We start from the raw sequence: 88,448 nt of genomic DNA on the forward strand, positions 1-88,448 counted from the left end.
TGCAGAGAATTATAAAGAAATTAATGTAGAAAAGGCGCTGGAAGATAAACAATCTATCTTCTATTACTATAAAAAACTGATTGAATTTAGAAAGAAATATGATGTCATTACAGATGGTAAATATGAAATTGTAGATATGAATCATCCGAATGTGTGGGTATATACACGCAAGCTAGAAGATGAAGTGCTACTTGTTGTAAATAATTTTTACGAGGAAACAATAACTTATTCTGTACCAGAAGAAGTCAGAGTAAATGGAATGAAGCAAGAAATATTAATATCAAATTATGAGGATTCAGGTGAAGATATTAGAAACCTTATACTTAAACCGTATGAATCCATTGTGTATCGATTTACTAAATAATTGGAGAGGTTGTATGTTATGAGCATACAACCTCTTATTAATTTAAAACGCCGCCATATAATATTTCCACTTCTACTTCAGGAGTAAACTTTACCTTTTGATAATCTTTTTTCCAGTTCTTTTTCTTCCATAAATCTGGATGATAGGCGATAAGATGTCGTCCAACACCAAAGGCATCACAATGAGCTTTTTGGAGAGTTTTAATAATCTTTTTTGATTCTTTTGTAAGCTGTTCAGATAATTGCTTATTTAATTTTTTACGCTCTTTTGCTTTATGTAAATGATCTTTCGGATATTCGACGACAATGACTCGTAATTGAAGTTTAATATTTACATGAATATTTCCCTTTTTGTCTGTTGTCACTTTTCTTTTTCTTTTTACCTTTTGCTTATTTACTTCAATGGTGACATAATTAGCTGGTTTGGATGCATCCTTTCCTGATAATTTCTGTGTTATACGAGCGCTGGGCCCCATTTTCTCAGATAGCAATACGAAAAGTACCGATTGATTAAGAGGAAGGTGTCCTGTTAATTTATCATTGTGAAATAACGCTAGACCATTTGCAATGATTTCTTTCCCTTTTACTTTTATAGAAGGAAGAGTAAAATCTTCTCCAGGGTCTGCTATTTTGCGAAATACTGCTTCTAATGTTTCGTTTGGAAAAACACTCATGTCTTCTAAACTTCGTACTTTTTTCTTTAAAAATTCACCTATTAATAAATTTCCTACTTTTTTCTTCTCAAGAACTTTAGAGGCTTTGCCATCTACTGAAATGAGTTTTACAGGTGCAGTTGGATTACCGGGATCACGGAAACCGACATCTAGTAGTGGGAATATTCCCTTTTTTTCAAGAACTTTTCCTGTTAACTGTACATTATATTTAAAATAACGAGTATTTCCTGTTACATTTTTTCTTAATGAATCACTTGTATCTCGTGCAGTATGACCGGTCGCTGAGTGAATTTCATTTAAAACAGAGGATTGTTCTCCACCTGAGCTTTTGACAAGTTCGACGGTCTGCATTAACCGATTTTCAGATATTGCGTCATATGCAATACTATATGCTAGGTGCGCGTCTCTTAATGATTCTTGATCCCAACATCCGGAAAGAAATAGCACAGTGCATATCATGATACACAAATTTATTATTCTTTTTAGCATGTATCTTCTCCTTGTTTATTTCGCAGTAGGGCGTAAAGTAAAAATAAGAAAGGAAGAATGCCAATGAAAATATAGGTGGTGTGATCTGCGAATTTGGCAATAGCCTCTAGTTCTTCAGGGGTATTCAAAAAACAGGCGATACAAAAAGAAATAAGACCTATAATGGGAACAGCTTTTTGGTGCTTATCTAGTTTGAAAATATATCCTATTCCAGTAGATGATGCACAGAAATAACTGACAATAGATGCTACAACAGTGGTCATCCATATAGGAATGAAAATGAGATCCGCACGATCTATAATACCGATGTGAAGAGATCTTAATAAATAGACGACTGGTTGAGGGATTAACTCAATTTGCTTTGAGCTAAAGACGATAAAGCAGATCCATACTGTAAACGTATAAAATATCGTTACAAATCCATTGGCAATTGAAATAGCTTTTAACCTTGCTGTAGGGCTTCCGTGTGCAAACGGATAGGCGATGAGCATAATTTCAAACCCGTACATCGCAGTTATCGTTTCTTTCGATGCTCGAATAATGTTCCACCAACCTGCTTCTGTAATCGGGAAAATATATGAAAATTCAGCATGGGTAAGACCGAGCCCAATTAGAAAAGCCATTGGGACAATAAGGATAGATATCATAACGTAAAATCGTACAATGACTTTGAACGTGTTATAAGCTACAAATGAACAAGCGAACGTGAATATTAAGAGAACAATAGACCAAGGAGTTACTTGTAAAATCCATATTTTAATGACGCTGCAAGCATTTAACATAACTGTCATGCCAATAAGCATAAAGTAGAAAATATAAGAAACACCAAGTATTTTTCCAAATACGTTTCCGAACATTTTTGAAACAATTTCATAGAGTGTAGCTCCCGGAAATCGCTTCATTAATAACCACATGAGCAAAATAATGATTTGAATGATAAGTCCTGCTATTATTGTGGAAATCCATCCACCACCTTTTGAAATTGGGTGAAGGCGATTGGGAAGAGAGAGGAGACCTACACCAATTTGACATTGAATAATAAAAACGGTAAATTGCCCAAGTGTAATTTTACTTTGATTGCTGATCATCTCTCTCCTCCTCTCTGTTGATTGGCTGCCTTAACATTTTTTTAGGTTTTGGATCATGAGGGCGGTTCCCAAAAGACCAAATTGGGAGCCTTACAAACGCATCTTTCATATCTTTTATTCGCATTGGAGCGATTGGAGAAAGATATGGTGTATGAAAAGAATGAAGCTGACATAAATGAACAAATGTAATAATTAACCCAAATGAAATACCAACATAGCCGAATAGGGCAGCTAAAATCATTAATGGAAATCGAAGTATACGAACAGCAGAGCTCATATCATTTGATGGAACGAGAAATGATGAAATCGCTGTTAAAGCAACAACAATAGTCATCGTATAAGAAACAAGCCCCGCTTTTACAATGGCATCGCCAATTACTAAACCGCCTACAATACCAATAGTTTGGCCAACACGGCTTGGTAAACGAATCCCAGCTTCCCGTAATAGTTCAAAGATTAACTCCAGTAATAAAGCTTCAATGATAGGAGGAAACGGTACACGCTCTAACGAAGATTTAATCGTATAAACTAATTCGAGCGGTAAAACGTCAGGATGAAAAGCGACGGTTGCGATATAAAAAGCGGGTAAGAGAAAAGCGATTAAAAAACTTACAATGCGAAGCATTCGAATGAAAGAGCCAACAATCCAGCGATTGTTATAATCGTCTGGTGATTGATAGAAAGCAAATAATGTTACAGGAACAATAAGAGTTGTTGGATCTCCATCTGCTAAAATAGCAACTCTACCTTCCATAAGATTCGCTACTGTCCGGTCCGGACGCTCTGTGTTTAGCTGTTGTGGAAATGGTGAAAAAGATGTATCTTCAATAAATTCTTGTATATACCCTGGCGGCATAAGTGAATCAGTTTTAATGGTTTGTAATCTTCTTTTTACCTCTGTTACAAGTTCATCGTTTGCTAAATCTTGCATATAGACAATGGCAACTTTGGTATGCATTTCTTCACCAAGTGTAAAGTATTTAACCACTAAATTTGGATTTTTAATGAGTTTGCGAATGGAAGTTAAATTAGTAGCTAAATCTTCTACAAAACCAGTATGTGGTCCGCGGACAATTCCTTCGTTATCAGGTTCTTTTATATCTCTTTTTAGGGATAATGCTGTTTCGAAAATGCAAAAACTTTGAGCCTTTTCGTGAAAATACAAAGACTTTCCTTGTAATAAAAGTTGTATTCCATACAGTAAGTTTGTTTCGCTTTTCATGTTTAATGTAGAAAAGGCTTCATTAAGTGATAATTCAGTTCGTGTTAATAAAGGTTCGAGGGCAAATTGATGAATTAAATTAGGATCTGCTAAAGATTCAATATATAATAGAGTGCCTTTTTCATTTTGAAAAGGAAGTTCAAGTTTTTTTAAATCATCGGAATGAAATAGTTTGTTTTCAAGGTAGTTGATATTTTCTGCAAAGGATGGAAACATATGCTTTTCTTTATTTCCAGATTGCTTATCGTTTTGTTTTATTTGTGTCATAATTTCCACCTTTTATAGAATAAAATCATGTTGTTAATTTTTGCTTATTATGAAAAATTTATGCTTATATTTGTTGGTGGGAATCTGTAGAATCGCAAACAATTGGAAATACAATGTGTATAGATAGTATTTGTCTATTGGTATTAAGGGTTTTATGGGGATGTATAACATCACCAGTTTCTTGCTTTGAATTTAGATATAAAGTGAAACTTTAATCAGTGGGGGCTTCATCCCCACTGATTATTAGTTGAACGAATCGGGCTTTTATGGGCAGTTGATCCCCCACCTGACTTCTTTGCTTCTGCTGAATTTTGAGGTGGGGGTCTTACTGCCCGCAAATAGCGGGATAAATTTACAAGCAAATTATATCTATACTAGATTAACGATATTAATATATATCTTTTGTACTATAAAGATTACGTCTAATGGAATGTACAATTACATCATTTGATGAATAGGAAATTTCTTCAAGGCGATTTATACTAGTATTGTGTCCTGCCTGTTTAGGTGTAGCACACAGCCGGTGATTGGCTAGTGGGAGTCTTCCCATTTTGCCAGTGCCGGTTTTTTGTTGGATAATAGAGAAAATATATTTTTTACAAGAAAGAAGGGACTATTTTGAAAGATGTAGATTCTATTTCTATGAAAGAAAAAGTAGCAAGTTATTATCTTTATTTCATTTCTTTTTTTGGTTTGATTACTATAACTATATCTTTACTTGAAATTAAAATCCCTTCTCATCCAACGATACTCGTATTGTTAGTGCTATTTATGGGGATTAATGAGTATTTTCCTGTACGATTCTGGAGAGGAGTAAGTTCACTGAGCTTTCCAATTATTTATTCTATGCTCTTGTTGTTTGGAACACATATAACTGTACTTTCTCTTGTATTTGTTACGTTAATTATTCATCTGCTTCGCCGTTCGCCAGTGGAAAGGATGCTTTTTAATAGTACTCAGCATGCTCTTAGCCTTATACTAGCAGAATGGTTTTCTAGCAATTGTATGCTGTGGTTGATTAGCGGAATGAATATGACAGTTTTATATGAGAAATTAATATTTTTGCTATTGTTTAGCATATTTTTTTGTTTTTTCAACAACCTTTTCTATGATTTATTAATAGTACTTCTTCCTCAGCCATATTCGGTACGTCGGTGGAATCAAAAAAACATATCAGTATTTCTTTGCGAAAGTTTTTGTTTATTCTATGCTGCACTTATACATATATTAGGTACGCAATATCGTTTAGAGATGAATGAAATTGTAGTTTTTTTCTTCTTCTTTCCACTTGTAGCAATCTCAATTATTAGTTCATTTTCTGCAAGAATACGGATGGAAAAAGAAAGATTATATGAATTTTTTCTCATTACGACAGAATTAAGCCGTGGATTATCTGGTGGAAATCTACAACATATAAAAAAATCACTTAAAGGATTTTTAGGAATACAAGCATATGTATTATGGACAAAAGACGAGGGAGAATGGAATATTCAGTTAAAGGATGGAAAGTTGAAAGAATTCATGTCTGATTATTCTGATGATGCCAAAAAGTTTGAGGAGATATCTAAAAATGTAGTGTTTAATAATTGGAAAGTTGGTACAGCACCGGGAGATGGTGTGTTTGAGGATGTTATACGCTCCCTTGTTTATTTTCCTCTCATTGTAAATAATGAATTGATTGGGATGTTTGTTGCAGGAAAAAGTAGAAATTTTGGCTTTTTTCCAGAAGATGTGCAGTTATTAGAAACTTTTTCTAATCAATTAGCTAATATAGTTAAAACGAGAATATTGATTTCCGAACAAGAAAAAAGGATGATTTTAGAAGAAAGAAATAGAATTGCTCGCGAAATTCATGATGGTATTGCGCAAGCGTTAGCTGGAGTGATATTTCAACTAGAATCCGCCCAGAAAAAATATCGTGATAAACCAACTGATATGCAGCAAGTAGTGGAGAAAAGTATTAGGAAATTAAGAGGAAGCTTAGGGGAAGTTCGCTATTCTATTTATGCCTTAAAGCCGTACCCAACGCAGCAATTAGGACTCAAGCAAGCGATAGCAAGTAAGATAAAATCTATAAAACAAGAATATGAACTAGACATTAGATACCATGAAAGAGGTCATTCTCGAACGCTTAGTTTTTCTAAAGAAAGAGTCATTTTTGATACATTCCAAGAGAGTTTACAGAACATTGTTAAACATGCACAAGCGGAAAAGATTGATGTTCTGTTAAGTTATCAGCGTGAACACGTACTTTTAAAGGTGAAAGATAATGGAGTGGGTTTTTCTCTATTTGAGTCTATGGTTAAAACGAAGTGTGAACCACATTATGGTATATTACATATGAATGAACAAGCTGAACAGCTGGGGGCTACTTTACAGATTGATAGTTCTGTAGGGAAGGGGACAGAAATTACATTGTTAATTCCAGATTCACAAACAAGGGGTGCGTAAAATGATTAAAATATTAGTAGTGGATGATCATGCTTTTTTACGAGACGCAATTCGTAGCATACTAGAGGTTGAATCTGATATAAGAGTAGTTGGAGAAGCGGTCTCTGGGGACGAGATATTAGAGAAAGTTGAGGAATGCAGGCCAGATTGTATCTTGATGGATATCAATCTTCCAGGAAAAAATGGAATTGAAGCTACGGCACTAGTGAAAAAACAGTATCCAACTTGCCGAGTGCTTGCTTTTACTATGTATGAGCATGATGAGTATTTAATGGATGCGCTTCAGGCAGGTGCTGATGGCTATTTATTGAAGGATTCATCATCAGAGCAAGTAGTGGCAGCGATTCGAATGTTATATCAAGGAGATTCAGTTATTCATCCGCGTATGACTAAAAAATTAATTACGTATCATCAGCAACAAATGAAATTAGAACCAAACGAAAATGAACTGACAGAGCGTGAAAAGGAAATTCTCTTTGAATTGGTCAAAGGGCTTAGTAATAAAGAAATTGCTGAAGCTCTATATATTAGTGACAAGACAGTTAAAATTCACATCAATAAAATTTTTAAAAAACTGAATGTAAAAAGTCGTTCGCAAGCGGTAATTTATGCTGTTCGAAATCAGCTGGTTCCGCTGGACTAAATAAGAGATGTCTAAAAGAACTATCGTGTTTCTTTATTGTATATTACAAGGAATAAAGAGCAAGATAGTTCTTTTGTACTATTTAGGTGTAGAATCATTAGAACAAAAATTACTCCTTTTGTTTAATTTTCAGAAAAATCAAAATGTGGAATAATAAAAATAGAATTATAGTTTAATTCTATTAATAATTCATTTTGTGAAAATTTGTTAATGAAAATAAATTATAGGGGGATTTTATAGGAAAAGATTGGGAATGAGTGGATGGTAGCAGTGCTGGATATTCTCAATCATATGAAATAAAGATTCAAGATTAATAGAATTGCCAATGCTGAACAAGGTTTTGAGAATTAATTCGTTTAGAAAAAATAATTTTGTAATGATAAGGGGATGCCATATGAAGAGAAGAAAATTTGGAAAGATTCTTATTGGAACGTTGACAGTTGGTATGTTATTGTCTCAGGGAATTCCATATAACGTATTGGCAGAAGAGGTGAATACATCTACTTTAACTGGAATTGATGATGCAAATTCTGTATTGAAAGGACTTACAAAGGAACAGCGTAATGCTTTAAAAACATTAGATGCAAAACCGGGCTTTGTTATTTCACCAGGTATCAATACAGCAAGTCCTGATAATGTGAATGTAATTGTAGAGTTCAAGCAAGCTCCTGCTAAAATTGAGGTGCTAAAAGAAGCGGCTAAAGGAAAAAAACTAGCTCTTTCGACTGCGGAACAAAATGTGGAAGCATCTCATAAAGGATTTAAATCTGAGCTTGAACAGCTTCGAAAAAAGAAAGATAAAGGGGAAAATTTTAAATCTGCCAAAATAACGAGAGAATATAAGAATGCCTTTAATGGTGTGGCAATGTCCTTACCTGGGAATATGATTGAAGACTTAGTTCGCACTGGTATTGTTAAGCGCGTATGGGAAGATCAGGAGGTCAAAATTGATTTGCCGAAAGACACAGCTAAGACTGCTGTCCAGCCGAAAATGGCAGATAGCGTACCACAAATCGGTGTGGACAAGCTTCACGCTGAAAAAATAACAGGTAAAGGAATTAAGGTGGGGGTACTGGATACAGGTATCGATTATAACCACCCTGATTTAAAAGATGCATATAAAGGATATCGTGCAAAGCAAGGTGAAGATCCAACAAAAATAGATCCGAACTCTATAAAAGGATGGGACTTTGTTAATAACGATGCTGATCCTATGGAGACAACGTATAAGGATTGGCAAAATTCCGGAGGTTATCCTGAGATTTATGATGGAAGTGCATATTATACATCTCATGGTACTCATGTAGCTGGAACCATAGCTGCCGGTAAGAAAAATGGTGTGGATTATGCGGTTCAAGGGGTAGCCCCTGATGTCGATTTATATTCTTATCGCGTACTAGGACCATATGGAAGCGGACAAATAAATGGTATTATTGCTGCGATTGATAAAGCAGTGAAAGACGATATGGATGTTATTAATTTATCACTAGGTGCATCTATTAATGATCCTTTATATCCTACTTCTGTGGCAGTGAACAATGCAATGTTAGCTGGTGTTGTCACAGTTGTGGCGGCAGGAAATAGTGGACCAGAAGAAGGGACTCTTGGATCACCTAGTGCGGCGGCACTTCCGATTACAGTTGGAGCGAGCGACGCTGCGATGACCATTCCAACATTTTCGGCTGATGCAGGTGATTTACATGTGGATAAGATGATGCTACTTGGAAAAAGCTTTACTGATAAGCTTGAGGACTTAAAAGGGAAATCTTTATCTGTTGTATATGCAGGGCTTGGAAAATCAGGTGATTTTACGGGGAAAGATGTAAAAGGAAAGTTAGCGCTTATCCAGCGTGGTGAGATTACATTTGATGAAAAGATTAAAAATGCAAAAGAAGCAGGCGCAAAAGCCGTTATTGTGTACAACAATGTGGATGGTGAAATTACAAGTTATCTTGGAGAAAGTACCTCATCTATTCCATCTTTCCGCTTAACAAAAGCAGATGGTGAGAAATTACAAGCAAAAGCTGTACAAGGAGATGTATCTTTAGCGTTTGGAGAACTGAGTAACACAAAAACAGAGGGAGATCACTTAGCTGATTTCAGTTCACGCGGTCCTGCAAGTAAAACAGATGATATTAAACCAGATATTGTAGCGCCAGGTGTGTCTATTTTCTCTACTGTTCCTGAGTATATAAATGATCCAAAGGATGGCGAAAATTATCCGGTAGCATATGGACGTATGTCAGGTACATCTATGGCAACTCCTCATACTGCGGGGGTAGCAGCATTAATTTTACAAGAACATCCAAACTATAGTCCGTTTGAAGTAAAAGAGGCGCTTATGAATACAGCAGTTGATTTAAAAGAAGAGCGTTCTGTATTTGAAGTAGGATCAGGACGAATTGATGCTTATCGTGCAGTTCATACGGATACATTTATTGAAGTTATCGATAAAACGTCAAACATTGTAAATGATGAAGAAGTAGAAATGGAAGAAAAAACTGGCTCTATTGCATTCGGTTATAAAACTCAATTGGCAAATGGACCAATTAAAGATAGCCGAAAAGTTCTCATTAAAAACAACAATAAAACAGAAGAAAAAGAGTTCAAATTAGAAGTAGAGTTTTCACCAACGAGTGTAGGGGTGCAGGATGCAGCGAAGAATGGTGTGAAATTGAACGTACAAGATTCTATTAAGGTAGCCCCCGGTGCATCTGGTGAAATTAGTCCTGAAATTATTATTCCAGAAAACGCAGAATTCGGTAGATATGAAGGATATATTCATATTTCAAATAAAAACAATGAAAAAGAAATATATCAAGTACCATTCGCAGTGAAATTCACAGAAAAAGGAATTGCATCTGTAGATTTGCTTAGAGATGCAATGGCGACAGATGCATCTAACTTCCATCCATTTATGGGAAGACCGAGTTCACCGTTGACATTTAAATTAAATAGTCCACTTGAAACCATTGATGCGGTGGTGAAGGATCGAAAAACAGGAAAGGCATTAGGAATTGTTGGCACACTTAATGCTAGCGGTCTAACACCGAATAATGAATATATAATGTTCGATGGTATGGGAGGATATGTGTTCCCATTTACAGGAGATCCAAATCATCCAATTGGAGACAAGCGGGTTATGTTGCCTGACGGAGATTACCAACTCGACTTTGTTGGATACGATAAAGAAGGGAAATCTTATACAAAAGGAGATAGCGCAATTATTGATAATGTTAAACCTGAAGTGAAGTTCAATGATGTGCAACCTGGGGTTCATGAAGTAAATGAATCTATGTTCACAGAAGAAGATGGACAAAGGGCATTATGGGTACATGGTAATATTTATGATTCTACGGTGGATGCATTAAAGGCAAAAGGCCTCCAGTATGACCAAAAGGCTAATGAAATTGTATATTACCAAAACTCCGCCTTTCCGTCAGGTTGGTTGAATACAATTCAAGCCAATGGTGATTTTAAATTTGGCGTACTTCCAGAGGAAATTAATGAACCGCTTAATTTAAGATTATTTGGCTATGACCTCGCAACAGCTGGAAATATGGCGAATGGATTTAAAGATTACGTATTTGTCAAAGAAGGAACAGAATACGCTGTGCCAAGCTATGACAAAGATAAAATAAAATTAGGAGACAAAATTACGTTAACTTTAAATCTCAATAATGTGAAACAACTTATGTCAGGTACATTTGAGATTCCTTATAGTAAACAGTTATTTAAATTTACAGATGTTAAACCAAATCCAGCTCTTACGGAATATGCAAAACAACATGGATTAAATATCAAGTTAGAAGATCCGGCAATAAATGAAGAAGGAACTTGGGAAAATAAAGTAAAAGTTGGCGCATCTGTAGAAGGAAAAGAATTTAAGGGGTTAGATGGTGATACACCATTTTTAGATGTTACATTCGAGATGACGAGTGATGAATATTTTTATGATTTAACTGCATTTGGAGCGGATAAATTCTCTTATACAAAAGCTGGTGCATCAGAGTCTGTTGAAATTCCTATTTTTAAAGAAAAAGCTTTTTCGATTATTGCAAAGCATTCAACGGTTACAGGATATATTGGACCGGAAGCATTCTTGAATGAAGAAGGATATCTAAATAAGAAAGATTATACAAAACTAGGAGCAAAAGTGTACGCGGTTGGCAAGGATGGAAAGAAATACACAGGAACGGTTGATGATAATGGGCAATTTGAAATTCATAATGTTCCTGTAAGCGATAAGGAATACGATATTTTTGTAGAAATGCCGGGCCATTTAAATAGTAAATTAACAACAAAAATAGGTAAAATGCAGGACGGAGAGTTAGTGGGACAACATTTTAGAGCTGATATGGATGATAACCTTGCAGGTGATGTAAACGGCGATAAAATGGTAGATATTCAAGATGCTAGAATAGCAGCCCTATCATATGAAAAAGGAAAAGTGGCTGTCAAAGATGGTGACGTGAATCAAGACGGTGTTGTAAACGAAACAGATATACGTTTTATCGAGAAGAACTTCTTGAAAAAGGGTCCGGATGCCAAAGAAAATCAGAAACCAATAGAAAATGTGGGACCAGTGACGTTAGAGAAAATCTTACGCTCGATTGGATTAGAACCGAAAAAATAAGTAGGTACAATTTTGGAGTACAGTATGCTATTAAACAACTGCTATAGAGTTGCTTCTCATGTATAAAAAAAACAGATAGGATGAAGAGAATTTTTATGATCAATGAGGACCGGTAATGCTTCGCTGTGACGTTACCGGTTTTTCTTAAAGTGTATATGTTCTATAGTGACATATATTTTTCATTTTGTATTTTGATATCTGAATTTATTTAAATGGTTGAAAATGGGTTAGTTCTCAACGCGGGACAAGTTATAAGTCTTATTATTTTTTGCGGAATGGGTATGTTATCAATAATTTGAATTTTTAAAATAGGGGGATTATTGAAATGGGTTTTAAGAAAAAGCTTGGTATGAGTGCTATGACTGCAGTTCTTGGTTTATCTTTAATTGGGGGAGGAACGTATGCGTATTTCAGTGATAAAGAAGTATCAAATAACACGTTTGCAGCTGGTACTTTAGATTTGAGTGTTGATCCTAAAGTTGTTATTGATGTAGATAATCTTAAGCCAGGTGACGAAATGGAGCGTGGTTTTCAACTAGTTAACAAAGGCACTTTAGCGATAGGAGACGTGAAACTTCTTACAGATTATACTGTAACAGATGCTAAAGGAGATAATGGAAATGCTGATTTCGGTGATCACATCCGTGTCGATTTCTTGTGGAACTTGGATAAAAATTCAGTGCCTATTTGGTCTACTACATTGTCTGAGTTGAAAAAAGCCACGCAAAATGGAAGCGTTCCTGATCTTGTACAAAAAGGCATTATAGCTCAAGAAGAAAATGGACTTGCTCCTGGTGATGATGATACTTTCTATGTGATGTTTACATTTGTAGATAACGGTGAAGATCAAAATGTATTTCAAGGAGATGCATTGAATTTGAATTGGACTTTCAACTCAATGCAGACAGAAGGTGAGGATAAGTAAATGTAAAGATTACTGTTCTTATACAAGAATAAGTTGATAGAGACTGGAAGGGTGCTATTCTTGATAGAACTATATCTTTAGTTGTGATGTAAACACTTTTTTGATAAATTCTCTAAATATCGTACAGATTGATTTGATAAATCAATCTGTTTTTTTATTATTGGATAGGATTTATACGTTTTACTTACATTCGTAGCAGTATTTTTCATATTCATAGCGAATTAATTAAGAGATACATAAAGGAGGGGTATATATGGAAATAGCTGTAGAACGAGTTTTTACAAATGAAATTTTAGAAGAAGCTGCAAACTTATTTAACGTTACAGTGGAGAAAACACCGCTTGGTGATTTTGAAAACTATATTTTTCATGCAAAGGATGAAAAAGGAGCATCTTACGTATTAAGATTAACTCACTCTTCTCATCGGTCTGAAAAACAAGTGGAAGCAGAGTTAGATTTTTTACAGTATCTCAAAGAACATGGAGCTAAGATTGCTGGACCATATTATTCAAAATCTAGAAAACTTGTAGAAGGGATACAAGCGGTAGATGGAACTTTCTTTTACACTTCTTTATTTGTATATGCTAAAGGAGAACGAGTAAAAGGAGATACATCAATATATTGGGGAGACGGTCTTTTTGAAGCATGGGGCAAAGCGATTGGTCAGCTTCATCGTCTTACAATTGATTATCCAAAAACGGAATATCGAGATACATGGGAAGTAGAAGAAAAAGCAATTATTGATGAGTTAGAGGATGAAAAAGTGCAAAGTATTGCTTATAAATTAATGGAAGAGATAAAGACTCTTCCTGTGGAAAAGACAACGTTTGGTCTTATGCATGGTGATATTCATCAAGGGAATTTTCATTACGATGGTAAAGAGTTAACGATTTTTGATTTTGATGATGCGACTTATAATTATTTTATACATGATTTAGCAATGGTTAGCTATTATTCTGTTCTTACAACAAATTGGACAGAAGAAGAGAAAACATTGTTTGCTCGTAACCAATTAAAGGCGCTAAGAAAAGGATATGAATCTGAACACCAATTAGCAGAAATTTGGTATGAATCGCTACCGTTATTTTTTAGACTTCGTGATGTCGGTTTGTATGGCACGATTCAGAAAAAGTTTAAAGGGAAAGAAATGCCAGTACATTTTCAAAAACTAGCAGATGAACTTTATGTAAGGATTATAAAGCAGGAAGCCATTGTGAATATATAATACACATGTAACGTAACAAAGTATATATTTCGAATATATACTTTGTTTTTTTATACAAAAATATGTTTGTTTTATCAAAATAATATTGTCATAGACTATAGATACATTTATAATTTTTGTATATTCTGAATATTCTTCATAAAACAAAGAGGAGGGGGAATGGATTGGAGGCTTTCGTTGCTTGGCTAAATAATATTGTATGGAGTCCCGCACTTGTTTATTTATGTTTAGGAGTAGGTCTATATTTTTCAATACGAACGAGGTTTTTACAAGTTAGGCATGCAGGTGAAATGGTGAGGCTTACATTTAAAGGGGAAAAGTCAGAAGCGGGTGTTTCTTCTTTCCAAGCGTTAGCACTTTCTTTATCAGGACGCGTTGGAACAGGGAATATCGCTGGTGTAGCAACAGCAGTTGCATTTGGTGGACCGGGAGCTGTTTTTTGGATGTGGGCTGTGGCATTTTTAGGAGCGGGATCTGCTTATGTAGAATCAACACTTGCTCAAATATATAAAACGAAGCACAAAGGACAATTTCGTGGTGGCCCAGCGTATTACATTGAAAAAGGCTTAGGGGTTAAGTGGTATGCACTTGTGTTTGTTGCTGCTACAATCCTAGCAACAGGTATGTTACTACCAGGTGTTCAAGCAAATAGTATTGCCTTAAGTTTGGAAACAGCTTTTGGTATTAATACATCTGTCTCAGGAGCAATATTAGTTGTTGTATTAGCACTTATTATTTTTGGTGGGGTTAAGCGTATTGTTAACGTAGCACAAGTTGTTGTGCCATTTATGGCGGTTGGATATATACTTGTTGCTTGCATAATCGTGTTTATGAATATTGAAAAGTTACCAGAAGCATTTATGTTAATTATAAAAAGTGCATTTGCATTAGAAGCTGCTTTTGGAGGGATTATTGGTTTAGCAATTTCTTGGGGAGTAAAACGTGGTATTTATTCGAACGAAGCTGGTCAAGGAACTGGGGCACATGCTGCGGCAGCTGCGGAAGTATCGCATCCAGCAAAGCAAGGCCTTGTGCAAGCATTTTCCGTTTACATTGATACATTATTCGTTTGTTCAGCAACAGCGTTTATGATGATTATTACAGGCATGTATAACGTATTTGATGCAAGCGGAAAAAATTTCATTGTGAATAAACTGAATGGTGCAGAACCTGGTCCTGGATATACACAAGCTGCGGTAGAATCTATATTCCCTGGGTTTGGAAACGGTTTCGTTGCGATTTCCCTATTATTCTTTGCTTTTACAACGATTATGGCGTATTACTACATTGCAGAAACGAATATTGCCTATTTAAATCGTGATAAAGACCGTCCATGGATGTCACTTGTTTTAAAAATTGTTTTCTTAGGTGTTGTATTCTACGGCTGTGTCAAAACAGCAGCAACTGCTTGGGCGCTTGGTGATATCGGTGTAGGGATTATGGCATGGGTTAATATCATTGCAATTTTATTATTACAAAAACCAGCACTTCTTGCATTGAAAGACTATGAAAAGCAGAAGAAAGAAGGAAAAGATCCTGTATTCGATCCTCGGGAACTAGGAATTAAAAACGCTGATTTCTGGGAGCATGAATACGGGAAAGATAAGAAAGAGGAAGTGTCATAATAGAGTATTTGTAAAACAATAACGGGCAGTATATCTGTCCGTTATTGTTCAAATAATGGGTATTTCTATTTGCATGGCCGAATAAAATTTGAATCAGGGAAGATTCACTTTACTAAGAATTTGGCCAAGTTAAAATACGATGAAAATAAGGCAGAAAGGGGGAAAAGGATTGATTGCGTTTCGTAATGTGAATAAGTTTTATGGTAGCTTTCAAGTCTTAAAAAATATTAATTTACAAGTTCAAAAAGGAGAAGTAGTTGTAATTGTGGGACCATCTGGATCTGGAAAAAGTACATTACTTCGCTGCATTAACCAATTGGAAACAATTACAGAAGGCGAATTAGTAGTACAAGGTGTTGAAGTACATAATCCGAAAACAGATATGAATAGGCTGCGCCGGAATATTGGAATGGTATTTCAACATTTTTATTTATATCCACATAAAACAGTACTTCAAAATATTACACTTGCACCGATAAAAGTAAGTAATGTCTCAAAAGAAGAAGCGGAAAAAACAGCAAGGTACTATTTAGAGAAAGTAGGAATTCCAGAGAAAGCGAATGTGTATCCGCAGCAATTATCTGGAGGGCAACAACAACGGGTAGCAATTGCAAGGGGGTTAGCAATGAAACCAGAAATTATGCTATTTGATGAGCCAACTTCTGCACTTGATCCGGAAATGATTGGTGAAGTGCTTGATGTAATGAAAACTTTAGCGAAAGAAGGAATGACGATGGTTGTCGTGACCCATGAGATGGGATTTGCACGTGAAGTAGCAGATCGTATCATATTCATGGATGAAGGACAAATTCTCGAAGATACCAAGCCAGTAGACTTCTTTGCAAATCCAGAGCAAGAAAGAGCACGATTGTTCTTAAGCCGGGTGTTAAATCATTAGAGGAGGGATTTCATGTTAAAAGTGAAAAAACTGTTTGTTTTAATTGTATTTTCATGTTTATTTACTCTTATCATAGCAGGTTGCGGAAGTAAGAAGGAGACGTCTAAAGAAGTATCTAAAGAATCTTCTGGTGGAAATGTAGTAGAACAAATTAAAAAACGAGGAAAACTAGTGGTTGGAGTTAAGAATGATACAAATTTATTTGGATTGAAAGACCCTGCAACAGGGAAGGTAGAAGGGTTTGATGTTGATGTTGCAAAAGCACTTGCGAAAAAAATTCTAGGTGATGAGAGTAAATTAGAATTAAAAGAAGTGACTTCAAAAACGCGTATTCCAATGTTGAAGAACGGCGATATTGATGCGATTATCGCAACGATGACAATTACAGAAGAGCGTAAAAAAGAAGTTGATTTTTCAGATGTATATTTTAAAGCGGGGCAGTCGTTACTTGTGAAAAAAGGAAGCAAGATTAAGAGTATTGATGATGTGAAAAGTGGTGTGAAAGTATTGGCGGTAAAAGGGTCAACTTCTACACAGAATGTTCGTAAAAAATCACCAGAAGCAACGGTACTAGAATTCGAAAATTATAGCGAAGCATTTACAGCATTAAAAGCTGGGAAAGGTGATGTTCTTACAACTGATAATGCTATTTTATATGGCATGGCAAAACAAGATGTAAATTATCAAGTTGTTGGGAAAATCTTCACGGATGAGCCATATGGAATTGCCGTTCAAAAAGGAGCAACAGATTTAACAAAGGCAATTAATGATTTATTAAAAGAAATGAAAGCAGATGGAGAATACGATAAATTATATGAAAAATGGATTGGTGAAAAGCCAGAGAAGTAAAGTATAGAAAGAGTAAGAGGATGAGAGATACTCATCCTCTTCTTGTAAAGAAAGAGGGGGAGCATTTGCCTGATTTTTCTATTCTTACAAATAATCTTGATCTGTATTTGGAAGGGTTTAAATATACAGTGATGTCCAGTATTGTCGCACTGATTGGGAGTTTCATTCTTGGCATTATTATGGCAGTGATGCGAATTGCACCCATTCGAGTTTTGAATTGGTTTGGCGCGGCTTATGTAGAATTCATTCGAAATATTCCACTCGTTTTAATTGCATTTGTATTTTACTTTGCTTTTCCGGTAATGGGCGTTACATTAAATGGATTTGTTGCTGGTACGGCTGCACTTACAGTCTATACAGCGGCATTTATTGCAGAAGCAATTCGAGCTGGAATTTTGTCAGTTCCGAAAGGACAGATGGAAGCTGCGCGTTCTTCTGGCTTAACGTACGTGCAAGCTATGTATTATGTCGTTTTACCACAAGCTATTAAAATAGTAATTCCACCATTAGGTAATCAATTTCTTAATTTAGTAAAAAACTCATCTATACTTGGCATTATTGCTGGGGCAGATTTGATGTATCAAGGGGATTTAATTTCAACAAGAACATTTGTGACATTTGATGTGTATATATTTGTTGGTATGTTTTATTTACTTTTAACTGTACCGCTTAGTATGCTTGTGCGTTACTTTGAGAAACGCTTAGCGAAAGGAGCGGTGTAAATGGATTTTCGAGGTGCTTATACAGGCGATCATATCTTATTTTTATTAAAAGGACTACTTGTTACGTTAGAAATAGCTGTTATAGCAATTTTGCTTAGTTTTATTATTGGTAGTGTAGTCGGGACTTTGCGATATACAAAAATACCAGTCGTATCACAGTTACTAGCCTTTATCGTTGAAATCATTCGTAATTTACCGCTACTTTTAATTATTTTCTTTACGTATTTTGCACTTCCAGAAGCCGGACTGAAATTAGAAATTACAACAGCAGCCATTGTTGCTTTAACGATATTTGAAGCAGCAATGATATCAGAAATTGTTCGCAGTGGTTTATTATCGATTGAAAAAGGACAAATTGAAGCAGCACGCGCTTCTGGATTATCATACGTACAAACACTTTGGCATATTGTTTTACCGCAAGCATTGAGACGCATGGTACCCCCGCTCGTTAGCCAGTTTATTTCTTTATTAAAAGATACGTCACTAGCAGTTGTTATTTCCTTACCAGAATTAATGCATAACGCTCAAATTATTAATGGGCAAAATGTAAACTATATGATTCCTACATTACTACTTGTTGCTTGTATGTATTTTGTTGTTAACTATAGTTTATCTCTTGTGTCTAGGAAATTAGAAAGCCGTTAACTCTTACATAAAATAAGATGTAAGAGTTTTTTTATGTTTTTTACATAGTATGGAAAATGTGATTTTGAAGATATTTACTTTTCAGTAGTGTAACTGTAAGGTGGATAAAAAAATATGATATTTTATCAGAAAAGTTTTAATTTTATATAGAAATTGTAACCGCTTTCGTGTATATTTTTATTATCAGAAAATTTTAAAAAGAGATAGAGGGGTTTTTATAGGGGAGGATTACAATGCAGCAAACAACGAATGATAAATTACATCGTACGATGAAGAGTAGACATTTATTTATGATTGCACTTGGAGGTGTAATCGGAACAGGATTTTTTCTTGGATCAGGCTATACAATTAACCAAGCGGGACCAGGAGGAGCAATTCTTTCTTATTTAGTGGGCGGATTTATTATGTATTTAACAATGCTTTGCCTTGGTGAGCTAACGGTTGCGATGCCGGTTTCGGGTTCTTTCCAAAAATATGCGACGAAGTTTATTGGCCCTGGAACAGGGTTTATGATCGGCTGGCTGTATTGGCTTGGCTGGGCAGTTACAGTTGGTTTAGAGTTAACATCTATCGGTTTAATGATGAAAAGGTGGTTTCCATCTGTTGATGTTTGGGTGTGGTGTCTTGTATTTGGTTTTATTTTATACATGTCAAATGCTATCTCAGCCAAGAGTTACGCAGAATTAGAGTTTTGGTTCTCTAGTATTAAAGTTCTTACGATTATTGCATTTGTTGTTCTTGGTGGTAGTGCGTTATTAGGATTTTTACCATATGACGGAAAAGAAGCAGCACCTCTTTTTTCTAATTTTGTAAGCGATGGAGGTTTGTTCCCGAATGGACTTGCTGCTGTACTTCTTACAATGATTACGGTTAACTTTTCATTCCAAGGTACAGAGTTAATCGGGATTGCAGCGGGGGAGAGTGAAGAACCAGAAAAAACAATCCCACGTGCAATTCGTAATACAGTATGGCGTATTATGTTGTTCTTTATTTTAACAATGACGATTTTAGTAGGTTTAATTTCTTGGAAAGACGCAGGAGTTATTGAAAGTCCATTCGTTGTTGTATTTGATAAAATCGGTATTCCATATGCAGCGGATATTATGAATTTCGTTATTATTACTGCGCTATTATCTGTAGCAAATTCAGGATTATATGCAGCGACACGTATACTATGGTCGCTTTCCAATGAAGGAATGGCACCGGCTTCTTTCAAAAAGGTAAACAAACGTGGTATTCCGATTACAGCATTAATTGTAACAATTGCAGTAGCGGCATTATCGTTACTAACAAGCTTTTTGGCGGAAGATACAGTATATATGTACTTATTATCTATCGCTGGCTTATCAGCTGTCTCAAGTTGGATTATCATTGCATTGTCACAACTTCGCTTTAGAAGCCAGTATATAAAGGGTGGCGGGAAATTAGAAGACTTAAAATATAAAACACCGCTATATCCAATTGTTCCAATTTTAGCGTTAATTACAAATAGTATTGTTGTGATTAGTTTAGCGTTCATTCCAGAACAGCGTATGGCACTATATTGTGGCATTCCATTTATCATTTTCTGCTACGTGTATTATTATATAAATAAGAAACGGCAGCAAATTACGACAGTGGAGATGGGATCAACATATGAAACTAACAATCAAGCATGATGATATTAAAGCAGAATTTTCAAATGGTCAATTGTCTATTGGAAAAGAAAGTGGACATACACCGTTAGAATTATTGGTTTCTTCTATTGCAGGATGCAGTGCAATTGTATTTCGGACAATTTTAGAAAAGAAGCGTATTACATATGATACGTTTACAATTGAAACTGAAATTGGAAGAAGTGAAGTTTTACCGAGGCGGGTAGAGAGTCTTCATTTGCACTATAAAATAAAGGCAGAGGGGATTACACAGATACAATTAGAAAAGGCACTAGAGCTTGCCGTGAAGAATTGTACGATTGCGCAATCTGTGAAGGATAGTATAAACATTACGGAAACAATTGAGTTGATTGGTGAATAAACTTTTGTGAGTGGTATGTAAATGCGAGAGTAAGGTCATATAGACTTTACTCTCGCGTTTTTATTTTGAATTCATATTTTTTGATATACTTAAAAAGGGGTGGTTAGGTGAATCGAAATATTGAATGTCTAGGATGTAAATTAGCAAATAATAAGGAGCTTGTATACCAGATATATGAAAATGATTATGTGACTTGTTTTTTAGACCATGCTCCATTTCATACAGGGCATACTTTAATCGTTCCAAAGAAACACTTTCTAGAATTGGATGAGCTTGATACGGATACCCAAAATGCGATTATGGATGCTTCTAAGCTTATTTCAAAAGCCATCAAGTTATTGTACAAACCAGACGGAATTACAATTTGTCAAAATGATGGGATTTTTAATGAGTTGGCGCATTATCATATGCATGTTGTACCAAGATATAAAGAGCAATCATTTGCTGAATTTTATATGGAACAATCAGGTAGTGGAAATAAGAGTCATAATTTTGAAGATACAAAGAAATTGTTAAGGGAAGCGATAGAGCAAATAATGGAGATAGAAAAAGCTTAAGAGAAATTCTCTTAAGCTTTTTCACATACTGATTGGCAATGAAATAGTAAAGCAAGAACCGTGATTTAATTTACTTGTAACAGTAATTTCTCCGTCATGTAGTTCGACTATTTCTTTGACAATGGCAAGTCCTAATCCAGTTCCGCCAGTTGAACGAGATCTTGCTTTATCGACGCGATAAAATCGTTCGAAAATATGTGGGATATCTTCCTCTGGAATTCCTTCTCCTGTATCTTGGATGGCAATTTTAATTTGTGTTTTATGCTCTGTAACGGAAATTACAATTCGAGAATGTTCAGGTGAATGTGCACATGCATTATTTAAAATATTGATGATAACTTGTTCAAACCTTTGTTCATCAAGAGCTATAGAAAGTGAAGAGGGACATGTTGAAGAAATACTGATATGCTTTGCTTCATACATTATATTCACTTTTGTAACAATACGAGAAAGAAAGGTTTGTAAGTGTACTTCCTTGGCCTGAATAGAAAAGTTATGCTTTTCCATTTGCGCGAGTAAAAACAAGTCTTGTACTAAATTTGTAATGTAATCAGCTTCATCTTTTATAATCGATAAATATTTTTGGCGCTGCTCAGGAGGTGTACTGTCTTTCATGGCGATATCTGCATATCCTCTTACATAAGTTAGCGGTGTTCTTAGTTCATGGGCGACACTTGCTAGAAATTCACTGCGTTCTTTTTTCATATAATGTAAATCATTCGCAAGTGTTTGAATAGACTCGGCAAGTTCACCAATTTCATCATTTCGATTACTCGTTAAAGAGATGGATAAATCACCATAACTCATTTTTTCAGTAGCACGTTTCATCCGAAGGAGCGGTTTTGTTAACAGGCGCGATAGAAGAAATACCGTAATGACTGTTAAAATAAATGTAACAGCACCAGCAACAAGAAATTGTTTTGTAAGACCTGCAATCATTTGTTTAATAGAACTTGTGCCAAGAAACATATAAACATAACCTTGTATTTTTCCTTCTATTATTATTGGGCTAACTGTGCATATATAATTAGATGTTTTCCAGTGGTTTTCTACGATCGTTCCGTTATGATTCGTACCTGCTATCATTCCGATAATGTGCTTCTTTATAGTGGAATCTATATCATTAGATTTTGCTAATATTTCTTTATGAGCATTTGTAATAACAACCTTTGTTTCAGCTTCTGACTCCATTAAAGCGACATGAGAGATTGTTTGGGAATCAAAATATTTCTCAAGTACATCTCGATGGCTATTTCCCCGCTTTAATAATGCTGTCATTTCTTCATTTACTCTCGTATTGACAAGGCTGTAATAGAGCAAGACAAAAAGGACGGTTTCGATTAAAAGTGTAACAATCAAAAAATAAAATCCCAGTTGAACAGAAATCCGTTTCATCGCATAGCTCCTTGATTTTCAGTGTCAATCCATCGGTAGCCAACACCATACACAGTTTTTAAATATTCATCAATTGGAAAATTGACCTTTCGTAATTTATCACGCAAATTACGAATATGGGAGTCCACTGTGCGATCCTCTGTATTTGTATCTAGTCCCCAAATTCGTTCAATAAGCTGATCGCGGCTGAGTACATAGTTTACGTGACGCAAAAATAATCCAAGTAAAGAGAATTCAATTGGTGTAAGCAAAACCTCTTGTCCATGAACGGAAATAAAGTGCTTTGCTTCATCCCACAAAATCCCTCTATATTTTAGTTGTTCATGCTGATTACTGCGTCGCAGGACAGCTTCAATTCGTGCTAGCAACTCATCTTCATGAAAAGGTTTTGTTATATAATCATCAGCCCCGATTTTTAATCCTTGAACAACATCTATTGTTTGATCGCGAGCGGTTACCATAATGATAGGAACATTACTAAATGAACGGATCCTTTTACATGTTTCCCACCCATCCATTTTCGGCATCATAATATCGAGAAGAATGAACTTGAAATTTTGTTTTTCTATATAAAAGATGGCTTCTTGTCCTGAAGTAGCACATACGCAGTTATATCCTCTAGGAGTGAGGTAAAGCGCTAATAACTCCAGCATACGTGGTTCATCATCTACGAGTAGTATATTCATCATATAATATCCTCCGTATTTGTATTCGATATAAAAAGTGTAATGCAAAATCGTCAAGAAATGGTGCAGATTATGATACATCTGCATAATTTCTTCAGAATTGGTTGTTATTGTATAGTTGAAATTACATTCTAGGTAAAAATATAGGCTCAAACATGATGGATACGGAGGGGATATAGTGAAAAAAACAACTCGAGTTTTAAGTATGACAATAATTGCGGCACTTGGGCTTACAGCTTGTGGACAAATGAATACGGAGCAAAAGAAGACTGAAGGTGCAAAAGAGCAGAAGAGTGAGCATCAGAAAGAGATGAAAATGAATCATGAAGCGATGGCGCCGAAAGAAATGAATGCAAATGCATCTAGTGATGTATTAACAACAAGTTTAAAAAATATAACACGATTAAACACAAATGCCCCTGTGCAAATGGCAGTATTAACATCCCAAACAATATGGCCAGCGACTCATAAAGAAAATCAACCGGGAGCAGTAATTTTAGTCCCAGTTAATAGTTGGCAAATTGGTATTGCTAGTGCGGATCTTATTCACCATCCAAACAATGGACCTATTTTATTTATAAATAAAGAAAGTATTCCAGAAGCAACGTTAAAAGAAATAAAACGATTAAATCCAATCGGAACAAAAGATGGAACGCAAATTATGGTGATGGGAGATGTAGAATCTTCTACATTAGAGCAATTAAAAGAATATAAAGTAAAACAAATAAAAGAAACGGATCCAGCTGTATTTGCGAAAGATGTTGATAAAGAATATGCGGATATAACAGGAAAGTATCCGGAAAGCGTCATTATTGGTTCTTCTGAAGAAGAAGGGCGATTGTATACAACACCTACTGTGAACTGGATTGCGCATATGCCAGAATCTCTTTTATATGTAACAAAAGATAAAGTACCAGAGGCTACAATTGAGGCATTGAAAGCAAGAAAAGGTAAGGCGAATATATATGTGTTAGGTCCAGAAAAAATTATTTCAAAAGAGGTAGAAAAGCAGTTAAGTAAGCATGGGAAAGTAACCCGTATTAGTGGAGAAACTCCGACAGAGAATTCAATCGCCTTTGCTAAGTTTAAAGATGAAAAAACGAAATTTGGCTGGGGGTTCAAAAAGCCAGGGCATGGCGTGTCATTTGTTTCAACAGAAACACCTGATTTAGCAATCGCCGGAGCACCATTCTCGCATATGGGGAAACACGCACCGGTTCTTTTATTAGATAAAGGGAAAGTGTCACAGCCTGTATATGATTTATTAGCTACGATTCAACCAAAATTTAAAGATGATCCAACGCTCGGGCCATATAACCACGGCTTTTTATTAGGGAATACAGAGAATATCTCGTTTGAAACACAAGGAATACTTGATGAAAAGTTAGAGATTGTTCAAGAAAATGGTGGGGGACACGGTGGACATTAAAAGAAAAGACGCTGCATGAGGTAGCGTCTTTTTGTATTTGGGAAAGTTTTTCATAGCAGAAAATCTGACATTCGTTATATAATAGCTTTCGTGCAGTCGGACCGATTTTCTTACGGAGGAAATCAAAAATAGAAAAATAGAGGAGTGTTATTTTGTTTCAAACTATAAAAACTGAATGGTTTTCCAATGTGAAAGGCGATGTATTGTCAGGGATTGTCGTTGCGTTAGCATTAATTCCTGAAGCGATTGCCTTCTCCGTTATTGCAGGTGTAGACCCGATGGTTGGACTATACGCTGCATTTTGTATTGCTGTAACAATTTCGTTTGTGGGCGGAAGACCGGGCATGATTTCTGCGGCAACAGGTGCGATGGCATTATTGATGGTAACAATTGTAAAAGGTTATGGATTGCAGTATTTGTTTGCTGCAACAATTTTGACCGGTGTTGTTCAAATTATTTTTGGAGTGTTAAAACTAAGTTCATTCATGAAATTCGTTCCCCGTTCTGTTATGAGTGGATTTGTAAATTCGTTAGGGATTTTAGTTTTTACAGCACAATTGCCACACTTTAAAGGTGCAAACTGGCAAATGTATGCGTTAGTAGCATTAGGACTCGCAATTATTTATCTATTTCCACGTATTACAACGGCAGTGCCTTCTACACTTATTGCTATTATTGTCGTGACAAGTATTGCGCTGTTAGGCGGTTTTCAATTACGTACAGTTGGTGACATGGGAAGTTTACCAACTGAATTACCGTTTTTTGGTATTCCGGATGTGCCATTTACCTTAGAAACATTAGCTATTATTTTACCATATTCTATTATGTTAGCGGTTATCGGTTTATTAGAATCACTATTAACGGCATCTCTTTTAGATGATATGACAGACACACCAAGTAATAAGCATAAAGAAGCGCGTGGACAAGGAATTTCTAATATTGTTGCTGGTTTCTTTGGTGGAATGGCGGGGTGTGCGATGATTGGACAATCTATTATTAATATGAAATCAGGTGGTCGAGGTCGCTTATCCACATTCGTAGCAGGTGGATTTTTAATTGTATTGCTCTTCGTTCTAGGTGACTATGTTGTTCATATTCCAATGGCGGCGTTAGTTGCGGTTATGATTATGGTTTCTATTGGAACATTTGATTGGAACTCTGTATTTACTCTTCATAAAGTTCCGAAAGGTGATGCATTTGTTATGATTGTAACAGTTGCAATTGTTCTTGTTACACATAATCTAGCTCTTGGTGTTATGATTGGTACGGTGATAAGTGCAGTTTTATTTGCGTTCAACATGGCAAAGATTCACGTGAAACATTTTTATGTTGGTGAGAAAAAAGTATATGCCATTCATGGACAACTCTTTTTTGCATCTACTACAGAATTTATAAACGCGTTTCAGTTTAAAGAAGATGTAAAAGAAGTAGAAATTGATTTTACACACGCCCATGTATGGGATGATTCAGCTGTCGCTGCGGTTGATAAAGTTGCTATGAAGTATGAGCAAGCGGGTGTGAAAGTAAATGTAGTTGGACTAAATGAGCGTAGTTTACAACTTATTAAGAAACTATCTACTTACAAACAGAAAGAGGCATTGAATAAAGTTGCTAGTTAGTTATGAATCTCCCTTTCGAATGAACGAAAGGGAGATTTTTGTACTATAATACGAGTATGACTACGAAAGGGGTTTCAGAACATGTACAAGCAAATTATACTAGCATGTGATGGTTCAGAACACGCAATGCGTGCAGCAAAACATGCCGCACACATTGCTATATTGAGTAAGGAAATAAACATTGAAGTTGTATACGTAGTAGATAATAGAACGGCAAAATCAGATATTATACAGGGACAAACAAATATAGAAACAATTTCAGCTAGTCGAAAAGATAGATTAAAAGAAATTGAAAATTTATTACAGCGAGAAGGAGTTTCTTATAAGATTACGATTTTACATGGTGATCCAGGCGATACAATTATTCAATACGTAAATACAGGAGACATTGATCTTGTAATTGTGGGGAGTAGGGGATTAAATACATTGCAAGAAATGGTACTTGGTAGCGTAAGTCATAAAATAGCAAAACGAGTGAAATGCCCGGTGATGATTGTAAAGTAACGGACAGCAGAGATGTTGTCTGTTTTTTTATAGAGATAAATCTTACAAAATTGTAAGACTACTGTTAGCAAAATCGATGTTATAAAGTTCCTTTTATGGCTAAAATAAAAATATCAAATACATGGAAGGATGAGAGAAATGAAAGCATTTCAAAGTTTATCGTATAGTCAGGGAGTGAGTCTTATTTGTTTAGGGGGATTTACTACTTCGGTGGTGTTGGCTATTGCTGTGAAAATGTTTCAACAGATGTTTTTATAAAAGGAGCGTTATAAATAGAAGGGGAATGATTGTTATAGTTGGCAAGACAATATCATTAGACATAAATGAAAAATAGCTCTTAGCATGTATTTTAATGCTAAGAGCTATTTTATTTCTTTACTTCAGCTGTTGTTCCCACTGAGTAAAGTTTCACTTTATGCTTGCTGAGATTTTGATGATCCTGTATTTAAAGTAAGAGCAAGGAAGACAATCGCAAGCACACAAGATGCAAGTAATAGAATGAAACCACCGTTCCATCCGAAAGCATCTACAATAAAGCCCATTGCCGCACTAGCAAATGCAGCACCGCCCAGGTAACCGAAGAAACCTGTTAAACCAGCAGCTGTTCCAGCAGCTTTTTTTGGTGCTAAGTCAAGGGCATGTAATCCAATTAACATAACTGGTCCATAAATTAAGAAACCAATTGCAACAAGTGCAATGCTATCAATCATTGGATGGCCAGCTGGATTTAACCAATAAACAAGAACGGCAATGAATACACCAACCATAAATAAAATACCAGCAGGTGCACGGCGCCCTTTAAATAATTTATCGCTCATCCATCCGCAAAGGAGTGTACCTGGAATACCAGCAAATTCGTATAATGCATATGCTGTACGAGAACTATTATGAGTAAAGCTTTTTTCTTCTACTAAGTAAGTAGGTGCCCAGTCTACAACACCGTAGCGCACGAAATATACGAATACGTTAGCGATAGCGATGTACCATAAAAATTTGTTGTTCAGTACATACGTAAATAAAATTTCTTTTACCGAAAGTTCACGTTCACGATCTTTCACTTTTTCATCTGAAGGATATTCACCTGTATATTCTTCAATAGGTGGTAATCCACAAGATTGTGGTGTATCGCGCATTACAATTAATACATAGATCCCAACTAAAATTGCAAAAATACCTGGGAAGTAGAAAATACTTTGCCAGCTACCAGCAAATAAGAATAGCCCTAGTGTAACAAGGGGTCCCATAAGTCCGCCGCCAACATTGTGGGCAACGTTCCAAATGGACATTTTTGTACCGCGTTCACTAATAGAGAACCAATGAACCATTGTACGACCACATGGAGGCCAGCCCATACCTTGTACCCAACCATTTAAAAATTGAAGAACAAACATTAATAAAATGCTCGTTGTAATAAAAGAGAATGAACCAAAAATAATATTAATGATACCGGATAAAAATAGCCCTGCTGCTAAGAAGTAGCGGGGGTTACAACGGTCGGATACAATCCCCATTATAAATTTACTTAAGCCATATGCAATAGATACGGCAGAAAGGATAACTCCAAGTTCTCCTTTGCTAAATCCTTGTTCAACAAGATAAGGCATTGCCAGTGAAAAGTTTTTGCGAACAAGATAGTAACCTGCATAGCCAATGAAAATTCCTAAAAACACTTGCAAACGCAGTTTGCGGTATTCGCTATCTACGCGGTCAGCAGGCAAGCGTTCTGTATGCGGCGCAGGTTTAAATAAATTAGTTAGAAACATCGCCTAAAGTCCTCCTCTATTATTATAAGCGTTTTATACCATGGTAAACAAAAAAAGACCATGAAATATAGAAAGACGCTCTTTCCATGTTCCATAGTCGTATACTCTAATTCTCCATGACCTTCGCTATTAACTTCGTCACAAATTATACAATTTTGTGACGGAATTGTAAACGTTTTTATGAAATAAAAATGTTGACGAAATTCCTTATAACATTTAATATTTAAATACGTTAAATATTTTCTTATTTAAATAAGAGGTGGATAATATGCAAAATGATATGACTCATATTGATAAAATTCAGGCTCTAGCATTTTCTATAGGAAAGAAAATGCAAACAGAGCTATTAGAACAATTGCAAGCATCAGGACTTACACCACCGCAGTTTTATATTTTGAAAATTTTAGATCATTACGGTGCATCTAGATCGACAGAGCTGGCGAAGAAAATGTACGTGAAACCAAGTGCAATTACAGTGATGATTGATCGTTTAATCGATCAGGAACTCGTGCTACGTTATCATGATAAAAATGATCGTCGTGTTGTCGTAATTGAGTTAACAACGAAGGGGAAAGATACATTAGAAAAGGCAATGACTGCTCGCAATGAACATATTACAAAGTACTTTTCACAATTAGAATTACAGGAGAGAGAAGATTTACTACGCCTGATTGAAAAGCTAGGAGCGATTATTTGCGGGACATCTGAGAAAAAAGAGAAAAACTAAATGGAATTGAGGAGATTACATGGAACAACAAGCAAATCAAAATAGAAACCTGTTGTTAATCGGTCTAGTAATTGCGATGTTATTTGCTGCATTAGATGGAACGATTGTTGGTACAGCAATGCCGCGCATCGTTGGAGAACTAGGCGGATTAAGCTTAATGACATGGTTAACAACAGCATATATGCTAACATCAACGACAGTTGTACCAATTGCAGGGAAGTTAGCAGATTTATTAGGACGCCGTAACGTATATATTACAGGATTAATTATCTTTATGGTTGGTTCAGCATTATGTGGTATGGCAAACGGTATGACGGAATTAATTATTTTCCGCGGTATTCAAGGTCTTGGCGGCGGTATTATGATGCCAATGGCAATGATTATTATCGGGGATATGTTTACAGGAAAAGAACGTGCGAAATGGCAAGGAATTTTCGGAGCGCTTTACGGTCTTGCATCTGTAGTTGGACCGCAAGTAGGTGGTTGGATTGTTGATGCTGTTAACTGGAGATGGGTATTTTACATTAATTTACCAGTTGGTGTTTTAGCGACAATCTTTATTGCAATGGGATTAAAATCACATAAACAAACAGGACCAATTAAAATTGATATTGCTGGTATTTTCACGATGATTCTCGGTGTTGTGAGTTTATTACTTGCATTAACATTCGGCGGGAAAGACTATGCGTGGGATTCTTGGCAAATCATTGGATTATTTGCACTTGCTATCATTGGTATCGTAAGTTTTGTTATTATTGAAACGAAGGCAGAAGAGCCAATTTTACCAATGCATTTCTTTAAGAACCGTACATTTACACTATTGAATGCGATTGGTTTCTTTATGAGTATTGGAATGTTTGGAGCAATTATGTTCGTACCATTCTTTATGCAAGGAATTGTCGGCGTAAGTGCTGCTGAATCTGGAACAATTATGACACCAATGATGATTACGATGATTGTGATGAGTATTATTGGTGGTCAGCTCGTATTAAAGGTTGGCGTGAAACCACAAATTATTACAGGGATGCTCATTATGGCTGGTGGTTTTTGGCTGTTAACAACAATGGATATGCATACAAGTAAGCTTGTTGCAACTTCTTATATGAGTATTATTGGTTTAGGAATGGGGCTTGTAATGCCAACATTAACATTAGCATTACAAGAAAGCTTCCCGAAAAAAGATCTTGGGGTTGTTACATCTTCTAGTCAATTCTTCCGTCAAATCGGGGGAACATTCGGGATTACGATTTTAGGATCTATTATGAATAATACTTCAGGCACAACATTAACAAATAAATTAGTGCCTGTCTTAAATACATTCCCAGCAGAAGCAGGGCAGATGGTAACGAAGTTTAAAGATATGATTCATACAGATCCACAAGGTTTATATTCAATGCTGTTTAGTCCAGAAGCATTAAAACAAATGCCAGAAGCAATTTCAAATAGTATTGTACCTATTTTAAAAACATCTTTAATAGATTCACTTCATAGTGTATTCCTAACAGGCTTAGTCTTTATCGTAGTTGGTGCTGTATTTACGATTTTCCTACAGAAAATCAAGCTTTCTGATCGTAAAAAAGACGCAGAAGAGCCGGCTGTAGAAGACAAAGATACAAACGTATCGTATTCATAATAGGAAAAAGCATCGCCTTATGGCGATGCTTTTTTTATAGTATAACACGTAAGTTTTTTTGTTATAAATGATTGACGTCTTTTTGTAAATGAGTTATATTATTTTCTGTAAACGGTTACATGGAATGGAGAGGGAAGAAAATGAGTACAATTAAAGACGTTGCGAAATTAGCGGGAGTATCTGTTGCGACCGTTTCCAGGGTGTTAAATAAGAATGGATATGTTCACGAAGATACGTTAAAAAAAGTAGAGCGAGCAATTGAACTGCTGGATTACAAACCTAGTACAGTAGCACGTTCTTTATATAATAAAAAATCTCATTTAATTGGTTTGGTTGTTCCAAATATCGTGAATCCATTCTTTCCAGAAGTTGCGCGTGCCGTAGAGGATGTAGCACATAAGCAGGGATATACAGTTGTACTGTGTAATTCTGATGAAAGTTTAGAAAAAGAAAAGCAGTACATTGATGTGCTTAAACAAAATAATGTAGATGGCTTTATTGTAGCAACGAATCCACAAAACAGCATGAATTACATGAACTTATCTGTACCAGTCGTGGCAATTGACCGCATGTTCAATGAACGTATTCCAACCGTATATGCAGATAACTATGCAGGAATTCAAGAAGCGACAAAGTTATTGTTAGAAAAAGGTTGCAAACATATTGCACATATTCGTGGTCCGCGTGACGTGAGTACAGCAAATGAGCGTTTTGAAGGCTTTGTAGATGTTATTACACAATATGGACTTTCTTATATGATCGCAGAGAGTACGTTTGATCCAGCAGATAGCGAACGTGTGGCAATGGAATTATTAGAAGAACATCCGTATATTGATGGTATTGTAGCTGGAAATGATTTGATTGCAATTGGTGCAGTCAAAGCGGCGCTACAAAAGGGAATTTCCATTCCAGATGATTTGCAAATCATTGGATTTGATGGTATTTCATTAACAGAAATGATGTACCCATCTCTTACAACAGTTGCACAGCCTATTTATGAAATGGGACGCATTGCAACGGAGGTATTGTTAGAGCAGATGGAAGGAAAATCATTAGAAACAGAACATTATCGTTTACCGATTAAAATTATAGAACGAAATACAACGAGGTAAGGAGATGAGATATATGCCAAACATTGCAGTAGTAGGCAGTATTTCAATGGACTTAGTAGCCGTTTCACAAAAACGGCCAAAAGCAGGAGAAACGGTGATTGGAGAAGCATTTCACACAGTACCAGGAGGAAAGGGAGCTAACCAAGCTGTTGCTGCAGCTAGACTAGGTGCGAATGTAGCAATGGTTGGAGCTGTTGGAAATGATGGTTATGGTAAAGTAGTTAGAAATAATTTAGAGAATGAACGTATTTTTATTGACTATGTGGTACCGGTTGCAGACGAAACAACAGGAATTGCTCATATTGTTTTAGCGGAAGAAGATAACAGTATTGTCGTTGTCCAAGGCGCAAATCGTCTTGTGAATGAACAAATTGTAGATCGTGCGAAAGATCTTCTTGTAAAAGCGGATATGGTTGTCCTTCAACTGGAAATTCCGCTTGAAACAGTGAAGTACGTTCTTGCTATTTGTGAGGAGCATAAAATTCCAGTTATGTTAAACCCAGCTCCAGCACAAGTGTTGCCAGCAGATATTTTGGAAAAGGCGACGTATATTACACCGAATGAGCATGAATGCCGCATTGTATTAGATGATTTTACGTCAACAATTGAAGAGTTACTTGCGAAATACCCAAATAAGTTATTGATGACAGAAGGTAGCAAAGGCGTTTGCTTCCATAATGGTACAGAAATTGTTCATGTTCCAAGTATTTCTGTAGAAGTAGTGGATACGACAGGAGCTGGTGACACATTTAATGGTGCGTTAGCAGTTGCACTTTCTGAAGGAGAAACATTACAAAAAGCAATTCGTTTTGCAAATATTGCTGGTGGTCTTTCTGTAACAAAACTTGGAGCACAAGGCGGTATGCCAACAAGGGAAAGATTGCGAGAGGTGCAGGTGATCGTAGGATGAAAAAGCATGGTGTATTAAATAGTGAAATCGCTGCAGTACTTGCCTCACTTGGGCACACGGATACAATTGTTCTTGCTGATTGTGGCTTACCAATTCCTGATGGCGTGAAACGAATTGATTTAGCAGTAGAGCTTGGAAAACCATCTTTTCTAGATGTATTACAAGTTGTGATAGATGACATGGCAATTGAAAAATTAACATTAGCAGAAGAGATTACGATGAATAACGCAGAAGTAAACAAAGAAGTTGAGCTGCGTTTAAAAGATGCTGCTTTTGAATACGTGTCTCATGAGCAGTTTAAAGAACATACAAAACAGGCGAAGGCAATTATTCGTACAGGAGAAGCAACGCCATATGCGAATGTTATTTTACACGCAGGCGTGATTTTTTAATAAAGGGATGTGATGAGAATGCGTATTGAAATGAAAAACATTTCAAAAGCGTTCAATGGTAATCCTGTTTTGAAGAACGCACAGTTTCGTATTGAAACAGGAGAAGTCCATGCACTGATGGGGGAAAATGGAGCGGGTAAATCAACGCTCATGAAAATTTTAACAGGTGTATATACGAGAGATGGTGGTCAAGTCACGATTGATGGGCAAGAACGGACATTTAAAAACGCGAAAGAAGCAGAAGAGTATGGGATTGCTTTTATTCATCAAGAACTGAACATACTACCGAATTTAACAGTTGCTGAAAATATGTTTCTTGGAAAAGAGCTTATGTATGGGAAAACAGGCATTCTGCGTACGCGTCAAATGAATGCAATCGCGCAGCAACAATTAGCAAGTCTTGGGCTTCACGTAAAAGGGGCTATGCTCGCTGGGGAACTATCAGTCGGACAACAGCAAATTATTGAAATTGGTAAGGCTTTAATGACAAATGCAAGCGTTATTATTATGGACGAGCCGACAGCTGCCTTAACCGATCGCGAAATTGAAACGCTCTTTACGGTTATTAATAAATTACGTAAAGAAGGTGTATCTTTCGTTTACATTTCACATCGTATGGAAGAAATTTTTTCAATCTGTGATGCTATTACGATTTTACGTGATGGAGAATATGTAGGAACGAGATTAATTCCTGAAACGTCATTTGATGAAGTGGTGAGTATGATGGTTGGTCGCAGCATTGGTGAGCGTTATCCGGAGCGTAGTGCGAAGATCGGAGAAGTTATTTTTGAAATGCGTAACGGAACGAAAAAAGGGAAGTTTGAAAATATTTCGTTTCAAGTTAGAAAAGGTGAAATTCTTGGAGTTGCCGGATTAATGGGTGCTGGTCGTACCGATATTATGAAAGCAATTTTTGGATATGAACCATTAGACTCAGGACAAATATTGATAAACGGTAAAGAAGTGAAGATTGATAGTCCAATCGATGCAATACGGCAACGAATTGCTTTTATCACTGAGGATCGAAAATCAGAAGGACTTGTATTAGACTTTTCAATTCGTGAAAATTTAGCATTGCCAAACTTAGAAAGTCTTTCAAAAGGTAGTGTAATGGATAAAGGAACAGAAGAGCAGTTTGCAGCCGATATGATGAAACTTCTTAATGTAAAAGCGGCAAATGGGGAACAACCAGTCAAATCGCTTTCTGGTGGGAATCAGCAAAAGGTTGTAATTGCGAAATGGCTTGGGATTCATCCGCAGTTATTAATTTTAGATGAACCAACGCGAGGGGTTGATGTTGGTGCTAAAAAAGAAATTTACTCTATTATGAACAAGCTTACAAATCAAGGGGATGCCGTTATTATGGTTTCATCCGAACTGCCCGAAGTGTTAGGAATGAGCGATCGTGTCCTTGTTATTCATGAAGGGAAAGTCGGCGGTATTTTAGAAAAAGATAAAGCAACACAAGAGTCCATTATGGCATTAGCTACAGGGGGAGAATAAGTTATGACTAAAAAGGGGAATGTATTGCAACAACTTGGTTCTTTAATTGGATTGGTGCTTATCATTGTAGTCATTACGGCATTAAATCCAGCGTTTATTGAAATTCCAAATTTATTTAATATTTTGCGCCAAGTATCGATTAATGCACTCATTGCATTTGGAATGACCTTCGTTATTTTAACAGGGGGTATTGACTTATCGGTAGGTTCTATTTTAGCATTATCAAGTGCACTTGTTGCTGGAATGATGGCAAGTGGCATGGATCCGTTCCTTGCAATGGCAGTTGGATTATTAGCAGGTCTTGTAATGGGGATTGTAAACGGTATCATCATTGCAAAAGGAAAAGTGGCACCATTTATTGCGACATTAGCAACAATGACTATTTTTCGCGGGCTCACACTTGTTTACATGGACGGACGTCCGATCACAGGTCTTGGTGATCACTTAATGTTTCAAATGTTTGGCCGTGGTTACTTCCTTGGTATTCCTGTACCAGCTGTAACGATGATGATTGCTTTTGCTGTATTGTACTTTATTTTAAAGAAAACGACGTTTGGGCGCCGTACATTTGCAATCGGTGGGAATGAAGAGGCCGCAGCGTTATCGGGGATTAATGTAACGAAAATAAAAGTAATGATTTATGGTCTTTCTGGAATTTTGGCAGCGCTTGCAGGTATTGTGTTAACATCACGCTTAGATTCTGCACAGCCAACTGCTGGTTCTTCTTACGAATTAGATGCAATTGCTGCAGTTGTATTAGGAGGAACAAGTCTTTCTGGCGGAAGAGGTTGGATTGTCGGTACATTCATCGGTGTACTGATTATCGGTGTACTAAATAACGGCCTAAATTTATTAGGAGTATCATCTTTCTTCCAACAAGTTGTAAAAGGGCTTGTTATCTTACTTGCTGTACTAATTGATCGTCGAAAAGAAGCATAATGGAGGGACAATTCATGAAAAAATGGTTGCTTGTACTCGTTGCATTCATAATGGTAATCACTGCTGGTTGTTCAATGGAACCACCAGAATGGGCGAAGGATTCTAGCGATAAAGGTCGAAATAAAACTATTAAAGTTGGATTTTCTGTTTCCACTTTAAACAATCCATTTTTCGTTACGTTGAAAAAAGGTGCAGAAAAAAAAGCGAAAGATACTGGTATTGAGCTGATTGCTGTTGATGCACAAAACGATGCCGCGAAGCAAACGAACGATGTCGAAGACTTAATTCAAAAAGGCGTTGACGTAGTTGTTATTAATCCAACAGATTCAGATGCGGTTGCCTCAGCGGTAAGTGCGGCCAATGCGGCGAATATTCCTGTTATTACAGTAGACCGCGTTGCAAACTCAGGGAAAGTTGTTTCTCATATTGCTTCCGATAATGTTGAAGGTGGAAATATGGCAGGTGAATACATTCGTGAACTTGTTGGTGAAGGAGCAAATGTTGCTGAGTTAGAAGGGATTCCTGGATCATCCGCTGCTCGTGAGCGCGGGAAAGGATTCCATAAAGTTGCGGATAAAGGGTTAAAAGTAGTTGCAAAGCAAGCTGCTGACTTTGACCGTGCCAAAGGATTATCAGTTATGGAAAACATATTACAGGCAAATAATGATATAAAAGCAGTATTTGCTCATAACGATGAAATGGCATTAGGTGCGCTTGAGGCATTAAAATCTGCTGGGAAGACAGATGTCGTTGTTGTTGGATTTGATGCAACAGACGATGCTGTGAAAGCGGTTAATGATGGACGTATGGCAGCAACTGTTGCACAAAAACCGGAATTAATCGGGGAGAAGGCGATGGAAACAGCAAAACAGGTGAAGCAAGGTAAAAAAGTGGAAAAATTCATTCCGATTGAATTAGAGCTTATTAAGAAAAAATAAATATAAAATGAAAATTAGGAAGGAAGAATAACAAATGAAATTCTTTATTGATACAGCAAACATTAATGAAATTAAAGAGGCAAATGAACTAGGCGTATTAGCAGGCGTTACAACAAATCCATCACTTGTAGCAAAAGAAGGCGTAGATTTCCATGAGCGTATTCGTGAAATTTGCAGCGTTGTAGAAGGACCTGTAAGTGCAGAAGTAATTAGCTTAGAAGCAGATAAGATGATTGAAGAAGGAAAAGAATTAGCAAAAATCGCTCCAAACGTTGTTGTAAAAGTTCCAATGACAAAAGAAGGATTAAAAGCAGTAAAAGCATTCTCTGATTTAGGAATTCGTACAAACGTTACGTTAGTATTCTCAGCAGTACAAGCATTACTTGCAGCGCGCGCTGGAGCAACATATGTATCTCCATTCTTAGGTCGTTTAGATGATATCGGTCATAACGGTATGGATTTAATTCGCCAAATTGCTGAGATCTTTGCAATTCACGGTATTGAAACAGAAATTATTGCAGCATCTGTACGGCATAGTGTTCACGTAACAGACGCAGCATTAAACGGTGCACATATCGCAACAATCCCAGCGAATGTAATTGGAGCATTAGTGAAACATCCGTTAACAGATCAAGGGATTGAGAAGTTTTTAGCGGATTGGGAGAAAACACAAGGAAAATAAATATAATAAAAAATCACAACTCACTTGTTTGGGTTGTGATTTTTTATCATATAGAAAAGCTCATGAGTTTTTTAGTTGAATGGTGTGGTACTGTTAAAAATCATTCACCATTTTTCTCACTTTCTTTCTAAGTTTAAAAAATAAGCGATTACTATGTTCTTCATTTTCCACCAGAAGTTTATATGTTTCTAATATTCCTGCTGTGCGAATGAAAATGTAGACACCAACAGCAATTAAAGCTACAAAAAACGGATAATACGGTACTAAAAATCCTGAAGTTATATTTTTCTTTCTAACAAAAACGGTATTCCACCCGCTACAATTGAACAAACTCCAACTATCATTACTGGAGTATACTTCCTCTTAATAATTTCATACCTCGCTGTCAACTCTTTAAGAAAGTTTTGGTCAAATATTAGTACTTCTTTTTTTAGTATTTTATATCTATTATCTTCTATAGATACACATGCCAAAATAGCTCCAATACCAAGGACAGCAATTATAATGATAAGGAATGTATAAATTGCTGGATCCTGTTTAAAAATCAAATATGGTACGGTAGATAAAATAAGTAGGCTAAACCCTAAAGCAATATATTTAGAAATTTTTTGCTCATATAAGAAGTACCCTTCTGCCATTTCTCTACTTACATAATATCCTAGTTCATTTTCATGGCTTTGTTCAATCGTATCTTTTAACAAATAATAAACAGATACCCCGAAAACATTTCCAATCATTAGAAGTTTTTCGGTTTCAGGAACCCCCTGTCCATTTTCCCATTTACTAATAGCCTGTCTTGTAGTGTTTAATTTTTCAGCTAATGCCTCTTGAGAAAGGCCATTTTCTTTTCTTAATTTAAAAAGCTTCTCACCAAACGCCATATGTATAACCCCCTTTGTTTTGATAACTAAATTGTATGTAAATATTGCTCTCTATTCTATCTTCTGAGAAATGCATTTTGTAAACTTACGGTTGCACTTACGTTATATAGAGTATATTTTTGGATAATTTAACTGTATAACCAATATTTTGAATTTGTAAGAGCTAAAATTGCCTAATACCACGTTATAAAGATTTTGAAAAGAGGGTCTATCAAATGCTGTAGGGAAAAGAAATATTTCCAAGGAAATTGTCGAGGTATATGCAATGGTTATTCAATTTCTATTAGAAATGATAGGAGAGTGATTGTATATAGAGATAAGGTCGGTTATATTTAAGATTAAACATCCAGAAAACTTTTACTTATAAAGAGGAGATTGTTTCAAAAGGAGAGGGAGCAACATGTATGAAAAGGAAGCAGCAGGATTTGGGAAGAGATTTTTAGCCTGTATTGTTGATGGGTTACTGTTTGTTCCTATTTATACTATTTTGTTAATTTTACATGTATCGAAGTCTCATACGGAAATGATAGTAAATATTTTACACTTTTTATATTTCCTAATTGTACCTGCTATATGGCTAGGATTCACAGTAGGAAAGAGAGTACTAGAAATCCAAATTATTCGTATAGATGGAGAAAAAATTACATTATGGACTACATGTATGCGTCATTTGATAGCTGTAATTGTATATACTCTTACATTAGGAATTGGATTTATTATAAGTGCATTTATGGTAGGGTTACGTGAGGATAAAAGAGCAATTCATGATTTTATTGCTGGAACACAGGTGGTAGAGATAGAAGAGGAATTATATTGAGATATTTGATATATATGGATGTATAAGGCGAATGGATATGCTACAGCATATGTCCTTGATACAAAGTGCTTTCAGTAAATAAGTTACCTAAAAATAAAAAGACAATGATGGAATCTAACCCATCATTGTCTTTTTTACTTTTCCCCTCACATAAATCATGGAAGCAAATGTTAGTAAGAATGCAGTTCCAATTACAAAGCTTACGCTCGGTGATGCTCCGATTGCTCCAACTGTAAAGGATCCAGCGACAACGCCTAATGAGAAGAATGCGTAAAATAATCCGAATGCCTTCCCGCGTTTATCTTCAGTTGTATTTTCAACAAGTAAAGCATTAATAGATGGGAAGAGGATGGCGAATCCAATTCCGTAAATCATCATCACAATAAAGAGCATTCCTTTTGTTGTAAATATACCAAGTAATGATAAGGCAAGTGCCATAACTGTAATACCGATTAGCATCATTTTTGAACGGTCAAAGCGATCATAAATACGATTTGTTGGTAGCAAGAAGAAGAGGATGGCAGTGATCCCAAATACACTTAGCATCATGCCTGTTGTGGATGCTTTGAGTGCCAATGCTTCTACTTTTACGGGTAACATATATGTGACGATTCCTTGTGAGAACATTAATGTAAAAGCACCAATATATGCTTGTAATAATGGTTCGGATTTTAGTAATCCTATCATATCTTCTTTGTTCATCATTTGCGTCCGTGAAGTATCTTTTCTAGTCACATTGTTTGGTAACAAGAAAAGGGATACGATTGTACCGAATACCATTAAGATAGAAATAGTCACAAAGACCCATTCTACACCTGCAGCAGCTTTCATAATTCCACTGAAAGCAGGGCCGACGATAGCAGCTGTTCCGACAGCGGCACCAGATAGTGCCATTGCTTTTCCTTGTTTTGTAGATTTCGTTTGTTTAGATAGGAAAGTAAAGGCTGCAGGGATTAAGAAGCCATCACTAAATCCGTGTAAAAAGCGAACGATAAGTAATTGTTCGCCGCTCTGAACAACGGTATACAATAATACTATGAGACTCGTAATTCCCATACTTATATAGAGTACTTTCTTTGCTCCAAATTTATCAACAGATGCACCTGCGATAATATTGCCAATCATATTGGCAAACGAGTACATTCCTACAACAAGACCGATAATAAGAGGAGTTCCTCCGAGGCTTTGCGCGTAAGTACTCATAATAGGTAATTGTGAAAATGTATCTAAAAACGCTACGATAACAATAAAATAAATGAAATATTTCAAGCGATGTTCACCTCTCCTCTGCTATTATGGCATAATGCGAATTTCCCCTGCAATGAAATTGAATTAACAGATGTGGAAAAAAGTACAAAGTGACAAAAAAGTGAACTTTTCTGTTAAAATTTAGTGAAATTCAGATTATTTTTTTGAAATATATGGATAGAAGTACTATAATAGATTGGTAAACTTCACCAGGTTAAGTATATATACATAGAGAGGGATGCATAAAATGAAAGCATTACTTTGGCATAATCAACGTGATGTAAGAGTAGAAGAAGTTCCAGAACCAACTGTACGATCAGGAGCAGTGAAAATCAAAATTAAATGGTGTGGTATTTGTGGAACAGATTTACATGAATATTTAGCAGGACCTATTTTTATTCCAACAGAAGAACATCCACTAACACATGTGAAAGCACCTGTTATTTTAGGTCATGAGTTTAGTGGTGAAGTTGTTGAAATCGGTGAAGGTGTTACAAATCATAAAGTAGGGGACCGCGTTGTTGTAGAACCTATTTATTCTTGTGGTAAATGTGAAGCTTGTAAACATGGTCATTATAACGTTTGTGAACAACTTGTTTTCCATGGTCTTGGTGGCGATGGAGGAGGCTTCTCTGAATATACTGTAGTACCAGCAGATATGGTTCACCATATCCCAGATGAAATGACTTATGAACAAGGAGCACTTGTAGAACCAGCAGCAGTTGCAGTTCATGCAGTGCGTCAAAGTAAATTAAAAGAAGGCGAAGCTGTAGCGGTATTTGGCTGTGGCCCAATCGGACTTCTTGTTATCCAAGCTGCTAAAGCAGCAGGTGCAACACCTGTTATTGCAGTTGAACTTTCTAAAGAACGTCAAGAGTTAGCAAAATTAGCAGGCGCTGATTACGTATTAAATCCAGCAGAGCAAGATGTGCTAGCAGAAATTCGTAACTTAACAAATGGTTTAGGTGTAAATGTTAGTTTCGAAGTAACTGGTGTTGAAGTTGTACTTCGTCAAGCAATTGAAAGTACAAGCTTTGAAGGACAAACAGTGATTGTCAGCGTATGGGAAAAAGACGCAAAAATCACTCCAAACAACTTAGTATTAAAAGAAAAAGAACTGGTTGGTATTCTTGGATACCGTCACATCTTCCCATCTGTTATTAAATTAATTAGCTCTGGTCAAATTCAAGCAGAGAAATTAATTACGAAAAAAATTACAGTGGATCAAGTTGTAGAAGAAGGATTTGAAGCGCTCGTAAAAGATAAAAATCAAGTGAAAATTCTTGTTTCACCTAAATAATATATAATATAGAAGAAAGTAGTCTTTTTCTAGAAATAGAAGGAGGCTACTTTTTTTATGCATAGAAAGGTGGTAGACTTCCCTGTGAAAAATTAGCTTGAGTATAAAGGGAGAGTTGTATGCTTTATTTTTTACAATATTTTAGCTGTTTCTTTTCAGAAAATTAATATGCGTTTACTACAATGCAAATAAATCATATCATCCATAGAATTATAATGATATGAACATTTGCATAATTTATTTTCTCAATAGAAATGAGTAGAAAGGTAGGATATTTTAATCATAGGTTAACAATATGACCTGAATTACATATTCAAAGTAAATTAAATATAAACGGAGGTTTTCATATGAAAAAGAAAGTAATAGCATTAGCTGCAGCTATTACGTTAGTAGCGCCCTTACAAAGTGTAGCATTTGCACATGAAAATGAGGGCGGAAATAAGATAAGAGTAATTCAATATTGGTCTGCTGAAGATAAACATGCAGAGGGTGTAAACTCCCATTTATGGATTGTTAATCGTGCAATTGATATCATGTCTCGTAATACAACGATTGTAAAACAAGATGAGGTAGCACTATTAAATGAATGGCGTACAGAGTTAGAGAATGGTATCTACGCTGCTGATTATGAAAACCCTTACTATGATAATAGTACATTCGCTTCTCATTTCTATGATCCTGATTCAGGGAAGACATATATTCCTTTTGCTAAGCAGGCAAAAGAAACTGGTGCTAAATACTTTAAACTTGCTGGTGAATCTTATCAAAAGCAAGAGATGAAACAAGCATTCTTCTATTTAGGTTTATCACTTCATTACTTAGGAGATGTCAATCAACCGATGCATGTAGCGAACTTTACCAACCTTTCTTATCCACAAGGTTTTCACTCCAAGTATGAAAATTTTGTAGATACAATAAAAGACAATTATAAAGCGATTGATGGGAATGGATATTGGAATTGGAAAGGCACAAACCCTGAAGATTGGATTCATGGAGCGGCTGTAGCTGCCAAGCAAGAATATGCAGGCATTGTAAATGATACTACAAAAGATTGGTTCGTGTGGGCAGCTGTATCGCAAGAATATGCTGATAAATGGCGTGCAGAAGTTACACCAGCAACAGGAAAGCGTTTAGTGGAAGCACAGCGTGTAACAGCTGGATATATTCAGCTATGGTTTGATACATATGGAAATCGCTAGAATGGTCGGTTAGTTCTTGGCTGAAAACATATACGGATAATGATTATTCCGATCATTATCCAGTAGAGGCAACTATTTCTATGAAATAATTAAAAAAGTTTCTTCGTAAAGAAGAAACTTTTTTGTGTTTAGATACAGGAAAATATGAGTTTCTTTCCAATATGTATAAGACATATATGGAAGGAGAGAGGAAAGTGTGGAGCGTAACATATTTCAGAAGGTTCCCTTACCATGTGCATTTCTTGATGAAGAAGTACTAGAAAGAAATATTCAATCGATTGTTCAATTGTGTGAAGGAAAGAAAGTCCGTATTGCAAGTAAATCGTTACGATCTGTTCCGGTCATGAAGCGAATTTTAGCTTCTAATAGCTGTTTTCAAGGCATTATGTGTTTTTCACCACGAGAAGTGCTATTCCTAATAAAACAAGGCTTTAATGATTTGTTGCTTGGATACCCTGTATATGATGAACAAGCATTGCAAGAAATTAGTTTGCTTACAAAACAAGGGTTTTCTATTACGTGTATGGTAGATTGTGAGGCACATATTGTTTATTTAGAAAGAATTGCAATGCAGACAGGTGGATGGTTTCGAATATGTTTTGACATTGATATGAGTAGTCGTTTTTGGGGTCTTCATTTTGGTGTGAGACGCTCTCCGTTACGAAAGGTATCTGAAGTTGTAGAGAGGGTAGAAAAGATTACAAAATCTTCATTTTTACAAATAGATGGTTTGATGGGATATGAAGCACAGATTGCAGGGGTAGGAGATCGTGTACCAAAACAAGGATTCAAAAATAAAGTTGTTTCTTATTTAAAAAGAAGATCTGCATTTGAAGTGATGAAACGAAGACAGAGCATTGTACGAGTATTGCAAGAAAAAGGAATTATACTTCGTTTTGTAAACGGAGGAGGCACAGGAAGTATAAAAACGACAATACAAGATGAATCTGTCACAGAGATTACAATAGGCTCTGCTTTCTACTCTCCTAAACTCTTTGATTATTATAAAGATATTAGATTTGAACCAGCTGTTGGTTTTGCTTTGCCGATTGTTAGACAACCGGAACCTCATATATATACTTGTCTAGGTGGTGGATATATTGCTTCAGGAGCAGTTGGAAAAGATAAAGAACCTATGATTTGGGAACCAAGCGGGGCAAAGTTGTTAGCTTTAGAAGGAGCTGGCGAAGTGCAAACACCTGTTTATTATGATGGTTCAGAGCATATGACGGTTGGAGATGTCATATTGTTTCGTCATAGTAAAGCTGGTGAATTGTGCGAGCGCTTTTCATCGTTACATCGCGTCGTAAAGGGAAAAATAGTAGGAGAGTATTCAACTTATCGGGGGGATGATCAATGTTTTCTGTAACAGGGAAGAAATGGAGAAATTGGACAGGAAATGTAGAAGGTACTCCGCAATATACGATGTATCCAAAAAGTATACAAGATGTAACTGAAGCGGTGAATTTTGCAAAAGAAAAGGGAAAGAGAATTCGTGTTGTTGGTTCAGGTCATTCATTTACACCGCTTGCTCAAACAGAGGAAATTCTTCTTTCGCTAGATGAACTAAAAGGAATTTTGAGTGTGGATTCACAATCATTAATAGTGGAGGTATGGGCTGGAACAAAATTGTCTGATTTAGGACGAATATTACAAGAAAAAGGCTATGCGCAAGAAAATTTAGGAGATATTGATTCACAATCTATTGCAGGGGCTATTAGCACAGGAACACATGGAACAGGGATTACATTTGGAAGTTTAGCGACGCAAGTTGTGGAAATTACCGCTGTTCTTGCCTCGGGTGAAATGATTGTTTGTTCTGAGAAAGATCATCCTGAATTTTGGAAAGCATTTCAGTTATCGCTCGGTATGCTTGGGATTATTGTAATAGTCAAATTAAAAGTCATCCCAGCTTATTCACTTATCTATGAAAGCAAAAAGGAATCGTTTTCTACTGTAATGAACAGACTGGACGAATATAAACAACATCGTCATTTTGAATTTTTTGTGTTTCCGTATTCAGATGATGTCCAAGTGAAAATTACAAATGAAACGACAGTTAAAGGTATGGATTTGAAGTGGCATAAGTTAAAGACAGAGCTACTTGAAAATATAGCTTTTTCATTATTATCTAAAGGATGCAAGCTGATTCCTTCTATAAGTAAAGGGGTTAGTAGGTTGTCAGCAAAGGCAGTACCGAATGCGCAAATAACGGGCCCAAGCTATCAAATATTTGCTACATCGCGTAATGTTCGTTTTTATGAAATGGAGTATAGTATACCTGCTCAATATATGAAAAAAGTAGTACAAGAGATTCATAATCTTATACAAGAAAAGAGGTTTCAAGTACATTTTCCTATTGAATGTCGCTATGTACGAGGAGACGATATATGGATAAGTCCTGCATATGAAAGAGATTCAGCTTATATTGCTGTGCATATGTATAAAGGTATGAAATATGCTGCGTACTTTACAGCGATAGAACATATTTTTCAAAAGTATGAAGGACGTCCGCATTGGGGAAAAATGCATACAATGAGATATGAACAATTACAACTCGTTTATCCTAAGTTAAACTCTTTCTTGGAAGTTAGAAGAGAGATAGATTCAATGGGGATGTTTTTAAATCCGTATTTGTCAAAAATGTTTTCTATTTAAGAAAAAAGCTGACAATTATTTGTCAGCTTTTTTGAATGTGATTGCATTTCTTGTATGGCTTATATGCTCATAAAATAATAATTTATCTCGACTAAATACATGTAATAGGACATGTATAATGAAGAGACCATTAATTGAGAACATAAACAGTAATATAATGAGCATAGTTAATGGATTAGTCTGATTCAATATGGAACTACTAGAGAGAATATAGTTCATTCCACCTAAAACAAAATAGAACAGGCCGTAACGAATAAATAATTCTTTAATGGTAATGCGCTCATTTTTACCTTTTATGTGAATACGAAGCAACGCTTTACCAATTGTTTTTCCGTTCGTTAAATACGGAATGACGATGAAATAAATAAAGACCGCACATATGGTGAAAATAAGTTCATATAGATTGGTATAAGACTGGATACTAGAGATGAAAATAGAATTCCCTTTATTTTTTATAACTGGTACAACAATGGATAAGAAAATCCAATCAATTTGCAGTGCGATTAGGCGGCGAATAAATCCAACAGGTTTCGTAGCTAAATCGACATGTGCATCTAATTCATTTGATTTAGGAAGGAAGTACGTGAATACCGGTGCAATGAAATAACCCACTGCTCCTCCTAGTGTATTTAAAAATAGATCGTCGACATCAAATAAACGATACGCACAATTATATATACCGTACAATCCAGTTACTTGTGTCACTTCAAAAAATAGTGAGAGACAAAGTGAAAAGAAGATCGTTTGTAAAAAACCAAGACGGAAATAGTAACGTAAATATATGCCGAATGGAATCGTTAACAGGGCATTAAATGCGACCTGTAAAAAGGCAGATTCTTTTAATAAGTAGAAATAGGTGGTAGGCTTTGCCAATATTGCTGCTGTATGATTACTAATTTCTTGAATGAAATAAAATGGTGCAAGCTGAACGTGCTGTGTGTTAGCTGGCTGCAAGCTACATGTATCATAAGTTTGTGGCAGCGGTAAGATGACGAGAAAATAAGCGTTTAATAGGTACAGAAGTAAAGAGTATAAAATAAATGAACGCCATTTATTTAAATAACCATATTTTCTGTAATTAAATATTAAAAATGGAATCAATAGAATCATTGCTAGAAATGGAAATATAATAAATGCTGTTTTAATTGGAAATAAATAAGCTGTCAAAATGTGGCTCCTTTCGAAAAATTCGGGTTCTATTATAATCTTAATAAAATGTAAAAGCAAATTTTATTTTTAGAGACCGAATAACTTCGATAGGTAAGCGTGATAAATAAGTGGTTGGTGGGGAGTAGGATAGGTAAAGAAGAGCCTTACTGCAATTTTGCAGAAGGCTCTTTTTAGTTCGAGTATTTGGCATGGGTAGCATTTGATTTTGAAGAAAGGATATAGCTTTGGAATTGTTGCTTCCATGTCAAAGTTGTGTTTTCTTTTTTTTGAGAAATCCACTCGCGATAATCTTGTTGTGTTTTCCATAACATACGAATCATATACTCGTTCCCATATTGGGTCCGTTTCATACGGGAAAATTCTAGATTAATAAATCCACAAGATCCAGAATTTGGGTAGTACTGCTTTAAAGAATGTATAATTTTAGTTTCATAACTAAATTTAATATGAATGAGTTTTGTAACAATAAACATGATTGCACCCCTTTTGTATTATTAATAAGAAATTAGAGTGAATATCCTGTCTCAGTCATAACATGTGCAATCCCTCCTGTTATTCTTACGAGGTTAGGGTATGTTTGCGATATAGATCCATCCCGTTCGTAATTGATTTAGTAATGCATGACGCGTTAAATATTATACTATTCTGAAAATTAAAAGTAAATAAAAGGAAGACGACAAATTTTTTATTTCGCTATTTACGAACAGTAACACTCTTGCCTCAAAATTTAGCGAAATGAAAGAAGTTAGGTGGTGGATGGAGCCCCGCAGATTCAAGCTTCACTTTATAAAAAAGAGCGGTCCTAGTAATAGGGCCGCTCTTTCGTTCTTATAGGAAAATAGTAGTAAGTACACCCACGATGACACGATAGAAGGAGAAATATTTTAAAATATAATAAAATTGTTCCATTGTTTCCGTCTTGTTATAGTTCTCTAAAAAAGATAACTTGTCTATTATAACAAAAGAATAATTTCAAATTGATGAGAAATCAAAAAAAACAAAAATTTGTCATCAAATGTAAAGAACAATGAGAGTTAAACTATATAAATCTATTTCAATTTTTCAATATATAGGTCGCTGCTACGAAGAAGAAAAAATGACCTATACTCGTTTTCTTTTTCTTTTTCAGCTGGGCAATAGAGGAAGGAATCTGCCGGTTCCTATGCATGACTGGATGCTCTCTCCCGCCTAAAAGAAAGGGATTATGTCAGTTTTTTAATTTGGATTAATATAATTTGTAGCAGGTTGTCACACACTGTTAAAAGACTAATTTTGTATTAGTAAGGTTCCTGCAAGATTTGACAATGTATTTAATGTCGTGTAATCTGTTGTTTCTAATATACTAATCTAAGCTTTTGTAAGATTTTTATGAAAAAGAGTTGTTAAAAGTTAAGAGTTTATTACATTTTATGGTTTGTTTTTCTTTTTTTGTCATGAAAAATAAAGTGTATTTAATGAGTTTGTAAACAAACTGTAAAATAAATCATGTATAACTGTATGAGAAGGGAGTCGGATTATGAACTATTTTAAGCGAATCAGTAGTCTAGTATTAGCAGGAATTATTGGTCTTTCTAGTACAGTCGCTGTAAAAGCTGAGTCAAACGACGAGAAACTGAACAACATGCAGCAGCAATTGCAGCAGAATAACAATGATATTCAGCAAAAAGAACAAGAGAAGCAAGCTGTTAATAAAGAAATACAAGGTATTGAAAGTGAACTACATAATTTAAATGATACAATTACAAAAAACAAAGAGGAACAAGCTGCTATTCAGCGTAAAATCGATGAAACACATAAGCAAATTGAACAGAAAAAGAAAGAGATTATCGTTTTAGAAGATAAAGTACTTGCTCGTAAAGATATTATGAAAAAACGTATGGTTTCTGTTCAAAATAGCTCAAACACGAGTTTAGTAGTCGAAGTTGTAGTAGAATCAAAGAATTTTGCTGATTTCTTACAACGTATGAACGCAGTATCCACAATTTTAGATGCGGATAAAGAGATTTTACGTCTTCAAGAACAAGATCTTCGTCAAATTGAAGAAGACAAAAAAGCAATTGATGAAAAAGAGGCATCTTTAGAAGTAGATAAACAAAAATTAGCAAAAGCGCAAGCAAATTTACAAGAAAACTTGAAAAAACGTCAAGAAAACTTACAAGCTGTGCAGGAAAAATATAGTCAAATTGCAGGACAAATTAATTTAGCTGAACAAGAAAAAGAAAAAATTGAATCAAACATGAAAGCAGTACAAGAAACAATTGCTCGTGAGCAAGAAGCAGCAAGATTAGCAGAAGAAGCTCGTGCAAAAGCAGAAGCTGAAGCAAAAGCTGCAAGAGAAGAAGAGGAAAGAGCAAGAGCAGAAGCTGAAGCAGAAAAAACAGCTGATTCAAAGCCAGAATCAAAACCAACTGAACCTGCTGTAAATAAACCAGAGCCGGCTCCAACTCCAGCTCCAGCTCCAAAACCAGAGTCAAAACCAGAGCCAACACCTAGTCCAAAGCCAGGACAAGGTGGGCGTGAAATTTATGTAGAAGCGACTGCTTATACAGCTGATCCATCGGAAAATGGTTACAAACCAGGTGAACATGTGTATTCAGCAATGGGACATGATTTAACTGCAAACCCAGGAATGAAGTTAATTGCTGTAGATCCAAAAGTTATCCCGCTAGGTTCTCGTGTATATGTTGAAGGTTATGGAACGGCAATTGCAGGCGATACTGGTGGTGCGATTAAAGGCCATAGAATCGATGTATTAATGCCAGATAAAGCATCGTCTAGTGCTTGGGGTAGAAAACAAGTTCGTGTTGTAATCTTATAATTTGAAGTGAAATCCAACTTTACACATTGTAAAGTTGGATTTTTTTACAAAATAAATGTTAAGTTGAGTTTACATTTTGTGAAGTATAGCATACAATAGTGGTAAGGGGTGGTAAAATTGTCCATTTTTAATAGAGTGAAGGAGCTAAGAGCCCGTTTTAACTTCACGCAAAGCGTATTAGCTGAAAAAGTTGGAGTAACACGGCAAACTATTGCAGCAATTGAAAAAGGGGATTACGTTCCATCGTTGTTATTAGCACTGATGATTTGTGATGTATTTGAATTAAAGATGGAGGATGTGTTTGTTTTAAATAAGGAGGGAGAAGAGGATGAATAGAGTTGTTCTTTCCTATGTAATGAGTGTTGTGTGTACATGTTTAGCTGCTTGGGCATTTATTGAATTGTTTTATGCGTATATGGATTTTGCTAATATTATTAGTACGAAGCCAGAGGGATTTGAGATAGCTATAGATGCTACACCTGTTTTTGGCTTAGTTAGTATGGCTGTAATATTTTTTATTATTTATAGAATACAAAAGAAAAAATATAAGAAATTATCTTTTTGGATGTTTCCTCTTTTATTTCCACAAGATGATGAGCGTGAGGAAATAATTACAGCAAAAGCATGTCGTACTACTTTTGTTGCGCTTTGGTATGTTATACCTATTGCAGCTGGATTGCTTATTTTATCTCCGATTGTAAACTCATATGTTCCTGCGTACCCATTATATATTGTATTTTTAATCCTGTTTATCCAAGTAACCGTATTTCATATATCACTTTATCGAAATAAAATTGCTTAAAGACGTGCTATGTGCACGTCTTTTTTTAGTAATAATTAACCTGTTTTTTTAAAAGGTTAACACATGTAGAGGTAAAGGTTTACAAACGTTCTTTACGATAGAAATTGGATCTATCGAATAAAGGGAGTGGGAAATGAAAAAAGCATTATTATACGGTGAGATAAGTCAATAAGTAGCTTCTTCTTTTCGTCTTAGACTTGTACATATAGTCATCTTACTTTATCATCTTATATAGAAGTAAGATTCTGTAAAGGAAAGGGATTATATATGAATAAGAGGAGAATATATAGTATACTAGCAGTTCTTTTATTTGTTGTAGGTGGTGTTTTAATTGGTAAACCATTTTATTATGGATATAAGGCAGAGAAGAAGCAAACAGAAAATGTACAAGCTGTTCAGAAGATGGAATACCAAAAGCAGGATACAAAGTTTGTAGATGCATCTAAAATTGAGCAGCCTGGTTTATCAGAGGTAGCGAATGCATCATTAGATAAAAAACAAGTAATTGGTCGTATTGAAATTCCGAGCATTTCATTAAAATTACCTGTTTTAAATGCTTCTACTGAGAAAAACTTATTATCAGGAGCAGCAACTGTAAAAGAGAAGCAAGAGATGGGAAAAGAAAATTATGCATTAGCAGGACATAACATGTCAAAAAAGGGTGTTTTGTTTAGTGATGTATCCTCGTTAAAAAAGAACGATAAAATCTATTTATATGATAGTGAAAACGAGTATGAGTACACTGTTACGAATGTGTCAGAAGTAACACCTGATAAATGGGAAGTCGTAGAAGATCACGGAAAAACGGAAGTTACACTTATTACATGTGTGTCTGTATCAGATAACTCCAAGCGTTTTGTTGTTACAGGGGATTTTGTTCAGGCTAAGAAAATAAAAAGCTGAGGGAGCAATCCCTCAGCTTTTTTAGTCCATCCATTTTACTAGTTTTTTAGAAAGTAATAATAAAACACATCCTAAAACAATAGCGACAGCTCCTATAACTATGAATACTTCTGAATATCCAAGTGAAGTTGTAAAGCTAGCGAGCTGACCACCTAAAATGTTGGCAATCCCTGAACTAGCTAACCAAACGCCCATTAATAATGAAGCGAGTTTTACAGGTGCAAGGGAACTGACCATTGATAATCCAACAGGCGATAAGAACAATTCACCTAATGTATGGAAAAGGTAAGTGAAAACAATAAATAATAGGTTTGCTTGCTCTGTAATGTTGTGTTCGTCACTACCTGTTTTTAATGTAGCGATAACGAGAACCATATAACCGATTCCAAGTAAAATCATACCGAGTCCCATTTTGGTTGGGATTTTTAAGTCTCCACGTTTTGTTGAAGCGAGCTTAGCCCATAGTGCTGAAATAACAGGGGCAAGCAAAATGATAAACAGTGGATTGACTGATTGGAACCAAGATGTTGGGATTTCCCATCCGAATACAGAACGATCAACAAACTTGTTTGTATATAATGTTAGTGAGCTACCAGCTTGTTCAAAACCAGCCCAGAAGAAGACAACGAAGCAAGTTAGAATAACGATAACTGCTGTATGTTGTTTTTCTTTTTTTGTGAGTGGTGTATTACCAGCTGTTTGTTCCCCTGATGCTGCTTGTAAATCTCTTGTTGGTTTTTTACCGATATCGCCAAGGAAGCGATTAGATAATGTTGTAAATAAAATTTGTCCGATAATCATACCGATTGAAGCGGCTAAGAATCCGTAACGGAAGCCGTAATGAACAACGCCATCTACTGTTGTTTTGAATAAATTTTCTGATAAAAACCCGCAAACGAGTGGGGCTAAAAATGAACCTACGTTAATACCCATGTAGAAAATTGTAAATGCACTATCACGTTTCGGATCGTGCTCTTCATATAATTCCCCGACAAGTGTAGAAATATTTGGTTTAAAGAAACCATTACCAATAATAATAAGCGCGAGTCCAAGGTATAGGCCGACTTGGTTTTGCAAAGCAAAGAGTGTAAGGTTACCGATTGCCATTGTCACGCCACCTATTGTGATAGCTAAGCGTCTACCTAGAAAACGGTCAGTTAAGTATCCACCAATCATTGGAGTAAAGTAACATGCTCCAGTGTAAAAGCCATAGATAGAAAGTGCCCACCCGGGACTAAACCCAAGACCACCGCTTACTAAAGCTGTCGTTAAGTATAATGTTAATAATCCTCGTAATCCATAGTAACTAAATCGTTCCCACATTTCTGTGAAGAAGAGTAAGTATAAACCTGAAGGATGCTTCTTGTTTCTTTGTTGTTTTTTTTCAAGTTGTATCGCTGATTCCATTTAAGTTTCCTCCTGACACAAACAATAACAAAGTAAATAGTTTTGTACGTTTAATATTTTACTTTATTAACTATTAAATGTCAATAAAGGTCGATTTTTCAGAAGAAATTGGAAAACAAAGCATATATAGAATGAAGGTTTCTTTTGTGATAGACTATGGACTATGTTTGTTCTAGCAGATAAGTGCAAGAAAACCTTTCTTTTTAGGTAGGAGAGAGAATCCGCCCACGCATAGAAGCGGTCAGGGCTTTTTTTAGCCTCATGCCAAGTAAAACCAAAGAGAGACAATGAGAGCAGATCATTTTTTGCTTTTCGTAGCCGCAATTTATCCCGCATTAACGGGCAGTAAGCTCCCCCACCTCAAAATTCAGTAAAAACAAAGAAGTTAGGTGGGGGATCAACTGCCTGTAAAAGCCCGATTGGTGAGGGCTAATAATCAGTGGGGGATGAAGAAACCCCCACTGATTAAAGTTTCAATTTATATAGGATGAGAAGGAGAAAGAAATGAAATCATTACAGAAAAAAGAAATTTTGCTTATGAGCCTGATGTTATTTTCCATGTTTTTCGGAGCTGGGAATCTTATTTTTCCACCTTTCCTTGGATATGAAGCAGGGGAACATGTGTGGATTTCGTTATTAGGCTTTATCATATCAGCGACTGGACTTCCTATATTAGGCGTAATAGCAATTGCTAAAGCGGGGAGTTTTCAAGTACTGGTAAGCCGTGTACATGCTTCTTTTGCAATTATTTTTCCTTGTTTAGTGTATGTATTTATCGGTCCCGGTCTTGGTATACCGCGTGCAGGAAGTTTAGCTTTTGAAATGGGACCGGGTCAGTTCTTGCCAGAATCGGGTAGTATATTACTACTCATCTATACAGTCATCTTTTTTAGTATTGTATATTGGCTAAGTTTATCACCATCGAAATTGATGGGGCTGTTTGGAAAGCTGTTAACACCTTTATTATTATGTATGATCGCTCTTATTTTTATAAAGAGTATGATTACACCAACAGGAGATGTTCAATCATCAGTAGGGAACTATGAGAAAACTCCGGTATTTCAAGGGTTTTTAGATGGGTATTTAACAATGGATGCGTTAGCAGCATTAATCTTTGGAATTGTCGTAGCAAATGCTTTGCGCACAAAAGGCGTGCAAGATGAAAAGATCCTAGCGAAATATATGAGTATGGCTGGTATTGGGGCAGGTCTCTTGTTATCCCTTATTTATGTCATTCTTGGATATGTTGGATCAGTAAGTGGTTCGCTAGGGACATTTGATAATGGGGCAAAAGTATTAGCACAAGTTATGACTACACTATTTGGCCAAGGTGGTATGGTATTATTAGGTATTATTTTTACTGTTGCTTGTTTATGTGTATCGATTGGACTTGTTACATCTTGTAGTCAGTTTTTTGCAGAAGTATTTCCGAAAATCTCTTATAAAGCGTGGGCTTTTGTCTTAAGTGTCGTTAGTATGATTCTTGCTAATTTAGGATTAACACAAATTTTAAAAGTTTCAGTTCCTATTCTTGGGTTTATTTATCCAATTGCTTTAACACTTATTATTTTAGGGCTGTGTCATAAGTATATTAGTAGGTATACGTATATATATCCAGTAACGATTGGACTAGTAGCAGTGTTTAGTGGAATAGATATTTTCAATCGCAATGTGTTACTTTCCAAATGGACACCTATATTAGAAAACATTCCTTTGTATACGGAAGGAGTAGGGTGGATTATTCCGGCAATTGCAGGTGGCTGTTTAGGAATGATTGTAAGCATCCGTACAAAAGAAATAAAGAATTAGTAAGAAAATAAAAACCTCTTTTCAATTGAAAAGAGGTTTTTATTTATGAAATTAAGAAATTTTAAACTGATTCCTCTTAAAAAATGAATAAGCTAATAGTATGATGGATTTGGTGGGTAATTTAACCAATTATATGTGTATTACTATTTTAGTAACATGATCAGAGGGGGGAGAAAATGAAACAAGATTTGAACAAAAAAATAGAAGCTCTAGAAATAGCAATTGATACATTGCAGGAGGCATTCTATGAGTTAAAGGCACAGCAAAGGGCAGTAGAGGCAGACAAAGTTGAACGAGAAAGGGAGCTGAAGAAAAAGGAGCCTATTGAAAAGAAACCAGAAGTCAGTATCCCTAAACAAAATGTACGACAAGAAGAAACAGTCATTAGTCAAGAAAGTGTGGAGGAACCAAAAGTAAAACAAGTAGATATATCTGCGTTTAAGTCTGAACCATTTGACATTATAAAGTTTTGTCAAACATGGCTACCACGTATTTTTGTTGCAATTATGCTACTTGGAGTCATTTGGCTATTTAAAGCGGGAGTAGATGCAGGATTACTTACCCCAGCAATTCGTATTGTATTTGGCGTAGTGTTATCAGTTGGTTTGTACTATGTAGGTGATATACAAATAAAACAGGAACGTCAAGCACTAGGATTAGTATTAGCTGGAGGGAGTATTACAGGCATTGTTTTAACGACATTCGCCGCGCATTATTTGTATCATTTCTTTCCGGCAAGCGTTGCATTTGTATTCAATATTATTTGGATTATACTTGGCATCTACCTCGCTAAGCGATATCAATCAGAATATCTGGCTATATTCGTATCTGTAGGAGCATTTTTTGTACCGTTCTTATTAAATAGTACAACACCTAATTCCTACATTTTCTTTGGGTATGAAACTGTATTAACGATTAGTTTATTATGGTATGCGTATAAAAATCGCTATCAATATTTATATATGGTGTCTTATTGTGTTTCTGTACTTGTAACGTTTGTCTTTTTTGTAATTATGACAGTGTTACTAGGGAATTTACAAGTGCAATTAACAATTGTGTATGGACTCATTCATATTACGCTTTTTTGGCATATGTTTATTGATAGGAACTTTATTTACCAGCCTAGAATGGCGCTGTTTAGTGCGAATGCAATCTTCTTTATTTTAGCGATTGTAAAAATTCCAGACTTTACAACATGGGGATTATTGATTAGTACAGTCGTACACGCTGTAATGTTTGGAATTGAATATATGAAAAATAAAAAGTCACTATTTACCGATCTTTTATTTGGGTTTGCGATGGGATCGTTTAGTTTAGCGATTTTATATGAATTCAGTTTAGTAAATGGATCAATTGTATTAATGTTACAAGGGTTCTTAGGTGTCATTACTTCTATGAAATTGAAACAAGAAATTAAGTTTTATATAAGTGCTGTCATTTATGCAATTGGTATACTTCAGACGCTTGTTAGCCCATTTGAGACATTTATGTCAGCTGCTTTTGTAGCCCATTTAATTTTAGTTGGAACATTTTATTATGGAATGATGAAAGTGAAACCAATGTTGCAACAGTTTGGGAAATATGTGTATTCGATTACGCTGTATGGCTTTATGGTACTTGTATTTATTACGATTACTAGAATAGGAGAGGTTCTTTCAACAAACGGAAGTATTATCAGTATATCTGTCTCTCTTTTATGGATGATATATGCTTTAGTTTCAGTTTGGCTTGGGCGTAATAAAGGAATGAATGAAATATTATACGCCGGACTAGTGGTGTTAGTTGTGACAATTAGTAAGTTATTCTTCTTAGATTTACCAGAAGTATCGATGATGATTCGTGCAGTATTATTCTTACTTATCGGCGGATTAGGAATTGTTATTTCTAGAATGTTTTTCTCAAAAGAAAAATAATGAATGAAAAGAAGCGCGGCCATTTCATTTGAAATGACCGCGTTTTTTTAAACAACTTTTGAAGAGGACGCTGGTTTATCTGTTTTATGAAAACCTTTCATATAATATACGATGACCAATGCAATTAACCAAATCGGACCAACAATTAATGCGATTCGTGTATCCTCTGAATAAGCCATAATTCCTAATACTAATATAAGGAAACCGAGTGAAAAATAAGAACTTAACGGATACAACGGCATTTTATACGTTAAGTTTTGCTTAGCTTGTGCTGGTAATCCTTTGCGGAATTGGATTTGGGCAACTAATATGATTCCCCATGTCCAAATTGCGCCAAACGTTGAAATACTAGTAAGCCATGTAAATACTTTTGCAGGAACAAGGTAATTTAAAATAACACCAACAAGTAAGACTAAGGAAGTCGCAATAATTCCGTTACTTGGAATGCCATTTTTATTTAAACGGCCGAATTTTTCAGGTGCCTTTTTCTGCTGCGCCAATGTAAATAACATACGTCCTGTACTAAATAAACCACCATTGCACGAAGAAAGAGCTGCCGTTAAGACAACAAAGTTAATGATCCCCGCTGCTTTTGCTATACCAATTTGTTGGAATGTTAATACAAACGGGCTTCCTTTATCTCCAAGCTCATTCCATGGATAAATTGCCATCATAACAAATAAGGCTCCAACATAGAACAGTAAAATACGCCAAAATACGTTATCAATTGCTTTTGCGAGTGTTTTCTTTGGATTTTGTGCTTCACCAGCAGTGACACCGATAAGCTCGACTCCTAAATAAGCAAATAAAACCATTTGTAAGGAAAGAAGTAACCCAGAAAAACCATTTGGGAACCAGCCACCATGTGACCAAAGATTTGAAATTCCAGTAGCGATACCATCATTTCCAAATCCAAATAGAATAATGCCTGTCCCAACTACAAACATACTGATAATTGTGACAATTTTAATTAAAGCAAACCAAAATTCAAGTTCACCAAATACCTTTACAGATAAAAAATTAAATGCACTCATTAATACTAGAGCCATTAATGCCCAAATCCAGCGCGGGATATCTGGGAACCAAAATTCCATATAAATACCAGCGGCAGTAATTTCCGCCATACAAGTAATAACCCATAAAAACCAATAGTTCCAGCCGGTGATATAACCTGCTAACGGTCCTAAATAATCATGTGCATATTTACTAAAAGAACCAGCAACTGGTTGTTCAATCGCCATTTCACCAAGAGCACGCATAATGAAGAAGATAACGAGTCCAGCAATCATATAGGCTAGTAAAATAGAAGGTCCAGCTAGTTTGATAGCGGAAGCAGACCCTAAAAATAGCCCTACTCCAATAGCGGATCCAAGAGACATCAATGTGATGTGTCGTTGTTTTAGACCGCGGTTTAAAGTTCCTGATTTGTTTGTGTGTTGCATAAGAAGCCTCCTTGTAGGATGAAAAAGTTTGAATACGTTTGCATAAAGTGTAACTATTTTAAATTATAAAACATTTCTGTCTGTTGTGCTACAAAAACAAATGGTATTTAACTGTACTATATCTATGTTCTTGTAAAACAATCTCTTTGTTTAGTAGTGAGTGAAGAATGATTTGCTGATATATAAACCCATTTAAGTCGTGGCTATGAAGAACAAAAGATGATCTGCACTCATTTATCTCTTTGTTTTCACATGGCTTGGGGCTAAAAAAGGATCTGACCGTTCCTATGCATGGCCGGATGCTCTTTCCCACCTAAAAAGGAAAGTATATAAATCGCGGCTATGTAAATGAAAGCAGACCTTCACTTATTTTCTCTTTTTGTTTCACATGGCATGTGGCTAAAAAGGGATCTGACCGTTGCTATGCATGGTCAGATGCTCTTTCCCATTTAAAAAGAAAGGTTTTCAATTTGTCAGACCTAAACTTAAAATTCGAAGTATTACCCAATATATTGACTCTTTTTTTTATTGGTTGGTAAGATTAAGTATTACATTTTCTCGCATAATAGTAAGAAAAGAATGTGTGATAATAATTCATTGTGTAGGAAGGGTACCTAAGTATGTTTCAATTACAAAAGTATAACACTTCTGTGAAGCAAGAGATTTTAGCTGGCATCACAACATTTTTTACATTTGCGTACATTCTTGTCATCAATCCGAAAATATTATCTGATGCAGGTGTACCATTTGATCAAGCATTTACGGCAACCATTATTGCAACAGTTGTCGGAACATTATGTATGGCGTTTTTAGCAAATTATCCAATTGTCATTGCTCCAGCAATGGGGATGAATGCATATTTTGCTTATTCTGTTGTACAGCAAGCAGAAGGCATTACATATGTTATTGCGTTTTCAGCAGTATTTGTCACAGGTATTATTTTTCTTTTACTATCTTTCACATCATTTCGTCAAAAGCTGATTGTAGCAATTCCAGATAGTTTAAAACAGGCGATTACGGGTGGAATAGGGCTATTTATTGCTTTTATTGGTCTTCGCCTATCAGGCATTATTGTTGATCATCCATCTAATTTAGTTACAATCGGAAACTTTCATTCACCAGCTGTTATTTTAACACTAATTGGTTTAGTTTTAGCAGCAGTGTTAATGGCATTACGTGTGAGTGGTGCGCTGTTTATTAGTATGATTGTGACAGGCGCCATTGCCTTTTTTACAGGTCAACTTAAGTTTGAGGATAAAATTACAGCTATTCCTCATTTACCAAAGGGAATTATTGTTTCAAATCCGATGACCGCATTTTCTGATGTAATTGAATATGGGTTATACGGCGTTGTTTTTTCATTCTTACTTGTACTTTTATTTGATACAACAGGAGCTTTGCTTGGTCTAATTAAACAAGCTGGTTTAAATACAGATAACGCTGAAAAACGTTTCGGTAAAGCATTTATTGCCGATGCAATCGGTGGTACAACAGGAGCAGTGTTTGGGACAAGCCCAACAGCAGCAACGATTGAATCATCAGCGGGAATTGCAGCAGGTGGTAAAACAGGGTTAACAGGTATTGTAGTAATCTGCTTAACGATCGTTACTGCATTTTTCAGTCCTGTTGTTTCCTCATTATCAAGTGTGGCAGCAATTACAGCTCCCTCATTAATTATAGTTGGTAGTTTAATGGCACAAAGCATAAGAGACATTAACTGGAGTGAATTTGAAGATGCATTACCAGCATTTTTAATTTTCGTAGGGATTCCGTTAACATCTAGCATTGCGAACGGAATTGCACTTGGTTTTTTAATTTATCCTATCTTAAAGATTGTAAAAGGAAAAGGGATGGAAGTTCATCCGCTTCTGTATTTCTTTGCAATTTTATTTGGATGTCATTTATTCTTATATATAGTATAGAAAAGGGTATTCCTTGTAGGAAGTGCCCTTTTTTTGTGTATAATAAAGTGAAAGTTCGATTTGTAGGAACCTAGCATGAATCATGAAGAATGAAAAAGAAATTTAATTGATATGTAATTTATAAATTGAATAATGTAATGTATATGTTACAATTGATAGTGAAGGAGGAGACATGGATTGGCTGTAAGTAAAATAAAAGTCGCTCGTGTTCAGTTGGATTTAACACAACAACAATTAGCGGAAAAAGTAGGGGTTACAAGGCAAACGATTAGTTTAATTGAAAAAGGGAAGTATAATCCTTCTTTAGAGTTATGTTTGAATATTTGTTATACGTTACACCAAACGTTAAATGATTTATTTTGGGAGGATAAGGAGTGAAGGATATCAATGAGGATTGTAAAAGATGAACGCTTAATGATTGAAAGATTAAAACATACTAGAATTGCATTTGTCTTACAAAATTTAGCGATATTAGGTATTATTTTTTATCGTTATGTTATACAAGGAACGGGTTATGATGGGATTTCGGATTTACTTATGCTATTTATGAGCGGTATTGTAATAATCAACTTTTTAAACTTAAAACAGTCAGTAGAAGTGTATGAAGGTACAGAGCGAGTAAAACGTAGCTATTTTCTCAAATTGTTATTGATTCCTATTATACTTGCAATTGTGATTATGGGAATTAATATGATTGTAACACCAGATGCATCTCTAAAGGACACAGGACTAATTGCTCTTGTTTTATTTCTTTGTTTCTTGGTTCCTTCTTTATATGCGTATAGATATAGAAGAACAATAAGAGCTGAAGAAGACGAATAAAGCATAGAAAAACCTTCCACGCATATGAAAGGTTTTTTCTATATCTTTTAAAGAGAAAATATAAAGAATCCTCCGCAAATTATAAATAATACAAACCCTAAAATAAAGGGTGTACTAATAATTCCTAGCAAAATAAATGGTCTCCCTCTATATACTTCATATCCTCCCCAAGATAATAAAGAGATTCCTACAATAATAAATGAAATCTCAATCCAACGAATAAGAATTCCAAATAATATGATGAGAGCTAGAAATGTAACTGCAAAGCCAATCATCCATTGTTGAAAAGGACGAGGTTTTTTAGATGAGTTTGTATTACTCATGGAATACCTCCTGAAAATTCGGAATTGTTTTATAACAAGTGTTATTTTACAATATATGTATTACTAAAGATAGATAATAGACGTAAGAAAGGTATAATCTTATGGATTTTCCAATTTATTTACATTTGTTTGGGGTGAAACTACATCCTCATGCTATTTTTGAATTACTCGGTATGTTTCTTGGGTTTCGTTATTATTTAAAAAGTCGGCGAAAAGAGAAGATTCCAGAAGTGAAAGCGCTATTTATCTTTTTAGGTGCTATATTTGGTGCCTTTCTTGGGGCGATTCTTTTGGCAACACTGGAGCATCTTTTGCAGGTCCAGAAAGTAATAGGAGAGAATGGCTGGCAAGGGTTAATTCAGGGGAAAACAATTGTAGGCGGTTTGCTAGGTGGGCTTATTGGTGTAGAAAGTGTGAAGAAAATAGTCGGCCATACAGAATCAACAGGTGATGATATGGTTATTCCTCTGGCACTAGGAATTGCAATTGGTAGAATTGGTTGTTTTTTAACTGGTATTGGAGATGAAACGGTGGGTATACGAACAACATGGCTAGTTGGAATCAATTTTGGTGATGGAATACTACGGCACCCAACACAATTATATGAAATTATCTATTTATTTATTGTTATGATTTGCTGTATTTGGCTGAGTAGACATAAACCGTGGGAAGGATTCGTTTTTCAAATTTTTATGTTGGCATACTTAAACTTCCGCTTTTTGGTTGAATGGCTTAAGCCAACAGATAAATTATATGTGCATTTGAGTGCGATTCAATGGGCTTGTATTCTTGGTGTTTGTTATTATGTTGTGCTAGTCATGAAAAAGAGAAGAGGGGAAAGACAACATGCCGAATAGGGACTATTTATATTATGACTTAACGAGTAGTGTATGTTCCACATGTTTACGGAAAGTAGAAGCGAAGATCATTATACAAGATGAAAAAGTCTATATGGTAAAACATTGTATGTTGCATGGCCGAGAAAAGGTACTCATTTCAACAGATGTCTCGTATTAATTATGAAGTTTATGGACAATTATGATTTAGATATACGTTCGGTAAAGAAATCCTGCGTTCATATTGTACATCCTGATGGGAGAATTATTCCGTTTGATACGTATAATTTATTTTACCGTGATGAGAAAGAAGAGTATTTAAAAGAGCTACAAGAGGAGAAAAAGATTATGAAATAAAGAGGATATCCTCTTTATTTCATAATCTTTTATACATTAATTTATGAATTCCAATTGGATGGATATCAAATATTTCACCATGCTCAAGGAATCCTAATCGTTTGTAGTAATCTGTAACGGTAATACGGGCATTACACCATAATATCTCTGCTTGACGCTCTTTTAAGATTACTTCAGCTTGCTGGATTAATGAGCTACCAGCATGTTGTTTTCGAAAGGTTGGAACTGTAGCCATGCCTCGTAAACGATAGTGATTACTACCTTGTAAGGAAGGTTCTGCTTCAGATGAGAAAGAAGCGATGCTAATGAGTTCTTCGTTTAGAAATGCACCTAGATGAAAGGAATGAAATTTATAATCAGAAGGATATTTACAATCTGTTAGAGTTTGAGTTGGACGTAAAATTTTTTGACGTAGTTCGTATGTTTCGGAGGCATCAATACGTTTAATTGTAACCATACACAATCCACCTTTCTTATGACGCTTTTTCTATGAGCTGTAAAAAGAAATAGGCTGGCGCAACACAAAGGCCTAATATGCTACCAGTACCAATGAGAAGGGAAAGAAAGAGACAAAAGTATTTCATTCCATCTGACTTCTTCCATCCATAGCTGCAGATTTCAATGCTAATGCCAATAAGAATAATGGCAACGAGTACTTCTGCTAATAACAAAAGAGCTAAAGTTGAAATAGACATAGTGTGATTCATCCCCATAATATATGTTAGTTATATTTTACCATGTTAAAGTGGAAATCTTAAGAAAAAATGATGAGGTATATAACATAAGTAGAGAAGGGGAATGGTTACTCAATTACTCCTTAATATATGTATGAAAAAATCCCCTCTTAAAAATTGAGAGGGGATTTGTCTTTATTCTAATATGCTTTTCAGTGTATCAATGTGTTCTTTTGATCCTGTTACAAGGAGTGTATCACCGTGTTGCAATTTAGTATCACCATGTGGTACTAATGCTTTATTACCACGGTAAATTTGAATGATGAGCACGTCGCCTAAGAATGGTAAGCGACGAAGTGGCAAACCGTTATATTTATTACTACGTAATTCAACTTCACGGACTGTTTCATTTGCTGTCGTAATTAAACGAACGAGACTCGGCTTATCAATGAGTGCACGTAATAAAATTCGTGTGGAGTTAATTGTTGAGAACACTGCAATATGTTCTTGTGTTGCTTTTTCTTGTAGAAGGGGATCTTCTACACTTGCAATAACATGTTCAACCCCTAATTCTTTTGCATGCTCTGCTAATAATAAGTTTTGCTCATCATCGCTTGTTGCAACTACAACTCGATCTGCATCGAATGCTTTTTGTTCTTCTAATTGCTCTATAGTAATTGTATCTAATTTTACGATTGGAAAGTCATGAGACTGTGCTTCCTCTGCATTTACTTTATTTTGACGCATCATGTATAGTGTCACATCATAATCTTCGCGCTTTAAATCAAGTGATAATGGAAGAGTGATTCGACTTGCACCAATAATAGAAACTTTTGGTTTTGGTGTTTCCACTTTTGGGAACATCTTTTTAAATAATACAGGTGCAAAAATACATGTAATAACTGCACTCAAAATAAGTGAAGCAGATAGACTGGGACTAATGATATTTAGTTTTTCACCAATTTGCGCTGCGGCAATAACTAATGAAAGTGTCGATGTTAATAAAATGGCACTTCCTAATACAATGTTACGTGGATACCATTTTCTTAGTACGAGTGATGGCAATAATTTTGAAATAAAGAGTCCAACAATTAAAATTGGAATCATTAACATACTAGAAGGCTCTTTAAAAATAGACCATACTTCTAAATTTACACCAACCATTACGAAGAAAATTGGAATGAAGAAACCATATCCGATGGAATCAAGCTTTTCTACCATTTCTTCATTTGGCGATAATAAGGATACAAGTACTCCTGCTAAAAAGGCTCCTAAAATATTTTCTGCACCAACAGATTCAGATAATCCGACTAATATTAAAATGAGTGCAAAAACAGCACGTGTGTCAATTTGCACACTACCAGCTTTTAGGTTTTCCAAGTATGGAATGTTTTTAAAGCGTCTTGCCACAAAGTAAATTACAATACCTGCGCCAAATAGAACGAGAAGAAGCCACATGCTCTGGCCGCTTTCGGAATTTAATCCGACAAATACAGCGAGTAGAATCATTGTAACTAAGTCAGCAATAACAGCGACTAATAAAATAATTTGACCGATTGCTGTTTTTCCTAAGTTATTTTCTTTTAATGTTGGTACAACAACACCTAAAGAAATCGTTGAGATAATTAATGTCATGAACATTGCATTATCGACAAATCCAAGCCATACAAATATAAGTGATAGGGCATAGGATAAGATGAAAATGAATAAAAAGATAATGCTTGCGGCTTGGAACGTATTTGGTTCATTTGTTGTATTCTTTTTTCCTTTTTGTTTAAAGATCGAAAAGTCAATTTCTAAACCGCTTAAGAACATTAAGAAAATAAATCCTAGTGTTGATAAGACTTGAAGCCACATATCTGGCTCAATAACGTTAAACCCACTTTTTCCTACAAAAATTCCTGCAATAATTTCTGCAACAACGACAGGAATTGCTTTTAACTTAAAGCGTTGCAACAAAAGGGGAACGAAAAACGCGATTGCGACGACAATCATAAGTGATAGGACTGAAGAATGTTGTTCCATTGCGTTCTCTCCCTTCAAATAATATAGTACTTATTTTAGCTATATTATTTGAAGAAAAGCAATGCATGTGAACTCGATTTCATAAAGAAAGAGTTTTCTTAACATTTGTCATAATAAGTATAGTTTGCATGATTATGTTGTAAATTCCGTAATGTGGATGGGAGAGGGGATAAATAAAAAGACTGCTGAGATTATCTCAGCAGTCTTTTTCATGTTCATTACATAGAGAAGAAAATCCATACAGTAAGACCAACTGTTGCAATTGCAACGAAGAAACTGTATATCATTGTAAGAATTTGAATTGTACCTTCGCCTTCTTTTAAGTGCATGAACATAATTAATTGTAATAAACCTTGTGCAAGTGCCATTACGATAATTGTTGTTAATATCGTTGAAAGTGGCAAGTCTGTGTAAAGTGCAACGTATAAAGCAAGAAACGTTAGTGCAAGCGATAAAATAAATCCAAAAACGTGTGACCATGGAAATCCGCTATGCGCGTGTCCATTTGCTTGTGTATTGTTTTGTCCCATTATTACGCCACCATCCCGTTCAAGTAAACTAGTGTGTAAATAAAGATCCAAACAAGGTCAAGGAAATGCCAGTATAAGCTGATAATAAATACTTTACGAGCTGTAACTGGTGTTAATCCGCGTTTTAAAATTTGGATGATTACACAAGTTGCCCAGATGATACCACCTGTTACGTGGGCACCGTGTGTTCCAAGAAGAACGAAGAATCCAGATAAGAATGCGCTTGTTTGTAATGTAGCACCTTCACCGACATACAGTATAAATTCTTCAATTTCAAAGAAAAGGAAGCCTGCACCTAAAAGTAATGTGAAAAGGAACCATCCTAACATAGCTTTTTGGTTGTTTTTACGCATTTCATGAATTACGATACCGCATGTAAAACTACTTGTTAAAAGTAGTAATGTTTGAATTAAAAGTGTTTTAACTTCAAACAATTGCGCTGGTGTTGGGCCATCTGCCGTACGACCAGCAAGGACTAGATAAGAGGCGAAAAGTGTTGCGAACAGCATAATTTCAGCCCCTAGGAAAATCCAGAACCCTAGAATATTCAATCTGCTTTGTTCAGATTGATATTCTAAAGGTAAGCTTTTATCTAAAGCCGCCATTTCGTTTCACCTCTCATGCTACATGTTCTGTTTTTTTAATTTCATCAACACTGATATAGTAACCGTCATCGTAATCGAATGAACGATAGATTAAGCAAGCTAAAATACCAACTCCGCCGATTGCTGCAATCCAGAACCAGCTAAATACTAATGCAAAACCTGCAAGACCGAAGAATGCAGACATAATAATTGGCACACCAGAGTTACTTGGCATGTGAATTGGTTTTAATTCATCTGCTTTTGGTGTAATTGTTTCTCCGCGTTTTTTCATGAACCAGAAAGCATCAGCTTCTTTAATTTCAGGAAGTTTCGCGAAGTTATAATGTTGTACAGGAGAATGAGTTGCCCATTCAAGAGTACGGCCATCCCATGGGTCTCCAGTAGTGTCACGCTCACCGTGACGTGCACTCCAAATTACGTTGTAGCAAAGGATTAGGAAGCCGATACCCATCATTACCGCACCGACAGATGCGATTTGGTTTAGCCAGCCCCATCCAAGGCTTTCAGAGTAAGTGTACATACGACGAGTCATACCATCTAAACCTAGGAAGTACATTGGGAAGAAACAGATATTAAATCCGATCATAAAGATCCAGAATGTCCATTTACCAAGGCGTTCATTTAGCATATGACCTGTCATTTTTGGATACCAGAACGTAAATCCAGCAAGCATTGCGAATACTGTACCTGCGATTAATACGTAGTGGAAGTGGGCGATTAGGAAGTAACTGTTATGGTATTGATAGTCAGCTGCTGCCATTCCAAGCATAACCCCTGTAACCCCACCGATTACGAAGTTTGGAATAAATGCTAATGACCAAAGCATTGGAACTGTAAAACGAATACGTCCTTTATACAGTGTAAACAACCAGTTAAAGATTTTAACACCGGTTGGAATCGAAATCGCCATTGTCGAAATCGAGAAGAATGAGTTAACGGCTGGACCAGATCCCATTGTAAAGAAGTGGTGAAGCCATACGACGAAACTTAGTAAAGAAATTGCAATCATTGAGTACACCATTGCGCTGTAACCGAATAGACGTTTACGTGAGAATGTACTAATGATTTCAGAGAAAATACCGAATGCCGGTAAGATAACAATATATACTTCAGGGTGACCCCATACCCAGAATAGGTTGGCCCAAAGCATCGGCATACCGCCGCTCGCCATCGTAAAGAAGTGAGCATCAAATAGACGGTCAAATGTCATTAATGCAAGAGCAACTGTTAATACTGGGAAAGCGAAAATAATGATTACACATGTGATTAAAATAGACCATGTAAACATTGGCATATGCATTAATTTCATGCCAGGTGTACGCATTTTTAGGATTGTAACCAGGAAGTTAATACCTGTCATTAACGTACCAAGTCCTGAAATCTGTAATGCAATTGCGTAGTAGTTATTACCTACACCAGGAGTGAATTCTGTACCAGCCATTGGGAAGTAAGATGTCCACCCAGCGTCTGGAGAACCTCCGATAACGAAAGCGATGTTGAATAACATTGCTCCGATAAAGAATAACCAAAAACTTAGTGCGTTTAAGAATGGATATGCAACGTCACGAGCACCAATTTGTAATGGTACAACGACGTTCATTAATCCTAGAACGAATGGCATCGCCATGAAAAGAATCATAACTGTACCATGTGTTGTAAAGATTCCGTTATAGTGTTCAGCGTTTAAATAAGTTGTATCTGGGAATGTTAATTGAGCACGGATCATTAAACCGTCCATACCACCACGGAATAACATAAGAACCGCAGAAATAATATACATGGTCCCAATTTTCTTATGGTCAACAGTTGTTAACCATTCATCCCAAAGCCATTTCCATTTTTTATACTTTGTCAGTACGAAAATGATTGCTAATGTCACAAGAACGATAGATGCGTCAGCTCCGTAAATAATCGGATCACCTGTGACAAAAAATTCATCAAGCTTCACTGTGTTCACTCCAATCTGTTGGAATATTATCTGTTACTTTTTGTTTTTGTAGTAGTTGTAATCACAGTATTCAAGTGATTTTGGATCTACATACTTTAAGTGGTGACTAGAGAATGTCATACGCCCTACTACACCAGGTTTAATGATTTCGTTATATTTTTCTTCTGTAAGTGGTTTAGCAGTTTCTTTTACTTCTTTTACCCACTTGTCATAATCTTCTTTTTTCTTTGCTTCAAGCTCAAATTCCATGTGAGTAAATCCTTCACCAGAGAAGTTTGAACTACGGCCAAGGTAAGAACCTGGTTTATCAGCTTGTAGGAATAAATCCATAATCATGCCGTCCATTGTGTATTTCATACCACCAAGTTCTGGAACCCAGAAGGCGTTCATTGGACCAACAGATGTTAATTTGAATTGAATTGGTGTACCAGCTGGTACGTTTAAATAGTTAACGGTTTCAATATTTTCCTCTGGATAACTGAATAACCATTTCCAGTTGGCAGATGTAACATAAATCTCAACTGGTTTAATATGCTTAGACTCTTTTGGCACTTCTTCCGATGCATAAGTAGCTTTTACCGTTGGAATTGATAATGCAATAACGATAATAACTGGGAAGAGTGTCCAAATAATTTCTAATAATGTGTTACCGTGTTGATCAGGAGGCTCATAGCCCATGTTTTCTGGTTTTTCACGATAACGAATCAAGATGACTGTAAACAAGATGAATACAATTGCAATAATCAACATCATAAGTACGAATGACCAAACGATCAAATCATACTGTGCTTTTGCAACAGGTCCCTGCGGGTTTAATACTGCAAGTTTTTTCTCACAGCCACCGAGGAACAAGAGTAGTGATAAAGGAAGAAGTGAAGCCAACTTCCAAAACGATTTCTTTAGTTGCACGATTGAAAATCTCCTTTCTCCTTGGATTGAAACTATGCCAATAAAACAATATAAACCTATTAATTTATAGAAGGCAATAGTTTTTGTCATATTGTTAAAAAATAGACACAAATGCACACTTTTTACGGTGAATATCATTTGTAACTTGATAACATTGTAAACTATTTTTCAGGTGAAAACATGATTGTAAAAATTTTAAGATAATTAAAGTTATACCAAGATATCCAAGAAATAGAAAAAAACTATCTTATCATAAGATGAGATAGTTGAATATTTTATATATTTAGTTTATTTCTTGCGCAATATTTTGTTGCTTTTCAAATGTGACAACTTTTTTATATTTAATTTGATACAAAATGTAACAAATAATCATAAATGGAATCCCACAATAAAGAGCAATACGCTGATCTGGAATGAAAGCTAAACTAACGAATGTGATAAAATTTAAAGAGAAAGCTACAATTGGGACAATTGGATAAAGTGGTGTACGATATTTTAAATCGTTTACATTGCCGCCGTTCTTTATAAATTCTCTTCGAAAGAAAAATTGTGAAGCTGCAATTGACATCCAAACAACGACTGCTGCCATAGCTGCAATAGATGTTAGTACTAAAAAGACTGTATCTGCTGCAAATACACTTGTTAAAAGAGAAAGACTTGCAAAGAGAAGGCTGAAAATTAAAGCGTTTAATGGTACACCCTTTTTTGTTAGTTTTGTAAAGAGAGGGCTAGCCATTCCTTGTTTTGACATGGCCCAAAGCATACGGGAATTTGCGTATAGTCCAGAATTCGCTACAGATAACACAGCAGTAATAATAACAAAGTTCATAATGTCTGCTGCATATGGAATGCCAACTGTATCAAAGACAAGTACGAATGGACTCTCAACAAGATTAGCTTCCTGCCACGGGAGTAAGCCCACGACAACTGCAATTGCTAATACGAAAAAGAATAGAGTACGCCAAATTGTATTTTTTATTGCCTTCGGAATGGTTTTTTCAGGATTTTCGCTTTCACCTGAAGCAATCCCAATTAATTCTGTTCCTTGGAATGAAAAATTCACCGTAATCATTGTAAAAAGAACAGCTAGGACACCATTTGGAAATAGTCCACCATTTTCCGTGAAGTTATGTAGCATAGGTGCTGGCTTTCCGTTGAAATCCAAGAATCCAAACATAACAGCGCCTCCAAGTATGATGAAGACAACAATTGTTGAGACTTTTACACTTGTAAACCAAAACTCCGCTTCTGCGTATGCTTTTGCTGATAAAGCGTTTACGATGAACAGTACTGCTGCAAATGTAACACACCAAATCCATGAAGAAACATCTGGAAACCAGCGCTTCATTAAAATACTGACAGTTGTTAGTTCAACTCCAACTGTAACGGCCCAGTTTAGCCAATACATCCAACCAACGACAAATCCAAAACCAGGTGAAATAAATCGGCTTGCATAACTTTGAAATGAGCCTGCTTCTGGCATAGCAACGGATAATTCTCCAAGGCAGAGCATTGTTAAATACATAACAAAACCACCAACTAAAAATGCAAGAATAGCTCCGCCAGGTCCAGCGTTATGGACAATTTGTCCTGATCCCATAAATAGTCCTGTGCCAATGACACCTCCGAGTGCAATCATAAAAAGGTGTCTGCTCTTCATTGTACGTTTTAAACTAGTTTGCTCTGTAGTTGTTTGATTCATATTCCCTTCACCCCGTACTTTTCCCTTGTTTGTTTTGCTCAATAACTATTGAGCTTGCTTCGTTTCACTAATCATCAGTGGGGGATAAAAAACATACTGATTGTAGTTTTTCTTTATGTTCCTATACGAATGGATTACGTATATTTTCTGGGTGCGTGATTAGTAATAAAAAAACAACAGCGAAATGATTAGTGTTCCTTGAGCTTTTGTTTTGTGATTGAAAGAAATACATTTTTCCTTAACCATGTAAACATTTTTAATTCTAGCAAAATATTCTGAAAATGTATATTTATTTTTCTTTTTATTACAAAAAATAAGAATTTTAAAACATTTAAACCCAATAATAATTCAAATAATCTTTCTAGCAAACTAGGTAGAAGAAAGGTACAATAACAAGAGTAGTGTTTGGTAAAAATAATGATGTAATGGAGTTTTGAATATGTTAAAGAAATTCAAATATATATGTCTTGTAGGGATTATACTTGTTGTTGCTATTTTTGTAGGGAAAAATAAAATTCTTCAAAAAGTACAAGAGTTACGAGTGGATTTTTTGTTTGATATGAAAGAAACAGCTATGATTGAAAATGTTTCATTCATAAAACAACTTCCGGAACTGCAGCGAGGTTGTGAGGTTACAAGTTTAGCGATGTTATTGCAGTATAAAGGTGTGCAAGTGGATAAGATGCAACTTGCAAGCGAAATCAATCAAGTTCCATTTAAAGAAAATAATCTTCGCGGAAACCCTTATGAAGGATTTGTTGGAAATATTTACACAAAATCTGAACCGGGTTACGGTGTTTATCATGGGCCGATTTTTAAACTTGCAGAAAAATATGTACCTGGCAAAACGATTGATTTAACAGGAAGAGAGATTGACGATATATATAAAGTCATTAGCTCAGGCTCACCAGTATGGGTAATTGCGAATACAACGTTTCAACCGTTAGCTGAGGGTAGTTTTGAAACGTGGAATACCAATACCGGAGATATAAAAATTACATATTATGAGCATAGTGCAGTTGTTGTTGGATATGATCAAAACTTTGTATATATTAATGATCCGCTTGCTAGTAATCCAAATAAAAAAGTTTCACGTACGCAATTTGAAAAAGCATGGGAACAAATGGGGAAACAAGCGATTACTATTCTATAAAAAAAAAAAAGCTATCTAATTTAGATAGCTTTTTTTTTTTTATTTTTGTGTGAATGAAGTACAATTGTAAAAACGTAAAAATTCAGAATATTATTTATTTTATTAAGGATTCAAGCTATAATAACATTTAACTTGGTGAAGAAAGGAAGAGGATAGATGGATGTAGCAAAAGAATTTGTTCTTTCAAAAAATCAATTAATAGAATGGAGAAGACATTTTCATCGGTATCCAGAATTGTCTTTTCAAGAAGAAAAAACATCTCAGTTCGTATATGACATACTTCAAACAATCCCTCATCTAGAAATCTCAAGACCGACAAAGTATAGCATCATGGCAAAGTTAATTGGCAAACAACCCGGTAAAACAATTGCGATTCGAGCAGATATGGACGCACTTCCCATTCAAGAAGAAAATCAGTTTGAATTTGTTTCTACATATCCAGGAGTGATGCATGCATGTGGACATGATGGTCACATTGCCATGCTCCTTGGCACTGTAAATGCGCTAGTAGGGCAAAGAGAAAAAATTAAAGGTGAAATTCGTTTTCTATTTCAACATGCTGAAGAAAATTTTCCAGGTGGTGCTGGGGAAATGGTTGCAGCAGGGGCGATGGAAAATGTGGACTATATTATCGGAGCGCATCTTTGGGCTTCTTTAGAAGTTGGCAAAGTTGGTGTGATTTATGGTCCAGCGATGGCAGCACCCGATGTCTTTAAAATTACAGTAGAAGGAAAAGGAGGGCATGCAGGTATTCCTCATGAAACAGTTGATAGCATTGCGATCGGTACACAAGTAGTTTCGCAACTACAGCAAGTCGTATCACGCCTTACAAATCCGTTAGATTCCCTCGTTTTATCGGTCACGCAATTTCATGCTGGCACAACGCATAATGTAATTCCAGAACAAGCAAAGATTGAAGGAACTGTCAGAAGTTTAAAACATGAATTACGAGAACAAACAGCCAAGCAAATTGAAAAGTTTGTTAAACATATTACGGAATCTTATGGCGCAAATTATACATTTTCATATGAGTACGGCTATCGTCCAGTTGTAAATGATGAACAAGTTACACAACTTGTCGAACGTACGGCACTAGAGCTCTACGGAAGGGAACGAGTAGTACGGCTACAGCCGACGATGGCAGGAGAAGATTTTTCGGCCTTTTTACAAGAAGCACCAGGTACATTTTTCTTTATTGGTGCTGGGAATAAAGAAAAGGGGATTGTATATCCGCATCATCATCCTCGTTTTACAATTGACGAAGATGCGTTGCCAATTGGGGTAGAAGTTTTTGTTTCATCTGTTTTGAATTTTATGAGAAAAGGAGAATGAGATGAAAAAAATACATGTACTAGCACTTATTCCAGTTCTTTGTTTAGTTGTTGGACCAGTGTTTACAAATTCAGTTACTCCTTATGTATTCGGGATGCCATTTTTATTATTTTGGATTTTACTTTCTGTATTTATTACATCTTTTTGTATGGGATTTCTGTATTGGTTAGACCCTGCTAATAAGGAGGGAACGGAATGATAGCACTTATTATTATTACTTTGTTTTTGTGCTTTTCTTTATTTTTAGGAATTCGGGCACAGCGCGGAAAAGATATGAACTTAGAACAATGGTCTGTTGGAGGAAGAGGATTTGGAACGATTTTCGTCTTTCTTCTTATGGCTGGAGAGATTTACACGACTTTTACATTTTTAGGAGGGAGCGGCTGGGCATATAGTAAAGGTGCTCCTACATTTTATATTTTAGGATATGGAGCATTAGCATATATCTTATCTTACTTTTTATTGCCACCGGTTTGGAAATATGCAAAGCAACATGGGCTTATTTCACAACCGGATTTCTTTACAAAAAAATATAATAGTAAGGTACTTGGAATTATCGTATCGATTATCGGTGTTGTTTCTATTATTCCGTATCTTGTGTTACAGCTAAAAGGATTAGGGATTATTGTTTCTGAAGCTTCGTATGGAAAAGTATCACCAGTTTTTGCAGTGTGGATTGGTGCGATCACAATTACGATATATGTCATGATTTCTGGTATACACGGCTCTGCTTGGACAGCTGCATTAAAGGACATTATGATTTTATTTATCGTTATGTTTTTAGGAATATATTTACCGTATCATTATTACGGAGGATTTCAGCCGATGTTTGAAGCGGTAGAAGCAGCAAAGCCAGGGTTTTTAGCTTTACCTGAGGAAGGGATGAGTATTTCTTGGTTTGTTTCTACTATTATATTAACAGCATTAGGTTTTTATATGTGGCCACATACATTCGCTTCAGCTTTTTCGGCAAAAAGTGAAAAAGTCTTTCGAAAAAATGCGGCAATTATGCCGTTATATTCTTTAGTGTTACTTTTTGTATTTTTTGCTGGCTTTGCTGCTATTTTGCAAGTGCCAGGATTACAAGGAGCGGATGCAGATCTATCGTTATTTCGCCTTGCTATTCAAACCTTTGATCCGTGGTTTATTGGTATTATTGGTAGTGCTGGATTATTAACAGCCTTAGTACCAGGTTCTATGCTTGTTATGGCAGCTTCCACGTTACTTGCAAAAAATATTTATCAGGTACTTGCTCCATCTGTTTCAAATCAGCAGGTGACGAGAGCGGCAAAATTATTTGTTCCTGTCGTGACACTTGTTGCTGTATTCTTTACATTTAAAGGCGGGGAAACAATCGGTGCACTTCTTCTTATGGGATATAGTATTGTTACACAGCTTTTTCCTGCACTGGTTTGTAGTTTGTTTCATCGGCAATTTGTAACAAAACAAGGAGCAATTGCTGGAATGGGAGTTGGATTATTAGTAGTTGCTTATATTACATTGTCTGGTTCAACTATATCTAGTATGTTTCCATCCTTTCCGCAATATATTAAGGATTTAAATGTAGGTATTGTTGCGTTATTGGTAAATGTTACTGTTATGTTAGTAGTGAGTATGGCGACTAGAAATATTGAAGTGAAGCACAATTCCACCGTGTTAGAGAAATAGGAACGGCATGCAATGAAAAAAGCTATCTCACTTTAGTGAGATAGCTTTTTTCATTGTATATATTTTCCCGGGATGGAGAAATATAACGGTAACGTCTTGAGAGGAAAGCTGGGTGAGGAATATGACGAATTTAGAGGCAAACTTATCTGCAATTACAAAATCTATTCGAGAAACACTACAGTCTCCTAATGATTTAACTGTGCGAGAGTTTTCGCTTTCTTGTTCATCTACTCGGTGTGCGGTTGTTTTTCTATGTGGGCTTACAGATAAAGACTTAATTTATCGGTTTGTTATCTGGCCATTACAGCATGAAGAGATTCCAAGTAAAGCCCCAATCATGCAAACCTTATTAGATAGATTTATTTCTATAGGCGAAGTAAATACAGTAAAGACGTTGTCAGATGTTATTAATTCTGTTCTAGTAGGAGATACCATTGTTTTAATTGATGGAATACCTAATGCATTAGTGATTAATAGTAGAGCGTGGGAAAGACGAAGTTTAGAACCACCGATTACAGAAAATATCATTCGAGGTCCTAAGGTAGGGCTCACCGAGGATATTGCAACGAATAAAATGTTAATCAGACGTGATTTACGTGATCCGAAACTTCGATTTCAATCTTATATTATGGGGAAGCGTTCTCAAAAGGAAGTTACATTAATTTATATTGAAGACATCATTAATCCATATATTGTAGCCGAATTAAATCGACGATTGCAGTCAATCGAAACAGATATGATATTAGATTCTGGAAAGATTGAGCACCTGCTTGAGGATAATAACTTGTCTCCCTTTCCGCAATTTTTAAATACAGAAAGACCAGATAGGGCGGTAGCTGCTTTAGCGAAAGGAAAAGCGGTCATTTTAGTAGATGGATCACCGTTTGCGGTTATTGCACCTATGGTTATTGTTGATATCTTTCAATCGCCAGAAGATCATTTTGAAAGATGGATTATTGGTACATTACTAAGGGGGCTTCGTATGATAGCTGGACTTATGGCAATCTTACTTCCAGCAGTATATGTTGCTCTTGTTTCCTATCATCAAGGTCTCATTCCATCTAATCTTGCGTATTCGATTGCTGGAGCAAGAGAAGGGGTGCCATTTCCTGCCTATATTGAAACCATCATTATGACATTAACAATGGAATTAATTCGAGAGGCGGGGCTTCGTTTACCGAAGCAAATCGGACAAACCGTTGGGATTGTAGGAGGACTTGTTATTGGAGAAGCTGCGGTAAGCGCTGGGATTGTCAATCCTTTTATGGTTATTGTAATCGCCGTTACGGCTATTGCTACCTTTTCTTTGCCTGTGTATAGTATAACGATTACATTCCGTTTTTTGTTATTTGCGTTTATTTTAGCAGCTACTATGTTTGGACTATATGGGATTATTTTAGCGCTAATTGCACTAGCAATACATATGATGAATCTAAAAAGTGTTGGAATTCCGTATTTTACGCCACTAGCTCCTGCTTTTTATAAAGATTGGAAAGAAGAAGTGGCATTGTTACCAGAGGCAACGTTAAAGACAAGACCTGAATATTTACAGACCAAAGATGAAACATTACGTTCAAAGGAGCGAAAGTGAATTGAAACCGTTTGAATACGGAGATGAAGAAATTGGATCTCGAGAGCTAATGTTTGCAGTGTCTTCAGTCATTATTGGTACAGGAGCGCTTTCGATGCCTCGTGTAATTGCAGAAAAGACGCTTTTTTTAGACGGCTGGATCATACTACTTCTTGGTGGAACGATTTGTGCGTTTCTTGCTTGGGTTATTACAAAAATAGCGAATTTATTTCCAAAACAAACGTTTTTTCAATATACAGGTACATACTTATCAAAACCCGTAGCCTTCATTGTTACAAGTATTATGGTGTTAACGTTCGTTGGCGTTACTGCGTATCAAGCGCGAGCAATTTCAATTATTTCACAAACATACTTATTTGGTAAAACGCCTATTGAACTTTTATCATTTTTTTACTTACTTGTTGTTATCTATGGAGTAAGTGGTTCTAGAGCGGCATTGCTCCGCCTTAATTTGTTATTTTTGCCAATTGTAGCGAGCGCCATTGTGGCTTTATCTCTATTAAATATAAATTTAATGGATACTCATAATTTGCTTCCGCTTTTCCAAACAAAATGGAGCCAATATGCTCTTGGGATGAAGGAATCGATATTTACATTCATTGGATTTGAGATCGTTTTATTTTATTCTACAATTGTGAAGCAAAAAGACAAAGCGCCTTTAGCTGCTGCCAAGGGAGTAATGATTACTAATTTACTATATGTCCTTATCTATCTCACTTGTATTATTGTCTTTTCTTATTCTACGACGAGAAGTTTAACGTATCCTGTTATTGAGTTAGGAAAGGAGATTGAAATTGGTGGAGGGTTTTTAGAACGTTTTGATGCCATTTTTTTTACGACTTGGATTCTTACAATTTTTAATACGACTGCTATGTATTATGACGTTGCAGTAATGGCTTTTTGCTCGATGTTTCCTTCTATTAAAAAGAAAACATTTATTTTTGTAAGTGCACCGATTATTTATCTATTTAATATGCTTCCTGAAGATGTTACGAAGTTAACGGAGTATGGTGTCTACTTAGCTTGGGTTAATATGGCATGCATTATCTTTGTCCCTGTACTTGTCTTCATTATTTATAAGCTCAAAGGAGGCAAGAAGAGTGAATCGTCTTCATAAGTGTATTTGTTTTATTGTTTTGTTTTTATGGATTAGTGGTTGCTCAGAACGAAAAGAAATTGAAGAGAGAGGCTTTGTTGTTGGCGTAGCTTTTGATGTTGCGAAAGAAGAAGCGGAAAGTGAATCAAAGAGACCAACTCGTATGAAAGGGACATATCAACTCGTATTGCCAAGTGCGTTAGCGCAACAGGGAGGAAAAAGTGGAGGTGGAGGTGGGGATAATTATATTAATATTAATGCAACTGCTGATAGTGTTTTTGCGCAAATTCGAGAGATATCCAAAAAAATTAGCCGTTCTTTGTTTTTCCCACATATTCAAGTTATTGTTTTTTCAAAAGATTTATTAAAGCAACAAAACCTTTTAGAACAAACGTTAGATGTCTTTTTTCGTGATCATGAAATGAGGAGGAATATTCGGATTTTTGTTTCTAAGGGACGCGCAGAGAAGGTTTTGCAACAAAGTTCTAAACCGGAAAATTTTCCAGCAAAATATATTGATTTATTGGCAGATCATGCAGACGCTAATGCATTTATGTTAGAAGCAGTTCGTATTGGTGATGTACAAGAAACGATAACCGCTAAAAGAAGTTTTGTACTTCCAATTTTACAATTAACGAAACAAGGGGTAAAAATGGAAGGGGCTGCTGTGTTTAAAGGGAAGGATAATAAATTGATCGGCCTGTTAACAGGAAAAGATACGCAAGGGTTAAATTATATAATTGGAAAGAAAGCGAGTGGTTTTGTGACCATTCGAAAAGAGAAAAAAGCGTTCACCTATGAAATTCACAAAATAAGACGAAAAATACATGCTTCTTTCGCAGAACCACGTCATCCGAAGTTTACAGTTGATATTTATCCTGAAGGTGTACTAGCAGAGGTTTATTTAGGCGGGGATGGAAAGGCGTGGAGTGAAAAGCAAATGAAGACATATATTTCTAAAGAGATGGAAAGTATAGCGATGAGGACGATAAAAAAAATGCAAAAAGATTTTAAAACAGATGTTCTTGAGTTAGGAGATTATTATAAGCGGCATAATTATAAAGAGTGGAAGAAGATAGAGAAAAATTGGGATAGGGGAAAAAACTATTTTGCTCAGAGTGACATTGTTGTTCGGGTTCATCCAGTGGTAGAACATTCAGGTTCTTTGGTGCCAAAAGGTGGTCAGTAATGTGGAATTGAGAATCTGCTATTGATATTTTCCGTGTCTTTAAATGTAAATAGGAGCGATAGTAATAATATGAAAATGCCTTCTATGTTGACGATTATAAATACGATTTTGATGGGAATTATCCCATACGCTGTTTATTTTTTGAATAAGAAAATAAAAAAATATGGTGCGCAGCCCTGGGAAAATCCAAATGAAGATGAAAAAGGAAAACCATAGATGGGTTTCCTTTTTATTCATTCCGCTATTCTCGAGCAGTAAAAGACCGGGTGGTGAAAGCTTTCCATCAGTGAGGGTGAAGACAATTCCCCACTGATGGAAGTTTCATTTTTATACAAGCCCTAACCAATGTACCAGTTGCGTTGTGAGGAATGTAACAACAATGGCGATAACGGTAGGGATTGCAAACGATAGAAATGTCCATTTTGGACTTTTTGTTTCTTTATATATGTTAACTAGTGTTGTTCCGCATGGGAAATGAAGTAGTGAGAACAACATTGTGTTTAACGCAGTTAACCAAGTCCAGCCATGTTCTAAGAACAGGTTTTTAATTTGATTTAAATCATCTAGTTCGGTTAAAGCGCCTGTTGATAAATAAGACATTAATAAAATTGGAATGACAATTTCATTGGCTGGCAAACCAAGGATGAATGCAGCTAGAATAAATCCGTCAAGACCGAGTAATTTGGCAAATGGATCTAAGAAATTCACAAAATACATAAGTAGGCTTGTATCGCCAACATAAATATTTGCTAATACCCAAGTTAATACAGCGGCAGGTGCAGCTACGATAACCGCACGTTTTAAAACATATATTGACTTATCAAGTGTGGAACGTACAATAGTGTTCCAAATTTTTGGCTTACGGTATGGTGGTAATTCTAACGTATAGTGAGTTGGGACACCTTTTAAAGCGGTTTTTGATAATACCCAAGATACGGTTAGTGTTACGATAACCCCAATTACAACCATTCCGACTACAACACCTGCTGTAACAAGTGTTTGCATACTACCGGTATATCCAGCAGCCATAAATAATGATGCCATTAATATTAATGTAGGCCAACGTCCATTACATGGAACGAAGTTGTTAGTTAAAATCGCTAACATACGCTCGCGTGGTGATTCGATAATACGTGTTGACATAATAGCAGCAGCGTTACACCCAAACCCCATTGCCATTGTTAATGATTGTTTTCCGTGAGCGCCAGAACGTTTGAATAAACGATCCATGTTAAAGGCAACGCGCGGTAAGTATCCATAGTTTTCTAATAGGGCAAACATAGGGAAGAAAATAGCCATAGGTGGTAACATAACGCTAATTACAGCTCCAGTACCACGGAATAAGCCGAGAATTAAGATGCCGTGTAACCAAGTTGGTGCGTTCATTGCTTGAAACCAAGCGGTTAAATGACCTTCTGCCCACCCGAAAAATTCAGCAATCATATCAGACGGCACGTTAGCTCCGGCAATTGTAAGATAAAAAATAATAGATAAAATTCCGAGCATAATTGGAAATCCGAATATAGGAGAAGTGAAAATTTTATCTAGCTTCTCTGAACGGTATAGCTTATCGGTATTCGTGTATTGAACAGCTTCCTTACATATATTTGCGGAAGTTCGATAAATATCACCTACAATATCATCTCGTATATCCTCTTTTGTAAGTGTTTGTGCATGCTGAACAATATAATCTAATGGAAGAGCTTTACTGGCTGAGTGAGATTCCATTTATGACGACCTCCCTTACAAGCGGCTCCTTATGATGTTTTTGGAGTGCAGCTAGAAAATTTTTATCTCCATCTAATATACGGAGTGCTACCCAGCGGGCGGGATAAGTATCTCCAAATACTTTATAGATTTCTGGTTCTAATTCTTGAATCATACTTTCAATTTGTTCATTATAAGTAATTTGAACTGGTGTAGGAATTAATTTTTTATTTGCTACTTTAGCAATTACATTTAGTAAATGGCCGATTCCAACTCGGTTTCGAGCAGAGATTTTAATTACAGGCACTCCAAGTGACTTTGCTAATTTTTTTTCATCGATGACAATTCCTTTTTTTTCAGCCTCATCTATTAGGTTAATGCAAACTACAACGTCTTTTGTCATTTCCATAACTTGCAGTGCTAAGTTTAAATTTCTTTCCATCGCAGTTGCATCTACAACAACGACGGTTACGTCAGGTTTTTCAAAAATGATATAATCGCGTGCTACTTCTTCATCAGTAGAATTTGAATAAAGGGAGTAGGTTCCTGGTAAATCAATAAGGGTATATACACTTCCGTTATGTTCATATTCACCTTCTGCTTTTAACACTGTTTTTCCAGTCCAGTTTCCAGTATGTTGTTTTAATCCTGTTAATGTATTAAATAATGTGCTTTTCCCAGTATTGGGGTTTCCTGCTAGTGCAATGCGATGTTTTTTCATTCTGAATCATCTCCTATTAATCTTCCGAAAATAAGGGAACTTTCTTCACTACGCAGTGCAATGGTTGTATTGCTCACTTGATAAGCGATTGGATCTCCGAGCGGGCTTTTTTGCAATACTTTAATAATAGCTCCGGGAATAAAGCCTAAATCTAATAAGCGACGTTTCATAGTTCCTTCTAATTTTAGCTTCTCGATTTGTACAAACTGCCCTGTTTGGAATTTTGAAAGGGGTTTGATATTAGCCGATACCATAAAAGTTACCTCTTCTCTATATTTTTAGTTTCGGTTTAAAAAGTTTGCCGAGGGAAACTTTTTGCTACTAATATAGTAGACTACATTGAATGATGTTGTCAATTGGTACTTTAAAAATATTCAATTATTTTTAGAATTGTTCCAATTTATTTTGTTGTATCGAAAAATATTACTGAAATTATGTGGGATAAATGTGGAGTAATATCTATAAAGTTTAAAAAATGAAGAGATTTGTAAATATATTTTTAATATCGGTAGTGAAAAACAGGATTTTATTTACGCTAAATTTACATTATTAAAAGTAAATTTACAATACGAGCTATTTTGTGTGGATTCTTTTGGTTTTTTAAATAAAAAGACATGATATATAGGTTTTACAGTATGTTACCTCTCTTTACTTAAAATTAAAAATTACTTAACACTAACACAATATTATTGTCATACAATGAATTTGTGTTCGAAAGAAGTAGATGAATGTGAAAAAGCTATAATCCAAATGGGGGTACAAGACATGGTTATGAAAAAAGGTATTAAATTTTCGTTAGCGGCATTAGTGGTTGCTGGTGCTTTAGTTGGGTGCGGAAAATCAGAAAGCACAGGTAGTGAAGAAACTGCTAAAGGTAATAACGATGCAAAACAAGAAATGTCCGGTACAATTGCAGCAGCTGGTTCTACAGCTCTTCAACCTCTTGCTGAAGAAGCAGGTAAAAAATTCATGGAAAAGAATCCAAACGTTTCTATTCAAGTTCAAGGTGGCGGTAGTGGAACAGGGATTAACCAAGTAGCTTCCGGTGCGGTTCAAATCGGTAACTCTGATGTTCCGGCTGCAGATAAAATAAAAGATCCAGAAAAAGCGAAAGAATTAGTAGATAACAAAGTGGCGGGTATTGCATTTGCACTTGTTGTAAATAAAGATGTGAAAGTCGACAACTTAACTGTGAAACAAGTACAAGATATTTTCAGCGGGAAAGTTACAAACTGGAAAGAGTTAGGCGGTAAAGATGAGAAAATTAACGTAATAAACCGTCCGGCATCTTCTGGTACACGTGCTACATTTGAAAAAACAATTATGAAAGATGCGAAGATTAATGATGGAACAGGTACAACACAAGATTCTAACGGCGCGGTAGAACAAGCTATTAACTCTACTCCTGGCTCTATTAGTTATCTTGCAATGTCTTATATGGTGGGCGATAAAAAAGGTGCATTGCAAACTGTAAAGATTGATGGTGCAGAGCCGAAAGTTGAAAACATTTCCTCTGGTAAGTATCCATTCTGGTCTTATGAGTACATGGTAACAAAAGGGGAAGCAAAAGAAGCTACAAAAGCTTATATCGATTATGTAAAAGGTAAAGACTTCGAAAAACAAGTTGAAGATATGGGTTATATCCCAATGTCTAAACTGAATAAGTAAAACATTTAACGGGGCTGGCTGCGAGGCCAGTCTTGTTCATTTCAATCTATGAAGTGGGGTTATGTCCTGTGATGAAGGGGAAAAAACAAATTAACTACGTAAAAAGTGAATATATCGGAAGAACGCTTGTTACGTTTTGCGGTATATTTATTGTTCTTGTTACATTAGCAATTATTGCATTTATTTGCGGGAAAGGAATTCAATCCTTTACGCAAAGTGGTATTTCATTTTCTGAGGTATTGACGTCAACAAAATGGAATCCGAATGCTGATCAGGGATCATTTGGTGCTGTTATCTTTATTGTTGGTTCAACGCTTGTTTCATTAGGTGCAGTTATTATTAGTGCACCAATCGCACTTGCTCTTGCGATATTTATGAATTTAATTTCACCAAAGTTTGGGAATAAAGTATTAAAGCCTGTTTTGGAATTATTAGTTGGAATTCCTTCGGTAGTATATGGTTTATTAGGGGTTACCATTTTAGTTCCGCTTTTACGTGATTCATTCGGTGGTGTTGGTTTTAGTTTAATTGCTGGTATTGTTGTATTAAGTATTATGATTTTACCTACGATTGCTAGTATTGCTTCTGATGCAATACGTTCAGTTCCATTTGATTACTTGGAAGCCTCTTATGGTTTAGGTTCGACGAAATGGCAAGCGATTAGCCGTGTTATTGTTCCGGCTGCAAAAAAAGGTATTTTAACAGGGATCGTTCTAGGGTTAGCTCGTGCTTTTGGCGAAGCGTTAGCGGTTCAAATGGTAATCGGAAACACTGTTAAATTGCCTGAAGGAATATATAGTCCAACGGCGACATTAACAGGTATTTTAACAATGGATATGACGAATACGTTAAATGGAACTGCCTGGAATAACGCTTTATGGACATTGGCAATGATATTACTTGTTATTTCATTCCTATTTATTTTAGTAATTCGAGCAATTGGCCAAAGAGGTGAACGATAACGATGAATGCAAGAAAAGTAAATAATATTTGGACGGGTATTTTATATGCAGTTGCGGCGTTTGTAGTAGCTTTACTTGTTTTCTTAGTATACGAAATTTTGCAAAAGGGATGGGGATTTTGGGATCCAAGTTTCTTGTTTGGAGAACCAAGCAATACAAGAGCTGGAGGTGGAATTGGTCCGCAATTATTCAACTCTTTCTATATGCTTGTTATTACCTTAGTCATTTCCATTCCACTTGGATTAGGAGCAGGGATTTATCTTGCGGAATATGCAAAGCAAGGACGTTTTTTAGGTTTTGTTCGCTTATGTATTGAAACGATGGCATCATTGCCTTCTATCGTTGTTGGATTATTTGGTTTGTTAGTATTTGTTACAATGACGGGCTGGGGTTATACGGTAATGGGTGGTGCACTTGCATTAACAATTTTGAATTTACCAGGTTTAACACGTGTGTGTGAAAGTGCAATTACAGAAGTTCCATCTAATGTAAAAGAAGCGAGTCTTGGACTTGGTGCAACAAAATGGCAAACGATCGTGCGAATTATTATCCCGACATCATTGCCGCAAATTATTACGGGAGTTATTTTAGCGGCGGGTCGTATATTTGGTGAAGCGGCAGCGTTAATTTATACAGCGGGATTAACATCACCGATTTTAAATTCTGCAGCCGATTTTTCAAGTCCTGCACACCCGTTGAATCCATTTCGACCAGCTGAAACATTAGCGGTTCATATTTGGAAATTAAACTCTGAAGGGATTATCCCTGATGCGAAGCTAATTGCAACAAAATCAGCAGCAGTATTAATTATTATGGTATTACTGTTTAATATCATCGCTCGTTTTACTGCGTCTGTACTTCATAAGCGTTTTACGGGAGCGAAAAAATCTCGTAAAACAACAAAAGCAAAAGCAGCTTAAATGTTTGTACCCTATATTGATAAAGGGCTCTCTGTTTAAATAGGCAGAGAGCTTTTTTGTTTTGTAGGGGGGGAGGATATGTAGAGTAATGTTCTTCAATAAAAAAGATGATTCCCATGTTAAAATGATGTATATGAGTTATTGTAGATTCTGGACAACCGTTAGAAGATTATATAAATAAAGTGATGACTTACATGAATGAGTAATCATGAGATTATAGGTATATATTAATAATAGAAAGAAAAAAACGTTATCTTCTGTTCTGAAGATAACGTTTTTTCTTATTAAGCTTTTGGTGTATCTATAGAAGAGCTTACTTTTCTACGTGAGCTTCGTTTTTTACCGGATTTATCTAACAATTCGTACATAACAGGGACGACAACTAGTGTGAGTACAGTTGAAACTGCTAAACCACCAATTACGACAACGGCTAAACTTTTAGACACCATACTGCCTGCTTGTGATTGACTAAATAATAATGGTAACATCGCTACTATTGTTGTAATAGCTGTCATAATAATTGGTCGTAGCCTTGTAGAACCTGCTTCTAGTAAAGCTTCCCGCGTCGTCATGCCATGTTCTCTATTTTGTTGAACACGTTCTATTAGTACGATGGCATTTGTAACTACAATACCAATTAACATCAATGCGCCGATGAGTGCGTTTAAATCGACTGGTGTTCCTGAAATGATTAATCCTAAAATACCGCCAACGGCAGCTAGTGGTAAAGAGAATAAAATCGCAAATGGAGCGCGTGCTTGCCCAAAAGTAATGACCATAATTAAATAAACAATCCCGATTGCAATACCCATGATTTTGAATAAATTTGTAAAGTCTTCTTGCATAGATTCAGTTGCACCAGCAATATTAACTTTCGCTCCGTTTGGTAGGTCTAATTTTGAGATAGCTGTGTTCACTTCTGTGTTTACTTTACTTAAATCTTCATTTATTGCTTCGGCAGTTATTTGAATGGTTTCTTTCCCGTCTTTATGGAAAATCTCTGTTTGTAATTGTTTTTCTGAAATGGTTGCAATATCTTTTAAAGGAATCGGTCCATTTATAGGTGATAGGATATTTGTGTTAAGGAGATCATCCTTCTTATTTATATTTTCTTTTTTATGTTCTAGCATAATGGTTGTTTTTTCATCGTTAATTGTAATTTGTCCAACGGGTGATTTCTTCATAAGGAATGAAACTTGTTGTCCTGCTGTTTCTGGTGTCAATCCAACTTGTTCTGCTTTCGTTTGATCAATATGAATTTGCCATTCTTTTTTTGTTTCTTCGATATTTGTTTTTACTTTAGAAAGACTGTCTATACTTTTTAATTTTGTTTCAACGAGATCAGCAGCTTTTTTTAAATTTGTCTCATTGTTTGCTGTCACGTTAAATTGCAAGTTGTTTCCACCACCAAAATTAGAATAGCTTGTTTTTATATAATCGAATTCAGCTGGTCCGAAATCTTTATGCTCTTTTTTTAATTTTTCGACATATCGATCAATATCAGATCCTTTTTTGAAGACTACAAATATAGATGCAAGGTTATTTTTAGTTGTTTGTCCCCACTGTGCATCTTCAGCGCTTGATCCCATTCGTAAGATAACGTCAGTTACATCACTGTTAGAAAGTAATTTTTTTTCGAAATCAAAGGCTTTTTGCTTTCTAGACTCAAGATCGTAATTTGTTGGGAATGTCATATTAATTGAAAGCATCGTGTCGTCTTCTGATTTTATATTTGCTTTCGGTAGTAATATATAAGCCGCAATTGATCCAGCAAATAATAGGAAGGAAGAGAATAAAATAATAAACTTATGCGAAAGTGCCCATTTTAAAGTAGCTGTATACCTTTTTGAAGATTGTGGTTTGCGTTGCCGTGTTTTTTTGAGTAATAAAAACGCCATAAGTGGAACAACTGTTAGTGCGACAACTAATGAAGAAAGTATAGAGTATACAACCGCTAATACCATAGGTAACATAAGTTTACCAATTGAACCTGATACAAGACCAATAGGTAAAAAGACGGCGACTGTTGTTAATGTCGAAGAGGTAATAGCAACGGCAACCTCTTTTGTGGCATCTAGAATGATGTCTTTTGAAAAATGGTCTTTTTGTAAACGCCGGAAAATATTTTCAATGACAACAATGCTATCGTCAACGAGTCGTCCAACAGCAACTGCTAATCCCCCAAGGGTTAAAATGTTTAACGTAACATTAGATTGATCAAGTAAAAAAAGTGTTAGTAAAATTGATAACGGAATGCTAACAACAGCAATAAGAGTTGTTCGAATGCTACGTAAAAAGACTAAAATGATAAATGTCGCAGCGATTGCCCCTAAAATTACCTCTTTTCCCATACTTATTACAGCATTTTCGACTTGTTCGTGAGTAGAGGATAGTAACTTAATTGTGTAAGTATCCTTATATTCTTTGCTTATATCTTTAATTTTTTTATCGATTTCTTTCCCGATTTCAACTGCATTTTTGCTAGGTTCTTTCATAATAATTAATCCAGTTCCCTCTTCACCATTTATATGTGAAATGGTGTCATAATGTTGTTTTTCTTCTACTTGAGCTATATCCTGTAATTTTACTTGAGGTGCAAGCGCTATGTTTTTTATTTCATCTACATTTTTTACATTGCCAATGATGCGAAGGGTGTGGTCTTCGTTATTTACTGTGACCTGTCCAGCTGGAGCGGAAGTTTCTTTTCCTTGTAAAGCGGTTAATACTTGCTGAGGTGTCACATTTTTGTTTTTCATTTGATCTGGATCTAGCATGATAGATAGCTCGGATGTTGATTTGCCGAAATACATGACGTTAGCAACGCCATCGATATTTTCAAGTTGTGGGATGATTTCTTTTTCAATCTGTTTTTCATCAGCTTTTGTAAAACCATTCTGTTTTTGAATGGTAATCTGTGCAAGTGGAATCATAGAGGTATTAAGTTGGCTGACGACGGGTTTTGTAATTTCTTTTGGGAAATTTACGTTGTTAGTGATTTTTTCGACTTCGCGTGCCGCATCTTTCATATTAGCTTTAGATGTGTATGCGATATCGATACGCGATAAACCTTCGTGAGTAGAAGAAGTAATCGTATCAACGTGTTCCAAATTTCGAAATTGTTTTTCAAGGGGTTCGGTTACTTCTTTTGTCATCGTTTCAGCATCGAATCCTTGAGATAATGTAGTAACAGTTATCGCGGGGTTATCGACGCTCGGTAGAAACTCCATTGGTAATTTGGATCCAGAATAAACGCCGAGTACTGAAATGAGAAAAACCATGATGATAATGGCGGCACGGTTTTTTAATGAAAATTTTGTTAACCTATCCATAAAATTAATTCCTCCGTTTAAGTTGTATTTTGGTCTACTTCGTTACTATATAACAAAATCTAGATATTTTTCATTAATTAAATGTAAAAAAATTCTAAATTTATTCTTAAGTAGGAGAAGTATGGTATGAAGGTTAACTTGTAATTATGGTTTAGAGGAAGTTGGTCTATTAAATATGAAGTAAATGAGACTTTTATCCTGCTGTTTTCGAACAGTAACACTTCCACCTCGAAATTCAGCAGAATCAAAGAAGTTAGGTGGAAGATGACCTGTCTGTAAAAGCCCGATTGGTGAGGGCTAATAATCAGTAGGGGATGGAGACCCACACTGATTAAAGTTTCGCTTTATTAGGTAATAAACTTTTTTATATTTTTTTAAAAAAACACTTGTGATTTAAAAATAAGGATGGTATATTAATAAATGTCGCTGATGCGAAACGGCAGAAAGCGAAAAAATAAATTAAAAACTTAGTTGACATCGAAAAACGAAGATGCTAACATAAGGAAGTCGCTAATCGGCGATGGACAAGTTCTTTGAAAACTGAACGAAACAAACAACGTGAAAC

The 88,448-nt window shown here is 35.7% G+C and carries 79 protein-coding genes and 1 pseudogene (1 of these 80 cut by a window edge); 55 read left to right on the plus strand and 25 right to left on the minus strand.

All coding sequences use genetic code 11. The annotated features are described in order from the left end of the window. On the plus strand, positions 1-364 hold the 3' portion of the coding sequence (gene treC, locus Y7E_RS0103595) for an alpha,alpha-phosphotrehalase (protein ID WP_017149948.1). It extends 1,298 nt beyond the left edge of the window; only the last 364 of its 1,662 coding nucleotides appear in the window; its start codon lies off the left edge, out of view; the stop codon is at positions 362-364. A gap of 37 nt (positions 365-401) precedes the next feature. On the opposite strand, the gene Y7E_RS0103600 is transcribed toward treC, so the two are convergent. Genes Y7E_RS0103600 through gerKA form a run of 3 tightly spaced genes read right to left on the minus strand, consistent with a single transcriptional unit; the run spans position 402 to position 4,103 of the window. Beyond that, positions 402-1,526 carry a Ger(x)C family spore germination protein gene (locus Y7E_RS0103600; protein ID WP_017149949.1) on the minus strand — a complete coding sequence of 375 codons (1,125 nt, stop codon included), beginning with the start codon at positions 1,524-1,526 and terminating at the stop codon, positions 402-404. Then, positions 1,520-2,614: a GerAB/ArcD/ProY family transporter gene (locus Y7E_RS0103605; RefSeq protein ID WP_017149950.1), complete on the minus strand. Its 1,095-nt coding sequence runs from the start codon at positions 2,612-2,614 to the stop codon at positions 1,520-1,522. The genes Y7E_RS0103600 and Y7E_RS0103605 overlap by 7 nt, the downstream gene beginning before the upstream one ends. Further along, complete coding sequence (gerKA, locus tag Y7E_RS0103610) at positions 2,595-4,103, minus strand: spore germination protein GerKA (protein WP_017149951.1); 1,509 nt, start codon at positions 4,101-4,103, stop codon at positions 2,595-2,597. The genes Y7E_RS0103605 and gerKA overlap by 20 nt, the downstream gene beginning before the upstream one ends. A gap of 618 nt (positions 4,104-4,721) precedes the next feature. Here gerKA and Y7E_RS0103615 point away from each other — a divergent pair. From Y7E_RS0103615 to Y7E_RS0103675, 13 genes are all read left to right on the plus strand, one after another. After that, positions 4,722-6,554 (plus strand): GAF domain-containing sensor histidine kinase, encoded by a 1,833-nt coding sequence (locus Y7E_RS0103615; protein WP_017149952.1) that lies wholly within the window; start codon positions 4,722-4,724, stop codon positions 6,552-6,554. 1 nt (position 6,555) lies between these two features. Next, positions 6,556-7,197 carry a response regulator gene (locus tag Y7E_RS0103620; RefSeq protein ID WP_017149953.1) on the plus strand — a complete coding sequence of 214 codons (642 nt, stop codon included), beginning with the start codon at positions 6,556-6,558 and terminating at the stop codon, positions 7,195-7,197. Between the two features lie 394 nt (positions 7,198-7,591). After that, the gene (locus Y7E_RS0103625; protein WP_017149954.1) at positions 7,592-11,833 is read left to right on the plus strand and encodes a S8 family serine peptidase; all 4,242 of its coding nucleotides are present in this window, start codon (positions 7,592-7,594) and stop codon (positions 11,831-11,833) included. Positions 11,834-12,158: 325 nt separating this feature from the next. Next, on the plus strand, positions 12,159-12,758 hold the full coding sequence (locus tag Y7E_RS0103630) for a TasA family protein (RefSeq protein WP_017149955.1): 600 nt from the start codon (positions 12,159-12,161) through the stop codon (positions 12,756-12,758). Between the two features lie 253 nt (positions 12,759-13,011). Further along, positions 13,012-13,983, plus strand: coding sequence for a phosphotransferase enzyme family protein (locus Y7E_RS0103635; protein ID WP_017149956.1), 972 nt, complete (start codon positions 13,012-13,014; stop codon positions 13,981-13,983). 164 nt (positions 13,984-14,147) lie between these two features. Further along, a complete protein-coding gene (locus Y7E_RS0103640; RefSeq protein ID WP_017149957.1) occupies positions 14,148-15,608 on the plus strand; it encodes an alanine/glycine:cation symporter family protein in 1,461 nt (486 codons plus the stop codon). Between the two features lie 169 nt (positions 15,609-15,777). Beyond that, the gene (locus Y7E_RS0103645) at positions 15,778-16,506 is read left to right on the plus strand and encodes an amino acid ABC transporter ATP-binding protein (RefSeq protein WP_017149958.1); all 729 of its coding nucleotides are present in this window, start codon (positions 15,778-15,780) and stop codon (positions 16,504-16,506) included. 12 nt (positions 16,507-16,518) lie between these two features. Continuing rightward, on the plus strand, positions 16,519-17,355 hold the full coding sequence (locus tag Y7E_RS0103650; protein ID WP_017149959.1) for a glutamate ABC transporter substrate-binding protein: 837 nt from the start codon (positions 16,519-16,521) through the stop codon (positions 17,353-17,355). Between the two features lie 65 nt (positions 17,356-17,420). Next, the gene (locus tag Y7E_RS0103655; protein ID WP_026049076.1) at positions 17,421-18,077 is read left to right on the plus strand and encodes an amino acid ABC transporter permease; all 657 of its coding nucleotides are present in this window, start codon (positions 17,421-17,423) and stop codon (positions 18,075-18,077) included. Further along, a complete protein-coding gene (locus Y7E_RS0103660; protein WP_017149961.1) occupies positions 18,078-18,722 on the plus strand; it encodes an amino acid ABC transporter permease in 645 nt (214 codons plus the stop codon). 233 nt (positions 18,723-18,955) lie between these two features. Further along, positions 18,956-20,380, plus strand: coding sequence for an amino acid permease (locus Y7E_RS0103665; protein ID WP_017149962.1), 1,425 nt, complete (start codon positions 18,956-18,958; stop codon positions 20,378-20,380). Further along, positions 20,358-20,738 carry an OsmC family protein gene (locus Y7E_RS0103670; protein ID WP_017149963.1) on the plus strand — a complete coding sequence of 127 codons (381 nt, stop codon included), beginning with the start codon at positions 20,358-20,360 and terminating at the stop codon, positions 20,736-20,738. The genes Y7E_RS0103665 and Y7E_RS0103670 overlap by 23 nt, the downstream gene beginning before the upstream one ends. 119 nt (positions 20,739-20,857) lie before the next feature. Next, positions 20,858-21,295, plus strand: a complete 438-nt coding sequence (locus Y7E_RS0103675; protein WP_026049077.1) for an HIT family protein — start codon at positions 20,858-20,860, stop codon at positions 21,293-21,295. A gap of 21 nt (positions 21,296-21,316) precedes the next feature. Here Y7E_RS0103675 and Y7E_RS0103680 read toward each other — a convergent pair whose 3' ends face one another. Together Y7E_RS0103680 and Y7E_RS0103685 are read right to left on the minus strand one after the other, a co-directional pair. Next, positions 21,317-22,690 (minus strand): HAMP domain-containing sensor histidine kinase, encoded by a 1,374-nt coding sequence (locus Y7E_RS0103680; RefSeq protein WP_017149965.1) that lies wholly within the window; start codon positions 22,688-22,690, stop codon positions 21,317-21,319. Then, complete coding sequence (locus Y7E_RS0103685; protein ID WP_017149966.1) at positions 22,687-23,379, minus strand: response regulator transcription factor; 693 nt, start codon at positions 23,377-23,379, stop codon at positions 22,687-22,689. Before Y7E_RS0103685 ends, Y7E_RS0103680 begins: the two co-directional genes overlap by 4 nt. A 175-nt stretch (positions 23,380-23,554) precedes the next feature. Between Y7E_RS0103685 and Y7E_RS0103690 the strand changes: the two genes are divergently transcribed. The 4 genes from Y7E_RS0103690 (at position 23,555) to Y7E_RS30870 (ending at position 27,186) form a co-directional block, all read left to right on the plus strand. Next, entirely contained in the window at positions 23,555-24,805 is a 1,251-nt protein-coding gene (locus Y7E_RS0103690; RefSeq protein WP_017149967.1) for a hypothetical protein, read from the plus strand. 152 nt (positions 24,806-24,957) lie between these two features. Further along, a complete protein-coding gene (locus tag Y7E_RS0103695) occupies positions 24,958-26,424 on the plus strand; it encodes a SulP family inorganic anion transporter (RefSeq protein WP_017149968.1) in 1,467 nt (488 codons plus the stop codon). 81 nt (positions 26,425-26,505) lie between these two features. After that, on the plus strand, positions 26,506-26,928 hold the full coding sequence (locus tag Y7E_RS0103700; RefSeq protein ID WP_017149969.1) for a universal stress protein: 423 nt from the start codon (positions 26,506-26,508) through the stop codon (positions 26,926-26,928). A 138-nt stretch (positions 26,929-27,066) separates the two neighbouring features. Further along, positions 27,067-27,186 carry a DUF4027 family protein gene (locus Y7E_RS30870; protein WP_017149970.1) on the plus strand — a complete coding sequence of 40 codons (120 nt, stop codon included), beginning with the start codon at positions 27,067-27,069 and terminating at the stop codon, positions 27,184-27,186. Positions 27,187-27,341: 155 nt separating this feature from the next. On the opposite strand, the gene glpT is transcribed toward Y7E_RS30870, so the two are convergent. Beyond that, positions 27,342-28,691 carry a glycerol-3-phosphate transporter gene (gene glpT, locus Y7E_RS0103710; protein WP_017149971.1) on the minus strand — a complete coding sequence of 450 codons (1,350 nt, stop codon included), beginning with the start codon at positions 28,689-28,691 and terminating at the stop codon, positions 27,342-27,344. Between the two features lie 268 nt (positions 28,692-28,959). Here glpT and Y7E_RS0103715 point away from each other — a divergent pair, with 268 nt between their 5' ends. The 9 genes from Y7E_RS0103715 (at position 28,960) to fsa (ending at position 37,527) form a co-directional block, all read left to right on the plus strand. Next, complete coding sequence (locus tag Y7E_RS0103715) at positions 28,960-29,418, plus strand: MarR family winged helix-turn-helix transcriptional regulator (RefSeq protein WP_017149972.1); 459 nt, start codon at positions 28,960-28,962, stop codon at positions 29,416-29,418. Positions 29,419-29,437: 19 nt separating this feature from the next. After that, a complete protein-coding gene (locus Y7E_RS0103720) occupies positions 29,438-31,051 on the plus strand; it encodes an MDR family MFS transporter (protein ID WP_017149973.1) in 1,614 nt (537 codons plus the stop codon). Between the two features lie 119 nt (positions 31,052-31,170). Further along, positions 31,171-32,163, plus strand: a complete 993-nt coding sequence (locus Y7E_RS0103725) for a LacI family DNA-binding transcriptional regulator (protein ID WP_337460018.1) — start codon at positions 31,171-31,173, stop codon at positions 32,161-32,163. Between the two features lie 13 nt (positions 32,164-32,176). Continuing rightward, entirely contained in the window at positions 32,177-33,073 is an 897-nt protein-coding gene (gene rbsK, locus Y7E_RS0103730) for a ribokinase (protein ID WP_017149975.1), read from the plus strand. Then, positions 33,070-33,465, plus strand: coding sequence for a D-ribose pyranase (gene rbsD, locus Y7E_RS0103735; protein WP_017149976.1), 396 nt, complete (start codon positions 33,070-33,072; stop codon positions 33,463-33,465). Before rbsK ends, rbsD begins: the two co-directional genes overlap by 4 nt. 18 nt (positions 33,466-33,483) lie before the next feature. Further along, positions 33,484-34,968: a ribose ABC transporter ATP-binding protein RbsA gene (gene rbsA, locus Y7E_RS0103740; protein WP_017149977.1), complete on the plus strand. Its 1,485-nt coding sequence runs from the start codon at positions 33,484-33,486 to the stop codon at positions 34,966-34,968. Positions 34,969-34,971: 3 nt separating this feature from the next. Then, positions 34,972-35,907: an ABC transporter permease subunit gene (locus Y7E_RS0103745; RefSeq protein ID WP_017149978.1), complete on the plus strand. Its 936-nt coding sequence runs from the start codon at positions 34,972-34,974 to the stop codon at positions 35,905-35,907. Between the two features lie 14 nt (positions 35,908-35,921). Continuing rightward, positions 35,922-36,845, plus strand: coding sequence for a ribose ABC transporter substrate-binding protein RbsB (rbsB, locus tag Y7E_RS0103750; RefSeq protein ID WP_017149979.1), 924 nt, complete (start codon positions 35,922-35,924; stop codon positions 36,843-36,845). Positions 36,846-36,879: 34 nt separating this feature from the next. Beyond that, positions 36,880-37,527 carry a fructose-6-phosphate aldolase gene (gene fsa, locus Y7E_RS0103755; protein WP_017149980.1) on the plus strand — a complete coding sequence of 216 codons (648 nt, stop codon included), beginning with the start codon at positions 36,880-36,882 and terminating at the stop codon, positions 37,525-37,527. A 93-nt stretch (positions 37,528-37,620) separates the two neighbouring features. Here fsa and Y7E_RS29085 read toward each other — a convergent pair. Further along, positions 37,621-38,408: pseudogene (locus Y7E_RS29085) on the minus strand (helix-turn-helix domain-containing protein). A 400-nt stretch (positions 38,409-38,808) separates the two neighbouring features. Here Y7E_RS29085 and Y7E_RS0103765 point away from each other — a divergent pair. After that, a complete protein-coding gene (locus Y7E_RS0103765; RefSeq protein ID WP_017149982.1) occupies positions 38,809-39,225 on the plus strand; it encodes an RDD family protein in 417 nt (138 codons plus the stop codon). A 114-nt stretch (positions 39,226-39,339) separates the two neighbouring features. Here Y7E_RS0103765 and Y7E_RS0103770 read toward each other — a convergent pair whose 3' ends face one another. Further along, on the minus strand, positions 39,340-40,494 hold the full coding sequence (locus Y7E_RS0103770) for an MFS transporter (RefSeq protein WP_017149983.1): 1,155 nt from the start codon (positions 40,492-40,494) through the stop codon (positions 39,340-39,342). A 226-nt stretch (positions 40,495-40,720) separates the two neighbouring features. Here Y7E_RS0103770 and bdhA point away from each other — a divergent pair, with 226 nt between their 5' ends. The 4 genes from bdhA to Y7E_RS0103790 all read left to right on the plus strand — a co-directional run bounded on the left by bdhA (position 40,721) and on the right by Y7E_RS0103790 (position 45,630). Then, entirely contained in the window at positions 40,721-41,773 is a 1,053-nt protein-coding gene (bdhA, locus tag Y7E_RS0103775; protein ID WP_017149984.1) for a (R,R)-butanediol dehydrogenase, read from the plus strand. 347 nt (positions 41,774-42,120) lie between these two features. Next, entirely contained in the window at positions 42,121-42,972 is an 852-nt protein-coding gene (gene cerA, locus Y7E_RS0103780) for a phospholipase CerA (RefSeq protein ID WP_017149985.1), read from the plus strand. 196 nt (positions 42,973-43,168) lie between these two features. Continuing rightward, positions 43,169-44,341 (plus strand): amino acid deaminase/aldolase, encoded by a 1,173-nt coding sequence (locus Y7E_RS0103785; RefSeq protein WP_017149986.1) that lies wholly within the window; start codon positions 43,169-43,171, stop codon positions 44,339-44,341. Next, a complete protein-coding gene (locus Y7E_RS0103790; RefSeq protein WP_017149987.1) occupies positions 44,329-45,630 on the plus strand; it encodes a D-arabinono-1,4-lactone oxidase in 1,302 nt (433 codons plus the stop codon). Before Y7E_RS0103785 ends, Y7E_RS0103790 begins: the two co-directional genes overlap by 13 nt. Before the next feature lie 15 nt (positions 45,631-45,645). Here the strand turns inward: Y7E_RS0103790 and Y7E_RS0103795 are convergent, their stop codons facing one another. Together Y7E_RS0103795 and Y7E_RS0103800 are read right to left on the minus strand one after the other, a co-directional pair. Then, positions 45,646-46,797, minus strand: coding sequence for a VanZ family protein (locus Y7E_RS0103795; protein ID WP_017149988.1), 1,152 nt, complete (start codon positions 46,795-46,797; stop codon positions 45,646-45,648). 173 nt (positions 46,798-46,970) lie between these two features. Further along, complete coding sequence (locus Y7E_RS0103800) at positions 46,971-47,273, minus strand: antibiotic biosynthesis monooxygenase family protein (protein WP_017149989.1); 303 nt, start codon at positions 47,271-47,273, stop codon at positions 46,971-46,973. Between the two features lie 1,043 nt (positions 47,274-48,316). On the opposite strand from Y7E_RS0103800, the gene Y7E_RS0103805 reads away from it, so the two are divergent. The 4 genes from Y7E_RS0103805 (at position 48,317) to Y7E_RS0103820 (ending at position 51,323) form a co-directional block, all read left to right on the plus strand. Next, complete coding sequence (locus Y7E_RS0103805) at positions 48,317-49,618, plus strand: 3D domain-containing protein (protein WP_017149990.1); 1,302 nt, start codon at positions 48,317-48,319, stop codon at positions 49,616-49,618. A gap of 117 nt (positions 49,619-49,735) precedes the next feature. Beyond that, positions 49,736-49,954, plus strand: a complete 219-nt coding sequence (locus tag Y7E_RS0103810; protein ID WP_017149991.1) for a helix-turn-helix transcriptional regulator — start codon at positions 49,736-49,738, stop codon at positions 49,952-49,954. Beyond that, positions 49,947-50,420: a DUF2178 domain-containing protein gene (locus tag Y7E_RS0103815; protein ID WP_017149992.1), complete on the plus strand. Its 474-nt coding sequence runs from the start codon at positions 49,947-49,949 to the stop codon at positions 50,418-50,420. The genes Y7E_RS0103810 and Y7E_RS0103815 overlap by 8 nt, the downstream gene beginning before the upstream one ends. 267 nt (positions 50,421-50,687) lie before the next feature. Then, a complete protein-coding gene (locus Y7E_RS0103820; RefSeq protein WP_017149993.1) occupies positions 50,688-51,323 on the plus strand; it encodes a class A sortase in 636 nt (211 codons plus the stop codon). A 21-nt stretch (positions 51,324-51,344) separates the two neighbouring features. Here the strand turns inward: Y7E_RS0103820 and Y7E_RS0103825 are convergent, their stop codons facing one another. Further along, complete coding sequence (locus Y7E_RS0103825) at positions 51,345-52,730, minus strand: peptide MFS transporter (protein WP_017149994.1); 1,386 nt, start codon at positions 52,728-52,730, stop codon at positions 51,345-51,347. Positions 52,731-53,234: 504 nt separating this feature from the next. On the opposite strand from Y7E_RS0103825, the gene brnQ1 reads away from it, so the two are divergent. After that, positions 53,235-54,539 carry a branched-chain amino acid transport system II carrier protein BrnQ1 gene (gene brnQ1, locus Y7E_RS0103830; protein WP_017149995.1) on the plus strand — a complete coding sequence of 435 codons (1,305 nt, stop codon included), beginning with the start codon at positions 53,235-53,237 and terminating at the stop codon, positions 54,537-54,539. Between the two features lie 176 nt (positions 54,540-54,715). Beyond that, positions 54,716-56,452: a DUF2339 domain-containing protein gene (locus Y7E_RS0103835; protein ID WP_017149996.1), complete on the plus strand. Its 1,737-nt coding sequence runs from the start codon at positions 54,716-54,718 to the stop codon at positions 56,450-56,452. Between the two features lie 47 nt (positions 56,453-56,499). On the opposite strand, the gene Y7E_RS0103840 is transcribed toward Y7E_RS0103835, so the two are convergent. Next, positions 56,500-57,894 (minus strand): amino acid permease, encoded by a 1,395-nt coding sequence (locus Y7E_RS0103840; RefSeq protein WP_017149997.1) that lies wholly within the window; start codon positions 57,892-57,894, stop codon positions 56,500-56,502. Positions 57,895-58,514: 620 nt separating this feature from the next. On the opposite strand from Y7E_RS0103840, the gene Y7E_RS0103845 reads away from it, so the two are divergent. The 3 genes from Y7E_RS0103845 to Y7E_RS0103855 all read left to right on the plus strand — a co-directional run bounded on the left by Y7E_RS0103845 (position 58,515) and on the right by Y7E_RS0103855 (position 60,638). Continuing rightward, a complete protein-coding gene (locus Y7E_RS0103845; RefSeq protein WP_017149998.1) occupies positions 58,515-59,816 on the plus strand; it encodes an NCS2 family permease in 1,302 nt (433 codons plus the stop codon). Positions 59,817-59,993: 177 nt separating this feature from the next. After that, a complete protein-coding gene (locus Y7E_RS0103850; RefSeq protein WP_017149999.1) occupies positions 59,994-60,194 on the plus strand; it encodes a helix-turn-helix transcriptional regulator in 201 nt (66 codons plus the stop codon). Between the two features lie 9 nt (positions 60,195-60,203). Further along, positions 60,204-60,638 (plus strand): hypothetical protein, encoded by a 435-nt coding sequence (locus Y7E_RS0103855; RefSeq protein WP_017150000.1) that lies wholly within the window; start codon positions 60,204-60,206, stop codon positions 60,636-60,638. A 47-nt stretch (positions 60,639-60,685) separates the two neighbouring features. Here the strand turns inward: Y7E_RS0103855 and Y7E_RS0103860 are convergent, their stop codons facing one another. Continuing rightward, positions 60,686-60,961 carry a hypothetical protein gene (locus tag Y7E_RS0103860; RefSeq protein WP_017150001.1) on the minus strand — a complete coding sequence of 92 codons (276 nt, stop codon included), beginning with the start codon at positions 60,959-60,961 and terminating at the stop codon, positions 60,686-60,688. 101 nt (positions 60,962-61,062) lie between these two features. On the opposite strand from Y7E_RS0103860, the gene Y7E_RS0103865 reads away from it, so the two are divergent. Genes Y7E_RS0103865 through Y7E_RS33520 form a run of 3 tightly spaced genes read left to right on the plus strand, consistent with a single transcriptional unit; the run spans position 61,063 to position 62,154 of the window. Continuing rightward, a complete protein-coding gene (locus Y7E_RS0103865; protein ID WP_017150002.1) occupies positions 61,063-61,818 on the plus strand; it encodes a prolipoprotein diacylglyceryl transferase in 756 nt (251 codons plus the stop codon). Next, positions 61,808-61,978, plus strand: coding sequence for a hypothetical protein (locus Y7E_RS33130; RefSeq protein WP_017150003.1), 171 nt, complete (start codon positions 61,808-61,810; stop codon positions 61,976-61,978). Before Y7E_RS0103865 ends, Y7E_RS33130 begins: the two co-directional genes overlap by 11 nt. Positions 61,979-61,980: 2 nt before the next feature. Then, entirely contained in the window at positions 61,981-62,154 is a 174-nt protein-coding gene (locus tag Y7E_RS33520) for a hypothetical protein (RefSeq protein ID WP_017150004.1), read from the plus strand. 19 nt (positions 62,155-62,173) lie between these two features. Here the strand turns inward: Y7E_RS33520 and Y7E_RS0103880 are convergent, their stop codons facing one another. The 8 genes from Y7E_RS0103880 to Y7E_RS0103915 all read right to left on the minus strand — a co-directional run bounded on the left by Y7E_RS0103880 (position 62,174) and on the right by Y7E_RS0103915 (position 70,547). After that, the gene (locus Y7E_RS0103880) at positions 62,174-62,611 is read right to left on the minus strand and encodes a GNAT family N-acetyltransferase (RefSeq protein ID WP_017150005.1); all 438 of its coding nucleotides are present in this window, start codon (positions 62,609-62,611) and stop codon (positions 62,174-62,176) included. A gap of 16 nt (positions 62,612-62,627) precedes the next feature. Further along, on the minus strand, positions 62,628-62,861 hold the full coding sequence (locus Y7E_RS0103885) for a DUF4022 family protein (RefSeq protein ID WP_026049078.1): 234 nt from the start codon (positions 62,859-62,861) through the stop codon (positions 62,628-62,630). 162 nt (positions 62,862-63,023) lie between these two features. Then, on the minus strand, positions 63,024-64,853 hold the full coding sequence (locus Y7E_RS0103890; RefSeq protein ID WP_017150007.1) for a monovalent cation:proton antiporter family protein: 1,830 nt from the start codon (positions 64,851-64,853) through the stop codon (positions 63,024-63,026). Between the two features lie 218 nt (positions 64,854-65,071). Next, complete coding sequence (gene qoxD, locus Y7E_RS0103895; protein WP_017150008.1) at positions 65,072-65,383, minus strand: cytochrome aa3 quinol oxidase subunit IV; 312 nt, start codon at positions 65,381-65,383, stop codon at positions 65,072-65,074. Between the two features lie 2 nt (positions 65,384-65,385). Further along, on the minus strand, positions 65,386-65,988 hold the full coding sequence (gene qoxC / locus Y7E_RS0103900) for a cytochrome aa3 quinol oxidase subunit III (protein ID WP_017150009.1): 603 nt from the start codon (positions 65,986-65,988) through the stop codon (positions 65,386-65,388). Between the two features lie 13 nt (positions 65,989-66,001). Continuing rightward, positions 66,002-67,936: a cytochrome aa3 quinol oxidase subunit I gene (gene qoxB, locus Y7E_RS0103905; protein WP_017150010.1), complete on the minus strand. Its 1,935-nt coding sequence runs from the start codon at positions 67,934-67,936 to the stop codon at positions 66,002-66,004. 33 nt (positions 67,937-67,969) lie between these two features. Further along, entirely contained in the window at positions 67,970-68,845 is an 876-nt protein-coding gene (gene qoxA, locus Y7E_RS0103910; protein ID WP_017150011.1) for a cytochrome aa3 quinol oxidase subunit II, read from the minus strand. Between the two features lie 283 nt (positions 68,846-69,128). Continuing rightward, entirely contained in the window at positions 69,129-70,547 is a 1,419-nt protein-coding gene (locus Y7E_RS0103915; RefSeq protein WP_017150012.1) for an amino acid permease, read from the minus strand. 439 nt (positions 70,548-70,986) lie between these two features. Between Y7E_RS0103915 and Y7E_RS0103920 the strand changes: the two genes are divergently transcribed. The 8 genes from Y7E_RS0103920 to Y7E_RS33525 all read left to right on the plus strand — a co-directional run bounded on the left by Y7E_RS0103920 (position 70,987) and on the right by Y7E_RS33525 (position 78,792). Further along, on the plus strand, positions 70,987-71,700 hold the full coding sequence (locus tag Y7E_RS0103920; RefSeq protein WP_017150013.1) for a C39 family peptidase: 714 nt from the start codon (positions 70,987-70,989) through the stop codon (positions 71,698-71,700). 156 nt (positions 71,701-71,856) lie between these two features. After that, positions 71,857-73,032 carry an amidohydrolase gene (locus Y7E_RS0103925; protein WP_017150014.1) on the plus strand — a complete coding sequence of 392 codons (1,176 nt, stop codon included), beginning with the start codon at positions 71,857-71,859 and terminating at the stop codon, positions 73,030-73,032. A gap of 1 nt (position 73,033) precedes the next feature. Continuing rightward, positions 73,034-73,231: a DUF3311 domain-containing protein gene (locus Y7E_RS0103930; protein WP_017150015.1), complete on the plus strand. Its 198-nt coding sequence runs from the start codon at positions 73,034-73,036 to the stop codon at positions 73,229-73,231. After that, positions 73,228-74,700, plus strand: coding sequence for a sodium:solute symporter family protein (locus tag Y7E_RS0103935; protein ID WP_017150016.1), 1,473 nt, complete (start codon positions 73,228-73,230; stop codon positions 74,698-74,700). Before Y7E_RS0103930 ends, Y7E_RS0103935 begins: the two co-directional genes overlap by 4 nt. Before the next feature lie 121 nt (positions 74,701-74,821). Then, entirely contained in the window at positions 74,822-76,291 is a 1,470-nt protein-coding gene (locus Y7E_RS0103940; RefSeq protein ID WP_026049079.1) for a spore germination protein, read from the plus strand. A gap of 1 nt (position 76,292) precedes the next feature. Next, a complete protein-coding gene (locus tag Y7E_RS0103945; protein ID WP_017150018.1) occupies positions 76,293-77,408 on the plus strand; it encodes a GerAB/ArcD/ProY family transporter in 1,116 nt (371 codons plus the stop codon). Further along, complete coding sequence (locus tag Y7E_RS0103950) at positions 77,392-78,576, plus strand: Ger(x)C family spore germination protein (protein ID WP_017150019.1); 1,185 nt, start codon at positions 77,392-77,394, stop codon at positions 78,574-78,576. Before Y7E_RS0103945 ends, Y7E_RS0103950 begins: the two co-directional genes overlap by 17 nt. Before the next feature lie 69 nt (positions 78,577-78,645). Beyond that, a complete protein-coding gene (locus Y7E_RS33525; RefSeq protein ID WP_017150020.1) occupies positions 78,646-78,792 on the plus strand; it encodes a hypothetical protein in 147 nt (48 codons plus the stop codon). Between the two features lie 111 nt (positions 78,793-78,903). On the opposite strand, the gene Y7E_RS0103960 is transcribed toward Y7E_RS33525, so the two are convergent. Genes Y7E_RS0103960 through Y7E_RS0103970 form a run of 3 tightly spaced genes read right to left on the minus strand, consistent with a single transcriptional unit; the run spans position 78,904 to position 81,258 of the window. Then, positions 78,904-80,304: a nucleoside recognition domain-containing protein gene (locus tag Y7E_RS0103960; RefSeq protein WP_017150021.1), complete on the minus strand. Its 1,401-nt coding sequence runs from the start codon at positions 80,302-80,304 to the stop codon at positions 78,904-78,906. After that, on the minus strand, positions 80,282-81,004 hold the full coding sequence (locus Y7E_RS0103965; protein ID WP_017150022.1) for a FeoB small GTPase domain-containing protein: 723 nt from the start codon (positions 81,002-81,004) through the stop codon (positions 80,282-80,284). Before Y7E_RS0103965 ends, Y7E_RS0103960 begins: the two co-directional genes overlap by 23 nt. Beyond that, positions 81,001-81,258, minus strand: a complete 258-nt coding sequence (locus Y7E_RS0103970) for a FeoA family protein (RefSeq protein WP_017150023.1) — start codon at positions 81,256-81,258, stop codon at positions 81,001-81,003. The genes Y7E_RS0103965 and Y7E_RS0103970 overlap by 4 nt, the downstream gene beginning before the upstream one ends. A 511-nt stretch (positions 81,259-81,769) precedes the next feature. Here Y7E_RS0103970 and Y7E_RS0103975 point away from each other — a divergent pair. From Y7E_RS0103975 to pstA, 3 genes are all read left to right on the plus strand, one after another. Continuing rightward, positions 81,770-82,672, plus strand: a complete 903-nt coding sequence (locus Y7E_RS0103975; protein ID WP_017150024.1) for a phosphate ABC transporter substrate-binding protein PstS family protein — start codon at positions 81,770-81,772, stop codon at positions 82,670-82,672. 71 nt (positions 82,673-82,743) lie between these two features. After that, a complete protein-coding gene (gene pstC / locus Y7E_RS0103980) occupies positions 82,744-83,634 on the plus strand; it encodes a phosphate ABC transporter permease subunit PstC (RefSeq protein ID WP_026049081.1) in 891 nt (296 codons plus the stop codon). 2 nt (positions 83,635-83,636) lie between these two features. After that, positions 83,637-84,554: a phosphate ABC transporter permease PstA gene (pstA, locus tag Y7E_RS0103985; RefSeq protein ID WP_017150026.1), complete on the plus strand. Its 918-nt coding sequence runs from the start codon at positions 83,637-83,639 to the stop codon at positions 84,552-84,554. Between the two features lie 284 nt (positions 84,555-84,838). On the opposite strand, the gene Y7E_RS0103990 is transcribed toward pstA, so the two are convergent. Next, positions 84,839-87,883 carry an efflux RND transporter permease subunit gene (locus Y7E_RS0103990; RefSeq protein WP_017150027.1) on the minus strand — a complete coding sequence of 1,015 codons (3,045 nt, stop codon included), beginning with the start codon at positions 87,881-87,883 and terminating at the stop codon, positions 84,839-84,841. Positions 87,884-88,448: the final 565 nt, after the last annotated feature.

The sequence above is a fragment of the Bacillus bingmayongensis genome (assembly GCF_000299035.1).
In the GTDB taxonomy this organism is placed as follows: domain Bacteria; phylum Bacillota; class Bacilli; order Bacillales; family Bacillaceae_G; genus Bacillus_A; species Bacillus_A bingmayongensis.

Coding starts and splice junctions, on each gene's coding strand:
- Y7E_RS0103600 (WP_017149949.1), bottom strand. CDS start 1,526: ATGCTAAAAAGAATAATAAATTTGTGTATCATGATATGCACTGTGCTA.
- Y7E_RS0103605 (WP_017149950.1), bottom strand. CDS start 2,614: ATGATCAGCAATCAAAGTAAAATTACACTTGGGCAATTTACCGTTTTT.
- gerKA (WP_017149951.1), bottom strand. CDS start 4,103: ATGACACAAATAAAACAAAACGATAAGCAATCTGGAAATAAAGAAAAG.
- Y7E_RS0103620 (WP_017149953.1), top strand. CDS start 6,556: ATGATTAAAATATTAGTAGTGGATGATCATGCTTTTTTACGAGACGCA.
- Y7E_RS0103625 (WP_017149954.1), top strand. CDS start 7,592: ATGAAGAGAAGAAAATTTGGAAAGATTCTTATTGGAACGTTGACAGTT.
- Y7E_RS0103630 (WP_017149955.1), top strand. CDS start 12,159: ATGGGTTTTAAGAAAAAGCTTGGTATGAGTGCTATGACTGCAGTTCTT.
- Y7E_RS0103635 (WP_017149956.1), top strand. CDS start 13,012: ATGGAAATAGCTGTAGAACGAGTTTTTACAAATGAAATTTTAGAAGAA.
- Y7E_RS0103650 (WP_017149959.1), top strand. CDS start 16,519: ATGTTAAAAGTGAAAAAACTGTTTGTTTTAATTGTATTTTCATGTTTA.
- Y7E_RS0103660 (WP_017149961.1), top strand. CDS start 18,078: ATGGATTTTCGAGGTGCTTATACAGGCGATCATATCTTATTTTTATTA.
- Y7E_RS0103665 (WP_017149962.1), top strand. CDS start 18,956: ATGCAGCAAACAACGAATGATAAATTACATCGTACGATGAAGAGTAGA.
- Y7E_RS0103670 (WP_017149963.1), top strand. CDS start 20,358: ATGAAACTAACAATCAAGCATGATGATATTAAAGCAGAATTTTCAAAT.
- Y7E_RS0103680 (WP_017149965.1), bottom strand. CDS start 22,690: ATGAAACGGATTTCTGTTCAACTGGGATTTTATTTTTTGATTGTTACA.
- Y7E_RS0103685 (WP_017149966.1), bottom strand. CDS start 23,379: ATGATGAATATACTACTCGTAGATGATGAACCACGTATGCTGGAGTTA.
- Y7E_RS0103700 (WP_017149969.1), top strand. CDS start 26,506: ATGTACAAGCAAATTATACTAGCATGTGATGGTTCAGAACACGCAATG.
- Y7E_RS30870 (WP_017149970.1), top strand. CDS start 27,067: ATGAAAGCATTTCAAAGTTTATCGTATAGTCAGGGAGTGAGTCTTATT.
- glpT (WP_017149971.1), bottom strand. CDS start 28,691: ATGTTTCTAACTAATTTATTTAAACCTGCGCCGCATACAGAACGCTTG.
- Y7E_RS0103715 (WP_017149972.1), top strand. CDS start 28,960: ATGCAAAATGATATGACTCATATTGATAAAATTCAGGCTCTAGCATTT.
- Y7E_RS0103720 (WP_017149973.1), top strand. CDS start 29,438: ATGGAACAACAAGCAAATCAAAATAGAAACCTGTTGTTAATCGGTCTA.
- Y7E_RS0103725 (WP_337460018.1), top strand. CDS start 31,171: ATGGAATGGAGAGGGAAGAAAATGAGTACAATTAAAGACGTTGCGAAA.
- rbsK (WP_017149975.1), top strand. CDS start 32,177: ATGCCAAACATTGCAGTAGTAGGCAGTATTTCAATGGACTTAGTAGCC.
- rbsD (WP_017149976.1), top strand. CDS start 33,070: ATGAAAAAGCATGGTGTATTAAATAGTGAAATCGCTGCAGTACTTGCC.
- rbsA (WP_017149977.1), top strand. CDS start 33,484: ATGCGTATTGAAATGAAAAACATTTCAAAAGCGTTCAATGGTAATCCT.
- Y7E_RS0103745 (WP_017149978.1), top strand. CDS start 34,972: ATGACTAAAAAGGGGAATGTATTGCAACAACTTGGTTCTTTAATTGGA.
- rbsB (WP_017149979.1), top strand. CDS start 35,922: ATGAAAAAATGGTTGCTTGTACTCGTTGCATTCATAATGGTAATCACT.
- fsa (WP_017149980.1), top strand. CDS start 36,880: ATGAAATTCTTTATTGATACAGCAAACATTAATGAAATTAAAGAGGCA.
- Y7E_RS0103765 (WP_017149982.1), top strand. CDS start 38,809: ATGTATGAAAAGGAAGCAGCAGGATTTGGGAAGAGATTTTTAGCCTGT.
- bdhA (WP_017149984.1), top strand. CDS start 40,721: ATGAAAGCATTACTTTGGCATAATCAACGTGATGTAAGAGTAGAAGAA.
- cerA (WP_017149985.1), top strand. CDS start 42,121: ATGAAAAAGAAAGTAATAGCATTAGCTGCAGCTATTACGTTAGTAGCG.
- Y7E_RS0103790 (WP_017149987.1), top strand. CDS start 44,329: ATGTTTTCTGTAACAGGGAAGAAATGGAGAAATTGGACAGGAAATGTA.
- Y7E_RS0103800 (WP_017149989.1), bottom strand. CDS start 47,273: ATGTTTATTGTTACAAAACTCATTCATATTAAATTTAGTTATGAAACT.
- Y7E_RS0103805 (WP_017149990.1), top strand. CDS start 48,317: ATGAACTATTTTAAGCGAATCAGTAGTCTAGTATTAGCAGGAATTATT.
- Y7E_RS0103815 (WP_017149992.1), top strand. CDS start 49,947: ATGAATAGAGTTGTTCTTTCCTATGTAATGAGTGTTGTGTGTACATGT.
- Y7E_RS0103820 (WP_017149993.1), top strand. CDS start 50,688: ATGAATAAGAGGAGAATATATAGTATACTAGCAGTTCTTTTATTTGTT.
- Y7E_RS0103825 (WP_017149994.1), bottom strand. CDS start 52,730: ATGGAATCAGCGATACAACTTGAAAAAAAACAACAAAGAAACAAGAAG.
- brnQ1 (WP_017149995.1), top strand. CDS start 53,235: ATGAAATCATTACAGAAAAAAGAAATTTTGCTTATGAGCCTGATGTTA.
- Y7E_RS0103835 (WP_017149996.1), top strand. CDS start 54,716: ATGAAACAAGATTTGAACAAAAAAATAGAAGCTCTAGAAATAGCAATT.
- Y7E_RS0103840 (WP_017149997.1), bottom strand. CDS start 57,894: ATGCAACACACAAACAAATCAGGAACTTTAAACCGCGGTCTAAAACAA.
- Y7E_RS0103845 (WP_017149998.1), top strand. CDS start 58,515: ATGTTTCAATTACAAAAGTATAACACTTCTGTGAAGCAAGAGATTTTA.
- Y7E_RS0103855 (WP_017150000.1), top strand. CDS start 60,204: ATGAGGATTGTAAAAGATGAACGCTTAATGATTGAAAGATTAAAACAT.
- Y7E_RS0103860 (WP_017150001.1), bottom strand. CDS start 60,961: ATGAGTAATACAAACTCATCTAAAAAACCTCGTCCTTTTCAACAATGG.
- Y7E_RS0103865 (WP_017150002.1), top strand. CDS start 61,063: ATGGATTTTCCAATTTATTTACATTTGTTTGGGGTGAAACTACATCCT.
- Y7E_RS33130 (WP_017150003.1), top strand. CDS start 61,808: ATGCCGAATAGGGACTATTTATATTATGACTTAACGAGTAGTGTATGT.
- Y7E_RS33520 (WP_017150004.1), top strand. CDS start 61,981: ATGAAGTTTATGGACAATTATGATTTAGATATACGTTCGGTAAAGAAA.
- Y7E_RS0103880 (WP_017150005.1), bottom strand. CDS start 62,611: ATGGTTACAATTAAACGTATTGATGCCTCCGAAACATACGAACTACGT.
- Y7E_RS0103885 (WP_026049078.1), bottom strand. CDS start 62,861: ATGAATCACACTATGTCTATTTCAACTTTAGCTCTTTTGTTATTAGCA.
- Y7E_RS0103890 (WP_017150007.1), bottom strand. CDS start 64,853: ATGGAACAACATTCTTCAGTCCTATCACTTATGATTGTCGTCGCAATC.
- qoxD (WP_017150008.1), bottom strand. CDS start 65,383: ATGGGACAAAACAATACACAAGCAAATGGACACGCGCATAGCGGATTT.
- qoxC (WP_017150009.1), bottom strand. CDS start 65,988: ATGGCGGCTTTAGATAAAAGCTTACCTTTAGAATATCAATCTGAACAA.
- Y7E_RS0103915 (WP_017150012.1), bottom strand. CDS start 70,547: ATGAATCAAACAACTACAGAGCAAACTAGTTTAAAACGTACAATGAAG.
- Y7E_RS0103920 (WP_017150013.1), top strand. CDS start 70,987: ATGTTAAAGAAATTCAAATATATATGTCTTGTAGGGATTATACTTGTT.
- Y7E_RS0103925 (WP_017150014.1), top strand. CDS start 71,857: ATGGATGTAGCAAAAGAATTTGTTCTTTCAAAAAATCAATTAATAGAA.
- Y7E_RS0103930 (WP_017150015.1), top strand. CDS start 73,034: ATGAAAAAAATACATGTACTAGCACTTATTCCAGTTCTTTGTTTAGTT.
- Y7E_RS0103935 (WP_017150016.1), top strand. CDS start 73,228: ATGATAGCACTTATTATTATTACTTTGTTTTTGTGCTTTTCTTTATTT.
- Y7E_RS0103940 (WP_026049079.1), top strand. CDS start 74,822: ATGACGAATTTAGAGGCAAACTTATCTGCAATTACAAAATCTATTCGA.
- Y7E_RS33525 (WP_017150020.1), top strand. CDS start 78,646: ATGAAAATGCCTTCTATGTTGACGATTATAAATACGATTTTGATGGGA.
- Y7E_RS0103960 (WP_017150021.1), bottom strand. CDS start 80,304: ATGGAATCTCACTCAGCCAGTAAAGCTCTTCCATTAGATTATATTGTT.
- Y7E_RS0103965 (WP_017150022.1), bottom strand. CDS start 81,004: ATGAAAAAACATCGCATTGCACTAGCAGGAAACCCCAATACTGGGAAA.
- Y7E_RS0103970 (WP_017150023.1), bottom strand. CDS start 81,258: ATGGTATCGGCTAATATCAAACCCCTTTCAAAATTCCAAACAGGGCAG.
- Y7E_RS0103975 (WP_017150024.1), top strand. CDS start 81,770: ATGGTTATGAAAAAAGGTATTAAATTTTCGTTAGCGGCATTAGTGGTT.
- pstC (WP_026049081.1), top strand. CDS start 82,744: ATGAAGGGGAAAAAACAAATTAACTACGTAAAAAGTGAATATATCGGA.
- pstA (WP_017150026.1), top strand. CDS start 83,637: ATGAATGCAAGAAAAGTAAATAATATTTGGACGGGTATTTTATATGCA.
- Y7E_RS0103990 (WP_017150027.1), bottom strand. CDS start 87,883: ATGGATAGGTTAACAAAATTTTCATTAAAAAACCGTGCCGCCATTATC.